Genomic DNA, 115,343 nt, shown 5'->3' with positions numbered 1-115,343 from the left:
CTCACCCTCTCAGGCCGCTTCGCGTCCAGCTCTCCCAAAGGGAGAGGTGGCATTGCACCAGCAATGACGGAGAGGGCGAGCCATCTATCCTTTCAGATTTCCTTCATCAGTTCGTCGATTTTTTCTTTGGTGGCAAGACCCAGACTGAACGCGGTGGCGCTGCCGCAGGCGGTGCCCAGACGCAGTGCAAAGGAATAGCTCCGGGTCTGCATCCAGCCAGCCACAAAGCCGGCCACCATGCTGTCGCCTGCGCCCACGCTGTTTACGACCTTGCCCTTGGGGCAGCCGATGCGGTGCACCTCGCCATTTTCGTCCACCAGCAGGGCACCGTCGCCCGCCATGCTTACCAACACGTTGCAAGCACCCTTTTCCTGCAGGGTGCGGGCCGCAGCAATGATCTCTTCGTCCGTAGTCAGCACCCTGCCCACGATCTCGCCCAGCTCGTGGTTATTGGGCTTGATGAGGAAGGGGTGGTACTGCAGCACGTTCACCAGCAGGTCGCGGGTAGCATCCACCACGGCACGCACGCCCCTGCCCTGCAGCTGGGACAGCAGCCGCTCGTAGGTATCCTGCGAAAGGCTTGCCGGGATGCTGCCCGCCAGAATGAGGATATCGTCCTCGTTCAGGCTGTCCAGCTTCTTTTCCAGCTCCTGCATGGCGCTCTCCGGAATGTCGGGGCCAGCCCCGTTCAGCTCGGTCTCCTGCCCTGCCTTGATCTTGACATTGATGCGGGTCATGCCCTGTTCCAGATGCACAAAATCGGTCTTTAAGCCCTGTGCAGCAAGACCGCGTTCCAGCCATGTGCCGGTCTCACCGGCCACAAAGCCCAGCGCCACGCTCTCGCAGCCCAGCTGTGCCAGCACACCGGACACATTGATGCCCTTGCCGCCCAGCACGCAGTCCTCGCCTTTGGCGCGGTTCACCTCGCCTACTTCCAGCGGTGCATCCAGACGCACCACATAGTCAATGGCTGGATTGAATGTGACTGTATAGATCATACTTCCGTCTCCTTTACCAGCGTGAATTGTTTGTATTTGGGATTGGGGCAGCGGTTGGTGAGAATGGCACCGCCCTGCAGGTCGGCAATGACAGCCGGGTAGATGCGGGCAAACTTGGCATCATCCACAAGGAACCAGGCTTCCCGTGCACGGTGCACTGCCGCTGCTTTCACGGCAGCTTCCTCGGGGTCCGGCGTGGTAAAACCGGCATCCAGCGCCACACCGTTGGCCCCCATGAACGCCTTGGTAAAATTGTAGCGCTGCAGGCTGGTGACTGTGGGTGCACCCACAATGGCTTCGGTCTCGGGCCGCAGCAGTCCTCCGGGCAGATACACCCGGCAGCCCTTTCGGGCCAGTGCTCGGGCATGGGCCACGCCGTTGGTCACATAGCTGGCCTTGAGGGCATCCCCCGTCAGTGCACGCACCAGCTCCAGCGTGGTGGAGCCTGCATCGATGAACACAAAATCATCGGCGTTGATGAGCTTTGCCGCCGCCTGCGCGATGCTGCGCTTCTGCTCCACAGCCTGCGACTCCTTGGCCTCCATGGTGGGTTCATCCGCCAGAAAACGGCTGTCCGGCAGGGTGGCACCGCCGTGCACCTTGTTCAGCTTGCCCAGCCGGTCCAGTTCGGTCAGGTCGCGCCGGATGGTGGATTCGCTGGTGTTCAGCGCCTCGCACAGTTCCTGCACCGTCACGGTGCGCTTGCGGTTCAGCTGTTCCATGATCAGGCTGAAGCGTTCTTCTGCCAGCATCGGCATCCTCTCCTTTAGCTTTATTTTCGTTTGACGGTTTGTGACCGTTTGTGCGTTTTTTTGGTTGATTGCATCTTTATTATAGCAAATACAGTGCCAAAATCAATCACTTCCAGTCAATTTCGTTCATTTTCATTCACAAAAATTTGTCTTTAAATTTGTGCAGGGAGCACAAAAGCTGGGATACAAGCATTTTGTGCAAACGAAAAAGCCGCCGTGCGTACCAATCGCACAGCGGCCGGAGAGATGGCTTATTGAGGAATCACTCGGCAGTCCAGTAGAAATCGTCGCCGGGCATTGCGCCGCCCACTGCCTTGGGGTCGGCATCAAACAGCACCTGCAGATAAGCGGATGCGTTGGTCTTGAGTTCGTCGCCGGTCAGGCAGACGATGTTGCAGTTGGGCAGGGCCTTCTTGGCAATGGCAGCCTTGGCCACAACACCCTGCTCCTCGCACAGAGCGGCAGTGCCGTCCAGATCGGTGTTGGCAGCTTCCACGCTCTTGGCGTAGTCGGTAAGGAATGCGGCCACAACATCCGGGTGTTCCTCGGCATACTCCTTGCGCACCACGGTCACGCCGGTGATGAGCTGGGTATCCGCGACCTTGTTCCATTCCTCGGTCAGGTCGAGGGCCACACGCAGGGTGTCGTCCTGCAGGCCGGCTGCAGTCACATAGGGCTGGGGCAGAACTGCAATGGCATCCTCGGTATTGGCCATCTGGGCCGTGACCTCGGTGGCCTCGCTGTAGTATTCAATGGTCACGTCCTTGTCCGGGTCGATGCCGTTGGCGTTCAGAAGATAGCGCAGCACGTACTCCGGCGTGGTGCCCTTGCCGGTGGACAGGATGGTACGGCCTGCAAGGTCTGCCATGGACTGGATCGTATCGCCGCCTTTTTCCACTACGTACAGCACGCCCAGCGTGTTGACGGCCACAGCCTGAATGCCGCCCTCCGTCTTCTGATACAGGGTGGCGGCCAGATTCGCCGGGATGGCAGCCATGTCCAGCTCGCCCTTCATCAGCAGCGGCACGATCTCATCGGCAGCGCCGTAAAGCTGCAGGTCGTAATCCATGGAAGCGGTGCCATCCTCTTCCATGCTCAGCAGGTTGACAAGGCCCATGGTGGTGGGGCCTTTCAGGCCGGCAATGCGCAGAGCATCGGTGGTGGACAGTTCCTTGGCTTCCTCACTGGAAGCGGCTTCCGAAGCAGCCTCGGAGACAGCTTCGCTGGAAGCTGCACTGGATGCAACAGAGCTGGATGCCGCACCGCCGCAGGCGGCAAGGCTCAGCGCAAGGGCCAGAGCCAGCAGCATGGATGTCAGTTTTTTCATGCGGGGTTCCCTCTTTCCTCACAAGACCGCGCCGTTTTGTGCCTGAAAATTTTGCACAGAACCATGGGTCGGTCTTTTCATATTTTTTACAAGGCAAATTTGCAAAATCATTTGCTTTGCGGGTCTAAGTTTACTATAATAGAGTCAAAAATACCGTTGCGTGTGCAACGGAATTGCAGGAGGGCTGTGGGAAGCCGGATCTTTCCCACGGAATTGTGATGAAAAACTTTCTTCCGCTGTTATGCTCCACCTCTTTATTCAATGGTCTGACCCCTGAAGAGCTGCAGACCCTGCTGGCCCAGCTGGGTTCCGTTATGCGCAGCTACGGCAAAGGCGAAGCGCTTGTTCTGGCGGGCGAACCCAACCGCAGGGTGGGCATCGTGCTGTCCGGTGAGCTGGAAGCCTACCGTCCCGGGCCGCAGGGTGCGCGCATTCCCATCACCCACATGGAACCGGGCGGCGTGTTCGGCGATGTGCTGAGCGGTTCCAGTCTGGCAAGCCCGGTCACGGTGATGGCTTCGGTGCCCTGCGAGGTGCTGCTGATTCCCTACGAGCGGCTGCTGCTTTCGGATAGCAGTCCGGCGCACCAGCAGACATTGCGCAATCTGGTGCGCACCATCAGCGATAAATATTTTTCCCTCTCCCGCCGCATCGACCTGCTGGTGCTCAAGAGCCTGCGGGCCAAAGTGTGCGCCTATCTGCTCAGTGAAGCCGAGCGGGCTGGCAGCCTGACCTTCAGCATCCCGTTCTCCCGCATCCAGCTGGCGGATTACCTGAACTGTGACCGCAGCGCCCTCAGCCGTGAGCTGAGCCAGATGCAGCGGGACGGCCTGCTGGACACCTACAAAAGCAGCTTCAAGCTGCTGGAGCCTGAGGTACTGAGGCAAATGGTGCAGTGACCATTTGAATAGCCGCCGCGTGCGCTTTGGCTGTATTCAGCTGAAATTTTATTTTTATATTTGAGTTTTAGAAAAATCTACGGATTTTCTCAAACTCTTTTTCACTGGAAGGCCGTAACCGTCAGCGGCATCCTCTTGTTATTTTTAATATAGGAGTATTTTTAAATATGTCAAAACCGATTTTATGGATCGTGATCCCCTGCTACAACGAGGAGCAGGTGCTGCCCATTACAGCGCCCATGTTTCTGGAAAAGATCAGCGGCCTTGCCGCACAGGGCCTTGTGAGCGAGAAGAGCCGGGTGCTGTTCGTGAACGACGGCTCCAAAGACAAGACATGGGAACTGATCCAGAGTTTTGCCGCACAGGACGAGCACTACATCGGCATTTCCCAGAGCCGCAACCGCGGCCACCAGAACGCCGTGCTGGCAGGCTTGATGGAAGCACTGCACAGCGGCACCTGCGATGTTACCATTTCCATCGACTGCGATGGTCAGGACGACATCAACGCCATGGACGAGATGGTTAAAAAGTATCTGGACGGTGCCGAGGTGGTCTACGGCGTGCGCAGCCGCCGCGATACAGACACCTTCTTCAAGCGCTTCACCGCCGAGGGCTTTTACCATGTGATGAACGCTCTGGGCGCAGACATCGTGTTCAACCACGCAGACTACCGCCTCATCAGCACCCGTGTGCTGGAAAGCTTTGCCGACTACAGGGAAGTGAACATTTTCCTGCGCGGCATGGTGCCGCTGGTTGGCTTCAAGAGCGAGGTAGTCACCTATGAGCGCCACGAACGCCTTGCCGGTGAGAGCCACTATCCGCTGAGCAAGATGCTGGCCCTTGCCTTTGACGGCATCACCAGTCTTTCCAACAAGCCCATCCGCCTTATTACCGGATCTGGCATCTTTGTGAGCCTGATCAGCTTTATCGGAGTCATCTGGGCCATCATCGAAGCTGCCATGGGCAGCGTGGTGGCCGGCTGGGCCTCCACTATCTGCATCGTCTGCTTTGTGGGCGGTGTGCAGCTGGTGTGCTTAGGCGTGATCGGCGAGTATATCGGCAAAATTTATATGGAGACGAAAGCCCGTCCGCGCTACATCATCAGCGAGCGCACCTGGGCACCCTACGAAAGGAAGTATCACGGATGAGCAAACAGAGCTGGCGGGGCAGCACCCTGCTGAACCCGGAACCGCCGGTACTGGTGTCCTGCGGCGGGCTGGAAAAGCCAAACCTCATCACCATCGGCTGGACGGGCACCATCTGCACCCAGCCCAGCATGGTGTCCATCAGCGTTCGGCCGGAGCGCTACAGCCACCACCTCATCAAGGAAAGCGGACAGTTTGCCATCAATCTGCCCACCGAAGCGCTGGTGCGTTCGGTGGACTGGTGCGGCGTGAAAAGCGGCCGTGATGTGGATAAATTTGCCGCTTGCGGCCTGCATTCTGCCCCCGGCAGCGTGCTGACCGACTGCCCCATTCTGGAAGAAAGCCCGGTCAATCTGGAATGCAAGGTAACTCAGGTGATCCCGCTGGGCAGCCACGACCTGTTCCTTGCCGAAGTGGCAGCCTGCGATGTGGACGAAAGCCTGCTGGATGAAAGCGGCAAGCTGTGTCTCGAAAAGGCAAAGCTCATCGTCTACAGCCACGGCGACTATCTGGCTCTGGGCAAAAAGCTGGGCACCTTTGGCTACAGCGTGCGCAAGAAAAAGCCGGTAAGGCGTAAAAAATAATTTACATTTCATCGCTTGACTTTTGCCCAAAACTGCATATACTAAAGATAGGCAATGAGATGAAGGCCTGCTCCGTGGTTACCACGAAAAAACCAAAAGCCCCCCGGTACTGATACTACCGGGGGGCTTCTTGGGTTAGTGCTTACTGCCCTTGAAGAACAGGCTGTCAAGCCACTTGCACAGATAGTAGGCAACTACCTCTGCTCCGACAGTCTGTATAAATGAGATGAAGGCTTCCATTGGTTACCACCTCCTTTCCGCGGTTAGGGGAATGGAGAAGGGCCGCAGGAACAGTATAACATAAAAACCGGTATCGCGCAATTTTGACGCAATACCGGTTTTTGTGCATTTATTCGTGCTTTACGCGCTGGATCTCGCCCAGATCGTAGGGGGTGTTCTGGTAGACGTAGTAGTTCAGCCAGTTCTCATACAGCAAATGGGCGTGGGCTCGCCAGCGGAACAGCGGCGGCTTTGTGGGATCATCGTCTGGGTAGTAATTCACCGGCACATGGATGGGCAGGCCCTTGTCCACATCGCGGCGGTACTCTGAATCCAGCGTGTATTTGTCATATTCCGGGTGGCCGGTGACAAAGATCTGCCGTCCGTTCTCGGTGCTCATAAGGAAGGGCCCGGCAGCATCGCTCTCGGCAAGGATGCGCAAAGCCTTACAGTTGTCCACATCCTCGCGGCTGATGCCGGTGTGGCGGCTGTGGGGCGCATAGAACACCTCGTCAAAGCCGCGCACCAAAGGGTTCGACGGGCGGGTGACCCGGTGCTCGAACACGCCGAACATCTTTTCCGGCAGCAGCTGCTTGTGCACGCCGTAGTGGTAGTACAGGCCCGCCTGTGCGCCCCAGCACACATGCAGGGTGGAGTAGACGTTCGTCTCGCTGAAGTCCATGATCTCGCACAGCTCCGGCCAGTAATCCACCTGCTCAAAGTCCATGGTCTCCACCGGTGCGCCGGTGATGATCATGCCGTCGTAGCGGTTGTTCTTCACCTCGTTGAAGTTCTTATAGAACGATTCGAGGTGTGCTGCCGAAACGTGGGTCGCCGCATGGCTGGCCGTCTGCAGCAGGGTCATGTGCACCTGCAGCGGGGTATTTGCCAGCAGACGGGCGATCTGGGTCTCAGTGGTGATCTTGGTGGGCATCAGGTTCAGGATCAGGATCTCCAGCGGGCGGATGTGCTGGGCAAGAGCGCGCTCACGATGCATGACGAAGATATTCTCGTTGTAGAGGGCATCGTAAGCAGGCAAGGTCTTGGGGATGATCAGCGGCATAGTTCGTACTCCTAACGATTTAGAATAGCCTCCGCTGACGCTCTGGCTATCTTCAGCGGAATTTATTTTTTATATTTTGCGTTTGTCGCGCCCTGCGGGGCGCTCCAAACGCGTTTTTACGAGAAGGGCCGGAACCGATAGATGCTGCTGAACTCACCTTTTAGATCTTATCCAGTGCCTGTGCAATATCTGCGATGAGGTCTTCGCTGCTTTCCAGACCGCAGCTCATGCGCACCAGCTCTGCGGGCACACCAGCGGCTTTCAGCTGCTCATCGTTCATCTGGCGGTGGGTGCTGGATGCAGGGTTCAGGCAACAGGTGCGGGCATCGGCCACATGGGTCTCGATGGCTGCCAGCTTCAGGTTCTTCATAAAGATGCTTGCAGCCTCACGGCCGCCGGCCAGACCAAAGCTGACCACGCCGCAGCTGCCGTTCGGCAAGTATTTTTCAGCCAGTGCATGGTACGGGCTGGACTCCAGGCCGCAGTAGTTCACGTAGGCCACCTTGGGATGGCTTTCAAGGAACTCTGCCACGGCCATGCCATTGGCGCAGTGGCGCTGCATCCGGACATGCAGGCTTTCCAGACCGAGGTTCAGCATGTAGGCGTTCATGGGCGACTGCATGGAGCCAAAGTCACGCATCAGCTGCGCGGTAGCCTTGGTGATAAAGGCACCCTCTTTGCCGAAACGCTCGGCGTAGGTGATGCCGTGGTAGCTGTCGTCCGGGGTGCACAGGCCGGGGAACTTCTCGGCATGGGCCATCCAGTCGAACTTGCCGCCGTCCACGATGGCACCGCCCAGCACCGCGCCATGACCGTCCATGTACTTGGTGGTGGAGTGGGTCACGATATCCGCGCCCCACTCAAAGGGGCGGCAGTTGACCGGCGTGGGGAAGGTGTTGTCCACGATCAGCGGCACACCGTGGGCGTGAGCAGCCTTGGCAAACTTCTCAATGTCCAGCACGGTCAGGGCCGGGTTTGCGATGGTCTCACCGAACACCACCTTGGTGTTGGGCCGGAATGCGGCGTTCAGCTCTTCCTCGGTGCACAGCGGGTCCACAAAGGTGGCTTCAATGCCCATCTTCTTCATGGTGACGGAGATCAGGTTGAAGGTGCCGCCGTAGATGGTACTGGATGCCACGATGTGGTCGCCTGCTTCGCAGAGGTTGAACAGGGCAAAGAAGTTTGCAGCCTGACCGCTGCTGGTCAGCATTGCGGCCGTGCCGCCTTCCAGCTCACAGATCTTCTTAGCCACAAGGTCGCAGGTGGGGTTCTGCAGACGGGAATAGAAGTAGCCGTCAGCTTCCAGATCGAACAGCTTGCCCATGTCTTCGCTGGTGGCATACTTGAAGGTGGTGGACTGAACAATGGGGATCTGGCGGGGTTCGCCGTTGCCGGGGGTGTAACCGCCCTGCACACAGATGGTATCACGATTCATACTACATACTCCTTTACTGGGTTTGTCCATATAGCACAATTCCCCGCAGGAGTGCAGCGGCCTCCGGCGGGGAATTGAAACGTTAAATTTTAGTTCCCGTCCGGGGGCGAAATGAGGAGAGAACTCCTTCCGTCAAAGCCTTTCGGCTTTGCCACTTCCCTCAAAGAGGGAGGCTTTGGCAATACCGGAAAGTTTTCCTCTTCGCCAGAGGCTCCCTCTCCGAGGGAGCTGGCGCACGAAGTGCGACTGAAGGAGTTACTTCCGCAGCCGCTTATCGCTTCTGGTGGCCCAAGCAGTGCCCAAAGTCTGGAACACCTGAACCATCAGCACCAGCAAAATGACACACACGATCATGATATCGGTCTGGTAGCGGTAATAGCCGTAGGACAAAGCGATCTTGCCCAGACCGCCGCCGCCAATGACACCGGACATGGCCGAGTAGCCCAGAATGGTGGTCAGTGCGGTGGTCATGCTGGAGATCAGGCCGGGCAGGCATTCCGGGATCATCACCTTGGTAATGATCTGGAACGGCGTTGCGCCCATGCTCTGGGCCGCTTCCACCACGCCCTCGTCCAGCTCGCGCAGGCTGGTCTCCACCAGACGTGCCACGAACGGGAAGGCTGCCACCACCAGCGGAACGATGGTGGCTTTGGTACCCACCGTGGTGCCCACGATGGCACGGGTAAGCGGGAATACACAGATCATCAGGATCAGGAACGGAACACTGCGCAGGATGTTGATAACGATGTTGAGAATGTGCATCAGCCAGCCGGGCAGCGGCAGAATGCCGTCCTTATCACCGGCCACCAGCAGCACACCCAGCGGCAGGCCCAGCACCAGCGCAAACGCGGTGGAAAGGACCGTCACGTAAAAAGTCTCCCAGATGGCAAAGCCGTAATCTGCAATACTCATTCACCGGTCACCTCCTCTACCGTAATGCCGGGCTGGGCGCGCATATAGGCCGCAGCCTGCTTTGCCTGCTCCACATCAGTGGGCAGCTTGAGCAGCATGGAGCCGTAGCACTGGCCGCTCAGATCACGGGTGTCGGCGCTGAGCACCGACACCAGAATGCCTTTTTCTGCGGCAAGGCTTGCCACCAGCGGCTTTGCCGTGGACGAACCGTTGAAGGTGACGCGCACCACATGGTCGTCCGGGGCAAAGCTGGACAGGTCCCGCGCAGCGCTGCCGCCGTTGGGTGCCACCAGACGCTTTGCTGCGGGCGTTTTCGGGTTCGAGAAGATCTCCTGTACGGAGCCTTCCTCCACCACAACGCCGCCGTCCAGAATGGCAACGTGATCGCAGATCTCTTCCACAACGCTCATCTGATGGGTGATGACCACCACCGTGATGCCCAGCTTCTTGTTGATGTCCTTGATCAGGGTCAGGATAGCATGGGTGGTGTTGGGGTCCAGTGCGCTGGTGGCTTCATCGCAGAGCAGAACTTTGGGGTCCGTTGCCAGTGCGCGGGCAATGGCAATGCGCTGCTTCTGGCCGCCGGACAGCTGTGCCGGGTAGGCGTTGGCCTTATCGGGCAGGCCCACCACTTCCAGCAGCTCTCTGGCACGCTTTTCGGCCTCCGCCTTTTTCACACCGGCCAGCTCCATGGGGAAGCAGATGTTCTTCAGACAGCTGCGCTGCATCAGCAGATTGAACTGCTGGAAGATCATGGTGATATCGCGGCGGCGCTCACGCAGCTGGGCTGCGTTTAAAGTCTCCATAGCGGTGCCGTCGATCACAACGCTGCCCTCGGTGGGGCGTTCCAGCAGGTTGATGCAGCGCACCAGCGTGGATTTGCCCGCACCGGACATGCCGATGATGCCATAAATGGAACCATCCGGGATGGTGAGGTTGATGTCCTTCAGCGCATTCACCGCGCCGTCCTTCATCTGGAAGGTCTTGGAAAGATGTTTGATCTCGATCACAGAAATTGCTCCTTGCTGTTGAATAAACTCCTTCAGTCAAACCCTTGCGGGTTTTCCAGCTCCCTTATGGAGGGAGCCTGAAACAGAACGGTCAGGCAAAGGCCCCCTCCCCGAGGGGGCTGTCACCGCAAGGTGACTGGGGGAGTCTGCTTAGCCTTCGATCGGTGCCAGACTGTCCTGCTTGCCGCCGTAGATGCCCATAGGCTCCACGTGGATGCCGGCAACCGTCACCAGATGGGTGCCGTGCTCTGCATTGAAGTCGTCCAGATACGGCTGATGCTGGAAATAGTTGGTATCGCACTGGCCGTCCTCAACGATGTTGTTGGGAATGATGTAGTCGTCGTACTCCTGAATATCCAGCGTGATGCCCTTTTCGGCCAGAATGTCCTTGCAGATCTCCAGAACCTCGCAGTGAGGAGCCGGAGTAGCAGCGCAGCTGACGGTCTCGCCGTTCAGTGCATCGTAGTCGATGGAGGAGTCATAGCCGTCGGTGGGGTTTTCCACAACGGACACCACAGCGCCCTTGTAGTTTTCATCCATGAACTCCTTCACCTTCTGGCTCTGCAGAGCAGCGGCCAGAGCCTTGATCTTCGGCTCTTCCTGATTGCCGTCCTTGCAGACCAGAATATTGACGTAAGCAGAGGTGCCGTCCTCCATTGCCAGAGCATCGGTCATGGGGTCCAGACCAGCGGAGATGGCGTAGTTGGAGTTGATGACGGCGTAGTCCTCGTCCTGCAGGACGTTGGGCACCTGAGCAGCCTCGACCTCATCGACGGAAACATTCAGAGGGTTCTCCTCGATGTCCTTTGCGGTTGCGGTCAGGCCTGCATCAGCCTTCAGCTTAAAGAAGCCGTTCTTCTCCAGCAGGGTCAGGGCGCGTGCTTCGTTGGTGGTGTCGTTGGGCACAGCCACCTTCACCTTGTCCAGCTTAGCCACAGCAGAAGAAGCTGCGGAAGAAGCAGTGCCGGAAGCAGCAGACGATGCGGTGGAAGAAGAACCGCCGCATGCGGTCAGGGCAGCTGCAGCAGCTGCAGCTCCGGTAACTTTCAGAAAATCACGACGAGTAATCATAGTTTTGTTCCCTCTCTATTTGCTTATTACAATGTACAGCGGCCCGCACGGCACAGTTCCGTGCTAAGGGCCTTTGACGGATGCATGAAAAAAACTCCCGTCCTTGACCTTGAGCCAACGCTCAGACAAGGACGGGAGCATAACATACTTCCGTGGTACCACCTTGGTTTACCGCACCCTTGCGGGCACAGCCTCAATGCTGCGGCAGCTTTGCTGCTTACAGCCGGACGCTGTAACGGGCGCATCCCGTTGCAAACTTAGCGCTCATGCACCTCGCCTGCACAGCTCCGAGACCATTTTCAGCTTCCTGTTTCCTGCCCTTTTCCATCGCCCGGGCTTTCTGGTAAGAATCAATGCGAAGGCCTACTCTTCTCTTCACAGCCATTTTTGTGATATTGCATTTATAATAATCCAATCGACCGGATTTGTCAACACCTACAACGAAGTTTTTTAGTAGGAAATTGCGTTTTTTTATCTTGTGCGCCAGCCGCGGACATGGTAGAATAAGACAGCATTATTTATAAAGGAGGTGCGGCAATGAACAGCCGCGAGGTTTTCCCGGATGAAGAGCTGCGCCACCGCATCATGGATTTTATCATGGCGGCGGGCCAGACATTGCTGGAAAACGGTGCCGAGGTGTTCCGGGTGGAGCAGACCATGGAGATCATGGCCCGGTCATTCCACCTGCGGGAGTTCCATGTTTACGTGCTGACCAACGGCATCTTTGCCAGTGCGGGCACCGCCGAGATCAGCGAGGTGCGCAATGTGCCTACCCGCACCACTCATCTGGGCCGGGTGGCGGCAGTGAACGCCCTCTCCCGCGAGATTGCAGAGGGCAGCATGTCGCTGGACGAAGCCGAGAGCCGTCTGGTGCTGGCGCGGCGCATCCCTTTTCCCAAGAACTGGGTGCAGCTGGTCAGCGGCATGTGCGGTGCATTCTGCTTTGCGCTGATTTTCGGCGGCACACTGCGCAGTGCACTGGCGGCGGCACTGGCAGGCTTTCTTGCCAGCGGCTATTTGCTGCTGTGTGAGCAGCACGAGCTGCCCGGCGGCTTTTGCAAGATCAGCTGTGCTGCGCTTATCACGCTGGTGTGCATTCTGGCCTGCCGAGTGCTGGGCACACCGGCCAGTCATTCTATTATTGGTTCGCTGATGATCCTGACCCCCGGCATCGCCTTTACCATGGGCATCCGCGACTTTGTGCACGGAGATTACCTCTCTGGCACCATCCGCATGATCGATGCGCTGCTCATTGCAGCCAGCATTGCCATTGGCACCGGCCTTGTGCTGAGCCTTTATACATTCTTTACGGGGGTGGTCGTGGCATGATGTTGACCAGTACACAAATTGGGGAGCTGGCCGCGCAGTTCTTTATTGCCGGCGCAGGCACCCTGAGTTTTGCCGTTCTGTTCGGCTGTCCGCGCAAAAGCCTGCCCTTCTGCGGGCTGGTGGGTGCCGTGGGCTGGTTCGTCTACGAGCTGGCCGTGATGCTGGGGGCAGACAGTGCCGCAGCCTCCCTGCTGGCGGTGATCCCGCTGACCATCCTCACCCGGGTGTTTGCCATCGTGCTCAAAATGCCGGTAACAGTGTTCCTGCTGTCCGGCATCTTCCCGCTGGTGCCCGGCGCGGGCATCTACTACACCGCCTACTATTTCATACAGAGCAACAATGCGCTGGCCCTCTCCAACGGCATCAGTACCTTTAAAGTAGCCGTTGCGCTGGCCATCGGCATCACACTGGTGCTCAGCGTTCCCATTCCCAAGCGGCACCGGAAACATTAAAAATCATAATTTAAGGGCCGCTGCACATCATTCCCTGCAGCGGCCCCTTCTGTTCTGTGCTATTTTTATTCATCCTCCGCATGTCCCGTTTTCATCTTTCGTCTGCTCCTGTTCCTCTCTCGTCTGCTTCTGTTCCTCTCTTGCCGCCCGCATCAGCCCGGCAAACAAAAAACCCACATTGACCCCCAGAATAAAACCCACGATGCCTGCCGCCAATACCATTGCGCCGCCCTCCTTCTTTTACCACATTTTACCATATATCATTCGTCGGATGCAATCGCAGCCTGTCGCAGAAGGCAAGATCACTGCCCAGCGTGAAAGCTTTTTTTGCGCCGGAGCGTTGCAAGACTCTGCCGCATCTGCTATACTTTTGACAGTACTTATACAAAAGAGGTGCTCTTTATGTCTGTTATGGATACTCTTGTCAGCCGCCGCACCTACCGCCGCTTTGCACAGAAAGCTGTTCCGCAGGATGTGGTGGATGATATCGTCGAGGCCGTCCGCCTGTCCTCCTGCGGAGCCAACCGTCAGGCTGTGCGTCTGGTGGTGGTGAACAAGCCCGAGGAGGTGGCAAAGGTGCAGCCGCTGGTCAAGTGGGCTGCCTATCTGCCGCCGGAGCAGGGCACACCCAAAGCCGACGAGCTGCCCACCCTGTATGTGGCCGTGGTGCAGGATACCTCCATCCCCGGCGACCTTGCCACCGATACCGGCATTGCCCTTGCCAACATGACCCTTGCCGCATGGGACAAAGGCGTGGGCAGCTGCATCATGGGCGCGATCAACAAGCCCGCCCTCACCGAACTGCTGGGCATTGAAGAACCGCAGAAGCTGGCATTCATGGTGGCGTTCGGCTACCCGGCCCACAAGGCTCACATTGTGCCGCTGACGGCTGAGACCGGCGTAAAGTATTATCTGGACGAGAACCGGGATTACTGCGTGCCAAAGCGGAGCAAAGAAGAGATCGCAAAATATCTATAATTTGTATATATACATTTTGTCGACGCATTTTTTGTATAATTGTTTTCAATTCGGTTTCAATTGATGAGATTTTTTGCACAAGTATTGACTTTTCAATTTGTACAATCTATACTAAATTCGTTCGCCAGATGTTCGATGAATCGCATCGTTCCGGCGTACCGCAAAAACATACAGTACATTTGAGGAGTGTTTGAATATGAAAAAGATCTCTCGTCGCAGCTTTCTGGCAGCTGCCGGTCTGTCCGTTGCCGCTCTGGCTCTGACTGCCTGCGGTGGTTCTTCCGCAAGCACTGCTTCCTCCGTGGCAAGCTCTGCTGCTTCTTCTGAAGCTGCTTCCACCAGCGCTGCCGCTGGCGAGCTGACCACCGTTGAGGCTGGCAAGCTGACCATGGCTACCAACGCAACCTTCCCTCCGTATGAGATGACCACCGATGCAGGCGAGTTCGAGGGCATCGACATCGAGGCTGCTCAGGCCATCGCTGACAAGCTGGGTCTGGAGCTGCAGATCGATGACATGGACTTTGATGCCGCTCTGCTGAGCGTGCAGCAGGGCAAGGCCGACATCGTTATGGCCGGCGTTACCGTTACCGACGAGCGCAAGGCCGTGATGGACTTCTCCGACAGCTACGCTACCGGCATCCAGTCCGTCATCGTTCCCGAGGGCTCCGACATTGCTTCCCCGGATGATCTGGCAGGCAAGAAGATCGGCACCCAGCGCGGCACCACTGGCTACATCTACTGCACCGATGATTTCGGCGAGGACGCTGTGGTGGCTTACGACAGCGGTCTGACCGCTGTGCAGGCCCTGAACAATGGTCAGGTGGACGCCGTAGTCATCGACAACGCTCCCGCCAAGGAGTATGTGGCTGCCAACCCCGGCCTGAAGGTGCTGGAGACCAGCTACGCCGAGGAGGATTACGCCATCGGCATGGCAAAGAGCTCTCCGCTGGAGGACGCCATCAACTCCGCTCTGGAAGAGCTGAAGGCTGACGGCACCCTGCAGGCCATCGTGGACAAGTACATCACCGCTGAATAATCAGCTGGCTGATAACGGAACCACGGGGAGGCAGCCCCAACTGGGGCACCTCCCCTTTTTTGGAAAAATAAGGTTACAAAATTCTAACAAAACAGGAAAGTGAGGATGCGAATGGCTGCACAGTACGAACTGCTCAAAGAGCTGCTCAACAGCGGCACTACGCTCAGCTTCGGGCAGAATTTCTTCTTCAAGTTTTATCAGGCGTTCATCCTGAAAGACCGCTGGCTCCAGTACATCAACGGCGTAGGCACCACCCTGCTGGTCACTGCCATTGCGCTGGCACTGGGCATCGTGCTGGGCAGCGTGGTGGCACTGGTGCGTGTGGCGCACGACCAGCAGCGCCCCGGCCGCAGGAACCCGGTGCTGGGCTTCTTCAATGCGGTGTGTCAGGTATACACCACCATCATCCGCGGCACGCCCATGATGGTGCAGCTGCTCATCATGAGCATGGTCATCTTTGCCAACAGCCGCAACTTTACCATGGTGGGTGCGCTGGCACTGGGCATCAACTCCGGTGCCTATGTGTCCGAGATCATCCGCGGCGGTCTGATGGCCATTGACCCCGGCCAGATGGAGGCCGGACGCAGCCTCGGCCTGAACTACATGACCACCATGGTGGTCATCATCATCCCGCAGGCCATCCGTGCGGTGCTGCCCGCACTGGGCAACGAGTTCATTATCCTGCTGAAGGATACTTCCCTGATCACGGTCATCGGCGGCAAGGAGCTGCTGTACGCCGCACAGGGCATCATGAACCGCACCTACGAGGCCATGTTCCCGCTGCTGGGCGATGCGCTGATCTACCTTGTGCTGGTCATGCTGTTCACCCGTCTGCTGGCAAAGTTTGAGAGGAGGCTTGCTCAAAGTGACCGATAAGATTCTGGAAGTCCGCGGCCTGACAAAGACCTACGGCGGCGAAAAGAAGCCGGGCGCAAAGCAGCCCACCCCCACTCTGGACGTGCTGAAGGGCATCGATATTGATATTTACCGCGGCGATGTGGTCTGCCTGATCGGCCCTTCCGGCTGCGGCAAATCCACCTTTCTGCGCTGCCTGAACCGTTTGGAGATTCCCTCCTCCGGCAGCATCAAATTTGAGGGCACCGAGGTGGACGAGGCCCACATTGATGCTGTGCGCCAGAAGATGGGCATGGTGTTCCAGCACTTCAACCTCTTCCCCCACCTGACCGTGAAGAAGAACCTTGAGCTGGCCCCCACCCTGCTCAAGCTCAAGGATAAGCAGGCCATTTCCGACAAGGCCGACGAGCTGCTGGCCCGCGTGGGCCTGTCCGACAAGGCCGATGCCTACCCCAAGAGCCTTTCCGGCGGTCAGCAGCAGCGTATTGCCATTGCCCGTGCCCTTGCCATGGACCCGGACGTGATCCTGTTCGACGAGCCCACCAGCGCCCTCGACCCCGAAATGGTGGGCGAGGTTCTGGAACTGATGAAGGAGCTTGCCCACACCGGCATCACCATGCTGGTGGTCACCCACGAAATGGGCTTCGCCCGTGAGGTGTCCAACCGCGTCATCTTCATCGATGACGGCAAGATCCAGGAGGACGAGCCGCCGCAGGAACTGTTCACGAACCCGAAGCATCCCAGACTGAAAGCATTCCTTTCCAAGATGCTGTAATGTAAGAAATGAAAAAAAGAAGGGGCTGTTGCACATGCGACAGCCCCTTCTTTTGTACGAATAGGCGTAAGAATCAAGCGGTATCAACGCCTAAAACAAAAGCATGCGCAACAAATTTTCGATGGATTTGTGATGCACGTGCCCTTTTGAATTGTTTGATTATACAATTGATTTTGAAAATATCTGCTGCACTTTCGGCTAAAACGATGTGCAACAGTCCCTTTGCTTGTATGTTATTCTTTACTGCGAAACACAAAAAATTTGCTAAAAATATAGTTCAACGCCATAACAATAAACTGTACCACAAATTTGGAAATTCTGTCATACCAGTGTAAAATATTTACCAGCAATGTCATGCAGGCCATTTCGATAAGAAGAGTAGAAACTCTCGCATTGAAAAATTTTAGCATTTCGCGCAATTTATCAGTGCTTTTACTTTCAAAAACGAACTTTCGGTTTGTGATATAAGCAAAAGAAACTGCGCAGATCCATGAGAACGTATTGGCAGCCATCAGTTGAAATAGGTCTTGCGGATCCAGAAAAACTGTAGTGAAAAAATAGTAACTTACCAGACTCACTACCGTAGTCAGACCACCTATGATCACATAGTTGATCAATTCCTTATAACGAAAATAAAGCTGCTTTATTGTTTGTATCATACGCAGCGCCCGGAATTGATTTCTTTTTCCACAATATAGATCGGACGGTTTTTCAGCTCTGCGAATGCAACGGAAAAATATTCACCCATAATTCCGACCAGCAAAAAGAGAACAGCAAATAAAACATTGAATGCCGCAAGAATCACCTTATACTCGCGGAAGCCGCACAGTGCACTTATAGCAAAAAGCACAGCAGCAAGAAAACTTACAGCACCGGCATAGAGGCCGAGTTTCAGTGGAAAATCAGAAAAACCGACTATGGTGCTGATTGCAAAATTCATCAGTTTTTTCAGCGTATAGTGGCTGGCCCCGCCAGCTCTTTCCGCAGCAGTGTATTCCAGCGTTGTTTTCCGGAAGCCAACGCTTTGTACATATCCACGCAGAAAACGAGTCTTTTCACGGTAATTTGTACGCAGAACATCTGCCACACGGCTACTGATGGCAAAGAAATCCGATGCATTTTCCTCCAGCTTTACTTGATCAGATAAGGCGTTGATCACCCGGTAGAATGCTCTGGATGTAAAGTTTTTGATGGCACCTGCCGATTTGTTGGAGGTTCGGACCATGCTGATAACCTCATAGCCTTCCTCAAATTTCGCCATGATGGGGGCGATGCATTCCAGAGGGTGCTGCAGGTCGGCATCCATGCAAATGATCACATCCCCCGCAGCATGATCGATGCCTGCAATCATGGCAGCCTCGTGGCCAAAATTTCGCGAAAAACTGATTACACGGACATTCTTGTTCTGTTGCGCAATCACTTCCAGAATATTCATACTGGCATCGGTACTACCATCATTTACAAAAATTAGTTCATTTTCCCCCCATATTTCAAATCTTGCTCTATGTTGCAAAAGGCATTATAGAATTTTTCCAGAACGGCTTCTTCGTTATAAACTGAAATGACCAAAGATAATTTTTTCATTTGACCTTCCTGCTTTTTTACCGCGTTTACTGCTCATCCGCAAATTTGACAACGATTTTCCCATTGATACACCGGATCGAGCCCTGTTCCGGGTAGCAAGGCATAGATGCCACCTCTGCATTGCCCTCAAACTCTGCGGCATCTCCTAATTCCGGCGCAAAACCACACCAAAGCTCCATGGTTTCCTTCCATGCGTAATCATTGAAAATAAGTTCCCCTTTATATGTGGGCAGATCCAAATCATCGAAATACTCGCTGACTCCAACAAAATTTTTATCGTGCTTGTCATACTCCTCGATATAAACAACCTGCGCATCTTCAGTATAACCTTCAACACTTTCAATTCGTGTGATCAAAGTTGTGTAATAACTGATCATTTGTGTCTGCATCACGTCTGCTTTTAGGTAGAGGATATTGCTGTAACGAATATTTAGAGTCACAAGTACTCCTAATAGGGCAACAGCGGCTTTACATAGGGCACCTTCTACTTTTGTTCTATCTTCGGGATATTTATCAATAAGCCATACAACCAAAGCAAAGGCAAACGCCTGTCCAAAAGTCATTACGGCATGAACATCCCAAGGCTCTACCATCAGGTATACAAAGCATGCTGCAATAGGATATGCGATTAGGATCAATAGGGTTTGAGATCCTTTTGGAGTCTTAAGAATATACATTTTCCGGAGCACAAATATGGCAATGATCGCAGTAACAACAATCAACAAAGTATAGATATATCTTGCGCTGAAGTCTTCCACAGCAGTGCTTGGATAAAAGAAAGATCCATAGCCGCACAACATCCGATAAATATAATTGCTCAGATTTGTTCTTCCAAAATGATTGATACCTTTGTAATCCGTCAAAACAACGCCAAACTGATTCAGAAAAAATTGATTGACTAGAAAATATTCCGCAATAAACCCAATGCACACAGTTGCATTACACAGAGCCATTTTCCAAAACGCTTTCCAGCTCATATCAGACTGCCGGACATCTTCCATCATATAAAGCAACAATGTACAGATGCAAACCGGGATATTTGCCTGATACACACCAACAGAACAAGCCATCAAAACCGTGCAGAGTAATAGAGCGACAAAATTCTTTTTCTGGTGAAAAATCCATGCTCCAACCACTCCCAGTAGGGACGCAGCGTAATAGTATGGTGCAGTAAACATGTAACTGAATGTTCCCGTCACTGACGGAAATGTCACCATACTTCCGCACAGCAGAATAACAAGAGGCTTTGACTGGATCCTCAAACTATCCGCCAGCAGATATACGATTGCTGCAATGCACAAAATCGTAATCGTACCATTTACCACTGGCAGGCTGTAGTTTTTACTACCCAGCAAATTTGCACTCAGACTTCCAAGAATGCCCAGCATCCACCGTCCAGATTCGTAAGTAGCGCCCACATCGTTGAAATACCGTGCATCATCATGGAATGAGTATTTGTTGAACAGAACCATGCCATGCGCCAACAATCCCCAAAAAGTAGCACTGCACAGTACTGTTTTTAACAGGCTCTCATTTACCTTTAGCTTTTCCACAATTTTTTCCATGTATTTCTCCCAAACAAGGCATCATTCCCGAATTTAGCCAAAACCATACAGTTGTATTATACAATGTCAGCCTATCTCCTGCAACTATTTCTGCAAAAAAACGTGCTCTGTGGTTTCTATTATCCACAGAGCACAGTTCTCATCACTCTATTTTATTGCAGCTTTTACAGCGCATTATTCGTACCATCTGTTCCCTGCTCACTGGTATAAAGCACCATCAGATGGTTGGCGCTTTCTTCCAGCTGGGTCTTGGCCTGACGCAGGGCGGCTTCCTCGTTTTCATTCATTTTTTCGGGCTTATCCTTGCGCAGGCAGCGGCGGAGGTTGGCGAGGTCCGTTTTGATGCGGTTCTTCTCGTCCTTGTCCAGCTCCTTTTTGCATTTGGAAAGAGCCTCGTCCACCTTGTAGGCCAGCACCTCGGCCTGATTGTGCAGGTCCAGCCGCTCCTTGCGGCGGCTGTCCTCGGCCTCGTAGGCGGCAGCGTCTGCCATGGCGCGTTGGATCTCATTTTCCGAAAGGTTGGTGCTGCCGGTGATGGTGATGTTCTGCTCCCGGCCGGTGCCAAGGTCCTTGGCAGACACCTTCACCACGCCGTTCACGTCGATATCGAAGGTAACTTCGATCTGCGGTTTGGAGGAGAAGCTTGCCCGGATGCCGGTGAGCTTGAATTTGCCCAGACTCTTGTTGTCGCGGGCAAAGTGGCGCTCGCCCTGCAGCACGTTGATCTCCACACTGGTCTGCATGGGCCGTGCGGTGGTGAAGATCTGGCTCTTGCGGGTGGGGATCATGCTGTTGCGGGTGATCAGCGGGGTGGCCACGCCGCCCAGCGTCTCAATGGAGAGGGTCAGCGGGGTCACATCCATCAGCACAAGGCCCTGCGCCGCTGCGCCGGTGGCACCGGCCAGCTTGCCGCCGCCCTGCAGCAGACCGCCCTGCACAGCCGCACCCATGGCAACACACTCGTCCGGGTTCAGGCTGTGGCTGGGTTCGCAGCCCAGCAGCTCCTTCACCTGACGCTCCACCGCAGGCATCCGGGTGCTGCCGCCCACCAGCAGCACCTTTCCCAGCTGGCTGGCAGAAATGCCTGCATCCCGCAGCGCATTCTGCACGGGAGCCACTGTGCGGGCCAGCAGGTCGCCGGTCATCATCTCGAACTGCGGGCGGGAAAGCGAGATATCCAAGTGGTGAGGGCCGTCCTTGCCCACTGCGATAAAGGGCAGGTTCAGCTGTGCCGACGGTGCGGCAGAAAGCTCCTTCTTTGCCTTTTCGGCTTCCTCTTTCAGCCGGCCCATAGCTGCCGGGTCGCGGGAGAGGTCGATGCGATCCGACTTTTTGAACTCGGCCACGGCATATTCCACGATGCGCTGATCGAAGTCGTCACCGCCCAGATGGGTGTCGCCGCCGGTGGCAAGCACCGTAAAGGTCCCGTCCTCGATCTCGATGATGGACACATCAAAGGTGCCGCCGCCGAGGTCGTAGACGAGGATCTTCTGCGCCGCTTCGTTATCCAAACCATAGGCCACAGCGGCAGCAGTAGGCTCGTTGATGATGCGCAGCACGTTCAGGCCTGCAATGCGGCCTGCATCCTGCGTAGCCTTGCGCTGGCTGTCGTCGAAGTAGGCGGGCACCGTGATGACCGCTTCGGTCACCGGCTCGCCCAGATAGCTCTCGGCATCGCGGCGGATCTTGGCCAAGATCATGGCGCTGATCTCCTGCGGAGTCATGTCCTTGCCGTCGATGTGCACCCGGTAGTCACTGCCCATATGGCGTTTGATGCTGGAGATGGTGCGCCCGGAATTTGTGGCGATCTGGCGCTTGGCCGCACCGCCCACCAGACGTTCACCGTCCTTCGTGAAGGCCACAACGCTGGGGGTGGTGCGCTCACCCTCCGCATTGGTGATGACCACGGGCTTGCCGCCCTCCACCACTGCCACACAGGAATTGGTCGTGCCGAGATCGATGCCGATTACTTTGCTCATACTGTCTGTTTCCTCTCCGGTGCTGTGCATCTTGGGCGCAGCTCTTCAAATCATTTCCGAGTATATCTTACCGTCCCGATATGACGATTTTTTAGTCCAATTGTAAAGATTCCATGTCGTAAGCTGTGGCTCGGGCAGGCAGTTCACTGGTCAGTTCCCGGATGAGCTGGTCGGCTTCGGCCAGCCACTGCTCTGCGTCCGGCTCGTGCTCACGGGCCTTGATGGAAAAGCCCTGCCTTGCTTCTGCGGCCAGTGCCAGCGCCTTTTTGCGGCTGGTGTAGCGCGTTTCGGTCTGGGCCACACGCAGGCACACCTGCGGAGTGTACTCGATATCCGGCATATGGGCTGCGTTGGCGCGGGCACGGCGGTAATACAAAAGTGCCCGGCCATTGTCGCCCCGGGCAGCGCAGTCATCGCCCAGTGCAATGTTGGATAAGATCTCGCCGCTGTCTGCTGCTTCCTTCCACATGCGGCGGGCCTCGGCACGGTTCGTGCGGGTGCCGCGGCCCTTATAAATACAGTCTGCCAGCAGGGCAAGTCCCATGGTGCTGCCAAGCTCGGCTGCTTTTTCAAAGCATTCCACAGCCTGCGCCCAGTTGCCCTTGCGGGCGGCTTCCTTTCCGGCATCCGCTTTCTCATCACCGGGGTCTTCCGGCGTATGGCCCGCGTGCAGCAAACCGTTGAGCAGAGCGCCGTCCAGCGTAGCCGAGTGGCTCCACGGGTCCAGCACCACGCCGTCGATCCCCTCAGTGGAAAGGGCCAGCTCCATGGCATCCTGCAGGGTGTAATCCGCCATTGGCCGGGCAGAAGTGCTGCGGTCGGCGCAGGCCGCAGCTGCAGAGGTGAACATAGGCAGCCATGTGCGGCCCTTCTCGTTGCGCAGGGTCCACAGCTGCAGGTCCTTCGCCTTTGCCGTGGGCACCGGATGCTCCGTCCACGGTGCAGGCGTGTTGTGCACCGTCAGTGCCGTGCGCAGCGGCACCAGAACATGGGTCTCCATTTCCAGTGCATAGTTCAAAGCGCCCATCAGCGTCCAGAAGCTTTCTTCGTTCTGGCCTTTATATAAATTTTCCACTGCCTGCTCAAAGGCCGGGCAACCGGTGCCCGCCGGGCTGTAGGCCGGAGCGTTCTGCCGATGCTTGCGGGTGCCCACCGGGCGCAGCCGGATGCCGCCGTCTTGTCTTTTTGCCATCTGCTCACCATTCTTCCAGTTTCTAGTCAGTTTTTAGTATAGCAGGAAATGGCTTTGGGTACAACGCCTATCTGTATGTATCCATTTTTCCCTACTCAAAAAAGCGGGGTGCCAGATCAGCTTCTTCTGGCACCCCGTTAAAAATACATTTTTCCTGAAACGCCTTATTCCGCGTCCAGATCTTTTTCGGTCTCAGCAGCAATATAGATTGGTCTATGCTTTGTTTCAAGATATGTTTTGGCAAGGTACTCGCCCGCAATTCCCGTACACAGCAGCTGCACACCACTGCACAAAAGGATAATGCAGACAAGGCTCGGCCAGCCGGAAGTAGGGTCGCCGAACATCAGTGCACGCACCACCACGATCATGATGCCTACAAACGCCAATACGCAAAAGGCAAGGCCAAGGCCCGCCGCCATCAGCAGCGGAGCTGTGGAAAAGCCCACAATGCCTTCGATCGAATATTTGAGCAGACCCCAGAAGTTCCACTTTGTTGTGCCCGCCACACGCTCTACGTTTTTGTAGTCGATCCACTTTGTTTTAAAGCCGACCCAGCTGAAAATGCCCTTGCTGAAGCGGTTATATTCCGCCATACTCAGCACGGCATCAGTCATTTTGCGGCTCATCAGGCGGAAGTCTCTTGCTCCATCCACGATCTCTGTATCCGAGAGCTTATTGATGATCTGATAAAACTTTTTGGCAAACCAGCTGCGAACGGGCGGTTCACCCTCGCGTGTCGTGCGGCGGGTGGCCGCGCAGTCATATTCGCCGGAGAGCAGCAGCTCCAGCATTTCCGGCAGCAGCGAGGGCGGGTCCTGCAGATCCGCATCCATCGTTGCTACATAATCGCCCTTTGCCGCTTTTAATCCGGCATAAATGCCTGCTTCCTTGCCAAAGTTCCGGCTGAAGGAGATGTACCGCACACGGGCATCTTTCCGGTGCAATTCCCGCGCGATCTGCAGCGTGCGGTCTTTTGAGCCGTCATCCACAAAGATGAACTCAAAATCTGCTCCGTGGGATATTCCCATCTGCTGTGCGATCTTGCTGGCCTCTTTATAAAAAATAGGAAGTGATTCTTCCTCATTGTAGCACGGAACGACCAAACTTATCAGCATTCCTGTTTCCCCTTTTGTGCAATATTTAAAATCATTGTAGCATACCCCCACCCTGGTTTCAACCGTTTTCGGCATTTTGCCCGGCGGTTTTCAGCACACTTTTGCAATAAAAACATTTTCTATGGCTTTTTAGGTTTTTGTACGCTATAATAAGTAGGATTTCATAAACCTTATAATGCAAGAAAGCAAGAAAGAAGGAGTATCGCCTTGAACAAGATGCTAGGCTATCTGAAGGACTACAAGCGCGAGAGCGTGCTTGCGCCCCTTTTCAAGATGCTGGAAGCCACGTTCGACCTGTTCGTGCCGCTGGTCATGGCGGATATCGTGAACATCGGCATTGCCGCCCACGACTTCCACTATATTCTTGTGCGGTGCGGCATTTTGCTGCTGCTGGCCATGATCGGCCTTGCCTGCAGCCTGACGGCACAGTATTTTTCCGCAAAGGCGGCCGTGGGCTATTCCACAGCTCTGCGCCACGCCCTGTTTGAGCACATCCAGACCCTGAGCTTTACCGAGATGGACACCCTCGGCACCAGCACCCTGATCACCCGTATGACCAGCGACGTGAATCAGGTGCAGAGCGGCCTGAACCTGTTTTTACGCCTGTTCCTGCGCAGCCCGTTCGTGGTGATCGGTGCCATGGTCATGGCCTTTACGGTGAATGCCCGTGCAGCGCTGATCTTTGTAGTGACCATCCCGCTGCTGAGCGTGGTGGTGTTCGGCATCATGGCTGCTACCCGGCCCCTGTACAAGACGGTACAGAATCGCCTTGACCGGGTGCTGGGCCTGACCCGTGAAAACCTGACCGGCGTGCGCGTGGTGCGCGCTTTTGATAAGGAAAAGAGCGAGGTAGAGCGCTTTGAGAATGCCAACGATCTGCTGACCAAGATGCAGCTCCATGTAGGCCATATCTCTGCCCTGATGAACCCGCTGACCTATGTGCTCATCAACATTGCCATTGTGGCACTGCTCTATGTGGGCAGCATTGAGATCAATGTGGGTGGCATGGCTTCCGGCGACGTGATCGCGCTGGTGAACTACATGAACCAGATCCTTGTGGAGCTGGTCAAGCTGGCAAACCTGATCGTGCAGGTGAGCAAGGCGCTGGCCTGCGCAGGCCGCGTGCAGGCTGTGCTGGACACCACGCCTGGCATGGCCTTCCCGGAAAAGCTTCTGGGCGAGGTGCCCGCCGAAAAATCCGGTGATGCCGTGCGCTTTGAGCATGTAAGCCTGACCTATGCGGGTGCCGGTGCACCCAGTCTTTCCGACATCAGCTTCACTGCAAAGCGCGGCCAGACCATTGGTGTCATCGGCGGTACCGGCAGCGGCAAATCCAGCCTTGTCAACCTGATCCCCCGCTTCTACGATGCCACCGAAGGCACGGTGGAGATCATGGGCCGCGATGCCCGGAACTATCCCCGCGAAGAACTGCGCGGCAAGGCAGCCATGGTCATGCAGAAGGCCCAGCTCTTTGGCGGCACCATCCGCTCCAACCTGCTGTGGGGCAACAAGAATGCCACCGATGCGGACCTGTGGGCCGCACTGGAGACCGCACAGGCTGCGGAGTTCGTCAAAGCCAAGCCCCTTGGGCTGGACGAGCCTGTGGAGCAGGGCGGTCGCAACCTGTCCGGCGGACAGAAGCAGCGCCTGACCATCGCCCGCGCCCTTGTGGGCAAGCCGGAAATTCTGATCCTTGACGACAGCGCCAGCGCACTGGACTATGCCACCGATGCCGCCCTGCGCAAGGCACTGGCTGCTCTGCCCGGCAGCCTGACCGTGTTCATCGTGAGCCAGCGCGCTGCCAGCCTGCAGCACGCAGATCAAATTCTGGTGCTGGACGACGGCCATCTGGTGGGCATCGGCACCCACAACCAGCTGCGCCAGACCTGCCCCGTCTACGAGGAGATCTACGAGAGCCAGTTCAAGAAAGGGGATGCGCAGAAATGAGTGCAAAAGCAAAAACAAAGCTGACCCCGCAGCAGCGCAAGGCCACCCTGACCCGTGTTCTGGGCAAGATCAAACCTTATTCCCTGTTTGTGGTGTGCAGCCTGATCGTTGCTGCCGTGAGCGTGGGTGCACAGCTGTATATCCCCATCCTCTGCGGCAGCGCCATTGATATGATGCTGGGCAAGGGTGCCGTAGATTTTGTCGGTGTGATGCGCATTATCATCGAGGTGCTGGTGGTTGCCGGTGTAGCCGCTCTTGCGCAGTGGCTGCTGAGCGTGTGCAACAACCGCATCACCTTCCTTGTCAGCCGCGACCTGCGCAACGAAGCCCTGCGCAAAATTCAGACTCTGCCGCTGTCCTACCTCGACAGCCACCCCTCCGGCGATATCGTCAGCCGCATGGTGGCCGATGTGGACACCTTTGCGGACGGCCTGCTGATGGGCTTTACACAGCTGTTCAGCGGCGTGCTGACCATCCTCGGCACCCTGCTGTTCATGCTCAGCGAGAATGTGCCCATCACGCTGGTGGTGGTGTGCATCACCCCGCTGAGCCTCGTGGTGGCAAGCTTCCTTGCCAAGCGCAGCTATGGTTACTTCCAGAGCCAGAGCGCCGTGCGCGGCGAGCAGACCGCGCTGGTCAACGAGATGATCGAGGGCCAGAAGGTGGTGCAGGCCTTCGGCCACGAGGCCGAGAGCCTTACCGCCTTTGACGAGGTGAATGGCCGTCTGCAGGACGTGAGCCTGAAGGCCATCTTCTTTTCCAGCCTGACCAACCCCGCCACCCGCTTTGTGAATAACATCGTGTACGCAGGCGTGGGCCTTGTGGGTGCCGTGTACGCGGTGCGGGGCGGCATCACCATCGGTCAGCTGAGCGTGTTTTTGAGCTACGCCAACCAGTACACCAAGCCCTTCAACGAAATCTCCGGCGTGGTGACGGAGCTGCAGAATGCTCTGGCCTGCGCCGCCCGCGTGTTCGAACTGCTGGATGCCGACGATCAGGTGCCGGAAGTCGAGAACGCCTCCGTGCTGCAGCCGGACGGCCATGTGCAGCTGGAGGATGTTTCCTTCCGCTACCTGCCCGACCGCCCGCTGATCGAGGGCCTTTCCCTCGACGTAAAGCCCGGCCAGCGCATTGCCATCGTCGGCCCTACCGGCTGCGGCAAGACCACCCTCATCAACCTGCTCATGCGTTTCTATGATGTGAACGGCGGTTCCATCAAGGTGTCCGGCACCGACATCCGGGATGTGACCCGCGCTTCCCTGCGCGGCAGCTACGGCATGGTGCTGCAGGATACATGGCTGCGGGCCGGTACCGTGCGGGAAAACATTGCCTACGGCAAGCCGGATGCAAGCCTTGAAGAGATCGTGGCAGCAGCCAAAGCCGCCCATGCAGACAGCTTCATTCGCCGCCTGCCGGAGGGCTACGATACCGTCATCGCCGAGGACGGCGGCAACATCAGTCAGGGCCAGAAGCAGCTGCTGTGCATTGCCCGCGTGATGCTCTGCCTGCCGCCGATGCTGATCCTGGACGAAGCAACATCCTCCATTGATACCCGCACCGAGGTGCGTATCCAGAAAGCTTTTGCCCGCATGATGCAGGGCCGTACCAGCTTTATTGTGGCGCACCGCCTTTCCACCATCCGCGAGGCGGACGTGATCCTTGTGATGAAGGACGGCCACATTGTGGAGCAGGGCAGCCACGACGAGCTGCTTGCTGCAAACGGCTTCTACGCCAAGCTCTACAACAGCCAGTTCGAGGGCGTGGAGACCTGAGAGTTCCTGATAATAATAACAAAAAGGAGCGGTGCGCTGCATCGCTCCTTTTTGTTATTATTTGCTTTCAACTTTCTGCACGATGGGTTCAGTGGGCGGCGGAGTAAGGGTGGAATGCTCCACGATGAACTGCTCCGCCCGCTCCCGGGACAGACGCTGGCGCACCTTGCGTGCATCGTTGGCGGGGAAGGTGCGCTCGCCGTCCAGCTTGGCATCCCAGTGGGCAGCGGCTGCTTCCACCTCGGCGTCCGTGGGTGCAAGGCCCTCCTTTTCTGCCACCAGCAGAAGCCCCAGCCAGCTGCGCAGCTTGCGCTCTGCCTGCGCGTGGAGCCATGCACGGAACTCTTCCACCGTCTGGCCGCGCACTTTAAGGAACTGGTCAAAGTTGATGCCATTGGCCTGCAGGCTCAGGTTGAACTGGCGCTGCTCGGCAAAATAATTGCCGCCCACCAGCTGCTTTGGCAGCGAGCCTTTCACTGCATCGCCCAGCTGCCACACCAGCTCCTTGCGTGCCCGCTGCTCAGCCTGGGCACAGCGCTGTGCCCAGATCTCGCGGGCCACCTGCTGCCGCAGCGCCGCCTTGCCCGCTGCATCGGCTGCACGTTCTTCGTCGCCGTGGTGACGGTTGATCTCCAGTTCAATGGTCAGCTGCCGGATGGGGTGCGGCTCAATGGGCTGCACGAAACCGGTGTATGCTCCCACTTCCAGCGGCGGCAACGCGTAGAACTGTGCCCCCGCCCGGAAGCCCTCGGCCCGGTTCACCGCCAGCAATTCAAAATCCGGGTCGGTCACCGGCACCACATGGTACTCCTGTACCAGCTGCTCATACAGCGCCGAAAAGCCGCCAAGAATAGTGCGGTTCACCGCCTCGGTCAGCAGACCGTCCTCTTCCTGCGGCGCGTCCGGCCCTGCCTGCACCTGTGCAATGGCTACCGCCAGCTCCTCGGCACCGGCTGTGAATACCAGACGGCAGTCGCCCGGCTCAGCCATGCCAAAATGTTCCAGTTTCATCCTCTTTTCCCCTTTCAGCGGGCAATGCCCACGGTCAGTACCAGCAGGGCCACACCCAGCACGGCATACAGCACCTCGGCTCCCAGCGTAGCGCGGTCGCCCTCTACATACATTTTTTCCGGGTTTTCGGGGTCATAATATAAGGTGACGGTATCCCCCACTGCAAAGCTCTTGCCCCGCGCAGGCTTCGGGTAGTGCAGCCGATGGCTACCGCCTGCGGTGGTAAAGGCCAGCACATAGGCACCGCCATCCCGGCTCTGCACGGTGCCCTCCACCGTGGCCGTGACCTTCTGCCCCTGCGTGCACAGCCTGCGCCGTGCCAGCACACTGCGCAGAGCCATAAAGAACATGATGCCTGCTCCCAGCAGGAAAATAATGATATTGAACATTCTGCATTTCCCTCGTTTTCTCAGTCTGCGCGCAGGACACCCTCCCGGCGCGTCCTGTTTATTGTATCACACTTTGGCAAAAATTTCGCCCTGCAGCTGCCATTCAGAATGCATCAATTTTCAAGCAAAATTTTGTCGAGAAAATCTGAAAATAATGCTTGACATTCTTCGTATATCTGGTATAATAACTATCGTTCCGAGCAACACAGCTCACGAACAAAACAGAATATGCGGATATGGCGGAATTGGCAGACGCGTTAGATTCAGGTTCTAATCGGGGCAACTCGGTGGAGGTTCAAGTCCTCTTATCCGCACCAAACCATGAAAATCCGAACCTTTTCTCGATAGGAGAAGGGTTCGGATTTTTTGTTTTCTTCGGAAATGAAAATTCAGGCTCTTCCCTGACGGCCGTGTGTCCGAAACCTTATCAAAAGAAAGACCGTATCACGAAGGTCACAACTGTAAAGGTGCCGTAAGGTAGAAAGGACACGAGTATGAAGTACGATGAAAGAACCTGCAAATTCAACATGGACACCGGCTGCGTGGAGCTGCTGCTCCGGGATGGAAGAAAAATTTCCATCGACTGCACCGGGGTCGAGGATGCGTTGGATGTGACCATGGCGCAGAGGTCGGAGTTGGATTACCTCATCTACAATGATCCGCTGAGCTACGCGGATTTGATTCTGAATGGTAACCCGGAGGAATATTTGAAGAATGTGGTCGGAGGTCATGGATCAGAGGATTTATCGTTTAGAGATTAACTCGATATAAGGAACAAGCCCACAGGTCTGCCGTATTTTTATGCGGTCTATCCTGTGGGCTTGTTTGCTATTATCGACTCATGATTGAATTTGAAATTTCAAGCACGACCGTATCATGTTTATAGGTGGTAACAACCATCGGCAGGCCTCCAGCCTTCAAAACTTATGCAGACGTTTGATTTTCGTATCGTTTAAGCCAGAGGAAAAAGCAGATGTTTAATAAGATGCCCACTGCGGTGGAGGTGGGTGCGGACAGACCGATCATCGTCAGGCTGGCGTTGGGCTGGATACTCATAATATACGCCATGGGGAGACGCACCAGCAGAGTCTGCACCAGCCCCTGTACCATGACCCAGAGGGTTTTGTCGTTGCCATTGAAGTAACCTACCATGCTGAACAGGATGGCAGTGGCGATGGTCTCGGGCGCAAAGCCCTTGAGGTAGGCGTAGCCGTTGGCAATAACCGCGGCATCTGCCGTAAACAGACCGGAGAGAACGTCACCCTTGCACCACACCAGTGCAAATACGACGCAGCCGAACACCAGACCGATGCCAATGCCGGTGAGCATGGACTGCTCGGCGCGTTTTTTATTGCCAGCACCCACGTTCTGGGACACAAAGGATGCCATGGACTGCATCAGAGAACTGGGGATCAGCATGGCAAAATTAACGATCTTGCACGCCACACCGTAGCCGGAAGATGCCTCCAGCCCCAACCGGTTGACGAAGGCGCAGAGCGCCAGAAAGGAAAGCTGGGTCAAAAACTCCTGCAAAGCCAGCGGCAGACCGATGCCCAGAAATTTTTTGCACTGGGGGTTCGGCTTGAAATCAGAGCGATGGATTTTGAAGGGCAGCTCCTTCTTCAGCAGCATTGCGATTGCACAGATTACGCTGACGGCTTGTGCTGCTACCGTAGCAATGGCGGCACCGGCAGCATCCAGATGAAAACCAGCCACCAGCACCAGATCGCCAATAACATTCACAATGCACGCCACCAGCACAAAGATCAGCGGAGAGCGGCTGTCGCCCAGACCGCGGAAAAGAGCCGAGAGCATATTATAGGCTACAATAAAGAAGATGCCGCTGCCGCAAATGCGCACATAGCTGGCGGTCAGGTCCAGGGCTTCGGCAGGAGCCTGCATCAGACTGGAAATAAGCCGTGCAAAAAACACCAGCACCACGAACAGTGCAGCTGCCAGAAGGGTGAACACAACAGCTGCCCCGCCAATGACTTGCCCGATGTACTGCGGTCGTTTTTCGCCCAGATAGCGGGCAATGAGCACTGTGACACCCATGGCAAGCTGGGTGACAACAAAGGTGACGAGGTTGAGTACCTGACTACCGGTGGAAACCGCAGACAAGCCTGAAGTGGAGCCAAAGCGCCCCACTACCAGAAGATCTACTGCGCCGTAAGCGGCCTGCAGCACCAGCGCACCCAGAATGGGCAGCATGAAAAAGGCGAGCTTTGGCAAAATGCGGCCTTGGGTAAAATCGGTCTTATCGTTTTTCAAGAGAATCTTTCCTTTCGCACATAATAGCATAGAATTTTTCCAGCGTTTGGATGGTGCACGCTGCATCCTCCTCGGAAATGCCGTCCAGATACGGGAGCAGTTGCGAGAAGTAGTCCGTATTGTACTTCTGGGAAAGCGCTTGCCCGCTCTCGGTGAGGAACAGATAGGTCACGCGGCCATCTTCAGCGGACACCTGTTTTCTCAGATACCCTTTGTGCTCCATCTCTTTTACGGTACGGGTCACACCGGGGCGGGGCAGATTCAGCGCATCGCTGAGATCAGAGATCTTCGGCCAGATGCCACGGGTCTGCAATTTCTGAATAACATCCAGACACTGGATATAGGAGGATGTCACACCCTCCGGCAGGGCAGGCAGCATCTCCCGTGCCCGCTTTGCCAGATAGCAGGCATCCAGCAGCTGCTTGATCAGTTCGATGGTCATAATGAAATTCCTCTCCAAACGATTATCGAAGGTAATTAACATTGATAATTATATAGAACTACCCGGGAATGTCAAGTCTTTTTGAAAAATCGGAGATGTCGGCAGCTTTGAGGCATCTGCTTCCGGCATACCATTCTAGAGGGTGTTTGAGCGAATACAGTCTGAACCATGGATTAGAAGATCAAATACAAAACAAAAACAGGGTGCGTCCCTGAATAGGACGCACCCTGCCAGCGTAATTCACGATTTGATTCGTTGGCAACAACCGTGAATTGCATATCGCAAACAGGTCGTTGAGAATTGCTCTGCTTGTAAAACTTGCGATTAAAGCCACAGATAACAGCGATATGTACAACAGGGCGTTCCCCGTCGGGAACGCTCTGCTTTTCTTTGCTGGGGGCATGATGAGCCTGCTCCGCCTGCCATGCAGCAAACTCCCGCTGTCCTACCTCGCTGTTCCAGCAGGCAAGGATGGCCGGGTAGAATGCCCGTGCCAGACGGTCGATGACTTCATCGGGATAGGGGGAAGTGTTTGTGGACTTTTTCTTTTTGTTCAAACGCACGCTCCTTTGATCGTCCCACCGCAGCAAAGTCGGGCGAGAAAATCAAAGTTCCAATTTTTATCAGGCGCAAGGGCGCGGATGCTTTCCGCCCTGCACTTGCGGCTGGGGGCTCGTTGATGGCTTACAGGTGTCTGCTGTTATGCGGTCTTTTCTTCTTCAAGGGCTTCTGCAAGAGCCTTTTCCAGATAGGTTTCGATTTCAGTCAGGTAGTTAGCAGGTCTCTGCATTGCGAAGCGGAGAACCTTTTGCTTTTCCGGGTCAGTGAAATAGCTGGGATTGTTTTTGAGCGTTTTCTTCCATGAGTTTTTCATCATTTCGGTCGCACGGCTCAAGGATTTGTAAACCTTCATAAACTCGTCCGGTACATGATAGCACCGGAATTCTTCTGTTTGTGGTGTGGGCATGGGAACGGGTTCTGCTTTTTCAGGTTCAAATTCTGCACTGGCAGATTCCAACACTTCCAATGCCTCTGGATGCAGGATTTGAGCAAGGACATCTGAACGATGCTCGGCACTTACCTGCACGAGTTTGGACATTTCTTCGTTGGTAAACTTCACTTCGCCGGAAAAGACTTTCTGCTTGATGCCGGGAGAGAGGTTGTCTGCGATGTCGATGCCTCGTGTATAGTGGCTGGCGCGGAGAACGGAGGCGCGGCTGACACCGTTTTCCTCTGCGATCCGGTCACAGGTTTTCTTTCCAGAGTGGTGGTTATCACCGTGATCACCACCACTTTTCTTTGCTAAAGTGTACTGATTACCCCGAAAGATTTTTGCAGCTTTCTTTTCAGCTTCATACTGTTTCCCAAGCAGATAGCGTTTCTGTTCGGGGCTCAGGTTTCGCCGTCCCAACTGATTCCGGCAAATCCACGCAATGGTTTCTTCGCGGTTCTCAAATTGGAGCGGCGTAGTGGAAAAATAAATCTCAGGATGCTTCTGGAGAATGGCATAACGGTTGTGGCCGTCAACAAGGGTATTGTTCCAAACGATCAAAGGAGAGAGCAGCTTGCCTTCCTTGAGGATGTTTTCTTCAAGCTGCTTAAATTCATCATCGGTCAGAGGAGGAATCTGAGACTGGAACTCCGGGTCGATTTTCAGGTTGATCATACGCACACTCCTTTATCTCTCCTGCTGCGCCGGTTCTTCCTCCCGGAAAAAGGACGCAACATTCTGCTTTGCGGTTTTCAGCTTGAGCAGCTCGTTCTTGGCTTCCTTGTACTGCTCGTAGAACTGTGCCTTTTCGGATGCCAGCTGCGCATACTCGGCTTCCAGTTTCTTCGGGCTGGGCAGCTTGGTGATATCATTTGCCTTGAAATAGGCTGCTGCCGCCCGGTGCGCTGTCAGCTCTGCACGGTGCTGTTCTTCAAAGGCTGCGGGTCGTTTTGCAGCTTTTAACTGCTGTGCGACGCTCTTGGTGCTGGCGTAGGCTGCGACATGATAGCGCAGCTCTTTGTTGGCTTTCATGCGACCTTCGAGATCTTTCACCACTGCCAGCGAATCGTGGAACTTGGTATCAAGCTCTGTAATTCTCTGGTCGAGTGCGTCCTCGTTGAGCAGACCATTTTCCTGCAAGAGGATCAAGGTCTGTGCCATAGCTTTGAGGTTGTGTTTTTTCGCCCAACGCTCGTAGCCGATGCCCTTACCCTGCTTCAGCTTCGCCTGAATATCGATCAGTTTCCCGATGCGGTCAGACTTGGACTGGATAGTGCGCTTGCGTTCGGTATTGGCTTTCAGAGCGGCAAGCACAAGTTCTTTCTCGAACTTGTCACCGATGCTGCGCGCCCGGATGAACTTTGTCCTTCCAGCAGGCAGATAGCTGAGCCGTCCACGGCTTTCCTTGACGGTAATGCCGTACTGCTGCAAGAGCCTGTCCGAGAAATCTTCAAAACTCGTTGCAACATTGAGAACCTCCGAAATCTGTCTCCGCAAGACTTCTTTTGCGGTTTCAAACTTCGTTTGTGTGGGCTGCTGACCTGTTGCGAGCAGGGCAGCGTTTTCATGGTCGAGTTTCAGTTGACCTCGCTGTTTCATCCAGTATTCGCGCTCGCTCACACGAACCTTCGAGCCGTTGAGCAGGTCGATCTGGTACAGTCCAGCACCTTCGCACAGCTCCATGACCTCGACACGCAAGTGCCGCATGGTCTGGGCCGTGCTGGAGTGCTTCATACCCTCACACCAGTCGCGGGGCTTTTGCATATAGGGCTTGCGTTCCACTTCTCGCATTCGGATGCTGCCGATCACGATGTGGACATGGATGTTTCCCGAATGGTTGTGCCCATCGGGGTGAGTGCAGACGATGGCGGGATGACCGGGGAAGTTTTCTTCGCAGAATTTCAGGCCAAGTGCCTGTGCCTTTTCCATGGTCAAGCCGTTGTCGGCTGCATCTCTTGGGTCAAAGCTGATGATATACTGGTGGCTTTTAATATCACCATGCTGGGTGTTCTTGCCATACTTGCGGTTTGCCAGCAGACAGGCCGTTGCAAATGAGAAATCACCGCACTCAAGGGTGTCGAGCAGGTAGGATTCCCGCAGCTTCGGCTTGCCCTGTTCATCCAGAAGCTGCTTTCCGGTGAACTCATCGTGTTGGTAGATCAGGTACGCTTCAATGGCGGTGTAGTCCGAGTTCTTAGAGGCGATATGCTTGAGCGTTGCCATACAGTTCACCCAGAACTTTCTCGGCGTGCAGCCGAAATGCGGTCAGGTCTGCAAGTTCGTCAAGGAGTTTCGCCCGGATCTGTTCGGTGTCTGCACCGCCGGAATTGAAGTGCCTTGCAAGCTGGTTCAGGTTGCCGCCCACCTTGCTGCACTGAGCAAGCAGGGTGGAAACAGCGGTCAGGGTTTCTTCACCGCCGCCGGCAACGATGACCGTTTTCTCGATTTTGACGTTGTGAATGGCTCGGCGGATAAAAGTGGAGAGGGAGAGATTCAGGAGTTTGCAAGTGAGTTCCAGTGACGCTTTTTCCTCCGCTGTCACACGGAACTTGATGATGTGCGTTTTGTTGTTCGGCGTGTCGGGGCGCTGGGAATTGCTAGGGGTCAGTTGAACATTCGTTTTGGTCATTGTACCTCCTGTCTGTTCGATAACTCCTCGGTGAAGTTATGTAAGCACGACACGCCGTTCCATTCGTGCCGCAAGGCACGAATGATGAGCAGGGTTTGGGGCAGGCACGCCCCAACAAGATCACTTGGAAAACTCGCAAGAGTTCGAGAAGTGAAGTCCCGGATGGACAGGAAATTTTCAAGAATTGAAAATTTGTGGCCACGGGACGGTTCTTGCCCTCTACCGCTGCGCTCAAAACGCATTTTCAACAAATGTTTCCGAATTGTTAAGGCGCAAAAAATAAGTAGAGGTGGTGCTGCTCATGTAAGGGGGATCACCGTTTGCTCCGAACGCAGTTCCTGCCCCTGTTTTGCAGCGGCGTTGACGAAAAGTCGGTATCACGTCCGGTCGGCTTATGAAATTTTCAAGGTACAACTCCCGTAAAGAAAAATACCACCCTGCAAGACAGGCGAAAAATTTTGTCGGGTGAATCGGCGGCAAAATGAATCGGGTGTGTTGCGGAGCGGTAAAATCTTCATAGGAAATAGACCCTCAACGTGTGGTCATTTACAACTAACGCAGTGGGATTTGCGATAGAGGGTATCATAGATTGCAAGTTGCGTCAAGATGGTTTTGCAAAATTTATTATGGTAAAGCAGCAAAAGTATTACTAATACAAAATGCCCTCCCACGAATGGGAGGGCGCATGATGAAGGAGAAAATGAAGAAAGCAAATTGCGGATGGGTTTGAAATGAGGGTTCAGAGGGCAGACATAAAAGCAATGTCCTCTGCGGCGCAGTTCAGGATGACTTCTTCCCGAAGAAGCGGAATGTCCCGGCTCTGCTGGTGCAGCCACTTAGAAATCTCTGCATACTGGATACAGCCTTTTCCCAACGGTGTAGGGCCGTAGGTATCGTAAGTTCCCGTAGAGCCATAAGTGAAATCTTTGACATGAATCGCATCAATGCGAGAACCAATCAGGGAAAGCCAGTCATTCCAAAGCTTTGTCTGATGGAGAATGTTGTGGTTTTCCAGTACATTGGCCGGGTCAAAGATGAAGTGCAGATGCTCCGGGTCGGCTACACGGTCAATCAGCTGCTGAACCACTTCCATGCTGTCCAGTGGATGCCAATAGACCGGCTCCACTGCAAAGATAGCGTCCATTTTTGCAGCGGTTTCTACGATGCGGAGAACACTGTCGAACATCCATTCGCGCCGTGCAGCGCGTTTCTCTGCATCCAGATGCAGATAGGAAGTTTCACTGCCGACGCAGCGACCGCCTGCAAGATGCTGCCAGCTCAGAACGCGGCAGATATTCTGCACAGCAGTGGCACGTTTTTCTGCGTCCGGGTCGCTCAAATCCTGATAGCAGCCCAGCACGGAAATTTCTACATCATGCGCGGCAAACCCACTCCGAAGGGTTTCCAACTGTTCCGGCGAGATATGTTGATAATCATTGATGCCTTCAATGGCCTTTGGCACGGCGACCTGTGCAGCCTGATAACCGGCATTGTGCAGAATTAATGCCAGTTCCTGCGCCGGGTGCTTGCCATAATCGTGGGCACGGCAGCCAATCTTCATAGCAGGTGCCTTTCTTTACTGGGGCTGCTTGCCGATGTAGGCCAGAATGCCGCCGTCCACATACAGGATCAGGCCGTTGACGAAATCAGATGCCTCGGAAGCAAGGAACACGGCGGGTCCGCCCAGATCCTCGGCCTCGCCCCAGCGGCCTGCGGGGGTCTTGGCAACGATGAACTGGTCGAAGGGGTGACGGCTGCCGTCGGGCTGGATCTCGCGCAGCGGTGCGGTCTGCGGGGTAGCAATGTAGCCGGGTCCGATGCCGTTGCACTGGATGTTGTAAGCGCCGTACTCGGAAGCGATATTCTTGGTCAGCATCTTCAGACCGCCCTTGGCTGCTGCATAAGCAGAAACGGTCTCACGGCCCAGCTCGCTCATCATGGAGCAGATGTTGATGATCTTGCCGCCGCCCTGTGCGATCATATCAGGGATGATGGCCTTTGCCACGATGAAGGGCGCGTTCAGGTCAACATCAATGACCTGACGGAACTGTGCTGCGCTCATCTCAGTCATGGGGATGCGCTTGATGATGCCGGCGTTGTTGACCAGAATGTTGATGTGGCCGACTTCCTCGGTGATCTTGGCGACCATGGCGTTGACGGCGTCCTCATCGGTGACGTCGCAGACGTAGCCGTGTGCCTTGATGCCGGCCTCTGCATAGGAAGCCAGACCCTTGTCCACCAGCTCCTGCTTGATATCATTGAACACGATGGTAGCGCCGTTGGCTGCCATAGCCTTTGCAATTGCCATGCCGATGCCGTAGGATGCGCCGGTGATCAGCGCCACCTTGCCGGTCAGGTCAAAGGATTTGGGAGTGCAGATAGCCATAATAGTAGTCCTCCATAAAGGTCAGTGAAATATCATTCAAAGGTTTCCAGTGCTTCCACCAGTGCAAGGATGGTCAGCGACTGGCCGTATGCCATGGGAGCAATCAGAATGTTTTTGTAGTGGTCGCGGTCGTAGCCCATACCCGTACCGCCGGATACTTTCAGCACCGTACCATCGGTGTCGATGTTCTTGAGGATTGCACGGATAGCTTTCTTGGCACAGGGCAGGTAGGAATCATCCAGAATCCCCATGCGGATGCCTTTCAGGATGCCAGCGGTGATAGCAGCAGAGCCGGAAGTTTCTTCATAGCTGGTGGAGTCATCCAGAACCGTATGCCAAAGGCCGTCCTCACCCTGAAGGTCACGCAGTGCGCGCACCTGTGCTTTGTAGGTATCCAGAATGAACGTCTTGACGCCTTGATTCAGCGTACCCTTAAACATATCCAGATAGTCCAGAATACCTAGCGTGAACCAGCTGTTGCCGCGGCACCAGAACACGCCGCCAAAGTTGTCCATCCGATTGAACGACCAGCCGTGGAAGAACAGACCGGTGTGGGTATCGTACAGATACTTGATGTGCATCAGCACCTGCTTAATGGATTCGTCGATCCACTCCTGCTTGCCGTACTTCTGGCCCATCCGATTGAGGAACAAGACGGTCATGAACAGGGTGTCGATCCACATCTCGCTCTCGTTTAGGCGAACGCCCTGACGGTCGCCGTTGGCACTGGTGACGTGCTGAAAGCCACCCTCACGGGTACGCGGGATGCACTCCATCAGCCACTTTGCCCAGTCCAGACAAAGGGCTTCAAACTCAGGGTCGTGGTAGATCTCGTTCAATTCACACAGAGTCAGCAGCGGAGTAGTCGTGTTAATATTGCGGGAAGGCAGACCCTGCGCAATGTTCTCCTTGAACCAATCATGCAGAAAGGTGCGGTATTCCTCCGAATCCTGCATCTTGGCGATTTTGAGCAGTCCGTACAGGCCGATGCCCTGCGGCCAGTCCCACTCCTTGATGCCGAAGTCACGGCTAAAAAATCCGATGGCCTCGCCGCCTTCTTTCAAAGTGTCCTCGTTTTCGGGGGCACCAAGGTGCATCAGCTTCTGGATAACAAGATCCAGCTTTTTCTGAATCAGTTCTTTTTTGATTTCGTTTGCCACAAGAAACACCTCATGTATTTGTGTTGTTTTTCTCAGCGGTTGAAGTAAGCGATTTTCGATATTGTGCAGGCGTAACGTGTTGATATTTCTTGAACACACGTCCCAGATAGGTGATGCTCTCAAACCCGGTACGGCTTGCGATCTCGGAAACGGAAAGTGTTGTTGTTTCTAACAGGCTCTGCGCTTTTTTTACCCGCAGGATGTTGATGTATTCGTTGATGCCGAAGCCAGTCACTTCATGGAAGGAACGGCTGAGATAATACTTGCTGATATAAAACTGCTCGGCAAGGCTGTCCAGCGAGAGCGTTTCCTGAAAGTGATCGGAAATGTAGTCTGAGATTTGGTAGACTGCATCGAACTTTCCGCCGCTGGCCTTACCCTCCTGCACATCGTTCAGGCAGGCGACCTGCTGATTGCTGCGCCGGAAGTGGATGAAGCCTAGAATCAACTCCGAAAGGATAGCGGTCTGGCTCATAGGCTCTGCCTTGTCCAGTTCCCCCATGATTTGCAGAAACAATCGGCGGGTATTCGCTGTCTGCTTCGGGGTCAGTTCGTAAATTCCGTAGTGCTTGTGGAAGAACGCACCGATCTTCAGTTCCGGGAACATCTTATCGACCTTTTCCACAATGTCCCGGTCTACATAGAGGATCGCTCGCTCGTATTCGGTTTCCGGGTCTCCCACGATGGAATGGGACATATGAATCTGGCCGCTGTCCACGAGAATCAGGTTCCCGGCCTGTGCTTCATAGGCGCGGTTCTCAAAGAACATCTGCCGCCGCCCACGGAGCAGGAGATAAATTTCGTACTCCTGATGGAAGTGGTTGTACCGCATATCAAAGTTTGCCGGACGAACCATGTGTTCCACCATAATGCCGTTTCGTTTGCGGTAATATTGGGTCGCATCACCCTGAACCATGCTGTGCAGCCATGTTGTTTCCATGAAATGCTCCTTTTCTCCTGAACAGGCGGTGTTCTTGCCTTGATTATGTCATATCTGTTCAGGTTTGACAAGCATTTGCACTGTGGGGCTTACATCAGGCCCAGCGTAGTAGGCAGCCACTCGCTCAGAGCAGGGATGTATGTGACCAGCATCAGTGAGATGAAAATTGCCACAAAGAACGGAACCAGACTTTTCATCACATTCTCCAGACGTTGCTTTGCCAACGAGCATCCCACGAACAGGACGTTGCCAACGGGAGGAGTGATGGTGCCGACAGCCAGATTCATGACCATCATAACGCCGAACTGCACATCGCTCATGCCGAAGGCGCGGACAATGGGCAGGAAGATCGGGGTGAAGATCAGCAGAGCCGGTGCCATATCCATAAAGGTGCCGACGATCAGCAGGAAGATGTTCAGGATGAGCAGCAGGACGTACTTGTTGTCGGAGATGCCCAGAACCATTTTACTGATGGCAGCAGGCAGGCCGGTGAAACTCAGAACAAAGCTCAGGACGGAGGATGCACCGATGATCAGCATGACAACGGTGGTCATGTTTGCAGTCTGCACCAGAATACGGGGCATATCCTTCAGGTCGATGGACTTGTAGATGAAAACTGACAGGATAAAGGCATAAGCAACAGCCACAGCGGAGGCTTCCGTGGGGCTGAACACACCGGACAGGATACCGCCGATGATAATGACGATGAGCAGCAGGCTGGGGATGGCACGCCAGATGGTGTTCAAGGTCTCGCTGACGCTCAGCTTCTGAGCCTTGTCGCCCTTACGGACATAACCGTATTTCTTTGCGATGAAATAACCAACGACCATGCAGGCGGCAGTCCAGAGCAGACCGGGAATCCATCCAGCCATAAACAGGGTTGCAACGGAAGTGCCGCCACTTGCGGTGGAGTAGACGATAAATGCGGTAGTAGGGGGAATCAGCTGGCCGACCGGAGCGGTGGCCACATTCATGGCAGCGGAGAAACCTTCGTCATAGCCTTCCTCTTTTTCCATGGGGAGCATAACGCCGCCGATTGCGGTAGCAGCTGCGATACCAGAACCAGAAATAGAACCGAACATTGCGTTGCCAGCGGCGTTGGTCAGAGCCAGTGCACCGGGCACCCGCCGCAGAACCAGCATGGCTAAGTCAACCAATCGGTGCGCGATGCCGCCGTTGCTCATCAGCAGACCGGCTAAGATAAAGAACGGAACGGCGATCAGCGAAAGACTATCAATGCCCGCGATGACTTTCTGGGCGGAAACGAACATACCGAATTGTGGGGTAAGGAAAGCGGTGATGGTGATAAATGCAGATGCAACGATGCTGTACGAAACAGGTACGCTGAACATCAGCAGCAGCGCGAAGCTGACCACCAGAAGGATAGCGGCTTGCAGTTCCATTTAAGCGACCTCCTTGTCTTTATCCCGGAAGAGATGATACAGATTGTTCAGGCTGTAAAGGATCATCAGCGCACCGCCGATGGGAATGCAGGCGTAGTAGCACTCCATGGGCAGCTTCATAGCCGCCGAAATCTGACCGTGGGCGTTCATCGTGACGGCGATGCCGCCTACCACAAAGACCGCGGCGCTCAGTGCCAGAACAACGAACTCTACAAAGATCTGGGTGCGGCGCTGACCAGTGGGTTCAAAACTCTTGACCAGCAGGTCGATGGCCAGATGCTGCTTGGCACCGTAGGCATACGGCGCACCCAGCATAGTCAGCCAAATCAGTGCGAAACGCAGGATTTCTTCGGTGTATTTGCTGGGATTGCCCAGCACGAAGCGGGTAATGACCTGCCAGCAGCAGACAACGACCATCGCCGCAACCATAAAGGCGAGAACAGAGCTTAAAATCTTATTCAGTACTTTCATTTGCTTGTATCCTCCGCATAGCTCTGGATATCATCGTACAGCCTCTGGTAGGCATCGCCTTTTGCAAGGAAGTTCTGGTGAATGGGCTGCACAGCTTCGATAAACGGAGTCTTGTCGATGTCACGGTAAACGTGTACGCCGTAGCTCTCCGCCTCAGTTATGGCATCGTCCATCATCTGATTGTACTTCTGTACGAAGTTGTCATTCAGCTTGCTGAAGCATTCCAGCAGATAGTCCTGCTGCTCCTTGGAGAGCTTGTTCCAGACCTTCGTGCTGATGATGTAAATGTCAGGGGTGTACTGATGCTCGGTGTAGGTGTAGGACTTGACGATCTCCTCATGCTTGTCAACGGTCAGAGCCAGCTCAGTGTTCTCTGCACCGTCCACGATGCCCTGCTGCAAAGAGGTGTACGTTTCACTTGCGGACATAGGAACGGGAGAACCGCCCATAGCTTCAATCATATCCATGGAAGTGGAGCTGACCATGGAACGAATCTTTTTGCCTTTCAGCACGGCGGGAGAAGTAACTGCCACATCGTCTTTCAGATAGAAGTTGCGCGCACCATTGCAATAATATCCGATTGCGATGTAGCCTGCATCCTCCGTGGCGTTGAACAGCTCACGAATGACCTGACTGTTTGCCATTGCATTGTAGTAGTGTTCCTGCCCTTTGAACAGGTACGGCAGAGAGAAGATGGTGTAGCGGTCATCGAACTGGCCCAGCGTATTTGCGCTGATTTTTGCCATGTCCAGAACACCGGCCTGCACCAACTCGACCATGGCCGTTTCAGAACCCAGAACACCACTGGGATAGATAGAAACTTCCATGTTCATGCTCTCATCTTCGGCCACCAGATCGGACAGATACGCGATCGTGCCGCCGATCTCGGAATCGCCCGCCTGACCGTGCGCCAGCCGGAGCTGGATCTTGTCATTGCCAATGCTGCCGTTTACCTTGAAAAAGGTGGAAACTCCGATTCCCAGCAGCACGACGACAATGACGGTCAACAAGATTTTTGATGTCTTTTTCATTGTCATTCCTCCTAAATGATTTGCTCGTTCGGTGCGACTTTCTGGTTGTAATTATACAGCCTTTGGGGCCAGCTTTCTCGCAAAGAATTGCGAATGAAGCCGAAAATTCAAACGATATTGCGTTTGTGTTGTATACATTTTTTCGCTTTTCTCTATTGTTTTGTTGAAATGGACAATATTTCTTGCTATTTTTCTACATACAAATAATTTTTTAGATCAATTCGTCCGTTTTTTCTGCGCAATATTGTTTGAGCGTAAGCAGAAAAGAGCCACCCGTAGTTTGTTACGGATGGCTCTTGACATGTTTCTTTTATAAAAGGTTGCCGCTCAGTTCAGCCGGAATACCTGCTCCAGCTTGGGCTGTGCGCCGGTCACGGGGTCCATTTCCAATTCCAGAATGTCCTTCATGTACTCGTTCCAGCGGGCAACGACCGGGCTTTCTGCCTGCACTTTCTCGGCATAGGCAACGCCCTTTTCGCACTCATAGTAGCCGAACAGTTCATCGTTGCAGTAGAAGATGCTGTAATTGCAGATGCCGGCGTCTTTTAATACTTGCACCATCTCCGGCCAGATCTCTGCATGACGTTTCTGGTATTCGGCCTTGCAGCCGGGCTTGATGCGGCCTTTCCATGCCATGTGTTCCATGCTCTGCTCCTTAGTTGAGGAACTTCTCGTTCAGGGTCACGCCAAAGTCGCGGGCAATGGCACGCAGGTCGTCATCGGTGATGGTCTGCCGGATGATGCCGCCGCCCATGGAGAGCACCTTGACGTAGATTTCTGCGCTCTTTTCAATGGTGTGGGCCAGACCGAAGGTGATGTCAAAGTCCGGACCGGAGGCAAACAGACCGTGCTGTGCCCAGATGGCGGCCTGATAAGTCTTCATCAGCTCACTGGTGGCCATGGCAATGTCTGCCCCGCCGGGCACCATCCACGGGCAGACGCCCACGCCCTCCGGGAACACCACCGGGCACTCGGTGGCGCTCTGCCACAGCGCACGGGTGAAGTCCCGGTCGGTCAGGGGCAGGATGTAGGTCAGGGCGATCACGTTGGTGGCGTGGCAGTGGTAGATGACACGGTTTGCGCCATTGGTGGCGGCTTTGCGGACGCTGTGGTTCATAAAGTGGCTGGGGAACTCGGATGTGGGCTTTGCGCCGTCCTCCAGGCCCCAGACAATGCGCCAGCTGTCGCCCTTGTCGTTGATCTCCACAATGCCGATGCTATGGACAGGGTCCGGCTCCACGTTGCGGAAAAACTTGCCGGAGCCGGTGGTAATGAAATACTCGCCCGCCAGATTGTCCGCCTGCACGCCCATGTTCACCCATTCGCGGGGCTGCGGGTCAAAGAAGGGACGGCACTGGGCCACTTCCTCTTCCTTCATGCGGTAGGTCAGGTTGCCGCCGTTGCGCTCGTGCCAGCCCTGCAGCCAGCCATCGTTGCACATCCGCATAAAGCCTTTTACGATTTCAATATCCAGAATACCCATGATAAATACCTCTCTTTTCCTCTTCAAACTTAATTATCGAGTGATGATGTCCACAGGAACATCGAAGATCTTTGCCACTTTCAGAATGGTGTCGATGTGACGGCCGGTAGCCGCAGCCATGTGGTGGGTGGGGCCAGCCTCGCTCCAGCGGTTACAGAACTCCCGTGCGCCGCAGGTAAAGCGGGTGCGCATATTGGTGTCACCAAAGGTGAAGATGGGGCCGGGTTCGTTGACACCCTCGGCCACCACGAACTTGAAGTGACCGTCCTTGTCCTGCGTAATGCCCAGATAGGTCACAGGGCCAAGATGGGGGTAGAACTGGGTCAAGTAGCCGCCGCCGGTCTTGCCGTGGAACACAGGCACGATCTTCATGGTGGGCTTCTTCTCGGAAATGTCAGCATCACCGGAACCAGAGTGGCCGATGATGCAGATATCCTCGTCAAAGTCGATGGAGTACATCTCGCTCAGCTGGCCGCAGCCTGCAATGGTCTTGAGGATGCTCATGGCCATGGAAACCTTGATATCGCCTTCCACGGCGCAGGCCACGCCCTGCTTGATGAGCATGGAGAACGCCGGAATCAGCATGCTGTCCAGCACACCGGCCTTGCCCTGTGCAAAACCATCGTAGTGGGATGCGATGAACGCGATCTTCTCATCCTTGACCCACTGTTCAAAGGCCACGACATACTTCGCCATGTCCCAGACCTTTTCAATGGTGCCACCGCCCTCGATATCGAAGGTGTCCAGAATATCCTGTGCCTTGGTGCGGATGGCAGCTTCATCGGTGATGTTGTCGGCGATGGCCCACATCTTCTCCCAGTCGAACTGCTTGGTGTAGAGGAACATCCGGTTGTAGAGGTTGGTTTCGTCGATGTACAAGTCCATCATGCCGGGGTACGGACGGCCGATCTGCGCCAGATTGGTGTCGCGGAAGCGGCGGCGCACCTGTGCGGCACGGCACCAGTCCTCGATCTCGGCCTGCACCTGCGGGTCGCCGCCCTCGACAACGCCGGTGATGACGGCGTGACGCTTGCCAGCGCGCTCCAGGTCGGCCACCATCTCGCCCACGGCACCACAGGCATACAGCTCGCCCAGCCAAGTGGGGGTGTCGGTATTGGCGTAGTCCGGGGCTTTCTTCTTCTGGACATTCACCAGTACCACGGGTACGTTAAGGTCGCGCACGGCGGGCAGCATATTGTAAGAGGTGGCGTAGGTCAGCAACTGCAAAATGACCAGATCAACGTCCGCGGCGCGGAACTTGTCGCCTGCGGCCATGGAAAGTTCCTTGGTGGTAACGATGCCGCCGTCCACGATTTCCACGGTGTCGGGGATGGTCTTTTTGAAGTCGGCGTACTGCTGCTCAAATTCGGGCACGAGGGTCGGGAACTGGGGCAGATACGCGCCCAGAGCAATGGCGAACACGCCAACACGGGCTTTGGTTTCAACGAGCATGGATAATCCTCCTTATTGAATGTTCATCTGGATCTTCAAATTGCCGATGGCCGTTGCCTCGATGGGCAGAGCCACGACCTGTTTTCCGGTATAATGGGCGGTCAGCTCGTTCAGGGTGGCGTTCTTTGCGCCGCCACCTGCGATGTAGAGTTTATCCCAGTGCTGCCCGGTCACAGCCTCCATCTCACGATAGGCTTCCCCGTAGCAGTACGCAAGCGAATGGTAGATGCTGTTGATAAGGTCGGCATCCGTGGCAGGGGCTTCACCGGTCTCGGTAAGAGCGGCTCTGATTTCCGCGTGCATGTCCTGCGGCGCGGAGAAACGGGCTTCATTCACATCAAAAATGCGGGTGTAGGTGCTGGTCTTGGCCAGTTCCACCATCTCAGCAAAGGAGATGCCCAGCTGCTTTTGCACGCACTGGATGATCCACAGACCCATGATGTTTTTCAGGTAGCGGATGTATCCCACGCCGCCCTCGTTGGCAAAGTTTGCGCGGCGGCTCTCCGGGCTGGTGATGGGCTTAGCCAGCTTGACCCCCAGCAAACTCCATGTACCGGAGGAAAGGAACGGCGCATCCCCCTGCTCCATGGGAATGCCCTCCACCGCGCTGGCGGTGTCGTGGGTGGCGCACAGCACCACCTTGGTCTGCCCACCCACCTCGGCGGCAATGTTGGGCATCAGCGACCCCAGCACCGTGCCGGGTGCGGTCAGCTTGGGGAACATCGTTTCCGGCAGGCCAAGCGCCTGTAAAATTTCCGGGTCATATTCCCCGGTCTGAGCATTCACAAGGCCGGTGGAGGTGGCATTGGTGTACTCGCGGGCTTTTACGCCGCACAGTTTCCACAGCAGATATTCCGGGATCATCAAAAAGTCCTCGGCCTCTGCCAGCCGTCCGGCTTTTTTGTCAGCGTACAGCTGATAAATGCTGTTGAAGGGCTGGAACTGGATGCCGGTGCGCTGGTAAAGCTGTTCAAAGGGCAGGATGCTGTGTACTTCGGGAATGACCGCCTGCGTCCGGCTGTCGCGGTAAGTGTAGACCGGATAAATCGGCTGATCGTTTTTCAGCAGCACATAATCAACGGCCCATGTATCAATGGAAAGGCTCTCGATGGCCGGATACTTTGCAAAGGCTTCCCGGATGCCGTTCTTCACATTGGCGAACAGGCTGTCGATGTCCCATTTCAGATGACCGTTTACCCGCTGGACGCTGTTGGGGAACCGATACACTTCCTCGGTGCGGAGAACGCCGTTCTCCATCCATCCGACAATGTGCCGCCCGCTGGATGCACCAATGTCGATAGCAAGATAGTTCTTTTGCATAATGCGCCTCCTGTGTGGATTCTTTGACCTAAGTATACGGGTTCTTCCGCCGTGATTCCATCGGCAAAGGTGACGCATTTTTTGTGAAAAGTCCACTCTCCCATTTTGAAAATCGTCCAACATAAGCAAAAAAGCCGGAACGCTCCGTATGGAAGGAGCATTCCAGCCTTTTTGCATGATGAGGTAATGAAGAAGAAATGGGGAATTTAAGCAAAGCGGTGATGTAGAAGCTTACAGCTGGCTCTTGTACAGCTCAACGATCTCTTCCACGCTGGTGTCGCGGGGATTACCGGGGCGGCAAGCGTCTGCAAAGGCAGATTCAGCGAGGAACTGGATGTCCTCTTCCTTCAGGATACCTTTCAGATTGGTGGGGATGCCAACGTCAGCAGACAGCTGCTTGACAGCGGCGATGGTAGAATCAGCGGCCTGTGCGTCGTTCATCTCGTCGATGCCCTTCACGCCCATGGCCTTGCCGACAGCACGGTAACGCTCGCCAGCGATGGTCTTGTTGTACTCCAGACCAACCGGCAGCAGGATGGCGCAGGCCACACCGTGCGGGGTGTCATACAGGGCAGACAGGCCGTGTGCCATGGAGTGAACAATGCCCAGACCCACATTGGAGAAGCCCATACCGGCGATATACTCGCCCAGAGCCATACCCTCGCGGCCCTCCGGGGTGTTCTGGACAGCACCACGCAGGTTCTCGCTGATCAGCTTGATGGCTTCCAGATGGAACATATCGGAAATGACGCAGTGACCCTTGGTGATGTAGCCCTCGATGGCATGGGTCAAAGCGTCCATACCGGTGGCGGCGGTCAGGCCCTTGGGCATAGAGGACATCATATCGGGATCGACAACTGCAATCTCAGGGATGTCGTTGGTATCCACGCAGACGAACTTGCGCTTCTTCTCCACATCGGTGATGACGTAGTTGATGGTGACTTCAGCAGCAGTGCCGGCAGTGGTGGGTACTGCGATGGTGAACACAGCGTGCTTCTTGGTGGGAGCAACGCCCTCCAGAGAACGCACATCGGCGAACTCAGGGTTGTTGATGATGATGCCGATAGCCTTTGCAGTGTCCATGGAGGAGCCGCCGCCAATGGTCACGATGCAGTCAGCCTCGGCAACCTTGAAGGCAGCCACGCCGTCCTGTACGTTGGCGATGGTGGGGTTGGGCTTGATCTCGCTGTAAACAGCATAGGCAAAGCTTGCAGCATCCAGCAGGTCGGTGACCTTTTTGGTAACACCAAATTTGATCAGGTCGGGGTCGGAGCAGACGAAAGCCTTCTTGTAGCCACGGGCGGTCAGCTCGGGAACGATGTTCTCGATGGCACCGTGGCCATGGTAAGAAATGCTGTTCAGAACAATACGATCGGCCATAATTACAAAACCTCCAAATTGACACTTCTCTTTTTGCTGCAATCGCTTGGATTGGCAGAAAGATAACAAACTTTCTGTTCATTAGTATACTGGCCGCATTCGGAAAATTCCATCCGAAAAAGTACTCTCTTTTTTGTGAAAAGTCTACTCTTGCCCCCAAAAGGCGTGTGCGCTATACTAAAAACAGAAAGAGAGGAATCGAAAAATGCTGACTTATAACATGGATGTGACCCCGGAAAGCGTATGGAAACGCACAACACCCAGCGAAGCAGAGCTGGCACAACCTTATTATTGCACCGAAGCGGGGGTGTTCTATGCCCAGCAACATTTTTCTACGGCGCGCACGGACAAGGAAAGCTACATTTTGTTCTATACCCTGCGCGGAGCCGGGCTGATCGAGCAGGATGGGAACCATGTGATCCTCAGCACCGGGCAGGCATTGCTGCTCAACTGCCGTACTCCGCAAAGCTACTGCACTGCACCGGGACAAAGCTGCTGGCACCATTATTGGGTGCATCTGGACGGTGTGGGCGTTGCGGCCATGGAACCGCTGCTGTTTCCGGGCAAAAAATTGACCCCGGTGCAGATCACTGGGGCCAAGATGCAGGAATTGTTTGAAACGATTCTGGGCCAGATGGAGCGCGGCAATGTGGACAGCATGGTGCAGACCGGTCTGGCTTTGCACGGGATGCTTGCCCTGTGCGCACAGACCATTCTTGCAGAGGCCGAGACCACCAGCGCACGGCAGGTCATTTTGCAGGCTGCTGAAATCCTGCGAAAGAATTACCAGAAAGAACTTTCTCTTGCTGACCTGCTGGCCGATGCCCACATGAGCAAAAGCTACTTTCTGCGGCTGTTCCGGCGGTATATGGGCACAACGCCCTACAACTACCTCGTCAACTTCCGTATCACGCAGGCAAAGGAACTGCTGGTTCTCACCGACCACAGCGTTACTGAGATCGCGCAGCAGGTCGGTTTTGGCGATGCCAGCAACTTTTCCACCCGGTTTGCCAAGGCGACCGGGCAAAGCCCCTTACAATATCGCAAAAGTGCGCTAAAACCGTTGGACTTTACAAGAGAAGCAGGAGGATTTATGTCAAAATGACACAATTCCTCTAGGGATGTTTAGCATAATGGTGTATGACTATGTTTTATATTTATCGGGCATTAGAGAATCTTTTTGCTAACTCTTACAAAAAGACTATAAAAGACTTGCCATCTTCTGCAAAGTATGGTATATGCATTATACGAAATATTGATTTGCTGAACGTATTACCGTTCGATGATGTATAAATGGGAGGTGCCTGCCATGACCGCTGTGATCTATGCCCGCTATTCATCGGATAACCAGCGCGAAGAATCCATCGAAGGTCAGATCCGGGAATGTACGGCTTATGCCGAAAAGAATGGCATCACCATCGTCAAGCACTATATCGACCGTGCCATCTCGGCCAAAACGGACAATCGCCCGGAGTTCCAGCAGATGATAAAAGACAGCGACAAAAAGCTGTTTGACATCGTGCTGGTCTGGAAACTCGACCGCTTTGCTCGGAACCGCTATGACAGTGCCCGGTACAAGACCCAGTTGAAGAAGAATGGTGTCAAGCTCATGTCTGCCACCGAGATCATCTCCGAGGGGCCGGAAGGCATCATTCTGGAATCGGTGCTGGAAGGTTATGCCGAGTACTATTCCGCTGATCTGTCTGAAAAGGTTATTCGTGGCATGACTGAAAACGCACTGAAGGGAAAGTTCACTGGCGGTGCCATTCCCTTTGGCTACATCATCAACGCAGACCACCGCTTTGAAATCGACCCGTTGACTGCTCCCTTTGTGGCAGAAACCTTCCAGCGGTACAACGATGGTCAGACCATGCGGGAAATTCGGGATTGGCTGAACGAAAAGGGCGTCAAGAACCAGCGTGGCGGGCTGATGACCTTCAACACCATTCAGCATATGCTGAACAATCGCCGCTACATCGGGGAGCTGAAATATCGTGATGTTTTGATTCCCGATGCGATTCCCTCCATTGTGTCTGCAGAGCTTTTCAACGATGTACAGGAAAAGATGTTGAAAAACAAGAAAGCCCCTGCCCGTAGAAAGGCAGAGGATGACTACCTGCTCACCACCAAGCTGTTCTGCGGCTACTGTGGTGCACTGATGTTTGGCGAAAGCGGTACGAGCCGGACGGGCGAAGTCCACCGCTATTATAAATGCGCTACTGCCAAAAAGCATAAAGGCTGCAAGAAGAAAACTGTCCGTAAACAGTGGCTGGAAGATCTTGTGGTCAACCAGACCATGCAGCTTGTCAAGGACGATGCCGCCATGGAATCCATCATCGCCAAGGTGATGGAACTGCAAAATAAGGAGAATACCAACATTCCCCTTTATGAAAAGCAGCTCCGGGATGCAGAATCCGGTATCCAGAATATGCTCAATGCGATTCAGGCCGGTATCCTGACCAGTTCCACCAAGGAGCGGCTGGAGCAGCTGGAAGAAACCAAGCGTGAGCTTGAAGCCCGCATTGCAGAAGAGAAGCTGGCAAAGCCCAAGGTCACGGAGGAGTTCATCCGGTTCTGGTTGCTCCGGTTCCGCAAGCTGGATATGCGCCTGAAAGACCAGCGGCAGGCACTGGTGGATACCTTCATCAATGCGATTTACCTGTATGATGATAAGGCTTTGATAACCTTCAACTATAAAGAAGGAACACAGACCGTCACCTTTGGAGAAGCGGCAGAAGCCGCATCAAAGGGAAATGGTTCGGATTTGGATTGCTTTACTGCACCATAAAAAAGGCAGCTTTTGATAGCTGTCTTTTTTGTTTTACACAGCAGTTTCCCTTTAGCTGCAACAGCGGATAAGAGGACTTGAACAGCACGGCCCCACCGCAGGCGGGGCAACAAAAGCCCCAGTGGGGCTTTTGTTAGTGCGCGGTTCCCAACCTGTAGGAATGTCTACCGGGAGGCAGACTGCCCACTGTCTTTTTTGTTTTACACAGCAGTTTCCCTTTAGCTGCAACAGCGGATACTGCTCGTAGAATTTCGCCTTTTCGGATGCCAGCTGCGCATACTCGGTTTCCGATTTCTTCGGGCTGGGCAGCTTGGTGATGTCGTTTGCCTTGAAATAGGCTGCTGCCGCTCGGTATACTGTCAGCTCTGCACGGTGCTGCTCCTCAAAGGCTGCGGAGCAATCTTTTTGGTATTTCTATAAATAATAATCAAGAGGGCGACAGCTTTTGTTGTCACCCTCTTGATTATTATTTATTGTTCCCACGTTTTGGCTTTTTGTCGGACATTTATAATTTGGAGTTGGTATAAAATGCTGGGAATTGCAGAAACCAATGAAAAAATACCCAAGACAATAGAATGCTTGATAATGGCAAACAGTGCAAATAGGAGCAGCAGGAATAGCCATGGGTTACGCAAATTGCGGTAGTATTTTTCTTTATCGGCATAAGAAGTATGAAGTTCAAAAGGCTTTCCGTCGTTTGATTTTTCTACAATCAATAGTTCCCTGTTAAAAGTTGTTGCGTTTGTTGCAATACAACCGCCCATTTCCGCCCATGGACGCAATCGAACTTTTCCGACAGAATAGTTTAGATTGATATTCTTGAAAAATACCTTGTAGCCCATATCCTCCAAAAAATCAGCGTAGTCCGTTGCATTCTCTTTTGATTTTTCTCCGACAAACTCTACACAATAGGTCACTTCATCAGGACTGCATTCTTCAAATTCATAGAGCACCCTCCCTGTCCGGACAAGTCGATAGCCTTTTTCGGACATTTTGTTTAACCATTTTGCCTGTGCATTTAGCAATCCACCAAAGAAGCGATAACATTTTTTACTCATACTGCACCTCCAATAATTTCACTTGCAATGCTTACAAGTTCGTTTAGTCTTGCAAGCTCTTTTTCTGCAATTTCTTTTCCCTGTGCTGTAATGTGGTATTCTTTTTTTCTTCCCTCACTATCGCCATAAGGTTCAATCCACTTCTTGTCCTGCAAAGAGTTTAATGCTCCATATAAAGTGCCTGCGCCTAGGGAAAGCCGTCCGTTTGTTTTTTCTTCAATAAACTGCATAACAGCGTATCCGTGTTTTGGCGTATAAAGAGAAAGCAAAATATAAAAGGTGACTTCTGTAAGCGCACCACCTTTTGCATTATCGCGCATGGTTTGCCTCCTTGTTACGGTTACTGTAATAAATATATCACTAACCGTAATATTCATCAAGCAGATTCAGGAAAATTATTTAATGGGTGTGTGAAAGAAGAACATTCTGCTCTCTATTTGGTTTGTTGTTCGGCGTGTCGTGGCGGTGGGTCGTGCTTGGATTCGCTTTGACATTCGTTTTGTTCATTGAACCTCCTGTCGTCTTGCTAGCTCCTCGGTGAAGTTATGTAAAGCACAACACGCTATTCTTTCGCACCAGTGGTGCGAAATCTGAGCAGGGTTTGGGGTGGGACCGCGTTTGCGAAGCGCAGCGCAGCAATAAAAGCCCCAGTGGGGCTTTTAAGCGGCAGCGCGGTCTGCGACAGCAGATGAAGGGGCATTGCCCCGACAAGCTCGGTGGAATTTGCGATAAAGGGTATCCTCAAAAATCAGATAGAGCGCCGCCAACACAATGCTGCTGACCAGACACATCACTACCGCGTTGCCGACGCTCCGCTTTGCCTTGGGAACCTCGTTCTGCCCAAGGCTGATGCTGACGAAGGCGCAGCAGCCGTCACCGATCATCACCGCGATCGCCAGAGCCACCACCGTCAGGGGGAACCCAACGGTGTTGGCGGCGTTGCCGTAGGAGCCAAGATAGCTGGCGTTTGCAATAAAGATCTGGTCCACGATGTTGTACAGCGCACCCACCAGCAGCGAAATAATGCACGGGATCGCATACTTTTGCATCAGCTTGCCGATGCGCTCCGTGTCAAGGAATTGATTGGAACTTTCCATGGGATTCACCTTACCTTTCCATTTTGGGGCAAAAAAACAACGAGCAGCCCTCATGCAACCGGTTTTACGCATGAGTGCTACTCGTTGTACGAAATTATTATAGCCCGCCTGCCGGGAATTTGCAAAGGCAGTTTTGCACAAGAATTGTACTGGGCATTCTGCGCAGATTGCGCGAGGCAAACTTTGTGGAAGATGCCCTTTGAAGCCCACCAACCTACCGTGGTACAATAAAGTAAAGAGTAAAATTACGCTGGAAAGTCTGTTTTTGCAGCCTTTCCATACAAGGGAAAGAGGCAAGGTGATTTTTACCAATAAATGCAAGGGCTCTTTTTGTGAAGAATGAGACGGGGACGATCCTGTTCATTGGAATGAAGAGACTTCTTCTTGCGGCGATATCCTATCGACACCACCGACATCCGGGCGAAACCACGCCGGAGCAGGCCCACGAGATTGGTCGGCAGCTTGCAGATGAAGTCCTGCAAGGCAAATATGATGCCAAGCAGGATCGTAATGCGGAGGCCGCTGTTCTTTCAGAACCGCACGAAGGAGAAATTATGAAAATGCAGTAAAGGTTATCCCATAGTCACCTGCACCTCTACCACGGCGCCTTCCGGTGCCAGCGGCAGCAGGCTGCCCTCAATGGGCTTGCCATCCACAGCGACGCTCTTCACACCGTACTGGACTGCAGCGGTATTATCCACTGCAATGTGATAGGTTGCGCCCCGGTAGCGGCGGGTAACGGTGAAGCCGCCCAGCGTGTGTGGGATACAGGGGTCTACCTTCAGGCCGTCCAGCGTGGGCTGGATGCCAAGGATATACTGGCTCACATTGAAGAAGGTCCATGCGGCAGTGCCGGTCAGCCAGCTGTTCTTTGCTTCGCCAAAGGTGGGGGCATCCTTACCGGCCACCATCTGGCTGTAGACATAGGGTTCGGTGCGGTGGATCTCAGAAATATCCTCGATGTAGGCCGGGCATGTCTTACGGTACACCTCAAAGGCCCGGTCGCCGTGGCCCAGAACGGCTTCGGCACAGCTGATCCACGGGTTGTTGTGGCAGAAGATACCGGCGTTCTCCTTGTATCCCGGAGGATAGCTGGAAATTTCGCCCAGATTGAGCTGATAACTGGTGTATGCAGGTTGGTGCAGAACCACACCGTACTTGGTATCCAGCCGTTCCTCTACGCTCTTCAATGCCTGCGCGGCCTGACCGGTCTCCTTGCCAATGCCAGCCATGACGCACATGCCCTGCGGCTCAATGAAGATCTGGCCCTCGGTGCACTCCTTGCTGCCAACAGGCTTGCCAAAAGCATCGTAGGCGCGGCGGAACCATGCGCCGTCCCAGCCAGAGGTCAGGGCCGCCTGTTCCACGCCGTCCACGGCCTTGCGGGCCGCAGCGGCTTCATCGGCAAGGTTCAGGTGGTCGCACAGTTCGGCGTACTCGTGGCCGTACTTGACGAACATGCCCGCAATGAACACGCTTTCGGCCACAGGGCCTTCGCTGGGACCGGTGATCTGGAAACTCTCGCCCGGGTGCTCCGAGAAACAGTTCAGGTTCAGGCAGTCGTTCCAGTCGGCGCGGCCAATGAGCGGCAGGCCGTGGGGGCCAAGGTGGGTGACGGTAAAGTTGAAGCTGCGGCGCAGATGCTCCATCAGGCTCTGTGCCTTGCTGGCATCGTTATCAAAGGGCACCTGCTCGTCCAGAATAGACCAGTCGCCGGTCTCGCGCAGATAGGCGGCAGTGCCGGCAATGAGCCACAACGGGTCATCGTTGAAGCCGGTGCCGATATCGCGGTTGCCTTTCTTGGTCAGGGGCTGGTACTGGTGGTAGGCGCTGCCATCCTCAAACTGGGTGGCGGCGATATCCAGAATGCGCTCCCGTGCGCGGGACGGAATGATGTGTACAAAGCCCAGCAGATCCTGACAGCTGTCGCGGAAGCCCATGCCGCGGCCGGTCCCGCTTTCAAAGTAGCTGGCCGAGCGGCTCATATTGAAGGTGACCATACACTGATACTGGTGCCAGATGTTCACCATACGGTCCAGCTTTTCCTCGCCGGATTCCAGATGGTAGGTGGAGAGCAGAGCTTCCCAGTGGTCGGCCAGCGCCTTGCGGGCCGCGTCCACCTGTGCATCGGTGGCATAGCGTGCGATCATAGCATGGGCACGCTCCTTGTTGATGACACCGGGAGCCGTGAACTTTTCTTCCTGTGGGTTCTCGATGTAGCCCAGACCGAAGAGGATCTTCTTTTCCTCACCCGGTGCAAGGGTGACATGGATGTGCAGCGCGCCCACCGGTGCCCAGCCGTGGGCGATGCTGCCGGAGCAGTGCCCGGCGCGGACGGCCTGCGGGTCTGCAGGGCCGCCATACACACCGCAGAAGGCATCGCGGGTGGTATCAAAGCTGGTAACGGGCGTATTGCTCCAGAATACCGCATAGTGATTGCGGCGCTCACGGTATTCCGTCTTATGGTAGATGATGGCCGTCTCCACCTCCACCTCGCCGGTGGAGAAGTTGCGCTGGAAGTTGGAGCTGTCGTCAATGGCATCCCACAGGCAGAACTCCACATAGCTGAACACATCCAGCTCTTTTACGGCATCCGTTTTATTTTTCAAAGTCAGGCGGTCCAGCTCACAGGCATCGCCGGTGGGCACGAACAGCTCCTGCGCAGCGGAAACACCGTTCTTCTCACCCTCCAGAATGGTATAGCCCAGACCGTGGCGGCAGGCGTAGCTGTCCAGCTCTGTCTTGGTGGGCTGCCAGCCGGGGTTCCAGACGGTATCGCCATCCTTGATGTAAATGTGGTGGCCGTCCATATCCAGCGGGGAGCTGTTATAGCGGTAGCGGGTCAGGCGGCGCATCCGCGCATCGCGGTAAAAGCTGTAGCCGCCCGCCGTATTTGAGACAAGACTGAAGAAATCCTCGCTGCCAAGGTAGTTGATCCAGGGCAGAGGCGTACGCGGGGTGGTGATGACATATTCTTTGCGTGCGTCATCAAAATGACCGAATTTCATAAATGCTTCCTCCTTATCAGCTGCCGGTAGCCCCGGCGGCATCGCTTTTGCGAAAACGATTAAGGCAGACGATCAAAGCATTCTCTTTGCTTCTAGCATAGCCCAAGCAGGCCAAAAAAGCAAGAGGATTTTCTAAAAAATTTCTGAAAGTATCTTTCATAAATACGCATGTTTCCATGATTTTCAGAAAATTCATTTCAAGCACGCTTTTTGTGCTTCCTATAAGTGAAAACGCTGAAACACAATTTATAGGTAATATTATATACGGCGAAAATCGTAACGAAACTGCAACGAAAATCTTTTGATTTTAACCGAAATGTAACGAAATCCATCCGAGATGCACAATTTTGGTTCTTCAGAAACGAACAAAACGCCAAAAATGGGTCAAAAGCAATGGAAGTTATTCTTTTTAGCTTGATTTTTCGTACAGAATACGCTATTATGAGATTGCGAAAACGATTAAGGACTTGATGGTAAACATCCCCCGTAAAACGTTCTTCGGAAGGAGGCAAACGAGCGATGCCGTCCCTGAAAGATCTGGCAAAGGAATGCGGCGTATCGGTGGCAACGGTCAGCAAGGCGCTGAACGACCAGCCGGATATCTCGCCTGCCACACGAGAACGGGTGCGGGCCGCAGCGCACCGTATGGGCTACATGCCAAACGCCGCCGCCCGTTCCTTGAAAACAAACCGTACTTACAATCTGGGCGTTCTGTTCGTAGATGAACGGCAGAGCGGCCTGACCCACGAATACTTTTCCGCCGTGCTGGACAGCTTCAAGGTGGAAGCCGAGAAACACGGCTACGACATCACCTTTATCAACCACAATATCAGCGGCAAGAGCATGAGCTACCTTGAGCACTGCCGCTACCGCAATGTGGACGGTGTGGTGATCGCCTGCGTGAACTTCTACGAGCCGCAGGTGGTGGAGCTGGTGAACAGCGAGGTGCCGGTGGTCACGATCGATCATGTGTTCAATAACCGCATGGCGATCCTCTCGGATAACGTTTCCGGCCTGAAGGCACTGGTGCGGCAGGCATGGGCCTGCGGCCACCGCCGCATCGCCTTTATCCACGGCGAAAAGACCGCCGTTACCGAGAACCGCGTTGCAGGTTTCTATCAGGCCTGCGAAGAGCTGGGCCTGAAGATCCCGGAAGCTTATGTGCGGGAGGGCATCTACCATGATGCCGACCGCTGTGCCGCCGAGACCAAAGCGCTGCTGGAGCTTCCGCAGCCGCCCACCTGCATCATCTTCCCGGACGATTTCTCCGCGCTGGGCGGCTACAACGCCATCAGCGAAAAGGGGCTTTCGATCCCGGAGGATGTTTCGGTGATGGGCTACGACGGCATCTACCTCTCGCGGGTGGTCAAGCCTCAGCTGGTGACTTACCAGCAGAACACCGCCGCGCTGGGCCGCACGGCTGCCGACAAGCTCATTGAGCTGATCGAGCATCCAAGAGTGACCCTGCCCGAACAGATCCGCGTTTCCGGCAAATTGCTGGACGGCGGGTCGGTCAGCATTCTTTAATATGTCTCCAAAGGCTCTTGCTACAGAACCTTTTTTGAAGAAAACTTTTGCAAATAATGGAAAACCATGAAGGAGGTTTACCCTTATGAAAAAGATCTCTCGTCGTAATTTCCTGCTCGCTTCCGGTGTCGTGACCATTGGTGCAGCTCTGGCTGCCTGTGGTGGTTCTTCTTCCACCAGCACCGCCTCTTCTGCAGCTCCCGCATCCAGCGCAGCTGCTTCCGAAGCTCCCGCAGCAGGCGGCAAGGTGCTGAACATCTGGTGCTGGAATGATGAGTTCCAGAGCCGCTTCAACGACTACTATCCGGAAGTTTCCGAGATCGCAGCCGACAAGTCCACCACCACCCTGAAGGATGGCACCGTTGTGAAGTGGACCATCAATGCCAACGAGAACAACAACTATCAGAACAAGCTGGACGAAGCCCTGCTGAGTCAGGACAGCGCTGCTGATGACGACAAGATCGACATCTTCCTGATCGAGGCTGACTATGCTCTGAAGTATGTGGATTCCGATTACGTTCTGGATGTCAAGGCAGACATCGGTCTGACCGACGACGATCTGGCTGGCCAGTACCAGTACACCAAGGACATCGTTACTGTGGACGGCAGCCAGCGCGGCACCACCTGGCAGGCAACTCCCGGTCTGTTTGCATACCGCCGCAGCATTGCCAAGGATGTTCTGGGCACCGATGATCCCGCCGAAGTGCAGACCTACCTGTCCGACTGGGATAAGTTCAATGATGTAGCTACACAGGCAGCCGCCAAGGGCTACAAGATGCTGTCCGGCTTTGATGATGCATACCGCACCTTCTCCAACAACGTGGCAGCTCCGTGGGTCACCGGCACTACCGTTACCGTTGATGAGAACATTATGAAGTGGGTCGATCAGACCAAGGAGTACACCGATAAGGGCTATAACAATAAGTCCAGCCTGTGGGACAGCCAGTGGGCAGCCGATCAGGGTCCCACCGGTAAGGTGTTCGGCTTCTTCTACTCCACTTGGGGCATCAACTTCACCCTGCTGGGCAACTCGCTGGAGACTCCTGTCGCTGAGGGCGGCAAGGAAGAAGTTGGCAACGGTATCTACGGCGATTACGCTGTGTGCGAAGGCCCTCAGCCCTACTACTGGGGCGGCACCTGGATCTGCGGCGCAGCCGGCAGCGACAACATCGAGACCATTAAGGATGTTATGCAGAAGCTGACCTGCGATGAAGCCATCATGAAGCAGATCACCATGGATACACAGGACTACACCAACAACGAGAAGGCTATGAACGAGATCGCAAACAGCGATTACAGCTCCGCTTTCCTGGGCGGCCAGAACCACATCGCTCTGTTTGCAGAGGCTGCAACCAAGATCGATATGTCCAACGCCGGTCCGTACGATCAGGGCCTGAATGAGAGCTTCCAGAATGCGTTCAAGGATTACTTCACCGGCAACGTGGACGAAGATACCGCAAAGGCAAACTTCGAGACCTCTATCAAGGAGAAGTATCCTGAGCTGACCGACGTGGTGTGGCCCGCATAATAGCAGCCGACCCTAAAACGGAAAAGTGAATACGCAGGGGCGGGCCGGACGCTGTTCCCGCCCGCCCCTGTTCTTTCCGCAAATTTATCAGGAGGCGATCCTTATGGGAGAAAAGAAAAAGAAAGGGTCGATCAGCTACGCGAAATGGGGCTACATCTTCATTGCGCCGTTCTTCATCATCTTCGCGGTATTCCAGCTGATCCCTCTGGCATCCACCATTTACTACAGCTTTTTTGAATATTACCGCAGCGGCCTGAAGATCATTGGCCCGAACTTTGTAGGCCTGAAAAACTACATTACCCTGTTCGCAACCGATCTGCCCAAGTACTTTGGCAACACGCTGATCCTGTGGATCATCGGCTTTATCCCGCAGATCGCCATTTCCCTGTTGCTGGCAGCATGGTTCACCGATCTGCGCCTGAAGCTGAAGGGCCAGACCTTCTTCAAGACGGTCATCTACATGCCCAACCTGATCATGGCCTCCGCCTTTGCAATGCTGTTCTTCGCGCTGTTCTCGGACAACGGCCCGGTGAACGCCGTGCTGCAGAGCATGGGCTGGATCGATGCACCCATCAGCTTTTTGAACACCGTGTGGGGCAACCGCGGGCTGATCGGCCTGATGAACTTCCTGATGTGGTTTGGCAACACCACCATCATGCTGATGGCTGCGATCATGGGCGTAGACCCCACCCTGTACGAAGCGGCTGAACTGGACGGCTGCACCCCGAACCAGATGTTCTGGAAGATCACCATTCCGCTGATCCGTCCCATCCTTGTTTACGTCATGATCACCTCCATGATCGGCGGCCTGCAGATGTTCGATGTGCCGCAGATTTTGACCAACGGCAAGGGCGGCCCGGACCGCACCTCCACCACCATGATCATGTACCTGAACAACCACCTGTTCAGCAAGAACTACGGCATGGCCGGTGCTGTATCCGTGGTGCTGTTCCTCGTGTGCGCAGTGCTGTGCGTTGTGGTCTACTTCTCCCTTACCAAGGAGGATGACGGCCTGACCCGCGCCCAGCGCAAAGAACTGAACGCCGCCAAAAAGGCAGCAAAAGGAGGGAAATGATTATGGCACACACTCCTAGAAATCAATCGGAAAAAGCAACACTGGCTGCACGCCGCGCATGGTGTTATCTGGTGCTGGTGCTCATCAGCTTTTTGTGCCTGTTCTTCTTCTATGTGCTGGTGATCAACTCCACCCGCACCCACTTCGAGATCCAGAAAGGCTTCTCGCTGCTGCCGGGCAAATCGCTCATCACCAACTTCCAGAACGTGCTGGCCGATGCCAACATCCCTGTCGTCTCCGGCATCCGCAACAGCCTGATCGTCTCCGCCTGCTCGGCGGCGCTCAGCGTGTACTTCTCGGCCCTGACGGCCTACGGCATCTACGCCTATAACTTCAAATTCAAAAAGGCCGCGTTCGCCATTATCCTGCTGATTATGACCATGCCCACGCAGGTGTCCGCTCTGGGCTTTTTGCAGCTCATCACCAAGATGGGCCTGAAGAACAGCTTTATCCCGCTGATCCTGCCCAGCATTGCAGCGCCCACCGTGTTCTTCTTCATGAAGCAGTATCTGGACGCTTCCCTTCCCATGGAGATCGTAGAGGCTGCCCGCATCGACGGTGCAGGCGAGTTCTACACCTTCAACAAGATCGTGCTGCCCATTATGAAGCCCGCTCTGGCAGTGCAGGCCATTTTCTCCTTCGTGGCCAGCTGGAACAACTACTTCATTCCCGCTCTGGTGCTGGACAGCGCCGACAAAAAGACCCTGCCCATCCTGATTGCACAGCTGCGCAGTGCAGACTTCCTCAAGTTTGATATGGGCAAGGTTTACATGATGGTGGCTATCGCCATTCTGCCCGTCATCATCGTGTACCTGCTGCTTTCCAAGTTCATCGTCCGCGGTGTTGCTTTGGGCGGCGTGAAAGGCTGACGGCATTTTGCCGCAAACAACAAAAGGGTCCCGGAGAAAATTCCGGGACCCTTTTGCTGTGTTTAGGATATAAGGAATTTTTGGAAGAGATCAGGAGAAAAAACAAGGCATACACATTCTGTCGGAGGTTTTAAGGGGATAAGATTTACTCGCCGCGGACGGCTGCGAAACCTGCTTCCAGATCAGCAATGATATCGTCGATGTGCTCAGTGCCGATGGACAGGCGGATGGTGTTCTGATAGATCTGCTGCTCGGCCAGCTCTTCGTCGTTCAGCTGGCTGTGGGTGGTGGAAGCCGGGTGGATGACCAGACTCTTCACATCAGCAACGTTTGCCAGCAGGGAGAAGACCTTCAGGTTATCGATAAACTTGAATGCTTCCTCGCGGCCACCCTTGATGTTGAAGGTGAAGATGGATGCACCACCATTGGGGAAGTACTTCTCGTACAGGGCGTGATCCGGGTGATCCGGCAGGGAGGGGTGGTTGACCTTCTCCACCTGCGGGTGGTTTGCCAGAAACTCGACCACCTTCTTGGTGTTCTCCACATGGCGCTCGATGCGCAGGCTCAGGGTCTCGGTGCCCTGCAGCAGCAGGAAGGCGTTGAACGGCGAAATGGTGGCACCGGTATCACGCAACAGGATCGCACGGATGTAGGTGACAAAAGCTGCGGGGCCTGCTGCATCGGCAAAGGAAACGCCGTGGTAGCTAGGGTTGGGGTCAGCAATATTGCCGAACTTGCCGCTTGCCTTCCAGTCAAACTTGCCGCTGTCCACGATGATGCCGCCCAGCGTGGTGCCGTGGCCGCCGATGAACTTGGTGGCGGACTGGACGACGATATCTGCGCCGTGCTCAATGGGACGGATCAGGTACGGGGTGCCGAAGGTGTTATCGATGACCAGCGGCAGGCCGTGCTTGTGCGCGATGGCTGCAATGGCATCGATATCGGGGATATCGCTGTTGGGGTTGCCCAGAGTTTCCAGATAGACGGCCTTGGTGTTGGGCTGGATGGCATTCTCCACCTCAGCCAGATCGTGTGCATTGACAAAGGTAGTGGTGACACCGAACTGGGTCAGGGTGTGCTCCAGCAGGTTGTAGCTGCCGCCGTAGATGGTCTTCTGAGCCACGATGTGATCACCGGCCTGTGCCAGTGCTTCGATGGTGTAGGTGATGGCAGCAGCACCGGAAGCGGTAGCCAGAGCAGCCACGCCGCCTTCCAGAGCAGCGATGCGCTTCTCGAACACGTCCTGCGTAGAGTTGGTTAGACGGCCGTAGATGTTGCCTGCGTCTGCCAGGCTGAAGCGGTCTGCTGCGTGCTGGCTGTTGCGGAACACATAGGAAGTGGTCTGGTAGATAGGCACTGCACGGGAATCGGTTGCGGGATCGGCCTGCTCCTGGCCAACGTGAAGCTGCAGGGTCTCAAATTTATAGTCAGACATAGTATTTTACCTCTCTATTTGTACTTTTAGTATAATTTTATGATACAAAAAATCCCGATGCGTGATACAAAAGCGCACCGGGCAAACACAATTCAAAGCGATTCTGTCAACGTCACATTCGGGTACACATTCGTGCACAGCAAGAGGGCATCGTACAGTTCGCAGCCAGATGTTCTGCCCGGTCACCGTACATTCGCCCATAGCGGAAGTTTGCGTGCAGCAGGTCGTTCCAAATCAGCTTCATATCCGTGCCCTCCTTTCCGAAATAATTCTTTCCCACTCATCTACAAACCGGAGCCTCTATCTGCTCTGTGCCGGGAAGCAAAACCGTCGTTTTCTTTTTCCCACTAGGTTTGTGGATTTATTGTTTGCATTATATCCCCTCTTACCCAGTTTGTCAATGGGTTAATTCCAGTTTTTTTCAAATTGAGTTTTCTGCACGATGCGCAGCCCGCATTTGCAGCATCCCGTTGTGCAGTTCCAACAGGAGTAATACTTCTGCTTCTTCGGAAATTTTTATTTTTCCATTGATAAAACCTTAAAATTTTATTGTTATACTAAAGCTGTTCCTTGCAAACGCCCTGCAAATCGTTTATTATGGTAGCGTTCTTTTTTATCATCAAAGGAGTTTTTCGATGCTGCATCGTTTCTTTCATTTTTTAAAGCAGAGCCTGCTCGTTGTTCTTTGCATTCTGCTGCTTGGCGGGCTGCTGGCAGGCGGCTGGTTCTTTTATCAGGGCAGACAGCTGTACCGCAGTGCCGCCAGCAGTTACCCAGTGGCTTCCATGTACGACGCCATCTGTGCCCGCGGGAGCTATACTTCCTACGATGCGCTGCCGCAGATCTATATTAACGCAGTCATCTGCACCGAGGACGAGCATTTTATGACCCACAAGGGTATCGACCCGGGGGCCATCGCCCGCGCCCTGCTGGCCGACCTGCGCGCCCACTCGCTGGCCGAGGGTGGCAGCACCCTGACCCAGCAGCTTGCCAAGAACGAGCTGTTCACGCAGGACAAGCATCTGGCCCGCAAGGCTGCCGAGATGCTTGCTGCTTTTGATATTGAAAAGACCTACTCCAAGCAGCAGATCTTTGAGATGTACGCCAACACCATCTATTTTGGCAGCGGGTATTATGGCATTGCAGAAGCTGCCGAGGGCTACTTTGGCAAGGAACCGGCCCAGCTGACCGATGTCGAAGCGATCTATCTGGCGGGTATGCCCAACGCGCCCTCGGTCTGCGCCAGCAGCCCGGAGCTTGCCTTCAAGCGGATGCAGGTGGTGCTCAAGCGGATGGTCAAGTGCCGCGTGCTCACCCAGCAGCAGGCCGATGCCATTGCCGCAGATGCTGAAAACTTAACGGTTTAAACAAGACACCGCGCCCTGTCTGCTGCGGATCAGACAAGGCGCGGTGTTTTGTTTTGCGGTATTTGGTTTGGTAAAGGAGGAATCATGTTACCCGTTCAGGCGGTTGCGGCCCCGCCTGTCGGTAGCATTATCATACCAGAGAATTTCTGCGAAAGCATGTTATTTATATGAAGCTTTTATGAATTTACCGGTTCTTTGCCGCTGTCATGCTGTCACTCCGGGGCTTTCATGCTTTCCACCATGCTGATATGCCGCACATGCCGCCGCATGGCAAAGCACACCACAAAGGTGAACAGCATCGTCAATGCCACTGCCAGCAGATAGCTGCGGGGTGCAATGGTGCGGATGAACATGAGCTGATCCATTTCCACGGTCAGGATAATGAACCGGTGCAGCGGCACGCCCAGCAACAGGCCCACGCCGGAGCCGATGAGGGACAAAAGCTCGATCTCGCGGAAGATGTAGCGGTACACTTCTTTGTCATAGAAGCCCAGCACCTTGATAGTGGCAAGCTCCTTTTTTCGCTCGGCAAGGTTGACGCTGATCAGGTTGTACAGCACCACCGCCGCCAGCGCCGCCGCGCACACGATGATCAGCACCACCACGTAGTTCAGGCTGCCGATCAGGCTGCCGAACATGGAGGTGGTGTCCTCGGTGAAGCTGACGCTGCTCACATAGTTGCAGCCCAGCAGCTTTGTGCGCAGGGTGTTGTACTCCGCCTCGGTGGTACAGCCGGTCAGGCCGTAGACGGTGTTCCACTCCGGCGTGCTGCCCAGCAGGGCCTGCAGCTGCGCATTGGAGAGATACAGCCGGGTGAACATGTAGTTCTCAGTAATGCCGGTCAGCACCAGCGGCACGCGGCTCCCGTCTGCTGCCTCCACATAGAACGTATCGCCCACGCTCAGCCCCAGATTCAGGGCCGTTTTTTCGGTCAGGATCACGCTGTCCTCTTCAAAGGGAATGAGGTCGTGGCCCACCCGGGTGCGGAAGGTGAAGTATTCGGTCATCCGGGCATCGTCCTCCGCGCCTACGATGCTGACATCGGCGCTCCCGCCCTCTTCATTATAAAGGGTGGTGGACTTTGTGTAGAACGCGCCCCAGCTGTGGACCGCACTGCTGCTGTCCAGCGTGTCGGCAAGGCCCTGCTCCATGGTCAGCGCCTTTTCATCGCTGAGCGAGATGGTGAGATCGTTGTGGGTCAGCTGCCCGGACTGCTTGTCCACGATGGGCAGGATGGAATCCTGAATGCCAAAACCGATCAGCAGCAGCGCCGTGCAGCCTGCCACGCCCAGCACTGTCATGAAGAAGCGCTTTTTGTAGCGGAACAGGTTGCGGGCTGTGGTCTTTTGGGAGAAGCTCATGTGCTGCCACAGCGGGGTGATGTACTCCAAAAAGATGCGCTTGCCTGCCACCGGGGCCCGGGGCAGCAGCAAAGCTGCAGTCTTTTCCTTCAGGCTGGCACGGCAGGCGTTCCATGTAGCAAAACCGATGACGGCCGCGCTGATGGCCACACTGGCTGCCGCCATGCCGGGGTAAAAGTGCAGCGTAAAGGTGGACATGCTGAAGATCATCTGGTAGGCATACCAGATGATGAGCGGGAACACCACAAAACCGATGACCATGCCCACGATGCTGCCCAGCACGCTGGCGCTGAGGGCATAGAACAGATACTTGCCTGCGATCTTTGCGTTGGAGTAACCCAGAGCTTTCAGGGTACCCAGCTGCAGGCGGTTCTCGTCCACCATGCGGGTCATGGTGGTGGTGGCCACCAGCGCCGCCACCAGGAAGAAGAACACCGGGAACACCCGTGCAATGGCATCCATGCGGTCGGCATACTGCTCAAAGGTGACAAAGCTCATGGTGGAGCCGCGGTCCAGCACATACCACTCACCGCTCTTGATCTGGCTCACCTGCTCCTCGGCATCGTTCAGCTGGGCAAGGCCATCGGCCAACTGCTGTTCGGCATCGGCCTTCCGGCTCTCGTACTCCGCGCGGGAATCGGCCAGCTGCTGCACGCCGTCCCTGTATTCCTGCCAGCCCTCGTCCAGCCGGGTGCGAGCCGCATCGAACTGGGTGTAGGCTGTGGCCGTGCCAGTGGTCAGCTGCAGCTGCCCCTGCAGAAGCTTTACCTTCATCTGGCGCAATGCGGCTTTGGCTTCGGTCACCAGCTGCTCGTTGGAAAGGCTGGGCGAAGAGATCAGCCCCTGTGCATACATCTGGCGCTTGCCCTCGTCCAGCTGGGCCTGATAGCCGTTCAGCTGGCCGCTGATGTTGTCGTAAGCATCCTGCGCCTTCTGCAGGGCATCCCGCAGGTCGGTGTATTCCTCATCGGCGGGCTCGGCCTCGTCCAGCGCCTTCTGCGCGTTGTGCAGAGCCGTTTCCGCATAGCCCAGCAGCGGGTCGGCCACCTTTTTCAGGTTCACCAGCATCTCGATCTGCTGCAGCTGATCCTCAAATTCCAGCAGTTGTTCCTCGCCGCTCACCAGCTCGTCCGCACCGCCCTGCATGGTATCCGGCAGAGCCTTTTTGTTGGCGGCAAGCTCCGCTTCGCCCGTGTCCAGCTGGGCTTTGGCGCTGTCCAGCTGTGCCTGTGCATCGGCCAGCTGCTGTTCTGCCTCCGCAAACTGACGGTCTGCTTCGGCTTTTTTGTCGTTGTACTCGGCCCGGGCATCGGCCAGCTCTGCACTGGCATCCTCGATCAGCTCCGCCCTCCGGGCTGTGCACTGTGCCCCGCTGATGGCCTTTACCCTTGCGGCTGTGTCATCCACTGCTGCCTGATACGCGTCCGAGTAATTATCATACAGGCCGGCATTTTTTACTTTGAGATAGCACGCCGTATAATAATCCGTGGTCAGGCTGCCCTCCGGCAGGAACACGATATCATCCAGCTGGCCGTCACCGGCGGTGCTGCTCTCCTTGTCCGTGGAAAAATGCTGCGGGTCCTGCACGGTGCCCACTACCGTGAACTGCTTCCGGCTCACATGTTCGGTGTCCTCCGGCAGGGTGAGCACCGTGCCCGGTTCCACCGGGTCGCCGTAGCCCATCACATGCACCACGCACTCATCCGGAGCCTCAGGCATCCGGCCCGAGAGCAGCACCAGACGGTTCATATTTTCTGCCGTGTCGGCCCCGGGGTCGGCGGGCAGCTGCTGCAGGCGCACCACCGCCGTCTCGCTCTGGCCCTGCCACTGGGCCTCCACGTCCTGATATTTTACCGCCTGTACGGCCTCCACGCCATCCACGGCGGCAAGGACGGCAATGTCCTTCTCCGAAAGGCCCAGTGTGGACAGCACCCGCAGGTCGAACACGTTCTGCTGCACGTAGTATTTCTGCCCGGCGATGCGCATGCTGGGCGCAAAACTCATCAGGCCGGTCAGCATCATCACGCCCAGCGCTACGATACCGAACAGCGAGACCATGCGGCTCAGGTTGTCCTTCATTTCCCGCAGGATGTTTTTACGATAACTTTTCAGCACAGCTCTCACCACTCAATCTCCTGCACCGGCACAGGGTGCTCGTTGACCTGATTGGAGACGATCTTACCGCTGCGCACCTGAATGATGCGGTCTGCCATCGCTGTCAGGGCGGTGTTGTGGGTAATAACGATCACCGTGCGGCCGGTGCGGCGGCAGGTATCCTGCAAAAGGGCCAGCACCTGCTTGCCGGTCTTGTAATCCAGTGCACCGGTGGGCTCGTCGCAGAGCAGCAGCTTGGGGTTTTTGGCCAGTGCGCGGGCAATGGACACCCGCTGCTGCTCGCCGCCGGAAAGCTGGGCCGGGAAGTTGTTCAGCCGCTCTCCCAGACCCACGCTGCGCAGGGTCTCTTTGGGGTCCAGCGGGTCGCGGCAGATCTCGCTGGCCAGCTCCACGTTCTCCAGTGCGGTCAGGTTCTGCACAAGGTTGTAGAACTGGAACACAAAGCCCACATCGTACCGGCGGTAGGTGGTCAGCTCTCTGGCGGTAAAGTGGCTCACGTTCTGGCCGTCCAGCCAGACGTTGCCCTCGTCGCAGCTGTCCATGCCGCCGAGGATGTTCAGCAGGGTGGTCTTGCCTGCGCCGGAAGGCCCCACGATGATGCAGAACTCGCCCTTATCCACATAGAAATTCAGGTGGTCTGCGGCGGCGATCTTCACACTGCCGGTCTGATAATATTTGCAAACGTCCTCAAACTCCACAAAATGCTCCATGGCGTTTTTTCCTTTCTATCGGGAATACATACTGTTTCAATTTAACTATAACATCTCCCGGCAGACTTTGCAAAGACATCTGCGCAAATTTTCAAAAACTTAACAACCGTATGCAGCCTTGCGCTCTCAGGCGTAGAAACCCTCTCAGTCATCGCTGTGCGATGCCAGCTCTCCCGAAGGGCGAGCTTTCGCATCTGACGGAAGGCGCAAAAAAGCTCCCCCTTTCGGGGGAGCTGTCGAGCGTATGCGAGACTGAGAGGGTTCATCTGTCAAGCGGTCAGCGCCCCACGATCAAATCGCGGCGGCAGCGCAGGCCCACGGTGAGGAAGTTGTTTTCGCCCAGTCGGCGCAGCACCACGCGGTCGGTGCCCTTCTGGCCCTCCACCAACAGGGACAGGTTCAGGGTGGTGGAGCCCTTCTCAGTCTGGATCACCAGCGTGCTCACACCCTCGTTCAGCAAGGTCTGCATGTCCTGCACGGTGGTGCGGAAGGTAGCAGAACCGGCGGGCACATCCAGCGTCAGCACGCCGTCCTTCTGGCGGGCAGTGTACAGCACTTCTCTGCCGAACAGGCCCTTGACGGTGTAACGTGCCTCGCTCTTTTTCGCCGCTGCATCTGCGGACGGGGCGGCCAGCTCATCGCCGGAGATCAGCATGATGTTGCCCTGAATGGGGTTTCCCTCCGGTGCGCCGTAGCCGCCGTAGGTGGGGTCCTTTTCGCCGATCGCCACATCGGCGCTGTGCAGGGCGATATCCCCCTGCACCATCTGCTCCTGCGGGGGCAGATAGCCTGCGGCAGCAGGGTCGTTGATGTCTGCTTCTGCGGCAAATGCACCCACGCTCAGCATGGCGGCAGCGCCCAGCACTGCAGCGGTGGTGGTGACGGTACGGACAAATTTATGGTTCAGTTTCATTTGGAATACCTCCGTTGACGGCGGTTTTGCACCGCACATTTTTGTTTTGTGGAAAACCATGGTCTGCCATGCGGTGTAATACAAAACCGCCGCATCTGTCTTATAAACGGATGCGGCGGCGGGATTATTGCAGCAGGCTATAAAAATTTTTTGGAATCTCTGCTGCCGGGGTCACTGGGCCTGTGCCGGTTCCCGGTTCAGGATCTCCATGAACTCCTCGCCGGTGATGGTCTCCTTCTGGTACAGATACCGTGCCAGCTCGTCCAGCTTGGCGCGGTTGTCGGTCAAAATCCGGACAGCCTTTTCGTGCTGAGCCTTGACCAGCTCCACCACCTTCTGGTCGATCTCGCGCTGGGTCTGGGCCGAGCAGGCCAGCGAGGTGTCGCCGCCCAGATACTGGTTGTTCACGGTCTCCAGCGCCACCATGTCAAAGTCCTTGCTCATGCCGTAGCGGGTAAGCATGGCGCGGGCAAGCTTGGTGGCCTGCTCGATATCGTTGGAGGCACCGGTGGTGATGGATCGGAACACCACTTCCTCGGCGGCGCGTCCGCCGGTAAGGGTGGCGATCTTGTTTTCCAGCTCTTCCTTGCTCATCAGGTAGTGGTTGCCCTCGTCCACCTGCATGGTGTAGCCCAGTGCGCCGGAGGTGCGGGGGATAATGGTGATCTTCTGCACAGGGGCAGAGTTGGATTGCTTGGCCGCCACCAGTGCATGGCCGATCTCGTGGTAGGCCACGATGCACTTTTCCTTGTCGGTGAGGATAGAATTCTTCTTCTGGTAGCCTGCAATGACCACCTCGATGCTCTCTTCCAGATCGGCCTGAGTCACGCTCTTGCGGCCTGCACGCACGGCGCGCAGGGCTGCTTCGTTGACGATGTTGGCAAGTTCCGCACCGGATGCACCGGAAGCCATGCGGGCCACGGTGTTGAAGTCGATGCCCGGGGCCAGCGCCACCTTTTTGGCGTGCACTTTCAAAATCTCTTCGCGGCCCTTGAGGTCGGGCAGCTCCACCGGCACGCGGCGGTCAAAACGTCCGGGACGGGTCAGCGCCGGGTCCAGAGAATCCGGGCGGTTGGTAGCCGCCAGAATGATGACGCCGGTGTTGCCCTCAAAGCCGTCCATCTCGGTGAGCAGCTGGTTCAAAGTCTGCTCACGCTCGTCGTTGCCACCGAGATTGCCGCTGTTGCGCTTCTGACCGATGGCATCGATCTCATCGATGAACACAATGCAGGGGGCCTTTTCCTTGGCCTGCCGGAACAGGTCGCGCACCTTGGATGCGCCCATGCCCACGAACATCTCCACGAATTCAGAGCCGGAAATGGAGAAGAAGGGCACATTGGATTCGCCTGCCACGGCCTTAGCCAGCATGGTCTTGCCGGTGCCCGGAGGGCCCACCAGCAGGATGCCCTTTGGCATGGATGCGCCAATGCTCTCGTACTTGCCGGGGTCGTGCAGATAATCCACGATCTCCTGCAGGTTTTCCTTGGCTTCATCCTCACCGGCCACATCCGCAAAGCGGATGCCGTGGGTGGACTGCACATAGACCTTGGCGTTGGACTTGCCCACGCCGCCGAACATCATGGACCCCGGGCCGCCGCCGGCCTTTTCCATCAGCTTTTTGTTCATCTGGTTGCCGATGAAGCTGAACAGCAGGATGGGCAGCACAAACCAGATCAGGAAATTGAGCATCGGCGACCCCTGCTCCACGATCTCGCTGGAAAACTGTGCTCCGGCATCATACAGGCGCTGGGTAAGCTCCGGGTCGTTCATCAGGCCGGTCTTGTAGACCTGCTTTTCCTCTTTATCGGTAAAAATGATCTGGTTGGATTCGATATCCACACGGCCGATGTTCTTTTCCTCGGTCATGGTCATAAAGGTACCGTAGTCCACTTCCTCCACCTGACGCTCGCTCATCCACGGCAGCAGCACAAGGTTGAGCAGCAGCAGGACCGCCAGCACGATGGCGTAGTAGATCGCCAGCGGCTTTTTGGAAGGTTTGACTTCTTTCATGTGGCAATTCCTCCTTTGGTTCCTGATGCAAGTAGTATAGCACAGTAAAACCGGGCGCAACAGCAATTCGAGCAGAACTTTCCAAAAACTTAGCAGTTTGTTAACAAAGGTCCCCTCTGCATACAAAAAGAGAGCAGCCGAAGCTGCTCCCTTTGGTTTCGCATGGGTTTACTGTTTTGGGAATGCCTTTTCCCACACTTCAATGGTCTTGAACTTGGGCATCCAGCCTTCCGGCTTGAAGCTGCTCTCGCTCTTGGCATCCAGCAGGCCCTGCTCCACGCACCACTGGGCTGCCTTGGCGGTGTCGGCATCTGCCACATCCGCAAAAGCCGGGGTGTTCACAGGTTCAGGTCTGCCTGCGGTGTTCCACACCAGCAGTGCCAGCTGGCCGCGGTTTGCGGGGATCTCTGCGCCCTCGGGCAGGATGTTGTGCAGGATCACCCGGGTAGCGATCTCGTAGCCGCCCCAGACTGCTGCACCGCCCACCAGAACGGCTGCAACAGCGCCGCCTGCGCCGGAATCGCCGCCGGTAAAGTCGTCATCGCCGGGCACGACAGGAGGAGTGCCCACAGCGGTAATGGAGATGTACGAAGGTACAGGATTCGTCTCAGGATTCGTCTCAGTGTTCGGCACAGTGTAAGAAGTTGTGCCTTCTTCGTCCGTATAAGCAACCGTTGCACTTTCAGCATTCTTGCCGGTCTTCACCTCATAACCCTTGGCAGGACTCTGAGTGTAGACCAGTTTGCTCTCCACTACAGCGCCAGTGCCCTTGTTTTCCAGCACCACATCACCAGAGCAGGTGATTTCAGCATCACCGCCAATGGTTGCTCCTTCGTCTCGCTTACCAGAAATGGTCACGTCTGTTGCGCCATTGATCGTCAGCTTGCCATCATGGAGTGCCGCAGCAGTCTTACTTGTGATTTTCACTTTACCACTGCAATTGATGGACGAATCGAGGTAACTGCGCGAATCCCAGACAGCGCGCTGGGCTGCAGTGATCGTCACATTATCCGCCTTAGTGATCACGACCGGATCCCAAACTGCACCGCCATTCTGGCTGGTGATCTCCACATTACCGCTGCACTCAATCTCGGCTCTGCCATAGATGGTATAGTTGTTTCCATCTTCATCGGTGCCTGTACGGCCCTCACCATGGATGGTCACATTCTGTGCGCTCTGAACATCGAGATTGCCGTGGTCACCATAACCCAGCACATTGCCAGAACCGGTATTATCCATCAGGATGTCACCGGCGCAGGTAATAGTAGCGTCCCCCGTGATAAGGGCGGTGGAGGATACGCCCGTTACCTTCACATCCTGTGCGCCGGTAACGGTCAGGCTGCCATTTACCACAGCACCGTTCGCATTGCTCAGTACCACATCCACCTTATCCTCGAGATCGTCAGTGATCTCGACCTTCATCTTGCCAAAGCTGCCGGTACCGGTCAGGGTGTGGGTATCCGGGTCATAGGTGAGCTTGTCGTTGCCGACTCCAAGAATGTGCCCGCAGTTTTCGCTGGTCACTTCAATGGGAGGATTATTGCCTATCGTGACTTTGATGCCGTAGTTGGTTGCTTGATCAGTGACCTTTTTCCAGTTAGCGGTCAGGGCCATGTTTTCGTGCACAGTAACGTTGATTTCTTTGTCGGTCTTGTTGCTGCCAGTCCAGCCCTTAAACATCCACTGTTGGGTCTCGTCCGGTGCAACAGCCTTGACGTAGACTGTCTTGCCCTCGTCCACATGATAGGTAGAAGTGCCGTTTGCGCTCGTTGCATTGATCAGCTCCGTGGTGTACGCTGCATCCGTGTAAGCCTTGGCATTCGTCAGCGTGAGCGTCTTGTTGCTCGGATTCACATACTCGATTCTGAAATAAGAGTATCTTGCACAATCATTCGGGTCCTCGGTCTCAGTGCTCTCGGCCTCGGAGCTGCCTGCATAATAGCGGGCAACGTAACCAGTCGGCAGATTCCTTACCTCCACCGTGCCTGCCTGAACTGCCTCATAACCGTAGGTATTGCAAAGCGTGACCGCACCAGTGCAGTGATCAAGTACCAGCTTGCCTGCTTTACCCCTGTCGCCGATTACGCCATAAATAGCAAAAGCGGTAGCCTGAATTTTTTGCGCATTGTGCACGGTCAGGGTTCCGCTGACGGTCGAGCCGTTTCCGCAATTCAGAGAAAGGGTCTGACAGTTGATATCTGCACCGCCGTTGAGGATGCCGTCAATGCTCACATCCTGTGCGCTGTTCACAGTCAGCTTGCCTTCAACAGCCTGATTTACCAAGCTGATGTTATTATAGTCAAGGTTGCCGCTGATTCTCACATCACCAGCGCTAGTAATCGTTGCATCACCGCGAATCGCAGCATCAGTGCCGGAATCGGATTTTGTGACGGTCAGATCATTGACAGTTGCATTCAGGCTACCATTCACGGCGTAAGATTCACCCTTGATGGTGACGTTTTCTCCACCGTTAAGGATTACATCGCCATTAAAGCCGCCTTCAAACGCAAAGCCTTTGTCATAAGACACGGTGGGATAACCTAAAGGCCATGCCACGTCAAAGCTGACAGTTTCACCATTCGCCGTCAGGTTGTAAGTAGTATTGCCCACCGTAACGGTCAGTGTATGCGCCGCACTGCCACCTTCTGCCGCCAGTGCGCTGAGGGGGCTTGCCGCCTGCAGCAGCAGGCCAAGGCTCAGCAGCCCGGCAAGGAATTTACGGGTACGTAGTTTCATGTAGGGTGAACCTCCTCTGTTCTATCTTTGATTCTATCATACACCCGTAGCTCCCCCCGGGCATTCGTTTGACACGAATCGACCGAAAAATGCATCGAATCGACCCGTGCACAATTTTGGGAAATTCTGCCCCTTCTTTTGTGAAATTGTTTCATTTTGAGAATGAGTCAGATTGCTTGACACTGCTCGCGAATCATGCTAAACTTAGTCCACTTTGAAAAAAGCACAAATGCGTTGACGGGGAAAAAACGAATTTCTTCTGCGTACAGAGAGCCGCCGGGTGGTGCAAGGCGGGTGCAGAGGGTTTCGGTTACTGGCCCCTGAGCGGCAGGGCTGAACACACAAGTAGGCTCTGACGGATGTCCACCGTTACAAGGACAGCGATTCGCCGCAAAAAGCCGATCGTGCAAAGCGGCTGTGCCCAAAGGCGCAGCAAAGAGAGTGGTACCACGGGTGCCCTGTAGTTTGAACTTTACAGGCTCTCGTCTCTCAAGGTTTTCGCCTTGAAAGACGAGAGCCTTTTCGTATATCTGCCTTTTGGAAGCAGGCTTGCCCTCTCCGTCACGGCTTACGCCGTGCCACCTCTCCCAAAGTGAGAGGCCTTGGCAGTACGGCAAAGTTTTCGGTTTTGCCAAGGGCTCCCCCCTTTGGGGGAGCTGTCGAACGAATGTGAGACTGAGAGGGCGAGGACGCTCACAAAGAGCATGGAGCAAGAAGTGTAAATCGTTTAGGAGGACGCACATTATGATGGACGCAACCAAGTACGCTCCGGGTTACTACCCGGTACCCGCAGGCTATGACAGCTGGGTAAAGAAGGATCACATTGAAAAAGCCCCCGCATGGTGCAGTGTGGACCTGCGCGACGGCAATCAGGCCCTGATCGTGCCCATGAGCCTTGAGGAAAAGCTGGAGTTCTTCCAGATGCTGGTCAAGATCGGCTTCAAGGAGATCGAGGTGGGCTTCCCTGCCGCCAGCGACACCGAGTACGAGTTCCTGCGCACCCTGATCGAGAAGAACATGATCCCCGAGGATGTCACCGTGCAGGTGCTGACCCAGTGCCGCGACCACATCATCCGCAAGACCTTCGAGGCCGTCAAGGGCGCACCCCGCGCGGTGATCCACTTCTACAATTCCACCTCTGTGGCCCAGCGCGAGCAGGTGTTCCACAAGAGCAAGGAAGAGATCAAGCAGATCGCCACCGACGGCGCAAAGCTGGTCAAGCAGCTGAGCGAGGAGTATGAGGGCAACTTCCTGTTCGAGTACAGCCCCGAGAGCTTTACCGGCACCGAGGTGGACTATGCCGTGGATGTGTGCAACGCCGTGCTGGACATCATGCAGCCCACCCCGGACCGCCCCATGATCATCAACCTGCCCGTTACCGTGGAAATGAGCATGCCGCACGTCTACGCAAACCAGATCGAGTACTGCGACAAGCACCTGAAATACCGCGACAGCGTGATCATCTCCACCCATCCCCACAACGACCGCGGCACCGGCGTGGCCTGCGCAGAGCTGGCCGTGCTGGCGGGTGCACAGCGCGTGGAGTGCTGCCTGTTCGGCAACGGCGAGCGCACCGGCAACGTGGATGCCGTGACGCTGGCAATGAATATGTACAGCCACGGCGTGGACCCCAAGCTGGACTTCTCCGATATGCCGGACATCTGCGCCACCTACGAGCGTGTGACCCGGATGCACATTTACGAGCGCACCCCCTACGCCGGTCAGCTGGTGTTTGCCGCCTTCTCCGGCAGCCATCAGGATGCCATTGCAAAGGGCATGGCCTACCGCAAGGAGCATGGCGAGCACCGCTGGACCTGCCCCTACATCCCCGTTGACCCCCACGACATCGGACGCACCTACGATGCCGATGTTATCCGCATCAACAGCCAGAGCGGCAAGGGCGGCATCGGCTTTGTGCTGGAACAGAACTTCGGCTACAATCTGCCGCCCAAAATGCGCGAGGCTCTGGGCTACAAGGTCAAGAGCGTTTCCGACCACAGCCACAAGGAGCTGAGCGCAAACGAGGTGCTGCACATCTTCGAGGATGCCTTCCTCAACCGCTGCAAGCCGCTCAACGTTCTGGAAGCCCACTTTGCACAGGTGGGCGGCATCACCGCCACCGTCACACTGGAGCTGAATGGTCAGCGCAAGGTGGTCACCTCGGTGGGCAATGGCCGTCTGGATGCTGTGGCAAACGCCATCCAGAGCGCCACCGGCATGGAGTTCCACCTCGAGACCTACTCCGAGCACAGTCTGGACGAAGGCTCCACCTCCCGCGCTGCCTCCTACGTCGGCCTTGTCTGGGGCGATAACACCGTCACCTGGGGTGCCGGCACCGACACCGATATCATCGTGGCCGGCATCAAGGCACTGGTGAGCGCGATCAATAATAAGTAACATCCTCGCCCTCTCAGTCACCTGCGGTGACAGCTCTCCCAAAGGGAGAGCCTCTGGCGAAACCGGTAACTTTGCGTGGACTGCCAAGGCCTCCCACTTTGGGGGAGGTGGATGCGACCAGCGGGAGCAGACGGAGAGGGCGAGCCGCCTATAAGTATAAAAGGAGAGTACCATCATGGGAATGACCCTGACGCAGAAGATTCTTGCCGCACATGCCGGTCTTGCCGAGGTCAAGGCAGGCCAGCTCATCAATGCAAAGCTGGACATCGTGCTGGGCAACGACATCACCACCCCGGTTGCCATCAACGAGTTTGAAAAGGCCGGTTTTGACGGTGTGTTCGACAAAGAGCACATTGCCATCGTGCTGGACCACTTTGTGCCCAACAAGGACATCAAGAGCGCCACCCAGTCCAAGCAGTGCCGCGAGTTCGCCAACAAATACGACATCCTCAACTTCTATGATGTGGGCCAGATGGGCATTGAGCACGCCCTGCTGCCGGAAAAAGGCATTGTGACCGCAGGTGACTGCGTGATCGGTGCGGACAGCCACACCTGCACCTATGGTGCACTGGGTGCCTTCTCCACCGGTGTCGGCTCCACCGATATGGCCGCAGGCATGGCCACCGGCATGGCATGGTTCAAGGTGCCCTCTGCCATCAAGTTCGTGCTCAAGGGCAAGTTCGGCCCCCGCGTGTCCGGCAAGGACCTGATCCTGCACATCATCGGCATGATCGGTGTGGACGGTGCGCTGTACAAATCCATGGAGTTCACCGGCCCGGGCGTTGCCAGCCTGACGATGGACGACCGCCTGTGCATCTGCAACATGGCCATCGAGGCCGGTGCCAAGAACGGCATCTTCCCCGTAGACGATGTGACCAAGGCTTACCTCAAGGGCCGCAGCCAGCGTGAGCCGGTGTTCTTTGAGGCCGACCCGGATGCCGAGTACGAAAAGACCATTGAGATCGATCTGGACAAGCTGGAACCCACCGTCAGCTACCCCCACCTGCCCGAGAACACCCACCTTGCCAGCGAGGGCAAGGACATCAAGATCGATCAGGTTGTGATCGGCAGCTGCACCAATGGCCGTCTGGAGGACATGGAAGCCGCCTACAACGTGCTCAAGGGCAAGCACATTGCCAAGGGCGTGCGCGGCATCATCATCCCCGCCACCATGGCCGTTTACAAGGAATGCATCCTGCGCGGCTGGACCACTGCCTTTATTGATGCAGGCTGCATCGTGTCCACCCCCACCTGCGGCCCCTGTCTGGGCGGCTACATGGGCATTCTGGCGGAGGGCGAGCGCTGCGTTTCCACCACCAACCGCAACTTTGTGGGCCGCATGGGCCATGTGAAGAGCGAGGTCTACCTTGCTTCTCCCGCCACTGCCGCCGCCAGCGCACTGACCGGCTGCATCACCGACCCCCGCACGGTCTGATCGGAAAGGAGCACAACAATGAACGCAAAAGGTTCTGTTTTCAAATACCCGGACAACGTGGATACCGATGTCATCATCCCGGCCCGCCACCTGAACACGCAGGATGCCAAAGAGCTGGCCAGCCACTGCATGGAGGACATTGACAAGGACTTCGTCAAGAAGGTGAAGGACGGCGACATCATGGTGGGCGGCTGGAACTTCGGCTGCGGCTCCTCCCGTGAGCACGCACCGCTGTGCATCAAAACCGCCGGCATCTCGGTGGTCATTGCCAAGAGCTTTGCCCGCATCTTCTACCGCAACAGCATCAACATCGGTCTGCCCATCATGGAGTGCCCGGAGGCTGTGGATGCCATCAATGCGGGCGACACCGTCAGCGTCGATTTTGACACCGGCGTGATCACCGACGAGACCAACGGTAAGGTGTTCCATGCCGAACCCTTCCCGCCGTTCATTCAGGAGATCATCTCCGCCGGTGGACTGATGAAGTCCATCAAAAATAAGAAGTAAGGAGCTTTCCCATGGAAAAAAACATTGCTGTCATCTGGGGCGACTGCTCCAGCCCGGAGATCGTCAAGCAAACCATCCGCGTGCTTGACAAGGTGGCCGAAAAGTACGGCCACACCTTCCACTACACCGACGCTGCCATGGGCGGCGAAGCCATTGACAAGTACGGCGACCCACTGCCCCAGCACGAGCTGGACAAGTGCCTTGCTGCGGACAGCGTCCTGCTGGGCGCCGTGGGCGGCCCCAAGTGGGAGGGTCTGCCCGGTGAGCAGCGCCCGGAGAAGGGCCTGCTGCGTCTGCGTGCAGGCATGGGCCTGTACTCCAACAACCGCCCGGCCAAGATCTGGCCGCAGCTGGCTCCTGCCAGCCCCCTGAAGCCCGAGATCGTGGCACAGGGCATCGATTTCATCATCGTGCGTGAGCTGATCGGCGGCGTATACTTTGGCAGTCACGAGACCCACACCCTCGCCAGCGGCGAGAAGCAGGCCATCGACTCCATGCCCTACTCGGAGCACGAGATCGAGCGCATCGGCCGCATCGGCTTTGAGACCGCACGCAAGCGCCGCAAGAAACTGTGCTGCGTGGACAAGGCCAACGTTTTGGACACCAGCCGCCTGTGGAGAAGCGTGATGCACCGCCTGCAGGCCGAGTACCCGGATGTGGAATACAGCGAGATGTTCGTGGACAACTGCGCCATGCAGATCGTCAAGAACCCCGCCCAGTTCGACGTGATCGTTACCGAGAACATGTTCGGCGACATCCTGTCGGACGAGGCTTCCATGATCACCGGCTCCATCGGCATGATCCCGTCCTCCTCTCTGGGCGACGGCACCCGCGGCCTGTATGAGCCCATTCACGGCTCGGCCCCCGATATTGCGGGCAAAGACATCGTGAACCCCACCGCCTGCATCCTGTCTGCCGCCATGATGCTGCGCTACTCCTTTGGCATGGCCGAGGAGGCCGATGCCATTGAGACCGCCGTGAACAAGGTGCTGGACAAGGGCCTGCGCACCGCCGACAACATGAGCGAGGGCTGCACCTGCCTTGGTTGCACCGCCATGGGCGATGCCATTCTGGCCGAGATCTAAGTTTTTCCATAACGCACAAAGGGGAACGACAGCCGTCGTTCCCCTTTTCGTCTGCACAAAAAAGAGCAGCTGTTCCCAGCTGCCCTTCCGTGATACAGTTTCTTACTTGGTGCCGTAGATACGGTCGCCGGCGTCGCCCAGACCGGGAACGATGTAGCCGTTCTCGTTCAGGTGGTCGTCCTCTGCGCCGAGGTAGATATCCACATCAGGGTGTGCCTCGTGCAGGGCCTTGATGCCTTCCGGAGCGGCGATCAGGCCGATGAACTTGATGCGCTTTGCGCCATGCTTCTTGATCTGGGTGATGGCATCAATGGCGCTGCCGCCGGTAGCCAGCATCGGGTCCAGAACCAGAACATCGCGCTCTGCGATATCCTGCGGCAGTTTGCAGAAGTACTCCACAGGCTGCAGGGTCTCCTCGTCGCGGTACAGGCCGATGAAGCCCACCTTTGCAGCGGGCAGCAGGGTCAGCATACCGTCCAGCATACCCATGCCTGCGCGCAGGATGGGCACCAGAGCCAGCTTGCGGCCAGCCAGCACCTTGGTCTTTGCCATGGTGATGGGTGTTTCGATCTCCACCTCTTCCAGAGGCAGGTCACGGGTCGCTTCGTAGCACAGCAGGGTCGCGATCTCGCCAACGAGGTCACGGAACTCCTTGGTACCGGTCTGCTTGTTGCGCAGAATGCTCAGCTTGTGCTGCAGCAGCGGATGCTCAACGATCATCGGGGTCATAAAAACACGCTCCTTATTTTAAATAGATAACTCTATCGGGTCCAAGATTACGATTTAAAACAGCTCCGCATACGCTTCGCCATGATCAGCGGTTCTCCAGTGCGGTCAGCTTGTCGATGCGGCGCTGATGGCGGCCACCTTCAAACTCGGTGTTCAGGAAGAGATCCACCAGCTGGCAGGCCAAGCCTGCACCCACGACGCGGCCGCCCATGCACAGAGCGTTGGCATCGTTGTGGCGGCGGGTATACTCGCAGCTGAAGCTGTCAGAGCAGCAGCAGGCACGAATGCCCTTGATCTTGTTTGCTGCCATGCTGATGCCCACGCCGGTGCCACAGAACAGCAGTGCCTTGCTGCACTCGCCGCTCACAACTGCATCGCAGGCGGGCACGGCCATATCGGGGTAATCCACGCTGTCGGTGCTATGGGTGCCAAAATCGATGTATTCCAGCCCCAGCTCCTTCAGATGCGCCTTGACAGCTTCTTTCAGTTCAAATCCGCCGTGGTCAGCGGCCAGTGCAATGGGTTTTGCCATGGAAATGTTCCTTTCTCTCAGTCACGCAGGGTTTTATGCCTGCTCCTTGTTTTGGGCGGTATTGGCTGCAGCTTCTGCTGCAAGGCGCTCTGCGCGCTCCCGCTCGGCCTGACTCAGGCGGTGGTAGTCCGGCAGCAGAGCCTCCGGCAGCACAGCCTTTCCGGCTTCGGCCATCTGCTTTGCCACAAGGGCCACTGCAGCAGCACGCCCGCCGCGCAGGGCCGCAGGTGCCTGCAGCACGCCCGGCACACTGCCGTATTTATTATAGCACAGAGATGCGCCATCACCAACAAAAAACAGGGGCTTTTTGCAATTTTCTACAAAATCGGCCAGATCTGCCACCGCCCGGGCATCGTCTTCCAGCAGACGGCTGTGGGTGGCAAGGTCGAACGCGGCACTGTATACCTGCGCACGGCGGGCATCCAGTGCGCACAGCACGGTGCCCTCGCCCGTGTGGGCTGCGGCCAGTGCTTCCAGCGTGGAGACCGGTGCGCACAGCGTTTCCCGCGGGAAAGCCAGACCCTTGACCGCCGCCAGACCGATGCGCAGCCCGGTAAAACTGCCGGGGCCTGCGTTGACACCGTACAAGTCAATCTCTGCACAGGTCATGCCGCACATCTTCAGGCAGGTGTCGATCATGGGCATCAGCGTTTCGCTGTGGGTCATGCCTGCGTCCAGATACACCTCGTACAGCAGGCGGTCATCCTGCAAAAGAGCCACACCGGCCGTTTTGCCCGCTGTATCCACAGCTAAGATGTTCATAGCGTTACCCCCTCAATGGTGATCCTGCGGGTATTTTCGTCCACGCGCTGGATATCCACCCGGATGGGGTTTTCCAGTGCCAGCAGGTCTGCAAAGTTCTCGCTCCACTCTGCTGCCACAATGGCCCCCTGATCCAAATAATCGTAAAAGCCTGCAGCACACAGGTCGTTCTCAGTGGAAATACGGTACAGGTCAAAGTGCGCCAGCGGCTTTGGGCCGCGGTAGTAGTTCACAATGGCAAAGGTTGGGCTGGACACCGGGTCGGTGCAGCCAAGGCCCTCGGCAAGGCCCTCGGTAAAGGCGGTCTTGCCCGCGCCCAGCCCGCCGGTGAACGCAACCAGCGAACCCGGTGCCAGCACTGCGGCCATACGGGCACCCAGCGCCACCGTCTCGGCGCGGGAGTGGGTGATATATTCTGACATGAAGCTTACCTCATTTTATAAAGCAAAAGGGACGGCAGAATGCTCTGCCGTCCCTTAGTATAATATACTTTGTGCAAAAGTGCAATGCCGTGTGTTGCTTACGCCGCCGCATCCACATCCGCTGCCGTGTAGGGGTTGGGCAGTGCAGCGCTTCGGTCTCCGCTGAGCATCGCATAGGATGCCGCCGCATGGGGCCGTCTGCCGCCCTGCTCGTTGTACCAGATGATATCATCGGTGCCGTAGATGCTCTTGGCATAGTCCACGGCCTGTTCCAGCGTTTCGCCCTCGATCATCCGGTTCACAGCGGCCCACAGCATACTGCGGGAATACACCGAGTAGACATTGTTCACATAGCCCATCACCGCCTTGGCACCGCCTGCCAGCAGGCCGTCTGCCATAGAGGTATCCACATGGCCGTTCTTGCCGTAGAACTCGCAGGTCTCGCTGAGCACGATGCCGTTGCCGCGGTAGGCACTGCGGAAGAAATCGCCGTTGACGGCGTACATGCCGTTCACCTTGACCACGCGGTGGGCCAGCAGGTCAAAGCCATAGCGCAGATCGCTCCAGAAATCCGATCTCTCGGTCAGCAGGATCAGCGGTTCCGTGGCAGTCTTTTTGAACAGCCAGCCGTATTCATAGGTATAGTACGTGCCGTGGGTGCTCAGGATGCACAGGTCGTAGCGGCCCATCCTGCGCAGGTCGGATACAGTAACGGTGGTATCCAGATCCGTCTGCAGGCCCACCGAATCCCAATAGGTCTGCATGTAGGCATAATACGGGTAGCGGGTGCTGTTGATCGTGTTGTCAAACGCATAATAGATCGCCGCCGTGCCCACCCGCTTGTTCTCTGCCAGCTCCTGCAGCTGGCTCTCGTCCAGCTCCGGCAGGGCTGCGGTGTTCTCCTCCTCCGGGTCGGTAAGCAAGATGCCGCCCAGCGCGCCGCAGCTGTAGGTAAAGCTGATCATGCCGTTTTCGGCATCGGTGTAGACAGACCCCTGCTTTACAAGGCCCTGTGCGGTCAGCGCATCCAGCTGCTGCAAAGCAGCATCTGTGCGCTCGTCCTCGGTCATCTGTGCATAGTCGCTGCCTCCGGTCAGTGCGGTCACAGCGGCATCTGCCTGCTGCATCTCGCGCACATCTGTGGCCGAAAGGCTCTGCTGCACAGCCGCCTGTTCTTCCGGCTGCTGTGCAAAAGCCGCTGTGGGCAGCGCTGTGAGCGCGAAAACCAGAGCGCACAGTGCACACCCAAAACGGCGGAGCATATCGTGTTCCATTCCCATTTCCTCCGGGCATATCTGCCGCCCAATGCGGCACGCCGCCCTTTTCCAGCAGGCATCTTCCTGCCATTTTCTTTGCGCGGCAGGCGCTCTGCAAAGGAGCTTTCTGCTGCACCTTCATTGTAGATGGTGCGGTCTGCTTTGTCAAGCATTCGTGTGGATTTTGCAAAGCTGTCACACCCGGTGGATTGCAAACGGTGTGCAGGCTGTGTATAATAGGATAAACTGGGTTGGTATTGCCCGCTGCAGCGGCAAAACCCGGTGTGCATCCGGGAACGAAAGGTGGTGCTTTCTTGGAAAGCATTCGACAATATTTTAAACGAACCGATAAGATCTATCTTCTGCTGTGCATCTTCAGCAGCACCATGGCGGTGGTGGCTCTGGCCTCCTGGGCCGCAAAGCAGGGCAATGGCTTTGCCACGGACGAGATCACTGGTGCCATTACCGGCATCGGCGATTACCGCCGCGCGCTGGTGCAGGCGGCAGCCGCCGGGCTTGGCATCGTGATCGCACTGCTGCTCTCCTGCATCGACTACCGCAGCCTTGTCAAGGTGTGGCCGGTGCATGTAGCCCTGACATGGGGTCTGGTGCTGCCCACGCTGTTCATCCGCAATGTGGCCATCGGCCCGCTGACCATCGGCTTCAACGCCGGTGACACCGACAACTACTCCTGGTACAAGCTGGGCGGCTTTACCTTCCAGCCCACGGAGCTGGCAAAGATCAGCTTTATCCTTACCTTTGCCATGCACCTGAACAATGTGCGCAGCCGCATCAACGAGCCAAAGGAGCTGGCAAAGCTTCTGCTGCATCTGGCCGCGCCCATCCTCATTATCCACATTCAGGGCGACGACGGCACCGCCATCATCTACGCCATCATCGGCTGCTGCATGATGTTTGCAGCGGGCCTGAGCTGGAAGTATATCATCGGTGCCATCTCGGCGGCAGCTGTGGCCGTGGCGGCGGCGTTTGCCTTTTTCAGCGATAAGATCGGCAAGGGCTACCAGTGGTACCGCATTCTGGCCGTTATCGACCCGGAGAATACCACCGGCTGGGCACCCAACGAAGCCACCTGGAAAAACATCATCTATCAGCAGCAGCGCGGCGAGATCGCCATCGGCTCCGGCGGCATCTTCGGCAACGGCCTGTTCAGCGGCCGGTACTACAGCGTGCCCAATGCCCACAACGACTTTATTCTCAGCTGGATGGGCAATGCCATTGGCTTTGTGGGCCTGTGCATCGTGCTGGGGGCACTGCTGGCACTGGTGATCAAGACCTTTGCCACCGGTGCGCGCAGCGAGGACCTGCTGGGCAGCTACATCTGCGCCGGCATCGGCGGTGCTTTGATGGCGCAGATCGCCGTGAACGTGGGCATGAATCTGCGTCTGCTGCCGGTCATCGGTGTCACCTTGCCCTTCTATTCTGCGGGCGGCAGCTCGGTGCTGATGCTGTATATCTGTGTTGGATTAGTTCTTTCCGTATATATGCACAATACAAAGAGCCTGTTCGGGTAAAGTGCAGCTTACCCCCCCCCCCTGTATTTTCCACATTTGCCGTTATATCAGTTGAAATCTCCGCATCCTGCTTGCAATCCACTGGGATGCATGATATTATAATAAAAATGTGCAGTTTTGCTGCTCAATATGGTGCAAGAAGCTGCATGGAGAGAGATTGGGGACTCTCCCCTACTTTTATAGTATCAACCGGAAAATGGAGTGAAACGAATCATGACATCCACAACAACTGCGCCAGAGGCGGAATACTGGCTGCAGACCGGTTGGATGGAGGAACCTGGCGCGGAGTTTGGCATCCGCAAACCAGTCACCATCGACCGCAAAACAAACCTGTACGAGCACCGTGCCTACTGGTGTGTGCGCCGCGCACAGGATATCTTCTTTTCTCTGCTGGCGCTGGTGGTGCTTTCGCCGCTGCTGCTCATCACCAGCCTTATGATCTGGCTTGACAGCCCGGGTTCAAGCCCCATCTTCAGCCAGTGGCGGGTGGGCCGCAATGGCAAGCTGTTCCGGCTGTACAAGTTTCGTTCCATGTGCCCGAACGCCGAGAGCAAGCTCAACGATCTGCTGAAGGACAACGAGATGGACGGCCCGGTGTTCAAGATGAAGGATGACCCGCGCATCACCCGTGTGGGCCATTTCATCCGCAAGACCAGCATCGACGAGCTGCCGCAGCTGGTGAACATCCTCAAGGGCGATATGAGCATTGTAGGCCCGCGCCCGGCGCTGCCCCGCGAGGTAGCCCAGTACACGCCCTATGAATGGCAGCGGCTGTATGTGACACCCGGCCTTTCCTGCTACTGGCAGATCGCGCCGCACCGCAACCAGCTGAGCTTTGACGAATGGATGGCACTGGATGTGAAGTACGTCAAGGAGCGCAGCTTTCTGGTGGACTGGCGCATCATCTTCCGCACCTTCCGTGCGGTGCTGTTCGGCCACGGAGAATAACATCGTATCGCAAAAAATCCCCGCTGTGCAGCTGCACAGCGGGGATTTTGTTGTTTGTGGGGGACGATAAACTCCTTCCGTCATCGCTGATGCGATGCCACCTCCCTCTCAGAGGGAGGCTTTGGCGTTGCAATAAGACGGAAACGGCTCCTCCTCCGGGGGAGCTGGCAAACCCGCAAGGGTTTGACTGAGGGAGTTTTTACTTCAGCACAGCGCCCAGATTTGCACTGGTGACCATGCGTGCGTAGCGGCTCAGCCAGCCGGTCTTAATGTTGGGTTCGGGAGCAACATACTTTGCCTTGCGCTGGGCCAGAACTTCATCGCTGACCTCCAGCGTGATGGAGGCATTGGGGATATCAATGTTGATGGTATCTCCCTCCTCGATCAGGCCGATGGGGCCGCCGGAAGCAGCCTCCGGGCTCACATGGCCGATGGCTGCGCCGCGGCTCGCGCCGGAGAAGCGGCCATCGGTGATGAGGGCCACGGTCTTGTCCAGCTTCATGCCGGCCAGAGCGGAGGTGGGGTTCAGCATCTCACGCATACCGGGGCCACCCTTGGGGCCTTCGTAGCGGATGACCACCACATCGCCCGGGACGATCTTGCCCGCATAGATGGCGGCAATGGCCTCGTCCTCGCTGTTGAACACGCGGGCCGGGCCGGAATGCTGCTGCATCTCGGGGGCCACGGCGCTGCGCTTGACCACACAGCCGTCTGGTGCAATGTTGCCCCACAGGATCTGCAGACCACCGGTCTGGGAATAGGGGTTGTCGATGGGACGGATGGCCTTGTCGTTCAGGATGTGTGCGCCCTTGATGTTCTCGCCCAGCGTCTTGCCGGTAACGGTGGGCACATCCAGATCCAGTAGGCCCTTCTTGGCCAGCTCTGCCTGCACGGCGGGGATGCCGCCTGCGGCGTAGAGATCCGGCATGTGGGTGGGGCCGGCCGGTGCCAGATGGCACAGGTTCGGGGTCTTGGCGCTGATCTCATTGAACAGCTTCAGGTCGATGGGCACACCGGCCTCATAGGCGATGGCCAGCAGGTGCAGCACGGTGTTGGTGGAGCAGCCCAGCGCCATATCGCAGGTAAGAGCGTTGCGGATGGAGCGCTCGTTGATGATCTGGCGTGCGGTGATGCCCTTGCGCACCATTTCCATAATGGCCATACCGGCGTGCTTTGCCAGCTGCAGACGCTTGGAGTAGACGGCAGGAATGGTACCGTTGCCGGGCAGTGCGATGCCGATGGCCTCGCACAGGCAGTTCATGCTGTTGGCGGTGTACATGCCGGAGCAGCTGCCGCAGCTGGGGCAGCAGTTGCAGGTGCAGTCTTCCAGCTGATCCTCGGTAATCATACCGGCCTTGTAGGCACCCACAGCCTCGAACATCTTGGAAAGGCTGACCTCTTCGCCGCCGTAGGTACCGGCCAGCATGGGGCCGCCGGAGCAGACCACAGCGGGCACATCCATGCGCACCGCTGCCATCACCATGCCGGGCACGATCTTATCGCAGTTGGGCACCAGCACCAGACCGTCCAGCTGGTGGGCCATGAGCATGGTCTCCACGCTGTCGCAGATCAGCTCACGGGATGCAAGGCTGTACTTCATGCCCACATGGCCCATGGCGATGCCGTCGCACACGCCAATGGCGGGGATCAGGATGGGCGTGCCGCCTGCCATCTCAACGCCGGCCTTTACGGCATCGGCGATCTTGTCCAGATTCATATGGCCGGGCACGATCTCGCTGTATGCGGAAACCACGCCGATCAGCGGGCGCTCCAGCTCTTCCTTGGTGTAGCCCAGTGCGTAGAACAGGCTTCGGTTCGGGGCGCGCTCCGAGCCCTTGGTCACATTGTCGCTTCTCATTTCAAATCCTCTTTTCTGACGATAAAAACGCCTTCTCGGTCAAGCGGCTCGCCCTCTCCGTCACGCCTTACGGCGTGCCACCTGTTCCCCACTTTGTCACCTGCGGTGACATTTCTCCCCGATGCGGGGAGAATCTTTCCCAAAGTGGGAGGCTTTGGCATTGCGGATAAGTTTCCCGTTCTGCCAAGGGCTCTCCCTTTGGGAGAGCTGTCGAGCGAATGCGAGACTGAGAGGGCGAGGATGTCAAACTTTTACTTCTTCAGCCAGCTCATCATGCTGCGCAGCTCTGCGCCGACCTTCTCGATGGGCAGCTCTGCTTCCATGCGGCGCTTTGCCAGGAAGTGCACCTTGCGGCCGCCATTGGGGCTCATCTCGGTCAGGAACTCGGAAGCGAAGGTGCCGTCCTGGATCTCGGTCAGGACCTTCTTCATCTCCTTGCGGGTCTCGGCAGTGATCAGGCGCTTTCCGGTGCGGTAGTCGCCGTACTCAGCGGTGTTGGAGATGGAGTAACGCATCTTGGAGAAGCCGCCCTCGTTGATCAGGTCAACGATCAGCTTCATCTCGTGGCAGGTCTCAAAGTATGCCATCTCGGGCTCGTAGCCAGCTTCCACCAGCGTATCGAAACCGGCGTGGATCAGCTCGGAAACGCCGCCGCACAGCACTGCCTGCTCGCCGAACAGGTCGGTCTCGGTCTCCTCCTTGAAGGTGGTCTGCAGGATGCCTGCACGGCCAGCGCCGATGCCGGAAGCGTATGCCAGAGCAATATCTTTAGCCTTGCCGGTGTAGTCCTGCTCCACGCAGATCAGAGAGGGGCAGCCCTCACCCTCGGTGTACAGGCGGCGGACGATGTGGCCGGGGCCCTTGGGAGCGATCATGATAACGTCAACGTTCTTAGGAGCGGTGATGGTCTTGAAGTGGATGTTGAAACCGTGTGCAAAAGCCAGTGCCTTGCCCTCGGTCATGTAGGGAGCCACCTGCTTGTTATAGATGTCAGCGCACAGCTCATCGGGCACCAGCATCATGACAACGTCGCCGGCCTTGGCAGCTTCTTCCACTTCCATGACCTTGAAGTTCTCGTGAGTTGCTGCGAACTCAGAAGCCTTCTCCCAGTGAGCAGAGCCCTTGCGCAGGCCGACGACGACGTTTACGCCGCTCTCGGCCAGGTTCTCAGAATGTGCGTGGCCCTGACTGCCGAAGCCGATGACAGCGACGGTCTTGCCGTCCAGCACGCCGAGGTTGCAGTCGGAATCGTAGTATTTCTTGATAGCCATGGTAGTTGTTCTCCTTTTTGTTTTGTGTTTATTCAGTGGCTGATTGTAAACGATCTTATATTTTCGCTCACTGTGGAGCGGAAAAGCTCAGGTCCGTTCCGGGCAGTGGGTCCCCGGCAGAGGCAGCTGTGCTTCGCGCACCTCCTGCGGAGGCTTCTGCATATGCTGATGCATCCCGCCGCGCTCCAGTGCGGTAACACCGGTGCGGCACTGCTCCAAAATTTTGTAATCTGTAAACATTTTCAGGAAGGCATCGATCTTATCCGGCTTGCCGATCAGCTCGAACACCATGCTGTCCGGCGAAAGGTCGATGATCTTGGCCTTGTAGATACTGGCGATCTCCCGCAGCTCGCTGCGGTTGTGCACATCGGACGCTACCTTCAGCAGCAGCAGTTCCCGTTCCAGAGATTTTTCGCCGTCCAGCACGAACACCTGACGGGTAACTTCCAGCCGTTCGGTCTGCAGGATCAGCTGCTTGAGGGCCTTGTCATCGCTGGTAATGGTCACGGTGATGCGGCTGACTGCCGGGTCGTTGGTGGCCGAGACCGTCAGGCTGTCGATGTTGAAGCCGCGGCGGCAGAACAGGTTGGACACACGGGCCAGAACACCGCTCTGGTTGTCCACCAGCAGGCTGATGACCCTGCGCTTGTTGGATTCCATATTGCTGTGCCCTCCTTATTCCATGATGATATCGTTGATGTCGCCGCCGCCGGGGATCATGGGCAGCACCTTTTCGTCCTTATCGATGATGCACTCGATCCAGGTAGGGCCTTTCTGCTTCATCGCATCCGCAAAAGCAGCCTGAAACTCCGGCAGGTTTCTGCAGCGGTAGCCTTTCAGGCCAAAGCCCTCGGCCAGCTTGACGAAGTCCGTCTTGCGGTGGGGGTCGGTCTGGCTGTAGCGTTTTTCGTAGAAGGTGGTCTGCCACTGGCGCACCATGCCCAGCACCGAGTTGTTGAAGATCACGGTGACGATGGGCAGCTCATAGCTCACGGCGGTGCAGGCCTCGTTCAGGTTCATGTGGAAGGAGCCGTCGCCGGTAAACATGACCACCCGCTGGTCGCGGCCCAGAGCCATCTGTGCGCCAATGGCGGCACCGTAGCCAAAGCCCATGGTACCCAGACCGCCGCTGGTGATAAAGCCGCGGCTCTTGGCGTGGCGCAGGTATTGTGCCGCCCACATCTGGTGCTGGCCCACATCGGTCACATACACGGCTTCGGGGCCGCACTGGTTGCACACCTCGCCGATCACCTGATGGGGCATCAGGCGGGTGGGGTCGGACACCGGGTGGTAATCCTGTGCCTGCCACTCATGGATCATCTTCATCCAGTCGGGATGCTTCTTTTCCTCGATCTGCGGCAGCATGGCGTTCAGCACGTAAGCGGCATCGCCTACGATGGAAAGATCGACCTCCACATTCTTGCCCAGCTCACTGGGGTCGATGTCGATCTGGATGATGGTGGCATTCTTTGCAAAGGTCTTGGGATTCAGCGCCACACGGTCCGAAAAGCGGGTACCCACCGCGATCAGCACGTCGCAGTCGGCCACAGCGCGGTTGGAGGTGTAGCAGCCGTGCATACCCACCATGCCAATGTTCATCGGGTCGCCGTAGGGCACAACGCCTGCGGCCATCAGGGTGTAGGTGGCCGGGATCTCTGCCTTGTGCAGCAGATCCCGCAGCGGCTGGCAGGAGGCTGCGCTGCGCACGCCGCCGCCAAAGTAGACCAGCGGTCGCTGGGCCGCATTGATAAGATCCGCTGCCCACTTGACCTGCTCCGCGTTGAAGGTGGTCACGGTGCGGATGGGCTCCGGCTTTTTGGGGGTGAACTCGCATACCGCCGCCGTCACGTCCTTGGGGATATCCACCAGCACCGGGCCCTTGCGGCCGCTCTGTGCAATACGGAAGGCAGAGCGCATGGTATCGGCCAGCTCTTCCACACGGCGCACCGTGAAGTTGTGCTTGGTAATGGGCATCGTGATGCCCTCAATGTAGGCTTCCTGAAAGCCGTCCTTACCAAGGCCCGCCGTGGCTACGTTGCCGGTGAAGGCCACCATGGGCACCGAGTCCATGTAAGCGGTGGCAATGCCGGTGACCAGATTGGTGGCACCCGGGCCGCTGGTGGCCAGCACCACACCGGTGCGGCCGGTGGCACGGGCATAACCGTCTGCCGCGTGGGCCGCGCCCTGTTCATGTGCCGTCAGCACATGGGTGATGCGGTCCGAATTTTTGTACAGCTCATCGTAAAGGTTCAGCACTGCGCCGCCGGGATAGCCAAAAAGGGTGTCCACGCCCTGCTCGCAGAGGACCTCCACAAAAATCTGAGAACCATTCAACTGCATGGTGAGTTTCTCCTGTTTTCCTAACCTTTTTCCACTTTTTACACGTTCCCGGGGAGCTTCTTTTTAAAAGAAAAGGCCTTTGTCCCCTGTTAAACCAAGAGACAAAGACCTTGTGATCATCAAGCTCTCTGCGGTACCACTCTCGTTGGCGTGCTGTGCACACCCTCTCACGGGCTTCCAACAAAGCCCTGCACGGTAACGGCTGCAACCGGCGCTGCTTACAAGGGTTTTGCACCCGTTGGGCAGGCTGCTCCGGGACGATTTTCCGCACGAAGCACTGACTGCCTTGCACCAGACGGCAGCTCTCTGAACAGTGGGGATCGTGTGGTACTTTTTCCCATCTGCGCATTTGTTGATGTAAATTATACTATAAATCGGCCTTTTGTCAATCGACAATTTGTAACCTGAATCACCCCAAACATGAAGTTAATTGAACACCTCTTGCGCCATGGCAGAATGCGCTGTATACTTCTGATATGCGCGCCCGCGCGTTTAATTTAAGACCAACCAGAGGACAGGAATATGAAATTGAGAGAATGGAATGCCCGGCTGCACGGGCTTGTTGTTTTCCGCAGCCTGCTGGACGACCCCGTTGTGGCAAGGCTTGTGGACCTGACCGACCGCATGGAAGCCGGTGCGCCCGGCTATGGCCCGGTGTGCGACGCTGCGGCCCAATTTGAAGCCGCACTGTTCGAGCACACCACCAACTGGGGCAGCTACCTCAGCGCCGCTGTGCTGGAAGCCGAGACCGTCTGCGTACGTCAGGCTGCATCGGGCACCCTTGCCCCTGCACTGCAGACCGCGCTGGACAGTGAACTGGCTTTTCTGCAGGCTCTGTGCGGCCTGACGCTGGACGAGCTGCTGGCCGCTGCCGGTTCTGCCACAGGGCAGGCGCAGGAGCTGGCTTTCCTGCCCCGGTGGGAGACCTCCAGCATCGACCTGCCTGCCGCCTACGCCCAGCGCATGAGCGAGGTGGGAAAAAAGGGCTATGGCATGTTTGCCAAGCACCATGTGTTCACGGTGGAGAACGGCCAGCTGGTGCCGGTGAAATACCCGGACCCTCAGCGCCTTTCCGAGCTGCCCGGCTACGAGAAGGAGCGCGAAAAGGTCATTGCCAACACAAAGGCCCTGCTGGCCGGGATGCCCGCCAACAATGTGCTGCTGTACGGCGATGCAGGCACCGGCAAGTCCAGTGCGGTGAAGGCCATTGCCAATGAGTTTGCACCTGAAGGCCTGCGGCTGGTGGAAGTGAAGAAGAACCAGCTCTACCAGATCCCGGATCTGATGGACAAGCTGGCCGCGAACCCGCTCAAATTCATCCTGTTCATCGACGACCTGAGCTTTACCGCCAACGACGACAACTTTGCCGCCCTGAAGGCCATTCTGGAGGGCAGCGTGGGCGGCAGAGCCAAAAACATTGCGGTATACGCCACCTCCAACCGCCGCCACCTTATTAAAGAAACACTGACCGACCGCACCGGCGACGACATCCACGAAGCCGATACCCGGCAGGAGCTGATGAGCCTTTCCGCCCGATTCGGCCTGACGGTCACTTTCCAGCGGCCGGAGAAGGCCCGGTTTGAGACCATTCTGGCCGAACTGGCAAAGCAGCACGGCATCGACATGCCGATGGATCAGCTGCTGGTCAAAGCCGAAGCCTTTGCCATCCGCGCCGGCGGCCGCAGCCCCCGCGTGGCAAAGCAGTTTATTGAGCAGTGCGAGGCGGGCGTGCAGAAGTAATTAGTTTGTCTTTATTTTAACATCAAAGTCTCTGACAAATCTTTCACAAAATTCCGAGAAGTCGTGAATTTTTTCACCTTCTCGGCATTCTTTGTCTATTTTTTATTTATCGGTAAAAAGCCTTGCATTCTATTGAAATTCAGGCTATAATATGGCCAACATCAGCCAATTGATATATCAACTGAGCACTTCTGGAGGGCAACTATGGGCTTTTTAACGGGTAAGACCGCTATCATCACCGGCGCAGGCCGCGCCGTACTTTCCGATGGCAGCTGCGGCTCCATCGGCTATGGCATTGCCACCGCCTTTGCAAAAGAGGGCGCAAATCTGGTCATCACTGGCCGCAATGTGAAAAAACTGGAAGAGGCAAAAAACGAGCTGGAAGCCAAGTATGGCATCCGCGTTCTGCCGGTGCAGGCAGATGTGTGTGCAGGCACCGACAACGAAGCCACCGTGCAAAATGTCGTCAATCAGGCTGTGGATATCTTTGGTGGCATTCAAGTGCTGGTGAACAACGCACAGGCATCCGCTTCCGGCGTGCCGCTGGCAGAGCACACCACCGAGCAGTTTGATCTTGCCCTTTATTCCGGCCTGTACGCTGCATTTTACTATATGAAGGCCTGCTATCCCTATCTGGCCAAGTCCAAGGGCAGCGTGATCAACTTTGCATCCGGTGCAGGCTTATTTGGCAACTTTGGCCAGTGCGCCTACGCTGCCGCCAAGGAGGGCATCCGCGGCCTGTCCCGCGTGGCCGCTACTGAGTGGGGCAAGGATGGCATCAATGTCAACGTGATCTGCCCGCTGGCCTGGACCGCCAAGCTGGAGCAGTTCCAGCAGGCATACCCAGATGCGTTCAAAGCCAACGTCAAGATGCCGCCCATGGGCCACTACGCCAACCCCGAGACCGAGATCGGCCGGGTATGCGTGCAGCTGGCCATGCCGGACTTCAAGTATCTGTCCGGCGAGACCCTCACGCTGGAGGGCGGCATGGGTCTGCGCCCGTAATTGCTGTTCTCATTCTTCCTCATACATGCAAAAGGGGCTGTGCCGCTGGCACAGCCCCTTTTGTGTTTAGGCCTGATTATTCGCGCACGGCGATGCACTCGATCTCCAGCTTTGCGCCCTTGGGGATGGCGGCCACCTGCACGCAGCTGCGGGCAGGGAACGGCTCAGCAAAGGCCTTGGCATACACGGCATTCACAGCGGCAAAATCGTTGATATCGGCCAGAAAAATGACAGTCTTGACCACATTTGCCATGGAAAGGCCAGCCTCGGCCAGAATGGCCCTGAGGTTTGCAAGGCTCTGTGCAGCCTGCTCTTCAACCGTATCGGCCATCTTGCCGGTAGCAGGGTCTACCGGGATCTGGCCGGAAACAAACACCATATTGCCCAGATCGATCGCCTGGCTGTAAGGGCCGATGGCTGCGGGTGCGTTGGAAGTGGAAACAACTTTCATGATAAAACGATCCTTTCTTTTTTTCTTCTATTATACTCTTTCGCTCACAAGCTGGAAACCCTCTTTTGCAAGCTCTGCACGGATCTGCTCGATCTGCTCGGCATCGCGGGTCTCAAGGGTGAGCTTGAGGAAGCAGCTGGAAATGGGCATATTGGGATCGGAGCCATCGTGCTGCACCGACACCACATTGCTGCCGCAGCGGGACACGATCTCGGCCACCTTCTTGAGCTGGCCGGGCTTGTCCTCCAGCGCAATGGTCATGTTCGCCTTGCGGCCGCTCATGACCAGACCACGGGTGATCACGCGGTTGAGGATGTTCACATCGATGTTGCCGCCGGAGACGACGCAGGCCACCTTTTTGCCCTCGACCGGCAGCTTGTGGAACAGCACTGCAGCCACCGGCACGGCTCCGGCACCCTCGGCAACCAGCTTCTGGTTCTCCATCAGCGAGAGGATGGCGGCAGCGGTCTCATCCTCGCTCACGGTCACGATGTCGTCCACATACTGCTCACAGATCTGGTAGGTCAGCTCACCGGGAGTCTTGACCTGAATGCCGTCTGCAAAGGTAGAAACGGCTTTCAGGGTCTGGTACTTATGCTCGTGCAGGCTGCGGTACATGCTGGGTGCACCCTCGGCCTGTACGCCATAGACCTTCACCTCCGGGCGCAGACTCTTGATGGCAAAGGCCACGCCGGAGATCAGGCCGCCGCCGCCCACCGGCACAACGACCGCATCCACATCCGGCAGCTGATCCAGAATTTCCAGACCAATGGTTCCCTGCCCCGCGATGACCTGCTCATCGTCATAGGGGTGGATAAAGGTCATGCCGGTTTCTTCCTGCAGCTCCACAGCCTTGTCGTGGGCATCATCGTAGGTGCCGGGCACCAGACACACCTCTGCGCCCAGATTCTTGGTATTCTCCACCTTCATGATGGGGGCACCGTCCGGCATACAGACGATGCTCTTGATGCCGCGGCGGGTAGCAGCCAGCGCCACGCCCTGTGCGTGGTTGCCGGCAGAGCAGGCGATCACGCCCTTGGCGCTCTCCTCCTCGGAAAGCTGGCTGATCTTATAGTAAGCACCGCGCACCTTAAAGCTGCCGGTGGCCTGCAGGTTTTCGGTTTTCAGGTACAGCTGGCAGTCCTTGGAGAGTTTGGGTGCCTCGATGAGGTCGGTCTTGCGGGCAACATCCTTGAGCACAAAGGCTGCATGGTAGATCTTATCCAGAGTCAGCATGGTTTTCTCCCTCTATTTTTATCGTTCCCTGCTCTGCGGCTTTTCCGCCCTCAGAGCCTTTATTTCTGGCTTATTATGCATGTTTCTCAGTATAGGTTAGCAAAGTTGATTTGTCAAATGAATTTCCTTCACACCTGAAACCGAAAAAAAGAACTGCCGCAGGCATACCGCCCACAGCAGTTCTCCGTGTTTTTGTGTTTTTAACGGCCGCGGCCACCGCCGCCGCCGTGGCTGCCGCCGCCGCCCATTCCACCGAAGGAGCCGCCACCGAAGCTGCCGCCGCCGAACGAGCCGCCACCGAAGGACCCGCCGCCAAAGCTGCCGCCCATGGGAGGACGGGGCGGACGGCGGTTATTGTTCCGGGGTGGGCGGGGCCGGTCATTGCGGGGGCCGGGGCCATAGCCCGGGCCGTATCCGGGACCGAAGCCGGGGCCCGGAGGAGGCGGCGGGCCGGGACGGTGCCGACGGGCCGAACCTGCCATGTAGCCCCATGCGAAGGGACCCCAATTCCAGCCTGCTGCGTGGCCGATGGGTGCAATGAACACCCGGAACACGAACAGTACGATGATCAGCATCACCATCAGGGACATGAACAGGATCACGATACCCAGAACGACATCCTCAAAAGTGGTGGGGCCGTCGTCCGGCTGGGCATAGCTGCCATTATTGCCCGAAAGGCTCACACCGTAGATATCCGCAATGGTGCTGGCCACATTGTTGGCACAGGTGATTACTGCATCGCTGTAATCGCGGTTAACAAAATCACCTTCCATGGTCTGAGCGAGGGCGCTGGCCTGACTTTCCAGCGTGGTGTTGCGGAAGCCGTCGCCGTAGGTCACGTAGTAATCGCCATCCTCGTAGATGGGCGACTCCATCACCAGCAGGATCAGCACACCGTTGTTCTCGGAAGCCGAGCCGATGCCCCAGGCGTTGAAGGCCTGTGTTGCATAATCCTCAGTGGAATAATTACCCGTATAATCTACAGTCAGTACGCCGATCCGTGCTCCGTTGCAGCTGGACTGCAGCTGGTTGTTCAGATCAACGATGGTCTGGGTAGTGCTGTCGCTCAGGATGTTGGCATCATCCACCACACATTCGTCTTTGGGCAGGTCCGGCAGGCTGGCGGCGGCAAGGGCCGCCGGGCACAGGACTGCCGCGCCCACCACAAGGGCCAGCACCAGAGCGCTCACGCGTTTTGCAAAATTTTTCATGCGAAGGGTTCAACCTCCTTTACACCGGCAATGGCTCCCAGCACGCTGGCTGGGAAGCCGCCGGTCTCTTTCTGGTAGTCGTAAACGGCATCGTTGTATTTCAGGGTGCCGATGATGGTAGCCGCGCTGTTGAACTGGCCGTACTGGCCCTGCACTGCACCCATCTTCATGGGGTCTGCGGCCTGCTCCTGCAGCTTTGCGTAGAGCTGATCGATCCGCGACCCCAGCACCTCGTTGGCCTGATACAGCGCATGCATCGTGCTGCCCTGATAATAGGGCAGCGAGGTGGGTGCCTGACTTCTGCCGCCGTTCTGCACGGCTTCCAGACAGGCGGTAAAATCGCTCAGCGCGCTCTGTGCGGCCTGCACCTCGGCATTGTCCGCTCCCAGCGTGCTGCCGGCGGTGGTGATGATGTTTGCCGCCGTGTTCATGCGGGTGGTCAGCTCCTCGTTGAGGTTATAGCCGTTGTCTGCCGCCACACCCACCGTGTACCATTTGCGGACTTCGTTGTATCGGCTGCGCAGCTTGGCGCTGCCAAAGCCCAAAAAGGCCGCCAGCATCACCACCACGCTCAGCGCCAGTGCAGCTGCGCGGGTGGAAAGGGCTGCGGGCAGCTTTGCTTCCAGCCCTGCCAGCTTCTGCTGCAGAGGTGTCAGCGGCACGGCCTGCTCCGGCTGCTTTTGTTCGCGGTAGCTGCCCGCGTCAAAACCGCCGGAAGTGCTGTTCTGTTTTTGCGAAAAATCTGCGTTTGCCATCTCAGCTCCGGATCTCCATCATTTTTGCTTTCAGTTCGTCCTCGATGCGGTTCAGCTCCTGCTCGGCGGCAGCGCGCTTTGCGCGGCCCTCGCTCTGGATCTTGTTCAGCTCGTCCAGCGTCTCGATCAGGCTCTTATTGGTCTGCTGCAGGGTCTCGATATCCACCACACCGCGCTGAGATTCCTTTGCGGTCTCGATGGTACCCATCTTCAGGGCCTCGGCGTTCTTCTTGAGCAGGTCGTTGGTCATGTCGGTCACGGCACGCTCGGCCTGCATGGCCTGCTGGCTGTGGGCCAGACCCAGTGCCAGCACCATCTGGTTCTTCCACAGGGGGATGGTGTTGACGATGGTGGACTGGATCTTCTCTGCCATCATGGTGTCGTTGTTCTGCAGCAGGCGGATCTGCGGCCCCATCTGCAGGCTGATGTTGCGGGTCAGCTCCAGATCATAGAGCTTCTTCTCAAAGCGTTCGCACTGGTCGGCCAGATCACGAGCCGCCTGTGCATCCTCCGGCAGGCCGGAAGCCTTGGCCTTATCTATGGCCTGCTGCAGCTCGTTTGCGCGCACATCGGCCAGCTTCTTTTTGCCGGCAAGGATATACATGCTCAGCTCCTTGAAGTAGGCCATGTTCAGCTCGTACATCTTATCCAGCATGGCGATGTCCTTGAGCAGCTGCACCTGATGGCCCTCCAGCATGGACTGGATCTTTTCCACGTTGGTCTCGGCCTTGTTGTACTTCATCTTCATGGCATCCAGCTGGTCGCCCTTCTTCTTGAAGAAGCCCAAAATGCCCTTTTTCTCTTCCTCGCCTGCATCAAAGCTCTTCAGCTCACCGATCAGGCTGGTGATCATATCGCCCACTTCGCCCAGATCCTTGGTGGCCACCTTGGAAAGGGCGGCCTCGGAGAAATCGCCGATCTTCTTCTGACAGGCGGAGCCGTACTGCAGCACCTGCTGGCTGTTGGTAATATCGATCTTTTCAGCAAACTGATCCACCATGGCCTGTTCTTCCGGGGTCAGGTTCACCTGCGGCTGTTCCGGTGCGGCAGCTTCCTGCTGGGCGGGTGCCGCCTTTTCCTCTTCTGCCGGGGTGGGGTCCAGCGTCAGGGTGGGTACTGCGGGTGCATCGAGGTCAAAGTTGAATGTATTATCAGCCATAAGAGATTCCTTCCTTTCCAAATACCGTTTACCTTTTTTCTTAGCTCAGGCCCTGCCCTTTGAGCATGTTCTGCAGCACCGTGATATCTGCCGAAAGGTCCATGCTCTCGGCGGCGTACAGGGCATCCAGCTGGTTTTCAAACGCCGTGGCAATGGAAGCAGCATTGTGCTCCACCTCGGTACGGATGGCTGCGGCATTCTCGCCGCGCACGCCCTGCTTTGCCAGCTTTGCATATTGCTGCAGAACGTTCACCGCATCCGGCAGGTAGTAGTTTGCGAACCTGCGCACCTGCTTTGCCTTTTCCGGGTTTGCTTCCACCGCTTCCACAATGGAGCGGCCCGCCTTTTCCATGCGGGTCATGGCGGCAGAGAGCTGCGGGTCCGGCAGCTGCTCGTTGAGGCTGTGCAGGGTATCCAGTTTCTGCTGGATGTCGGTCAGCATCGCGTCCACATCCTCCACACCGGTGTGGAAAGGCACTTCGTGCTCCACCACCCGGGGCGGGCAGACCTTCTGTGCCGCACCAAAGGCCACAAATGCACCGCCCAGCGCCGCCAGAAGCGCCCACAGCTTATACACCGGCAGTACCGCGCACAATACCAAAAAGACCAGTGCCATTGCATAAAATGGCAGAACGCTGGGCTTTCTGGTGCGGATGATCTTGCTCATGTTTCTTCTCCTTGTCCGGGGCATTGCCCCTTATGTTATCCATAATACCGCACCCCGCGAAAAACGCAAGGCTTTCACGGATAATTTACAACCTTGCCATCATTTGTTGATCCACGGCAAGAGAGCCGCGCCCCAGATTTCGCGCAGCTTTTCCGGGCGGCAGGCAGCGTTTGCCGGGCTGGTGCTGGGCAGCTTTACCGCTGCAATGCCGGACACCGGCTGCAGATACTTTGTATAGATCCGGTATGCGGTGGCTCCGTTGCAGAATACTGCTTCGATGGGTGCCTTTGCCAGCAGAGCGGCAATATCATTCGGCACTGCATCCTTGATGGAAGCGTCCGCTGCGCCGGTGATGGTGCAGCGTTCCAGCGTGTCCCAAAGGGCCAGCCCATGGCGCAGGATGATCTGCTTTTTGGCTTCAATGTCCTCACGGGCAGGCACCGGCTCACCGGTCAGCGCGGCCAGCACGGGCCAGAAGCGGTTCTGCGGGTGGCCGTAGTAAAAGGCCATCTCCCGGCTTTTGGGGCTGGGCCATGTGCCAAGGATCAGCGCCCGGCTGTGTTCGTTATACACCGGTTCAAAGCTCATTGTCCGCCTGCACTTTCAATTTTATCCCAAGGCGAGCCAAGGTCGCGGCCGGACGGCTCTGCTCTGGGGCCGTCGAACCACAGCTCATCGATCAGGTCGGCAAGGCCGTCCTCCCGCACATCGCCAATGATGCGGTCGGCGGCAGCCTTTGCGTCCGGCGTGCCGTTTGCCATGCAGCAGCCAAGGCCCGCTGCCTTCAGCATGGCCACATCGTTGGCAGAATCGCCTGCCGCCACGGCATCGGCCAGTGTCAGGCCCATCTTTTCGCACAGGTCGGCAAGGCCAACGCCTTTGTCCATTCCACCGCGCACGATGTCGTAGTAGCACAGGCCGTCGGCATTCTGCGCGCCCACCTGCATCCAGTGCAGGCCCAGATGGCCGTACTTGGCGTTGAAGTCCGCCACACGCTCCGGCGGCATGGCCGCAAAGGCCGCGTGGGGCATGTCGATCAGGTGGCGGTCCTGATCTTCACCGTCCACACAGTCCAGCCCGATGCTGTTCATCTGCTGATAGCCCCTGTGCAGATATTCATACTCGCAGTAGGCGTAGCAGGCATCCCTGAAATTGAACTGCAGCGGATAGTTATAATCCTCGCAGAAATCCACCAGCGCATACATTTCCTCTGCAGTGAGCGGGTGCTCGGCCACGATACGGCCCTCGCGGTCCACCACACAGGCACCGTTGCAGGTGATGGCATAATCGAACCGGATGCCGCCCAGCTGCCCTTTGAGGCTGACGCACGGATACGCGCGGCCGGTGCTGAGCACAAATCTGCCGCCTGCGGCCTGCAGCTTTTTGATGGCTTTTACCACCTTCTGACGCGGCTTGCCCTCGCCAAAGGGCACCAGTGTGTTGTCGTAATCGCTTGCCAGAATCTTATATTGCATTCTATTCTCCCCTATGGAACTGAGTTTTGTACCAGTATACCATACTTTTTTAAAATTGGGGTGCATTTGGGCATAAAAATAAGGCTACTGCACAGAATTCCATGCAATAGCCTTATTTTGTTTCACGATGCCGTTTTCTTTGCAGCTTCTTCTCGTGATCACGCAAACACGGCCACGACCACCTGCATTGCCACGCCGAGGAATGCGCCTGCACCCCATGTCAGGCCGGTGATGAACAGGTTCTGCTTCCATGAAGGATTGGTGCGCCACAGCACCGCAAGGCCCACGCCTGCACCGGTGCAAAGGCCCGCCACCAGACCGGAAAAGCGCAGAGCACCCTCCACATACAGCTGGGTCAGCAGCACGCTGGCGGCGCAGTTGGGGATCAGGCCCACCAGCGCAGCCACTACCGGCTGGAAGAAGCCCATGCTGCCCAGAAGGTCTGCAAACACATCTTCGCCCACGCCTTCCACGATCAGGCCGAACACCAGACTGAACGCAAAAATGAACACAAAGATCTCCAGCGTGTGGCGCAGGGCCGCTTTCCAGATGGGGGCGGGCTTGCCCTCTTCGTCGCTGTGCTCCTCGTGACAGTCCACCTCGTCGGCATGGCCGGTGTAGCCGCCGCGCAGCGATTTGGGCAGTACGCCGCGCAGGACAAAATCCAGCGCAAAGCCCACCACAATGGCGTATACCACCTTGATGACCATGAGCACAGCCAGCTTATCCCAGTAGGCCGGCATGGATACCAGCAGCGGGATGGCTTCGTCGCTGGTGGCAAGGTAGACGGCCATCAGGGTGCCCAGCGTGATCACACGGGAGGAGTAGAAGTTGGACGCAATGGCCGAGAAGCCGCACTGCGGCACACAGCCCAGCACCGCGCCCGGAATCGCGCCCCAGCGCCCGCCGCCTGCCAGCAGTGCTTCAATGCGCTCACCGTGGCGGGTCTCGATATACTCGATCAGAAGATAAGCCAAAAACAGGAAGGGCAGCATCTTGGCGGTATCCACCAGAGATTCGCCCAGAACATCCAGAAACAGTTCCATATACGCTCCTAAAAACGACCGTTTGTCACTTCATTTTAGTAAATTGCAAATTGGTTGCATTTTTGAACAGGGATGATTATACACGATATTCTCTCCAATTGCAATACCAAAATGCAAATTAGTTGCAAATTTATTTTTGCAGTATTTTTGAAGCCTGTGCCGCAGCGGTGACACTGCCCATAACAGAAAGGACCCCAGAAAAATCCGCAGACTTTTCCGGGGTTCCGTAAAAACTATTTTAAATATCAGCCCTTCATCGGTACAAAGCCCACAAGGTCTTTTACCACCTCGCCGCCGATAATCAGGCCGGCCACCGAGGGTACAAAGGCATTGGAGCCCGGCACCGAGCGGCGCTGGGTGCACTTGCGCTGGGTGCCCGGAGGGCAGATGCAGTGATACTTGCAGCTGATGGCGTCATCCTCGATGGGGGTCATGGCAGGCTCCTTGGAGTAGACCACCTTCAGGTGCTTGATTTTGCGCTTGCGGCACTCGGTGCGCATCACCTTGGCCAGCGGGCAGACCGAGGTCTTGTAGATATCGGTCACTTCAAAGCGGGTCGGGTCCATCTTGTTGCCTGCGCCCATGGAGCAGATAATGGGAGTGCCCGCCTCCTTGCACTTCATCACAAGGGCCAGCTTGCCGGTGACGGTGTCAATGGCATCCACCACATAGTCGTACTGGGTAAAGTCGAACTGGTCCTGTGTTTCCGGGCCAAAGAAGCACCGGTGGGTGGTCACCCTGATGTCCGGGTCGATGTCGTGGATGCGCTGCGCAGCCACATCTACTTTATATTGCCCTACCGTACTGCGGGTGGCGATGATCTGGCGGTTGAGATTGGTCAGGCAGACTTTATCGTCATCGATCAGATCCAGTGCCCCCACGCCGCTGCGTGCCAGCGCTTCCACCGTATAGCCGCCCACGCCGCCGATGCCGAACACCGCCACGCGGGAATTGTGCAGTTTTTCCATAGCTTCCGCGCCCAGCAGCAACTGCGTGCGGGAATACTGATTTTGCATTTTGTTCTCCTTGTTACTTTTCCACTCTCGTAATGGTGCCGCCGCCCAGCACGGTGTCGCCCTGATACAGCACCACGGCCTGACCGGGCGTAGGGGCGCGCTGGGGCTGGTCAAATTCCAGCCGGAAGCCGCACTCCGCCGGGTAGACGGTGGCGGCCTGCTCCACCTGATGGTACCGGGTGCGGGCTGTGACCCGCAGCGGCCCGGTCAGCTCCGGAATGGCGATCCAGTTCACCTCGTCTGCATACACGATGCGATCGAACAGCATCTCCTCCGGCCCTACCGTGACGGTGTTTGCCTGCATGTCCTTGCCGCAGACGTACACAGGTGCCCCCATGGCAAGGCCCAGCCCCTTGCGCTGGCCGATGGTGTACCGCACCGCGCCGTTGTGGGTGCCCACCACCCTGCCGCTCTCGTCCAGAAAATCACCTGCCGGGTAGTGTTTGCCGGTGAAGTCCTCCATAAAGCGGGCATAGTCGCCATCCGGCACGAAGCAGATGTCCTGACTGTCGTGCTTGCGGGCATTGACAAATTTGTGCTGCTCCGCGATCTCGCGCACCTCAGTCTTGTGCAGGCCGCCCAGCGGCAGACGGATATGCGCCAGCTGCTCCTGAGTGAGGTTGTAGAGCACGTAGCTCTGGTCCTTGCCCTCGTCCAGCCCCTTTTTGAGCAGGAAACGGCCGGTGGCATCGTCCTGCTCCACCCGGGCATAGTGGCCCGTGACCACATACTCCATGCCGTGTGCCCGGGCCCAGTCCAGCAGATGGCGGAACTTCATATATTTATTGCAGTCGATGCAGGGGTTCGGCGTGCCGCCCGCCTCATACACGCGGACGAATTTTTCAATGATCTGTTCCCGGAAGTCGGCCGTGAAATCCAGCACCTCGTACGGGATATCCATGGCATACGCCACCTCTGCCGCGTCCTCGATGTCCTTTTCCGAGCAGCAGGTGTGAAAGCCGGACTGTCCCAGCGTTTCGTTGCGGGTGAGCCGCATGGTGATGCCGGTGCAGTCATAGCCTGCCTGCTGCATGAGCCATGCCGCCACCGAGCTGTCCACGCCGCCGCTCATGGCAATGAGGGCACGCGGCTTTGAATCAGGGATCTGTGTGGTCATAAGTTCTCCTTTGGTGCATTCAACATACTAAAACAGTAGTATAATAGTAACTCTGAAAAAAGAGCTTGTCAAGACGCAGCGAGCTGCCGCACTGCGGCCAGCAGGGCTTTCCGCTCGTTGGGATATTCTTCCCGGATCACACCGTCCAGCAGCGCTTCCAGCACTTTGCGGATGCCCGGCCCCGCCGGGACGCCTGCCGCCATCAGGTCGCGGCCATTCACAGCCAGCTGGCTGACGCGGCAGCATACGCCGTCCGCGTCCAATTGTTCGGCCAATTCGGAAAGTGCAGCAAAATCAGCCGCATGTTCCGGCTGCAGGGCTGTGCCCAGTGCAGCAATGCGCTGCACGGTACACAAGTTATATCTGCCCAGTAGTCGGCGGGCGTAGATATTCAGGGATACCGGCACACCCGGCACGGCTTCCCGCACCAGCACCGCCGCCTCTTCAATCAAGGCGTTGGAGCAGCGCAGGCGCTTGAGGGTGCGGCGGATGCCGTCCTCGCCAAGGCTCAGCAGCAGCGCCGCCAGCCGGATGGGCAGGTTTTCTGCACCCGCCGGGCAGGCATCCACCACCGGCTTTGCCGCCGCCAGTGCCTCCGGTGAAAGCTCGGGCAAAACAACACCGAGTATTTTTTCGTTAAGATATGCCGCAGGGGCGGGTGCGCTCAGCAGTTTTGCAAGCTCTTCCTCGATACGCTCCACCGATACACAGTCCAGATGGGCACACAGCTCCTGTGCTGCCTGCGCCGTGGGCGGGTCGATGGCAAAGCCGAACCGGGCTGCGAACCGGTACAGCCGCAGGATGCGCAGCGCGTCCTCGGTGAACCGCTGGCGGGGCACACCCACCGCCCGTACGATGCCGCTTTGCAGGTCGGCCTGCCCGCCAAAGGGGTCCACAAGACCTTCTATTTCATTGTAGGCCATGGCGTTGATGGTAAGATCCCGCCGGGCCAGATCCTCCCACACATCCGGCACAAAGTGCACCTCGTCCGGGTGGCGGCCATCCGTGTAGGTGCCTTCTGTACGGAAGGTGGTGATCTCGTAAAGGGCACCGCTCTGCTTCACCGTTACCGTGCCGTGCTGCAGGCCGGTGGGGATGCACCGCTGCGCGCCGAACAGCTCCATCACCTGCTGCGGCAGAGCACTGGTGCACAGGTCCCAGTCGTGCGGTGTAAGGCCCAGCAGACTGTCCCGCACGCAGCCGCCCACCACGTAGGCTGCATAGCCCGCCCTGTGCAGGGTGTCCAGCAGCTCTGCCGCACCCTCGTCCATCCGGATGGTCATGGCTGTGCCTCCTCGTACTGCAGGGTGATGCTTTTGCCGTCAAAGCCGCACTCCGCCGCCGGGAAGATGCTCTGTGCCTGCGCGGCATATTCCTCCGGGTCGGTGATCATGGGGGAATAATGGGTCAGCCAAAGCCGCTTTGCTCTCGCCTGCGCAGCAAGGGCCGCGCTCTGCCCAAAGGTGCTGTGCCCCCACTGACGGGCCTGGTCTTCCTGCTCCGGAAGGGCATAGGTGGCATCGCATATCAGCAGGTCTGCGTCATGCGCCGCCTGCAAATAATACGGGCAGGAGGCCGTATCGCCGGAAAATACCACGCTCAACCCCTTGCGCGGTGCGCCCAGCACCTGCGCAGGCTGCACCGTTCTGCCCTCCACGGCAACGCTCTGCCCTTTCTGCAGCAGCTTCCATTGCTGCACCGGCACCCCCAGCGCCCGGGCCTGCTCCGGCGAAAATTTGCCTGCACGGGGCAGCTCCAGCCGGTAGCCAAGGCTTTTTACCCGGTGCTTTGTGGCAAACGGCACCAGCCGCGCACCGGCAGGCCAGCCCTCGCTCAGCGCATCCAGCGCCAGCGGCTGGCCCGGCATAAGCACCTGCGGCTTCACCGGATAGGGCAGCGGGCCGGTCAGTGCCCGCACAGCCGCCCAGATATCCGGCAGGCCCTCCGGACCCAGCAGCACAAGCGGCCTTATGCGGCCCTGCGCCCCCAGAGTCTGCAAAAGGCCCGGCAGACCAAAGATGTGGTCGCCATGGTAGTGGGTCAGGCAGATGGCATCTGCCCGCATCAGGTTCACGCCTGCCCGGTGTGCCGCTGCCTGCGTGCCCTCGCCGCAGTCCCACAGCAGGCCGTGGCCACCGCAGGCAGCAAACGCCGCCGAGAGTGCCCGATCCGGCAGCGGCATGGTAGCCGCAGTGCCCAGCAGTGTAATGGTCAGCATAAAATCGTTCTCCCTGCACAGTAGATTTCGATATTTTATTGTACCACAGCCCAGCACGTTGCACAATCACTGCTGGCCGCGCATAGCATGGGCCAGCACAGCAAAAAGGAGGGCGTGGCAGGATGCGGCACAAAAAGGGCAGTTCGTTTTCCGGCAGATACCGCCGCAGCGGTCGGTTTTTGCGCTGGCTTGTGCTTGCCGCGTTGATCCTGCTTGTGCTGGCGTGCTGCTACGGGTGTGCGGTGCAGAAGCTGGTGTATTCTTCCCGCGGGACCATGATCTTTCTGCCCAGCGGGTTTTGAAAAAATGGGAGCATCCTGCTGCACAGAACGCTCCCATTTTTCTTTTTATTTTCCATCCGAATAGGGCAGCTGACCGGTCAGGGTCAGCGTTTCGGCAAGTTCGTCCTCCGAGCGGAACCGCCACGCCGCCGCTCCCACGGCCACATAGCAGGCATCGGCACGACCCTCCGGTGTAACGGCAAGGATCATCGTTTCACCGTCGCCCACCGCCGTTACCATGCCATCCGCACTCACAGTTGCCACGCCCGGATTGCTGCTGAGCCATGTCATCGTTCCGTTTTTGGTGCCTGCAGCCTGCGCGGTCAGCTTCTGACTGGCTCCCACTGCCTGCAGCAGCATGGCGTTTTTGCTCATCTGCACCCGTCCGATCTCCGATGTGACCGTTACCGTGCAGCGCAGCACCTGCCCGGCTGTGGTCAGTGCGCTGATGACGGCCTTGCCGGACCCCTGTGCCTTTACGGTACCGTTTGTGCTTACCGATGCCACCGCCGGGTTGCTGCTGACCCACTGCCGCACATAGGTAAACCCGCCTTTGTTCTGTTCCAGCTTCAGCTGCTTCGTCGGGGCAGGCTCCTGCTCTGTAATGGTAAGCGCCAGCTCGCTGGTGTTCAGCACCAGGCGGCTGGCTGTGCTTTTGCGCACCGTGATGGTACAGGTGGTCTTTTCTCCGCGCTCATTGCGGGCCGTGACGTCCGCAGTACCCTCGGCATGGCCGGTCACCTTGCCGGTGCCGTCCACCGATGCCACTGCCGGATCACTGGAAGCCCAGATCAGAAAGAAGTAGTCGTTGGGTGCCTGCACATTCAGGTAGGCCACCGGGGCCGGGTCTCCTTCGGTGATATCCAGCGTCAGTTCGGCAGTGTCCAATGTCATGCCGCTGTCCGGCAGCGGCTGCTCCTGCGCAGCATAGGCCGACAATGCCCCGGCTGCAAACAGTTCTGCGCACAGCACCACTGCACAAACACACGCTTTGAACCCCTGCTTCATGGGCTTTGCCCTCCCCGCCTGCTTTGCTGCAAGATCCTTTAAATATTCCTGTCTCCGTATTATTTTACACGCAGTGCAAAACCGGGTCAAGTTTTTTGCCCATTCTGCCGGGCAGCTGAGCCTTATTTTGTGGAGAATAATAAAATCCGCTTTTCAATTTTGTACAAAACGCCGCCGCACCCGGCAAACCGGATGCGGCGGCGCTGTTCTGCTTTTGAATTTTCAGCTTAGTAGTTGATCTTTTTCAGCTCAAAGTAGCTCTGCGGATGTGCGCACACCGGGCACTTGAGCGGTGCGGACTTGCCGATATAGGTGTAGCCGCAGTTCCGGCACTGCCATACCTGCTGCTCCTCGCGGGCAAAGACCTTGTTGTTTTTCAGGTTTTCGGCCAGCGCACGGTAGCGCTCCTCGTGCTCCTTCTCGATCTGTGCCACCATGGTGAACAGTGCTGCGATCTGAGGGAAGCCCTCTTCTTTGGCCTCCTTGGCCATGCGGGGGTACATCTCAGTCCACTCGTCGTGCTCACCGCCTGCTGCCATATCCAGACAAGTCAGGGTATCGGGAATCGCGCCGCCGCACAGCAGCTTGAACCAGATCTTTGCGTGCTCCTTCTCATTGCCGGCGGTCTCCTCAAAGATCGCGGCCAGCTGCTCGTAGCCTTCTTTTTTTGCCATGCTGGCAAAGAAGGTGTACTTGTTGCGTGCCTGGCTCTCGCCTGCAAACGCTTCCATCAGATTTTTCTCGGTTTTGGTACCCTTCAGTTCCATGATGCTCTCCTTTCAAAAACGGATCTTCTGTCAGGATCGACCGATCCCGGCTCTATCATTCAGCCCGGCAGTAATTTTTTCGCCTGCGGCTCAGGTTCTGAACAGAGTATACCATATTTTTTGACAGAAATCAAGAATAATTCCTATTTATTCTGAGAATATTTCTCAATTATGCTGCTTCAGTGCACACACAGCAATGCTCAGGGCGCTCCACGCTGCCTGATACATCAGCACCGTTGCCACCGAAAGCTCCCAGATGCTGCCTGCACTGGTGAGCAGCGCTGCAATGATAATGGAGAACAGCACCGAGACCATCTGTACCGTGGTGGCGCTGCTCTCGGCGTTCTGGGCCTGATCCGCAGCCTGAAGGCCGCCGGTCAGGCTGGCAAACGCCTTGAGATGGATCATGCAGCAGGTGTCCTCCGGGTCTGCCGGTGCGGCCTTGATGGCGTTGCACTGCTCCTGATCCAGCACGGTGATCATGCCTTCCGGCAGGCGGTATGCTTCGGTAATGTGGTGTGCAGTCAGACTGGGGTCCTGGCATGTGACCAGCAGGCGGATGTTCTCCTTTTGCAGCACGGCAAGGCTGCGGGCCACATTGCGCCCGCCCACATATTTCAGCACGAACATAGCGTGCAGATTGCCGGACACAGCCAGATACAAAATTTGCAGCTCGCCGTTCTTCGAGTGCTGCATCTCGTATTCCTCGTCCGGCAGCGGCACGCCCTCCTGCTCCAGATAGCGGCGGGTACCAATGAGGATGCGGTTGTTATCGCACCAGGCAGAAAAGCCCAGCCCATGGTGCTGCTCCAGATCCTTGACCGGGAACAGGATGTCTGTGCGTTCCTCAACGATCTGGCGGAACAGCCCCTTCAGGGTGCCGTGGCTCTCGTTCAGCACGCTGGCCGCGTACAGGATGGCGCGGTCGATGCGGCCGCCCTTGAAGATGCGGATATCCTCCAGCTGTGCGCTGTCGGCGGTGAACAGGTCGTCTGCATCGATCTGCAGCGTATCAATGCCGCCCAGCTGCTCAATGGCCTGCCAACCGGGCACGACTGCGCCCACAGCCGCAGCCGCACGCTGCAGCCGCAGTGAGGCAACGCCCGCGATCAGGGTAGAAGAAAGCGGTGCGCCCATGCACAGCACAGCTGCCATGGCAGCCGCAGCTTTGTTCCAGCCGGCACCTGCCAGCAGGAACAGCACACCGCTGAGCAGGGCAACGCCCAGCAGGATGTACGAAACTTTGCGGGCACGGCGCTCGCTTGCGCGCTCGCTCAAGCTCTGCTCCACAAAGCCGTCAGCTTCCTTCATCGGGCGGCTCAGCAGCACCCAGGGGTCCTTCTGTTCCAGATCCCGTGCAAGGGCGCGCAGCAGGTCTTTATCCTTGGCGCGGTAGGCACTCTCGAACTCCACACCATTGGTCACCAGCTCATAGCCGCCCTTGACAGCAGCCAGCATCACCCGGCTGCCCAGCAGCGCAAGGAACAGCCCCAGCGCGGCCATGCCGCTGAGCAGCGAGATGCCGGTGGTGCCGCGGTAAACATTTGCGTTCAGCATGGCTGTGACCGCCTGCACCAGCGCTGCCACTGCAGCCAGCGCCGGCATCGTATCGGCCGAGGGACGCCCGCGCAGGCCGGTCAGGCCGTCCCGCAGCACCGGGAAGCCAACGCACAGGCTTGCTGCCAGCAGCAGCAGGTTTGCACCATAGAATGCCGCCGGGGCAGCATCCGGGTCCAGCGCCGCCATGGCGGGCAGCAGCCCATCCGACACCAAACCAAAATGCAGCAGCACCACAGCCAGAATGCCGCCCAGCACGCAGCGCAGCGTCAGCTCTGCACTCATACGGTGCAGCTTATCCGCCGTAGCCTCCGGCTCGGGCAGCTCCGTTTCGGCATGTTCCTCCGGAGACACCGCGTCCTCCGCCTCAGCTTTCAGTTCCGGCTGTGGCGCAGCGGATGCCTTCTCCGGTGCCTGCTGCGGCTCTTCACCGTCCAGCGGCAGCAGCGGCAGGCTCATGGTGTCCTCTTTTGCAGCAGGCTCCTCTGCCGGGGCCAAAGGTGCCTGCGGTGCGTCCTCGCTCTGCGCCTTGCCAAAGAAATCGACCACCGGCTGCTTTTCCGGCTGCTCCATTTTTTCCGGCTGCGGCACAGGTTCCAGCTGCAGCTCCGGTGCCGTCTCCTTTACCGCTGCAAACACAGCCGCGGGCAGCGGTGCACCGGACGGTTTCTTTTTGCTTTCAGCCGGTTCAGTTTCTGCTGCCGGGGCTGCTTCGGCTCTCGGTGCAGGCTTTTCCGGCTTCTGGTCGCTCAGGCCGTTGATCATCGCCTTGAGCTGTGCCATCTCCTGCTGCTCCTGCTCTTCCTGCGGCAGCAGCACCTCCGGCGCATTCTTGGGGTGCCGGAGAGGCTTTGCCGTGCTGTGCTGCTCTGCGGGTCTAGCCGCCGGGACAGCGCTCTGCCGGGGTGTTTCCGGCTTCACTGCCGCCAGGGATTCCGCCGTTTGCGGTGCAGATTTTTCCTCCGGCTTTTTGGCGGGTGCTTCCGGCTGTGCATCCTCTGCTTCCTTCTCCAGAAAAGGCCACGGAGCCAGTTCCTGTTCCGGGTCTGCCTCCGGCTTCAGCATCAGTTCCAGATCCGCTTCCGGTTCCGGCTGCGCATCCTCACCCAGCCGCACCTCACCGGTGGGCATTTCCTGCGGCTGCTCTGCTGCAGCTTCGTCAGTCTCCTGCTTTTCCTTACCACGGCCAAACAGGCCAAACCGTTTCTGCGGCTTTTCCTCCGGCTGGTTTTCGTCCCTCCGGGTCATCTCCTCCGGGATATCCACCGCCGTGGTGCTGAAAAAGGAGCGGAACTTTTCATCCGGGGTCATTTCCCGGCCATTATTTCTATCTTTCGGCATTCTTGTCCCTCCTGTAATTCAAATTGAGGTTCCGGCCCGAATGCCGGATCATGCCTGCTGTGCTGCGCGCTGGGACTGGATCTCGTACAGAATAATGCCCGCAGCCACCGACACGTTGTAGCTGTCCACACCGGTGCCCGGTGCTGCCATATCCAGCCGCACCACGCCGTCGCACAGCTTTTTCACCAGCTGGGAAACACCGCTGCCCTCGCTGCCCAGCACCAGTGCAATGGGGCCGGTCAGGTTGTTCCTGCGCAGAGACACGCCGTCCATATCGGCGCAGTAGACGAACACACCCTGCTCCTTCAGGCGGCGGATGGTCTCGCCGATGTTGGCCACACGAGCCACCGGCAGGCGTTCTGCGGCACCTGCGCTGGACTTGATGACGGTAGGCGTGACCGATGCGCCGCCGCGCTTTGGGATCACGATGCCATGCGCACCGCACAGCAGAGCACTGCGCATCACGGCACCCAGATTGTGCGGGTCTTCAATGCCATCGCTCAGCACCAGAAAAGGTGCTTCGCCCTTGGCCTTGGCTGCTGCCATCAGGTCGTCTACCGTCACGTATTCGATCTCGCTGGCAAATGCCGCCACACCCTGATGGCTCTCGGTGCCGGTCATCAGGCGCAGCTTGTTTGGGTGCACCCGCTTCACCGTGGCACCCGCTTCCTTTGCCAATGCGGTATAGTAAGCCGCCACGGCCGGAGCCATGCCCTCAGCAATGAGCACGGTGTCCACTCCGGAACCGCTTTTCAGCAGTTCGGTCACCGGATTTTTGCCATAAACAAGGCTCTCGTTCTTCTGCAGCGGCTCTTCCGGGCTGCGGCGCGGACGGCGCGGCTGGTTCTTTTCTTCCATGATGATTTTCTCCTTCCGTTGTATCACCGGAAGGTGCTGTGCACACCCTCCAAAAGGCGCGCCGCACTCTGGGCCGCGCACCGGTATGATCTGAAGATGGTAACTCATCTTGAAGTATAGCATAAGCCGAACTTGTTTGCCAGCAAATTACCGTTTTTTATCCGCGTCCTGCAAAAGTTTTTCTGTTCGTGGTGCCGGAGACCGTTTCCGCTTTTTTGCAGAAATGTTCTGCCGCCCTGCATCAGCTTTACCCGACTGCTGAGTAGATATCCCTCTGTTTTGCCGGAGAAAAAAGTTTTCCACAAAAACGCGGTATACAATCCGTAGAAGAGCGATTATTTTTCCACATGTTGAAAACCCTGTGGAGAAAGTTCAAAAGTCCAGCTTTAAAGCCTGTTTTGCCTGTGGAATTCCACACTTTCCACAAGGTTTTCCACTTTTTGGTTCGACCTTTTTTGATTTCCTGCGTACAATTTGTAGAATACAAGTCGGAAATATGACAATTTTTTGAACTGCATCCTGTCCGCTTTTGCCAAATTGCCCAATATCATTTTGACGAATGTGGATCTGTGTTGAAAATCCGTCCTTCATCAAGCTTTCTGTCTTTCGGCCGCTCGTTGCACATTATATGGAAATTTGTTGCATTCTATCGAATGTACGCGCTTCTGGCAGTAACCCCCTGCACCCTGCCAGAAACAGAATCCCCGCATTGTTACAGGAAAAACACCGGTTTGGATTGATTTTGGCCGCTGTTTGGGGTATACTAATTCTGTAGGTTCGTTAAACCGTGCACAAAGCGGATATGAAACGAGCAAGACCCCAATGATTTTGTGGAGGTAATGAATAATGTTGGTAAATGCAACCGAAATGCTGATCAAAGCACGTGATGGCCACTACGGTGTGCCTCAGTTCAACATCAACAATCTGGAGTGGACCAAGTCCGTTCTGACCGCCTGCGAGGAAATGAAGAGCCCTGTGATTCTGGGCGTTTCCGAGGGTGCCGGCAAGTACATGACCGGTTTCAAGACCGTCGCTGCCATGGTCAGCGCAATGGTCGATTCCATGGGCATCACCGTTCCCGTTGCCCTGCATCTGGATCACGGCACCTATGAGGGCTGCAAGGCCTGCATCGAGGCCGGCTTCTCTTCCATCATGTTCGATGGCAGCCACTACTCCATCGAGGAGAATGTGGAAAAGACCAAGGAGCTGGTGGCTCTGGCACACGCTAAGGGCCTGAGCATCGAGGCCGAGGTCGGTTCCATCGGCGGCGTCGAGGACGGCGTTGTGGGTGCCGGCGAGATCGCAGACCCCGAGGAGTGCGCAAAGATCACCGCTCTGGGCATTGACTTCCTGGCTGCCGGCATCGGCAACATCCATGGTGTCTACCCGGCAAACTGGAAGGGTCTGGACTTCGAGGCTCTGGACCGCATCCACAAGGCCACCAATAACATCCCTCTGGTCCTGCACGGCGGCACCGGCATCCCCGACGAGATGATTGCTAAGGCCATCAGCCTGGGCGTTTCCAAGATCAACATCAACACCGAGTGCCAGCTGGTGTTTGCTGAGGCTACCCGCAAGTACATCGAAGAGGGCAAGGATCAGCAGGGCAAGGGCTTCGACCCCCGCAAGCTGCTGGCTCCCGGCGCAAAGGCCATCGAGGCCAAGTGCAAGGAGAAGATCGAGCTGTTCGGCTGCGCAGGCAAGGGCTAAGCAGAAGCTCGTATCGTAACCGGTACACCACCCAATAAAGTATGCGCCCCCGCTGCACCGTTATGCACAGTGCAGCGGGGGCGCTTTTTACTTTATATGCGAGCACTCAGACGCGGGTCTTTTCCATATCTCCAAAAATGTATTGCATACAGTCCTGCACCCAGAAGCAGGCAAAAAATCGAATAGCTAAGGATCGGAAGCCGCAGCAGTACGATCTTACCCGCGATCTGGGTAAAGAACCAGCCCGTTCCATACAGGGTCACGATATAAAGCACCAGCCATGTAGCATATTTCAGCCAATGCTCTCGTGGCGGAAAGCCTACCTGCTCCATCATCCGGCGGAACAGTGCGCAAAAAACCGTCACTGCAACAACAAGCTGCATCAGATAGCCTACAGAAAGTTCAAAAACCCAATCACCAATTACCGGGTAAAGCAGCAGCCCTTCCACGCCCCACTCAAAGAAGAAATACAGCGGTGCAAGAAACCAGAAGTAATCCGCAGCTCTCAGTGTTTTCAAACTTGGCTTGACCTCCTCTACGAAGGTTTTTGCATCCGAAATCGAATCGAACAGTTCCTGATTTTTCGCATTGGCTTGGATGGAAATATCAAGCAGATCGTTGCGCACAAGTTCAATCCCGCAGAAGTCCCAGCTGACCCGACGAAGATAGCGGATCACTTCCTTAAGCTGCTCCTGACTTTTTTCTGTCAGCAGTCTGGTACGCATCCGGTTCGCTTTTCGCAGTGCAAAATACTTATTCATCTGGCTCCTCCTTAAAAATTTTTTCCACCAGCTGGCATAGCTGGCTCCAATCTTGTCGGAATTCAAGAAGCGCCTGCCACCCTTCTTCCGTTACAACGTAGTATTTCCGGCTCGGTCCCTTGGGGGAGGGTCTGCGTTCCACCGTGACCTTTCCCTGCTGTTCCAGCCGCAGTAGCAGCGGATAGAGTGTACTTTCACTCAAGTCAGAAAACCCGACCTGTTTTAGATGCATCACAATCTCATAGCCATAGGTCGGCTCTCTGCTAATGAATTTCAGAACACAGAATTCCAAAACGCCCTTAAGCAATTGTGTGTTGTTTTCCACTGGATACCTCCTTTTACCTATTATGTAATACATAGTAGATTACCTATATTGTATTGCATAGTAGTATTTTTGTCAAGTCCTGTCCTGTTATCATTTCGACCAAAATCCGCTCCATATTTTTGTGCAACAAAAAAGCCCTGAGATTTTCATCTCAGAGCTTTCTGTTCAAGTCGGCGACTACCTATTTTCACGCGCCGTTTCCAGCGAACTATCTT

Annotated in this window: 104 protein-coding genes, 1 tRNA gene, 2 pseudogenes and 2 other annotated features; of the genes and pseudogenes, 31 read left to right on the top strand and 76 right to left on the bottom strand. The window is 56.4% G+C overall.

Features of this window, described 5'->3' with window-relative positions; translation table 11 throughout:
- Positions 1-92 precede the first annotated feature (92 nt).
- From pfkB to DW937_RS11190, 3 genes are all read right to left on the bottom strand, one after another.
- Entirely contained in the window at positions 93-998 is a 906-nt protein-coding gene (gene pfkB / locus DW937_RS11200) for a 1-phosphofructokinase (protein WP_120120957.1), read from the bottom strand.
- Positions 995-1,750, bottom strand: a complete 756-nt coding sequence (locus DW937_RS11195) for a DeoR/GlpR family DNA-binding transcription regulator (RefSeq protein ID WP_120120956.1) — start codon at positions 1,748-1,750, stop codon at positions 995-997. Before DW937_RS11195 ends, pfkB begins: the two co-directional genes overlap by 4 nt.
- 262 nt (positions 1,751-2,012) lie before the next feature.
- The gene (locus DW937_RS11190) at positions 2,013-3,077 is read right to left on the bottom strand and encodes an MqnA/MqnD/SBP family protein (protein ID WP_097776668.1); all 1,065 of its coding nucleotides are present in this window, start codon (positions 3,075-3,077) and stop codon (positions 2,013-2,015) included.
- A 218-nt stretch (positions 3,078-3,295) separates the two neighbouring features.
- Here DW937_RS11190 and DW937_RS11185 point away from each other — a divergent pair, with 218 nt between their 5' ends.
- From DW937_RS11185 to DW937_RS11175, 3 genes are all read left to right on the top strand, one after another.
- On the top strand, positions 3,296-3,976 hold the full coding sequence (locus tag DW937_RS11185) for a Crp/Fnr family transcriptional regulator (RefSeq protein WP_120120961.1): 681 nt from the start codon (positions 3,296-3,298) through the stop codon (positions 3,974-3,976).
- Between the two features lie 167 nt (positions 3,977-4,143).
- On the top strand, positions 4,144-5,124 hold the full coding sequence (locus DW937_RS11180; protein ID WP_097780904.1) for a glycosyltransferase family 2 protein: 981 nt from the start codon (positions 4,144-4,146) through the stop codon (positions 5,122-5,124).
- Complete coding sequence (locus DW937_RS11175; RefSeq protein WP_120120955.1) at positions 5,121-5,705, top strand: flavin reductase family protein; 585 nt, start codon at positions 5,121-5,123, stop codon at positions 5,703-5,705. The genes DW937_RS11180 and DW937_RS11175 overlap by 4 nt, the downstream gene beginning before the upstream one ends.
- Before the next feature lie 349 nt (positions 5,706-6,054).
- On the opposite strand, the gene metA is transcribed toward DW937_RS11175, so the two are convergent.
- The 5 genes from metA to DW937_RS11150 all read right to left on the bottom strand — a co-directional run bounded on the left by metA (position 6,055) and on the right by DW937_RS11150 (position 11,415).
- Entirely contained in the window at positions 6,055-6,987 is a 933-nt protein-coding gene (metA, locus tag DW937_RS11170; RefSeq protein WP_005946493.1) for a homoserine O-succinyltransferase, read from the bottom strand.
- Positions 6,988-7,147: 160 nt separating this feature from the next.
- Entirely contained in the window at positions 7,148-8,422 is a 1,275-nt protein-coding gene (locus DW937_RS11165; protein ID WP_120020987.1) for an O-acetylhomoserine aminocarboxypropyltransferase/cysteine synthase family protein, read from the bottom strand.
- Between the two features lie 255 nt (positions 8,423-8,677).
- Positions 8,678-9,334 (bottom strand): methionine ABC transporter permease, encoded by a 657-nt coding sequence (locus tag DW937_RS11160; RefSeq protein WP_097773982.1) that lies wholly within the window; start codon positions 9,332-9,334, stop codon positions 8,678-8,680.
- The gene (locus DW937_RS11155) at positions 9,331-10,344 is read right to left on the bottom strand and encodes an ATP-binding cassette domain-containing protein (RefSeq protein WP_120120954.1); all 1,014 of its coding nucleotides are present in this window, start codon (positions 10,342-10,344) and stop codon (positions 9,331-9,333) included. The genes DW937_RS11160 and DW937_RS11155 overlap by 4 nt, the downstream gene beginning before the upstream one ends.
- A gap of 150 nt (positions 10,345-10,494) precedes the next feature.
- A complete protein-coding gene (locus DW937_RS11150; RefSeq protein WP_097776673.1) occupies positions 10,495-11,415 on the bottom strand; it encodes a MetQ/NlpA family ABC transporter substrate-binding protein in 921 nt (306 codons plus the stop codon).
- 537 nt (positions 11,416-11,952) lie between these two features.
- Here DW937_RS11150 and DW937_RS11145 point away from each other — a divergent pair.
- A complete protein-coding gene (locus DW937_RS11145; protein WP_120120953.1) occupies positions 11,953-12,744 on the top strand; it encodes a threonine/serine exporter family protein in 792 nt (263 codons plus the stop codon).
- Positions 12,741-13,196, top strand: a complete 456-nt coding sequence (locus tag DW937_RS11140; RefSeq protein WP_120120952.1) for a threonine/serine exporter family protein — start codon at positions 12,741-12,743, stop codon at positions 13,194-13,196. Before DW937_RS11145 ends, DW937_RS11140 begins: the two co-directional genes overlap by 4 nt.
- 69 nt (positions 13,197-13,265) lie before the next feature.
- Here DW937_RS11140 and DW937_RS14935 read toward each other — a convergent pair whose 3' ends face one another.
- On the bottom strand, positions 13,266-13,418 hold the full coding sequence (locus DW937_RS14935) for a hypothetical protein (RefSeq protein WP_158576386.1): 153 nt from the start codon (positions 13,416-13,418) through the stop codon (positions 13,266-13,268).
- A 180-nt stretch (positions 13,419-13,598) separates the two neighbouring features.
- Here DW937_RS14935 and DW937_RS11135 point away from each other — a divergent pair, with 180 nt between their 5' ends.
- The 4 genes from DW937_RS11135 (at position 13,599) to DW937_RS11120 (ending at position 16,840) form a co-directional block, all read left to right on the top strand.
- Positions 13,599-14,174 (top strand): nitroreductase family protein, encoded by a 576-nt coding sequence (locus tag DW937_RS11135; RefSeq protein ID WP_097776676.1) that lies wholly within the window; start codon positions 13,599-13,601, stop codon positions 14,172-14,174.
- 196 nt (positions 14,175-14,370) lie between these two features.
- Positions 14,371-15,210, top strand: coding sequence for an amino acid ABC transporter substrate-binding protein (locus tag DW937_RS11130; RefSeq protein ID WP_097776677.1), 840 nt, complete (start codon positions 14,371-14,373; stop codon positions 15,208-15,210).
- A 111-nt stretch (positions 15,211-15,321) separates the two neighbouring features.
- A complete protein-coding gene (locus tag DW937_RS11125; protein ID WP_120120951.1) occupies positions 15,322-16,086 on the top strand; it encodes an amino acid ABC transporter permease in 765 nt (254 codons plus the stop codon).
- Complete coding sequence (locus DW937_RS11120) at positions 16,076-16,840, top strand: amino acid ABC transporter ATP-binding protein (protein WP_097776679.1); 765 nt, start codon at positions 16,076-16,078, stop codon at positions 16,838-16,840. Before DW937_RS11125 ends, DW937_RS11120 begins: the two co-directional genes overlap by 11 nt.
- Positions 16,841-17,073: 233 nt before the next feature.
- On the opposite strand, the gene DW937_RS11115 is transcribed toward DW937_RS11120, so the two are convergent.
- The 6 genes from DW937_RS11115 to DW937_RS11090 form a co-directional block, all read right to left on the bottom strand.
- Complete coding sequence (locus tag DW937_RS11115) at positions 17,074-17,499, bottom strand: GtrA family protein (protein WP_120120950.1); 426 nt, start codon at positions 17,497-17,499, stop codon at positions 17,074-17,076.
- The gene (locus tag DW937_RS11110; RefSeq protein ID WP_343214662.1) at positions 17,496-18,275 is read right to left on the bottom strand and encodes a glycosyltransferase family 2 protein; all 780 of its coding nucleotides are present in this window, start codon (positions 18,273-18,275) and stop codon (positions 17,496-17,498) included. Before DW937_RS11110 ends, DW937_RS11115 begins: the two co-directional genes overlap by 4 nt.
- Positions 18,276-18,450: 175 nt before the next feature.
- Positions 18,451-19,989: a glucosyltransferase domain-containing protein gene (locus tag DW937_RS11105; RefSeq protein WP_120120949.1), complete on the bottom strand. Its 1,539-nt coding sequence runs from the start codon at positions 19,987-19,989 to the stop codon at positions 18,451-18,453.
- A gap of 164 nt (positions 19,990-20,153) precedes the next feature.
- Positions 20,154-21,968 carry a molecular chaperone DnaK gene (gene dnaK / locus DW937_RS11100; RefSeq protein ID WP_120120948.1) on the bottom strand — a complete coding sequence of 605 codons (1,815 nt, stop codon included), beginning with the start codon at positions 21,966-21,968 and terminating at the stop codon, positions 20,154-20,156.
- A gap of 91 nt (positions 21,969-22,059) precedes the next feature.
- Positions 22,060-23,160 (bottom strand): SseB family protein, encoded by a 1,101-nt coding sequence (locus DW937_RS11095; protein ID WP_005946528.1) that lies wholly within the window; start codon positions 23,158-23,160, stop codon positions 22,060-22,062.
- A gap of 164 nt (positions 23,161-23,324) precedes the next feature.
- Positions 23,325-24,275, bottom strand: coding sequence for a glycosyltransferase family 2 protein (locus DW937_RS11090; RefSeq protein WP_120120947.1), 951 nt, complete (start codon positions 24,273-24,275; stop codon positions 23,325-23,327).
- A gap of 207 nt (positions 24,276-24,482) precedes the next feature.
- On the opposite strand from DW937_RS11090, the gene DW937_RS11085 reads away from it, so the two are divergent.
- On the top strand, positions 24,483-26,222 hold the full coding sequence (locus tag DW937_RS11085) for an ABC transporter ATP-binding protein (protein WP_347561910.1): 1,740 nt from the start codon (positions 24,483-24,485) through the stop codon (positions 26,220-26,222).
- Entirely contained in the window at positions 26,219-27,994 is a 1,776-nt protein-coding gene (locus DW937_RS11080; protein ID WP_120120946.1) for an ABC transporter ATP-binding protein, read from the top strand. The genes DW937_RS11085 and DW937_RS11080 overlap by 4 nt, the downstream gene beginning before the upstream one ends.
- 57 nt (positions 27,995-28,051) lie before the next feature.
- Here the strand turns inward: DW937_RS11080 and DW937_RS11075 are convergent, their stop codons facing one another.
- A complete protein-coding gene (locus DW937_RS11075) occupies positions 28,052-29,005 on the bottom strand; it encodes an FKBP-type peptidylprolyl isomerase (protein WP_120120945.1) in 954 nt (317 codons plus the stop codon).
- A 14-nt stretch (positions 29,006-29,019) separates the two neighbouring features.
- The gene (locus DW937_RS11070; RefSeq protein WP_120120944.1) at positions 29,020-29,394 is read right to left on the bottom strand and encodes a DUF3592 domain-containing protein; all 375 of its coding nucleotides are present in this window, start codon (positions 29,392-29,394) and stop codon (positions 29,020-29,022) included.
- Positions 29,395-29,624: 230 nt separating this feature from the next.
- On the opposite strand from DW937_RS11070, the gene DW937_RS11065 reads away from it, so the two are divergent.
- Both DW937_RS11065 and DW937_RS11060 read left to right on the top strand, forming a co-directional pair.
- A tRNA-Leu gene (locus tag DW937_RS11065) sits at positions 29,625-29,711 on the top strand.
- A 177-nt stretch (positions 29,712-29,888) separates the two neighbouring features.
- Complete coding sequence (locus tag DW937_RS11060) at positions 29,889-30,155, top strand: DUF6061 family protein (RefSeq protein WP_097778407.1); 267 nt, start codon at positions 29,889-29,891, stop codon at positions 30,153-30,155.
- Between the two features lie 163 nt (positions 30,156-30,318).
- On the opposite strand, the gene DW937_RS11055 is transcribed toward DW937_RS11060, so the two are convergent.
- The 18 genes from DW937_RS11055 to fucO form a co-directional block, all read right to left on the bottom strand.
- Positions 30,319-31,665, bottom strand: a complete 1,347-nt coding sequence (locus tag DW937_RS11055) for an MATE family efflux transporter (RefSeq protein ID WP_055190629.1) — start codon at positions 31,663-31,665, stop codon at positions 30,319-30,321.
- Positions 31,652-32,107 carry a MarR family transcriptional regulator gene (locus tag DW937_RS11050; RefSeq protein WP_055190626.1) on the bottom strand — a complete coding sequence of 152 codons (456 nt, stop codon included), beginning with the start codon at positions 32,105-32,107 and terminating at the stop codon, positions 31,652-31,654. The genes DW937_RS11055 and DW937_RS11050 overlap by 14 nt, the downstream gene beginning before the upstream one ends.
- 173 nt (positions 32,108-32,280) lie before the next feature.
- Positions 32,281-32,664 (bottom strand): transposase, encoded by a 384-nt coding sequence (locus tag DW937_RS15210; RefSeq protein WP_242852821.1) that lies wholly within the window; start codon positions 32,662-32,664, stop codon positions 32,281-32,283.
- A gap of 143 nt (positions 32,665-32,807) precedes the next feature.
- Entirely contained in the window at positions 32,808-33,773 is a 966-nt protein-coding gene (locus DW937_RS11040; protein WP_097781462.1) for a hypothetical protein, read from the bottom strand.
- A gap of 12 nt (positions 33,774-33,785) precedes the next feature.
- The gene (locus tag DW937_RS11035) at positions 33,786-35,321 is read right to left on the bottom strand and encodes a relaxase/mobilization nuclease domain-containing protein (RefSeq protein WP_120120943.1); all 1,536 of its coding nucleotides are present in this window, start codon (positions 35,319-35,321) and stop codon (positions 33,786-33,788) included.
- Complete coding sequence (locus DW937_RS11030; RefSeq protein WP_120120942.1) at positions 35,293-35,727, bottom strand: plasmid mobilization relaxosome protein MobC; 435 nt, start codon at positions 35,725-35,727, stop codon at positions 35,293-35,295. The genes DW937_RS11035 and DW937_RS11030 overlap by 29 nt, the downstream gene beginning before the upstream one ends.
- A 739-nt stretch (positions 35,728-36,466) precedes the next feature.
- On the bottom strand, positions 36,467-37,288 hold the full coding sequence (locus DW937_RS11025; protein ID WP_120120941.1) for a TIM barrel protein: 822 nt from the start codon (positions 37,286-37,288) through the stop codon (positions 36,467-36,469).
- A gap of 15 nt (positions 37,289-37,303) precedes the next feature.
- Positions 37,304-38,113 carry a gluconate 5-dehydrogenase gene (locus DW937_RS11020; RefSeq protein WP_120120940.1) on the bottom strand — a complete coding sequence of 270 codons (810 nt, stop codon included), beginning with the start codon at positions 38,111-38,113 and terminating at the stop codon, positions 37,304-37,306.
- 32 nt (positions 38,114-38,145) lie between these two features.
- Positions 38,146-39,273, bottom strand: coding sequence for a glycoside hydrolase family 88 protein (locus tag DW937_RS11015; protein ID WP_207666651.1), 1,128 nt, complete (start codon positions 39,271-39,273; stop codon positions 38,146-38,148).
- A 10-nt stretch (positions 39,274-39,283) separates the two neighbouring features.
- A complete protein-coding gene (locus tag DW937_RS11010) occupies positions 39,284-40,213 on the bottom strand; it encodes an AraC family transcriptional regulator (RefSeq protein WP_120120938.1) in 930 nt (309 codons plus the stop codon).
- 89 nt (positions 40,214-40,302) lie between these two features.
- The gene (locus DW937_RS11005; protein ID WP_120120937.1) at positions 40,303-41,616 is read right to left on the bottom strand and encodes a TRAP transporter large permease; all 1,314 of its coding nucleotides are present in this window, start codon (positions 41,614-41,616) and stop codon (positions 40,303-40,305) included.
- Positions 41,617-42,087, bottom strand: coding sequence for a TRAP transporter small permease (locus tag DW937_RS11000; RefSeq protein ID WP_120120936.1), 471 nt, complete (start codon positions 42,085-42,087; stop codon positions 41,617-41,619).
- Entirely contained in the window at positions 42,084-43,118 is a 1,035-nt protein-coding gene (gene dctP / locus DW937_RS10995; RefSeq protein ID WP_120120935.1) for a TRAP transporter substrate-binding protein DctP, read from the bottom strand. The genes DW937_RS11000 and dctP overlap by 4 nt, the downstream gene beginning before the upstream one ends.
- Before the next feature lie 327 nt (positions 43,119-43,445).
- Entirely contained in the window at positions 43,446-43,763 is a 318-nt protein-coding gene (locus DW937_RS10990; RefSeq protein WP_120120934.1) for an L-rhamnose mutarotase, read from the bottom strand.
- Between the two features lie 10 nt (positions 43,764-43,773).
- Positions 43,774-44,601, bottom strand: coding sequence for a rhamnulose-1-phosphate aldolase (rhaD, locus tag DW937_RS10985; RefSeq protein WP_097783716.1), 828 nt, complete (start codon positions 44,599-44,601; stop codon positions 43,774-43,776).
- 33 nt (positions 44,602-44,634) lie between these two features.
- On the bottom strand, positions 44,635-46,053 hold the full coding sequence (locus DW937_RS10980) for an arabinose isomerase (RefSeq protein WP_120120933.1): 1,419 nt from the start codon (positions 46,051-46,053) through the stop codon (positions 44,635-44,637).
- A 12-nt stretch (positions 46,054-46,065) separates the two neighbouring features.
- A complete protein-coding gene (locus DW937_RS10975; RefSeq protein WP_120120932.1) occupies positions 46,066-47,373 on the bottom strand; it encodes a rhamnulokinase family protein in 1,308 nt (435 codons plus the stop codon).
- Between the two features lie 231 nt (positions 47,374-47,604).
- Entirely contained in the window at positions 47,605-48,753 is a 1,149-nt protein-coding gene (fucO, locus tag DW937_RS10970) for a lactaldehyde reductase (protein WP_120120931.1), read from the bottom strand.
- Positions 48,754-48,958: 205 nt separating this feature from the next.
- Here fucO and DW937_RS10965 point away from each other — a divergent pair, with 205 nt between their 5' ends.
- On the top strand, positions 48,959-49,858 hold the full coding sequence (locus DW937_RS10965) for an AraC family transcriptional regulator (protein ID WP_120120930.1): 900 nt from the start codon (positions 48,959-48,961) through the stop codon (positions 49,856-49,858).
- 204 nt (positions 49,859-50,062) lie between these two features.
- Positions 50,063-51,541, top strand: a complete 1,479-nt coding sequence (locus tag DW937_RS10960) for a recombinase family protein (protein WP_120120929.1) — start codon at positions 50,063-50,065, stop codon at positions 51,539-51,541.
- Positions 51,542-51,775: 234 nt separating this feature from the next.
- Here DW937_RS10960 and DW937_RS15475 read toward each other — a convergent pair.
- The 4 genes and pseudogenes from DW937_RS15475 to DW937_RS10935 form a co-directional block, all read right to left on the bottom strand.
- Positions 51,776-51,934: pseudogene (locus tag DW937_RS15475) on the bottom strand (relaxase); the annotation flags it as partial.
- Between the two features lie 77 nt (positions 51,935-52,011).
- Positions 52,012-52,599 carry a DUF2812 domain-containing protein gene (locus tag DW937_RS10950; protein ID WP_120120928.1) on the bottom strand — a complete coding sequence of 196 codons (588 nt, stop codon included), beginning with the start codon at positions 52,597-52,599 and terminating at the stop codon, positions 52,012-52,014.
- On the bottom strand, positions 52,596-52,919 hold the full coding sequence (locus DW937_RS10945; protein ID WP_120120927.1) for a PadR family transcriptional regulator: 324 nt from the start codon (positions 52,917-52,919) through the stop codon (positions 52,596-52,598). Before DW937_RS10945 ends, DW937_RS10950 begins: the two co-directional genes overlap by 4 nt.
- A gap of 411 nt (positions 52,920-53,330) precedes the next feature.
- Positions 53,331-53,696, bottom strand: a pseudogene (locus tag DW937_RS10935) (MATE family efflux transporter); the annotation flags it as partial.
- Positions 53,697-54,028: 332 nt separating this feature from the next.
- Here DW937_RS10935 and DW937_RS15470 point away from each other — a divergent pair.
- Positions 54,029-54,265 carry a hypothetical protein gene (locus DW937_RS15470; RefSeq protein ID WP_347561911.1) on the top strand — a complete coding sequence of 79 codons (237 nt, stop codon included), beginning with the start codon at positions 54,029-54,031 and terminating at the stop codon, positions 54,263-54,265.
- 3 nt (positions 54,266-54,268) lie between these two features.
- Here the strand turns inward: DW937_RS15470 and DW937_RS10925 are convergent, their stop codons facing one another.
- Complete coding sequence (locus DW937_RS10925; protein ID WP_120120926.1) at positions 54,269-56,704, bottom strand: glycosyl transferase; 2,436 nt, start codon at positions 56,702-56,704, stop codon at positions 54,269-54,271.
- A gap of 16 nt (positions 56,705-56,720) precedes the next feature.
- Positions 56,721-56,909 carry a hypothetical protein gene (locus DW937_RS10920; protein WP_097776694.1) on the bottom strand — a complete coding sequence of 63 codons (189 nt, stop codon included), beginning with the start codon at positions 56,907-56,909 and terminating at the stop codon, positions 56,721-56,723.
- A 314-nt stretch (positions 56,910-57,223) separates the two neighbouring features.
- Here DW937_RS10920 and DW937_RS10915 point away from each other — a divergent pair, with 314 nt between their 5' ends.
- From DW937_RS10915 to DW937_RS10900, 4 genes are all read left to right on the top strand, one after another.
- Positions 57,224-58,231: a LacI family DNA-binding transcriptional regulator gene (locus DW937_RS10915; RefSeq protein WP_118529139.1), complete on the top strand. Its 1,008-nt coding sequence runs from the start codon at positions 57,224-57,226 to the stop codon at positions 58,229-58,231.
- 85 nt (positions 58,232-58,316) lie between these two features.
- On the top strand, positions 58,317-59,759 hold the full coding sequence (locus tag DW937_RS10910) for a twin-arginine translocation signal domain-containing protein (protein WP_120120925.1): 1,443 nt from the start codon (positions 58,317-58,319) through the stop codon (positions 59,757-59,759).
- A 103-nt stretch (positions 59,760-59,862) separates the two neighbouring features.
- Positions 59,863-60,834, top strand: coding sequence for a sugar ABC transporter permease (locus tag DW937_RS10905; protein ID WP_097774019.1), 972 nt, complete (start codon positions 59,863-59,865; stop codon positions 60,832-60,834).
- A 2-nt stretch (positions 60,835-60,836) separates the two neighbouring features.
- Positions 60,837-61,703 carry a carbohydrate ABC transporter permease gene (locus DW937_RS10900; RefSeq protein WP_118529137.1) on the top strand — a complete coding sequence of 289 codons (867 nt, stop codon included), beginning with the start codon at positions 60,837-60,839 and terminating at the stop codon, positions 61,701-61,703.
- A 145-nt stretch (positions 61,704-61,848) separates the two neighbouring features.
- On the opposite strand, the gene DW937_RS10895 is transcribed toward DW937_RS10900, so the two are convergent.
- Both DW937_RS10895 and DW937_RS15430 read right to left on the bottom strand, forming a co-directional pair.
- Entirely contained in the window at positions 61,849-63,138 is a 1,290-nt protein-coding gene (locus DW937_RS10895) for an O-acetylhomoserine aminocarboxypropyltransferase/cysteine synthase family protein (protein ID WP_120120924.1), read from the bottom strand.
- Between the two features lie 112 nt (positions 63,139-63,250).
- Positions 63,251-63,382, bottom strand: a complete 132-nt coding sequence (locus tag DW937_RS15430) for a hypothetical protein (protein ID WP_256466444.1) — start codon at positions 63,380-63,382, stop codon at positions 63,251-63,253.
- A gap of 391 nt (positions 63,383-63,773) precedes the next feature.
- Here DW937_RS15430 and DW937_RS10890 point away from each other — a divergent pair, with 391 nt between their 5' ends.
- Positions 63,774-64,505 carry a biosynthetic peptidoglycan transglycosylase gene (locus DW937_RS10890; protein WP_120120923.1) on the top strand — a complete coding sequence of 244 codons (732 nt, stop codon included), beginning with the start codon at positions 63,774-63,776 and terminating at the stop codon, positions 64,503-64,505.
- Positions 64,506-64,717: 212 nt separating this feature from the next.
- Here DW937_RS10890 and DW937_RS10885 read toward each other — a convergent pair whose 3' ends face one another.
- The 5 genes from DW937_RS10885 to DW937_RS10865 form a co-directional block, all read right to left on the bottom strand.
- Positions 64,718-67,990, bottom strand: a complete 3,273-nt coding sequence (locus DW937_RS10885; protein WP_243111470.1) for an ABC transporter permease — start codon at positions 67,988-67,990, stop codon at positions 64,718-64,720.
- Complete coding sequence (locus tag DW937_RS10880; protein ID WP_005942271.1) at positions 67,987-68,691, bottom strand: ABC transporter ATP-binding protein; 705 nt, start codon at positions 68,689-68,691, stop codon at positions 67,987-67,989. The genes DW937_RS10885 and DW937_RS10880 overlap by 4 nt, the downstream gene beginning before the upstream one ends.
- Positions 68,692-68,968: 277 nt before the next feature.
- On the bottom strand, positions 68,969-69,604 hold the full coding sequence (locus DW937_RS10875; protein WP_120120921.1) for a transcriptional regulator, IclR family protein: 636 nt from the start codon (positions 69,602-69,604) through the stop codon (positions 68,969-68,971).
- Positions 69,605-69,775: 171 nt separating this feature from the next.
- A complete protein-coding gene (gene ftsH, locus DW937_RS10870) occupies positions 69,776-71,614 on the bottom strand; it encodes an ATP-dependent zinc metalloprotease FtsH (RefSeq protein WP_120120920.1) in 1,839 nt (612 codons plus the stop codon).
- A 168-nt stretch (positions 71,615-71,782) separates the two neighbouring features.
- Positions 71,783-74,350: a hypothetical protein gene (locus tag DW937_RS10865; RefSeq protein ID WP_120120919.1), complete on the bottom strand. Its 2,568-nt coding sequence runs from the start codon at positions 74,348-74,350 to the stop codon at positions 71,783-71,785.
- Between the two features lie 225 nt (positions 74,351-74,575).
- Positions 74,576-74,843, top strand: a binding site (T-box leader).
- Positions 74,844-75,094: 251 nt separating this feature from the next.
- Here DW937_RS10865 and DW937_RS10855 point away from each other — a divergent pair.
- From DW937_RS10855 to leuB, 4 genes are all read left to right on the top strand, one after another.
- Positions 75,095-76,747, top strand: a complete 1,653-nt coding sequence (locus DW937_RS10855; protein WP_120120917.1) for a 2-isopropylmalate synthase — start codon at positions 75,095-75,097, stop codon at positions 76,745-76,747.
- A gap of 175 nt (positions 76,748-76,922) precedes the next feature.
- A complete protein-coding gene (leuC, locus tag DW937_RS10850) occupies positions 76,923-78,182 on the top strand; it encodes a 3-isopropylmalate dehydratase large subunit (protein WP_118529126.1) in 1,260 nt (419 codons plus the stop codon).
- A gap of 18 nt (positions 78,183-78,200) precedes the next feature.
- Positions 78,201-78,689, top strand: coding sequence for a 3-isopropylmalate dehydratase small subunit (gene leuD, locus DW937_RS10845; RefSeq protein WP_097776707.1), 489 nt, complete (start codon positions 78,201-78,203; stop codon positions 78,687-78,689).
- Positions 78,690-78,700: 11 nt separating this feature from the next.
- Positions 78,701-79,774 (top strand): 3-isopropylmalate dehydrogenase, encoded by a 1,074-nt coding sequence (leuB, locus tag DW937_RS10840; protein ID WP_120120916.1) that lies wholly within the window; start codon positions 78,701-78,703, stop codon positions 79,772-79,774.
- A 102-nt stretch (positions 79,775-79,876) separates the two neighbouring features.
- Here the strand turns inward: leuB and upp are convergent, their stop codons facing one another.
- From upp to DW937_RS10815, 5 genes are all read right to left on the bottom strand, one after another.
- Positions 79,877-80,503, bottom strand: a complete 627-nt coding sequence (gene upp / locus DW937_RS10835) for a uracil phosphoribosyltransferase (RefSeq protein WP_097774028.1) — start codon at positions 80,501-80,503, stop codon at positions 79,877-79,879.
- A gap of 85 nt (positions 80,504-80,588) precedes the next feature.
- Positions 80,589-81,035: a ribose 5-phosphate isomerase B gene (gene rpiB, locus DW937_RS10830; protein WP_097776710.1), complete on the bottom strand. Its 447-nt coding sequence runs from the start codon at positions 81,033-81,035 to the stop codon at positions 80,589-80,591.
- A gap of 33 nt (positions 81,036-81,068) precedes the next feature.
- Entirely contained in the window at positions 81,069-81,797 is a 729-nt protein-coding gene (gene tsaB, locus DW937_RS10825; protein ID WP_120120915.1) for a tRNA (adenosine(37)-N6)-threonylcarbamoyltransferase complex dimerization subunit type 1 TsaB, read from the bottom strand.
- On the bottom strand, positions 81,794-82,219 hold the full coding sequence (gene tsaE, locus DW937_RS10820) for a tRNA (adenosine(37)-N6)-threonylcarbamoyltransferase complex ATPase subunit type 1 TsaE (RefSeq protein ID WP_005942237.1): 426 nt from the start codon (positions 82,217-82,219) through the stop codon (positions 81,794-81,796). The genes tsaB and tsaE overlap by 4 nt, the downstream gene beginning before the upstream one ends.
- A 98-nt stretch (positions 82,220-82,317) precedes the next feature.
- A complete protein-coding gene (locus DW937_RS10815; RefSeq protein ID WP_120120914.1) occupies positions 82,318-83,493 on the bottom strand; it encodes a hypothetical protein in 1,176 nt (391 codons plus the stop codon).
- Between the two features lie 296 nt (positions 83,494-83,789).
- Here DW937_RS10815 and DW937_RS10810 point away from each other — a divergent pair, with 296 nt between their 5' ends.
- Positions 83,790-85,007, top strand: a complete 1,218-nt coding sequence (locus DW937_RS10810) for an FtsW/RodA/SpoVE family cell cycle protein (RefSeq protein WP_243089097.1) — start codon at positions 83,790-83,792, stop codon at positions 85,005-85,007.
- A gap of 267 nt (positions 85,008-85,274) precedes the next feature.
- Positions 85,275-85,955: a sugar transferase gene (locus tag DW937_RS10805; protein WP_120120913.1), complete on the top strand. Its 681-nt coding sequence runs from the start codon at positions 85,275-85,277 to the stop codon at positions 85,953-85,955.
- A 199-nt stretch (positions 85,956-86,154) separates the two neighbouring features.
- Here the strand turns inward: DW937_RS10805 and ilvD are convergent, their stop codons facing one another.
- From ilvD to ilvB, 4 genes are all read right to left on the bottom strand, one after another.
- Positions 86,155-87,813 (bottom strand): dihydroxy-acid dehydratase, encoded by a 1,659-nt coding sequence (gene ilvD / locus DW937_RS10800; protein WP_118529114.1) that lies wholly within the window; start codon positions 87,811-87,813, stop codon positions 86,155-86,157.
- 251 nt (positions 87,814-88,064) lie between these two features.
- Positions 88,065-89,084 carry a ketol-acid reductoisomerase gene (ilvC, locus tag DW937_RS10795; RefSeq protein ID WP_005942218.1) on the bottom strand — a complete coding sequence of 340 codons (1,020 nt, stop codon included), beginning with the start codon at positions 89,082-89,084 and terminating at the stop codon, positions 88,065-88,067.
- Positions 89,085-89,171: 87 nt separating this feature from the next.
- Entirely contained in the window at positions 89,172-89,744 is a 573-nt protein-coding gene (gene ilvN / locus DW937_RS10790) for an acetolactate synthase small subunit (RefSeq protein ID WP_118529110.1), read from the bottom strand.
- Between the two features lie 15 nt (positions 89,745-89,759).
- Positions 89,760-91,424, bottom strand: coding sequence for a biosynthetic-type acetolactate synthase large subunit (gene ilvB / locus DW937_RS10785; RefSeq protein ID WP_120120912.1), 1,665 nt, complete (start codon positions 91,422-91,424; stop codon positions 89,760-89,762).
- Between the two features lie 94 nt (positions 91,425-91,518).
- Positions 91,519-91,777 (bottom strand) — a binding site (T-box leader).
- A 169-nt stretch (positions 91,778-91,946) separates the two neighbouring features.
- Here ilvB and DW937_RS10780 point away from each other — a divergent pair.
- Positions 91,947-93,164: an ATP-binding protein gene (locus DW937_RS10780; protein WP_120120911.1), complete on the top strand. Its 1,218-nt coding sequence runs from the start codon at positions 91,947-91,949 to the stop codon at positions 93,162-93,164.
- Positions 93,165-93,368: 204 nt separating this feature from the next.
- Positions 93,369-94,169 (top strand): SDR family oxidoreductase, encoded by an 801-nt coding sequence (locus DW937_RS10775; RefSeq protein WP_120120910.1) that lies wholly within the window; start codon positions 93,369-93,371, stop codon positions 94,167-94,169.
- Between the two features lie 76 nt (positions 94,170-94,245).
- Here the strand turns inward: DW937_RS10775 and DW937_RS10770 are convergent, their stop codons facing one another.
- The 13 genes from DW937_RS10770 to DW937_RS10710 form a co-directional block, all read right to left on the bottom strand.
- Positions 94,246-94,620 (bottom strand): RidA family protein, encoded by a 375-nt coding sequence (locus tag DW937_RS10770; protein ID WP_118529102.1) that lies wholly within the window; start codon positions 94,618-94,620, stop codon positions 94,246-94,248.
- Positions 94,621-94,650: 30 nt separating this feature from the next.
- Positions 94,651-95,856: a threonine ammonia-lyase gene (gene ilvA, locus DW937_RS10765; protein ID WP_005942203.1), complete on the bottom strand. Its 1,206-nt coding sequence runs from the start codon at positions 95,854-95,856 to the stop codon at positions 94,651-94,653.
- A gap of 200 nt (positions 95,857-96,056) precedes the next feature.
- Positions 96,057-97,067: a TPM domain-containing protein gene (locus DW937_RS10760; RefSeq protein ID WP_120120909.1), complete on the bottom strand. Its 1,011-nt coding sequence runs from the start codon at positions 97,065-97,067 to the stop codon at positions 96,057-96,059.
- Positions 97,064-97,822: a LemA gene (locus DW937_RS10755; RefSeq protein WP_120120908.1), complete on the bottom strand. Its 759-nt coding sequence runs from the start codon at positions 97,820-97,822 to the stop codon at positions 97,064-97,066. Before DW937_RS10755 ends, DW937_RS10760 begins: the two co-directional genes overlap by 4 nt.
- 1 nt (position 97,823) lies before the next feature.
- The gene (locus DW937_RS10750; protein WP_120120907.1) at positions 97,824-98,981 is read right to left on the bottom strand and encodes a toxic anion resistance protein; all 1,158 of its coding nucleotides are present in this window, start codon (positions 98,979-98,981) and stop codon (positions 97,824-97,826) included.
- Positions 98,982-99,021: 40 nt separating this feature from the next.
- A complete protein-coding gene (locus DW937_RS10745; RefSeq protein WP_120120906.1) occupies positions 99,022-99,648 on the bottom strand; it encodes a 5-bromo-4-chloroindolyl phosphate hydrolysis family protein in 627 nt (208 codons plus the stop codon).
- Positions 99,649-99,747: 99 nt separating this feature from the next.
- Positions 99,748-100,236, bottom strand: coding sequence for a DNA-deoxyinosine glycosylase (locus tag DW937_RS10740; protein ID WP_120020958.1), 489 nt, complete (start codon positions 100,234-100,236; stop codon positions 99,748-99,750).
- Positions 100,233-101,123, bottom strand: a complete 891-nt coding sequence (locus tag DW937_RS10735) for an HAD family hydrolase (RefSeq protein WP_165852925.1) — start codon at positions 101,121-101,123, stop codon at positions 100,233-100,235. Before DW937_RS10735 ends, DW937_RS10740 begins: the two co-directional genes overlap by 4 nt.
- A 158-nt stretch (positions 101,124-101,281) precedes the next feature.
- Positions 101,282-102,169: a putative manganese transporter gene (locus DW937_RS10730; RefSeq protein WP_120120904.1), complete on the bottom strand. Its 888-nt coding sequence runs from the start codon at positions 102,167-102,169 to the stop codon at positions 101,282-101,284.
- A 245-nt stretch (positions 102,170-102,414) separates the two neighbouring features.
- Positions 102,415-103,185 carry a tRNA threonylcarbamoyladenosine dehydratase gene (locus DW937_RS10725; RefSeq protein ID WP_097780951.1) on the bottom strand — a complete coding sequence of 257 codons (771 nt, stop codon included), beginning with the start codon at positions 103,183-103,185 and terminating at the stop codon, positions 102,415-102,417.
- A gap of 13 nt (positions 103,186-103,198) precedes the next feature.
- Positions 103,199-104,302, bottom strand: coding sequence for a tRNA 2-thiouridine(34) synthase MnmA (mnmA, locus tag DW937_RS10720; RefSeq protein WP_120120903.1), 1,104 nt, complete (start codon positions 104,300-104,302; stop codon positions 103,199-103,201).
- Between the two features lie 68 nt (positions 104,303-104,370).
- Complete coding sequence (locus DW937_RS10715) at positions 104,371-105,585, bottom strand: CCA tRNA nucleotidyltransferase (RefSeq protein ID WP_120120902.1); 1,215 nt, start codon at positions 105,583-105,585, stop codon at positions 104,371-104,373.
- Positions 105,582-106,520 (bottom strand): ribonuclease Z, encoded by a 939-nt coding sequence (locus DW937_RS10710; RefSeq protein ID WP_118529088.1) that lies wholly within the window; start codon positions 106,518-106,520, stop codon positions 105,582-105,584. The genes DW937_RS10715 and DW937_RS10710 overlap by 4 nt, the downstream gene beginning before the upstream one ends.
- Before the next feature lie 122 nt (positions 106,521-106,642).
- Between DW937_RS10710 and DW937_RS10705 the strand changes: the two genes are divergently transcribed.
- Entirely contained in the window at positions 106,643-106,822 is a 180-nt protein-coding gene (locus DW937_RS10705; RefSeq protein WP_097776726.1) for a hypothetical protein, read from the top strand.
- A 45-nt stretch (positions 106,823-106,867) separates the two neighbouring features.
- Here the strand turns inward: DW937_RS10705 and DW937_RS10700 are convergent, their stop codons facing one another.
- The 4 genes from DW937_RS10700 to rlmB form a co-directional block, all read right to left on the bottom strand.
- Entirely contained in the window at positions 106,868-107,809 is a 942-nt protein-coding gene (locus DW937_RS10700) for an Ig-like domain-containing protein (RefSeq protein ID WP_120120901.1), read from the bottom strand.
- 227 nt (positions 107,810-108,036) lie between these two features.
- Positions 108,037-108,576 (bottom strand): rubrerythrin, encoded by a 540-nt coding sequence (gene rbr / locus DW937_RS10695; RefSeq protein WP_005941401.1) that lies wholly within the window; start codon positions 108,574-108,576, stop codon positions 108,037-108,039.
- A 165-nt stretch (positions 108,577-108,741) separates the two neighbouring features.
- The gene (locus tag DW937_RS10690) at positions 108,742-111,474 is read right to left on the bottom strand and encodes a cell envelope biogenesis protein OmpA (protein ID WP_120120900.1); all 2,733 of its coding nucleotides are present in this window, start codon (positions 111,472-111,474) and stop codon (positions 108,742-108,744) included.
- Between the two features lie 48 nt (positions 111,475-111,522).
- Positions 111,523-112,455, bottom strand: coding sequence for a 23S rRNA (guanosine(2251)-2'-O)-methyltransferase RlmB (gene rlmB / locus DW937_RS10685; RefSeq protein ID WP_120120899.1), 933 nt, complete (start codon positions 112,453-112,455; stop codon positions 111,523-111,525).
- Positions 112,456-113,178: 723 nt separating this feature from the next.
- Between rlmB and fba the strand changes: the two genes are divergently transcribed.
- Positions 113,179-114,042, top strand: coding sequence for a class II fructose-1,6-bisphosphate aldolase (gene fba, locus DW937_RS10680; protein WP_005941384.1), 864 nt, complete (start codon positions 113,179-113,181; stop codon positions 114,040-114,042).
- Between the two features lie 92 nt (positions 114,043-114,134).
- Here the strand turns inward: fba and DW937_RS10675 are convergent, their stop codons facing one another.
- Together DW937_RS10675 and DW937_RS10670 are read right to left on the bottom strand one after the other, a co-directional pair.
- Positions 114,135-114,803 carry a hypothetical protein gene (locus DW937_RS10675; protein ID WP_120120898.1) on the bottom strand — a complete coding sequence of 223 codons (669 nt, stop codon included), beginning with the start codon at positions 114,801-114,803 and terminating at the stop codon, positions 114,135-114,137.
- Positions 114,796-115,128, bottom strand: coding sequence for a PadR family transcriptional regulator (locus DW937_RS10670; RefSeq protein WP_120120897.1), 333 nt, complete (start codon positions 115,126-115,128; stop codon positions 114,796-114,798). The genes DW937_RS10675 and DW937_RS10670 overlap by 8 nt, the downstream gene beginning before the upstream one ends.
- Between the last annotated feature and the right edge of the window lie 215 nt (positions 115,129-115,343).

This window comes from Faecalibacterium sp. AM43-5AT (assembly GCF_003603345.1).
Taxonomy (GTDB): domain Bacteria; phylum Bacillota; class Clostridia; order Oscillospirales; family Ruminococcaceae; genus Faecalibacterium; species Faecalibacterium taiwanense.
This window is presented reverse-complemented; position numbering and strand designations above follow the sequence as displayed.

Bases quoted from the DNA above. Each gene is read 5' to 3' on its own strand.
- ilvA (WP_005942203.1), bottom strand. From the start codon at position 95,856: ATGCTGACTCTGGATAAGATCTACCATGCAGCCTTTGTGCTCAAGGAT.
- leuD (WP_097776707.1), top strand. From the start codon at position 78,201: ATGAACGCAAAAGGTTCTGTTTTCAAATACCCGGACAACGTGGATACC.
- DW937_RS10900 (WP_118529137.1), top strand. From the start codon at position 60,837: ATGGCACACACTCCTAGAAATCAATCGGAAAAAGCAACACTGGCTGCA.
- DW937_RS10875 (WP_120120921.1), bottom strand. From the start codon at position 69,604: ATGAAACTGAACCATAAATTTGTCCGTACCGTCACCACCACCGCTGCA.
- DW937_RS11070 (WP_120120944.1), bottom strand. From the start codon at position 29,394: ATGTTCAATATCATTATTTTCCTGCTGGGAGCAGGCATCATGTTCTTT.
- DW937_RS10950 (WP_120120928.1), bottom strand. From the start codon at position 52,599: ATGAGTAAAAAATGTTATCGCTTCTTTGGTGGATTGCTAAATGCACAG.
- mnmA (WP_120120903.1), bottom strand. From the start codon at position 104,302: ATGACCACACAGATCCCTGATTCAAAGCCGCGTGCCCTCATTGCCATG.
- DW937_RS11005 (WP_120120937.1), bottom strand. From the start codon at position 41,616: ATGGAACTGCAAGCCGCTATCCTTCTGGTGGTCAGCTTCGCGCTGCTG.
- rhaD (WP_097783716.1), bottom strand. From the start codon at position 44,601: ATGGGTATTCTGGATATTGAAATCGTAAAAGGCTTTATGCGGATGTGC.
- DW937_RS10710 (WP_118529088.1), bottom strand. From the start codon at position 106,520: ATGCTGACCATTACACTGCTGGGCACTGCGGCTACCATGCCGCTGCCG.
- DW937_RS10965 (WP_120120930.1), top strand. From the start codon at position 48,959: ATGCTGACTTATAACATGGATGTGACCCCGGAAAGCGTATGGAAACGC.
- DW937_RS10770 (WP_118529102.1), bottom strand. From the start codon at position 94,620: ATGAAAGTTGTTTCCACTTCCAACGCACCCGCAGCCATCGGCCCTTAC.
- DW937_RS10905 (WP_097774019.1), top strand. From the start codon at position 59,863: ATGGGAGAAAAGAAAAAGAAAGGGTCGATCAGCTACGCGAAATGGGGC.
- DW937_RS11145 (WP_120120953.1), top strand. From the start codon at position 11,953: ATGAACAGCCGCGAGGTTTTCCCGGATGAAGAGCTGCGCCACCGCATC.
- ilvN (WP_118529110.1), bottom strand. From the start codon at position 89,744: ATGGAATCCAACAAGCGCAGGGTCATCAGCCTGCTGGTGGACAACCAG.
- DW937_RS11135 (WP_097776676.1), top strand. From the start codon at position 13,599: ATGTCTGTTATGGATACTCTTGTCAGCCGCCGCACCTACCGCCGCTTT.
- DW937_RS10880 (WP_005942271.1), bottom strand. From the start codon at position 68,691: ATGGAGCATTTTGTGGAGTTTGAGGACGTTTGCAAATATTATCAGACC.
- DW937_RS10745 (WP_120120906.1), bottom strand. From the start codon at position 99,648: ATGAGCAAGATCATCCGCACCAGAAAGCCCAGCGTTCTGCCATTTTAT.
- DW937_RS10715 (WP_120120902.1), bottom strand. From the start codon at position 105,585: ATGACCATCCGGATGGACGAGGGTGCGGCAGAGCTGCTGGACACCCTG.
- DW937_RS10980 (WP_120120933.1), bottom strand. From the start codon at position 46,053: ATGCTCGTTGAAACCAAAGCCCGTGTTGGCGTGTTCGCCATTGCTCTG.
- upp (WP_097774028.1), bottom strand. From the start codon at position 80,503: ATGACCCCGATGATCGTTGAGCATCCGCTGCTGCAGCACAAGCTGAGC.
- pfkB (WP_120120957.1), bottom strand. From the start codon at position 998: ATGATCTATACAGTCACATTCAATCCAGCCATTGACTATGTGGTGCGT.
- ilvD (WP_118529114.1), bottom strand. From the start codon at position 87,813: ATGAGAAGCGACAATGTGACCAAGGGCTCGGAGCGCGCCCCGAACCGA.
- dctP (WP_120120935.1), bottom strand. From the start codon at position 43,118: ATGAAAAAGACATCAAAAATCTTGTTGACCGTCATTGTCGTCGTGCTG.
- DW937_RS10735 (WP_165852925.1), bottom strand. From the start codon at position 101,123: ATGCAATATAAGATTCTGGCAAGCGATTACGACAACACACTGGTGCCC.
- DW937_RS10945 (WP_120120927.1), bottom strand. From the start codon at position 52,919: ATGCGCGATAATGCAAAAGGTGGTGCGCTTACAGAAGTCACCTTTTAT.
- DW937_RS11040 (WP_097781462.1), bottom strand. From the start codon at position 33,773: ATGATCAACCTGAAAATCGACCCGGAGTTCCAGTCTCAGATTCCTCCT.
- DW937_RS11010 (WP_120120938.1), bottom strand. From the start codon at position 40,213: ATGGAAACAACATGGCTGCACAGCATGGTTCAGGGTGATGCGACCCAA.
- DW937_RS11110 (WP_343214662.1), bottom strand. From the start codon at position 18,275: ATGAATATTCTGGAAGTGATTGCGCAACAGAACAAGAATGTCCGTGTA.
- DW937_RS14935 (WP_158576386.1), bottom strand. From the start codon at position 13,418: ATGGTATTGGCGGCAGGCATCGTGGGTTTTATTCTGGGGGTCAATGTG.
- DW937_RS10760 (WP_120120909.1), bottom strand. From the start codon at position 97,067: ATGAAAAATTTTGCAAAACGCGTGAGCGCTCTGGTGCTGGCCCTTGTG.
- DW937_RS11125 (WP_120120951.1), top strand. From the start codon at position 15,322: ATGGCTGCACAGTACGAACTGCTCAAAGAGCTGCTCAACAGCGGCACT.
- fucO (WP_120120931.1), bottom strand. From the start codon at position 48,753: ATGGCCGATCGTATTGTTCTGAACAGCATTTCTTACCATGGCCACGGT.
- DW937_RS11080 (WP_120120946.1), top strand. From the start codon at position 26,219: ATGAGTGCAAAAGCAAAAACAAAGCTGACCCCGCAGCAGCGCAAGGCC.
- metA (WP_005946493.1), bottom strand. From the start codon at position 6,987: ATGCCGCTGATCATCCCCAAGACCTTGCCTGCTTACGATGCCCTCTAC.
- DW937_RS10915 (WP_118529139.1), top strand. From the start codon at position 57,224: ATGCCGTCCCTGAAAGATCTGGCAAAGGAATGCGGCGTATCGGTGGCA.
- DW937_RS11050 (WP_055190626.1), bottom strand. From the start codon at position 32,107: ATGACCATCGAACTGATCAAGCAGCTGCTGGATGCCTGCTATCTGGCA.
- DW937_RS11075 (WP_120120945.1), bottom strand. From the start codon at position 29,005: ATGAAACTGGAACATTTTGGCATGGCTGAGCCGGGCGACTGCCGTCTG.
- tsaB (WP_120120915.1), bottom strand. From the start codon at position 81,797: ATGAACATCTTAGCTGTGGATACAGCGGGCAAAACGGCCGGTGTGGCT.
- DW937_RS11030 (WP_120120942.1), bottom strand. From the start codon at position 35,727: ATGACCAAAACGAATGTTCAACTGACCCCTAGCAATTCCCAGCGCCCC.
- DW937_RS10725 (WP_097780951.1), bottom strand. From the start codon at position 103,185: ATGCAAAATCAGTATTCCCGCACGCAGTTGCTGCTGGGCGCGGAAGCT.
- DW937_RS10675 (WP_120120898.1), bottom strand. From the start codon at position 114,803: ATGAATAAGTATTTTGCACTGCGAAAAGCGAACCGGATGCGTACCAGA.
- DW937_RS11150 (WP_097776673.1), bottom strand. From the start codon at position 11,415: ATGATTACTCGTCGTGATTTTCTGAAAGTTACCGGAGCTGCAGCTGCT.
- DW937_RS10740 (WP_120020958.1), bottom strand. From the start codon at position 100,236: ATGAGCTTTGAACCGGTGTATAACGAACACAGCCGGGCGCTGATCCTT.
- DW937_RS11130 (WP_097776677.1), top strand. From the start codon at position 14,371: ATGAAAAAGATCTCTCGTCGCAGCTTTCTGGCAGCTGCCGGTCTGTCC.
- DW937_RS10895 (WP_120120924.1), bottom strand. From the start codon at position 63,138: ATGTCTGACTATAAATTTGAGACCCTGCAGCTTCACGTTGGCCAGGAG.
- DW937_RS10865 (WP_120120919.1), bottom strand. From the start codon at position 74,350: ATGAAACTACGTACCCGTAAATTCCTTGCCGGGCTGCTGAGCCTTGGC.
- DW937_RS10755 (WP_120120908.1), bottom strand. From the start codon at position 97,822: ATGGCAAACGCAGATTTTTCGCAAAAACAGAACAGCACTTCCGGCGGT.
- DW937_RS10750 (WP_120120907.1), bottom strand. From the start codon at position 98,981: ATGGCTGATAATACATTCAACTTTGACCTCGATGCACCCGCAGTACCC.
- DW937_RS11095 (WP_005946528.1), bottom strand. From the start codon at position 23,160: ATGGCAAAAAGACAAGACGGCGGCATCCGGCTGCGCCCGGTGGGCACC.
- DW937_RS10705 (WP_097776726.1), top strand. From the start codon at position 106,643: ATGCGGCACAAAAAGGGCAGTTCGTTTTCCGGCAGATACCGCCGCAGC.
- DW937_RS11195 (WP_120120956.1), bottom strand. From the start codon at position 1,750: ATGCTGGCAGAAGAACGCTTCAGCCTGATCATGGAACAGCTGAACCGC.
- DW937_RS11175 (WP_120120955.1), top strand. From the start codon at position 5,121: ATGAGCAAACAGAGCTGGCGGGGCAGCACCCTGCTGAACCCGGAACCG.
- DW937_RS11020 (WP_120120940.1), bottom strand. From the start codon at position 38,113: ATGGCTATCTGCACTCCCAAATCCTTTGACCTGACCGGCAAGGTGGCG.
- DW937_RS11165 (WP_120020987.1), bottom strand. From the start codon at position 8,422: ATGAATCGTGATACCATCTGTGTGCAGGGCGGTTACACCCCCGGCAAC.
- DW937_RS11105 (WP_120120949.1), bottom strand. From the start codon at position 19,989: ATGGAAAAAATTGTGGAAAAGCTAAAGGTAAATGAGAGCCTGTTAAAA.
- ilvB (WP_120120912.1), bottom strand. From the start codon at position 91,424: ATGCAGTTGAATGGTTCTCAGATTTTTGTGGAGGTCCTCTGCGAGCAG.
- ilvC (WP_005942218.1), bottom strand. From the start codon at position 89,084: ATGGCTATCAAGAAATACTACGATTCCGACTGCAACCTCGGCGTGCTG.
- DW937_RS11115 (WP_120120950.1), bottom strand. From the start codon at position 17,499: ATGATACAAACAATAAAGCAGCTTTATTTTCGTTATAAGGAATTGATC.
- DW937_RS10910 (WP_120120925.1), top strand. From the start codon at position 58,317: ATGAAAAAGATCTCTCGTCGTAATTTCCTGCTCGCTTCCGGTGTCGTG.
- DW937_RS10925 (WP_120120926.1), bottom strand. From the start codon at position 56,704: ATGAAATTCGGTCATTTTGATGACGCACGCAAAGAATATGTCATCACC.
- DW937_RS10890 (WP_120120923.1), top strand. From the start codon at position 63,774: ATGCTGCATCGTTTCTTTCATTTTTTAAAGCAGAGCCTGCTCGTTGTT.
- leuC (WP_118529126.1), top strand. From the start codon at position 76,923: ATGGGAATGACCCTGACGCAGAAGATTCTTGCCGCACATGCCGGTCTT.
- DW937_RS11035 (WP_120120943.1), bottom strand. From the start codon at position 35,321: ATGGCAACGCTCAAGCATATCGCCTCTAAGAACTCGGACTACACCGCC.
- leuB (WP_120120916.1), top strand. From the start codon at position 78,701: ATGGAAAAAAACATTGCTGTCATCTGGGGCGACTGCTCCAGCCCGGAG.
- DW937_RS11160 (WP_097773982.1), bottom strand. From the start codon at position 9,334: ATGAGTATTGCAGATTACGGCTTTGCCATCTGGGAGACTTTTTACGTG.
- DW937_RS11025 (WP_120120941.1), bottom strand. From the start codon at position 37,288: ATGAAGATTGGCTGCCGTGCCCACGATTATGGCAAGCACCCGGCGCAG.
- DW937_RS11000 (WP_120120936.1), bottom strand. From the start codon at position 42,087: ATGAAAGTACTGAATAAGATTTTAAGCTCTGTTCTCGCCTTTATGGTT.
- DW937_RS10730 (WP_120120904.1), bottom strand. From the start codon at position 102,169: ATGGAACTGTTTCTGGATGTTCTGGGCGAATCTCTGGTGGATACCGCC.
- DW937_RS10690 (WP_120120900.1), bottom strand. From the start codon at position 111,474: ATGCCGAAAGATAGAAATAATGGCCGGGAAATGACCCCGGATGAAAAG.
- rbr (WP_005941401.1), bottom strand. From the start codon at position 108,576: ATGGAACTGAAGGGTACCAAAACCGAGAAAAATCTGATGGAAGCGTTT.
- DW937_RS10775 (WP_120120910.1), top strand. From the start codon at position 93,369: ATGGGCTTTTTAACGGGTAAGACCGCTATCATCACCGGCGCAGGCCGC.
- DW937_RS11190 (WP_097776668.1), bottom strand. From the start codon at position 3,077: ATGAAAAAACTGACATCCATGCTGCTGGCTCTGGCCCTTGCGCTGAGC.
- DW937_RS10700 (WP_120120901.1), bottom strand. From the start codon at position 107,809: ATGAAGCAGGGGTTCAAAGCGTGTGTTTGTGCAGTGGTGCTGTGCGCA.
- DW937_RS10815 (WP_120120914.1), bottom strand. From the start codon at position 83,493: ATGGAACACGATATGCTCCGCCGTTTTGGGTGTGCACTGTGCGCTCTG.
- dnaK (WP_120120948.1), bottom strand. From the start codon at position 21,968: ATGAGCAAAGTAATCGGCATCGATCTCGGCACGACCAATTCCTGTGTG.
- DW937_RS11060 (WP_097778407.1), top strand. From the start codon at position 29,889: ATGAAGTACGATGAAAGAACCTGCAAATTCAACATGGACACCGGCTGC.
- DW937_RS10780 (WP_120120911.1), top strand. From the start codon at position 91,947: ATGAAATTGAGAGAATGGAATGCCCGGCTGCACGGGCTTGTTGTTTTC.
- rpiB (WP_097776710.1), bottom strand. From the start codon at position 81,035: ATGGCAAAACCCATTGCACTGGCCGCTGACCACGGCGGATTTGAACTG.
- DW937_RS11090 (WP_120120947.1), bottom strand. From the start codon at position 24,275: ATGCTGATAAGTTTGGTCGTTCCGTGCTACAATGAGGAAGAATCACTT.
- DW937_RS11140 (WP_120120952.1), top strand. From the start codon at position 12,741: ATGATGTTGACCAGTACACAAATTGGGGAGCTGGCCGCGCAGTTCTTT.
- fba (WP_005941384.1), top strand. From the start codon at position 113,179: ATGTTGGTAAATGCAACCGAAATGCTGATCAAAGCACGTGATGGCCAC.
- tsaE (WP_005942237.1), bottom strand. From the start codon at position 82,219: ATGTCAGAATATATCACCCACTCCCGCGCCGAGACGGTGGCGCTGGGT.
- ftsH (WP_120120920.1), bottom strand. From the start codon at position 71,614: ATGAAAGAAGTCAAACCTTCCAAAAAGCCGCTGGCGATCTACTACGCC.
- DW937_RS15430 (WP_256466444.1), bottom strand. From the start codon at position 63,382: ATGAAGCTGATTTGGAACGACCTGCTGCACGCAAACTTCCGCTATGGG.
- DW937_RS10855 (WP_120120917.1), top strand. From the start codon at position 75,095: ATGATGGACGCAACCAAGTACGCTCCGGGTTACTACCCGGTACCCGCA.
- DW937_RS10990 (WP_120120934.1), bottom strand. From the start codon at position 43,763: ATGGAACACATGGCATGGAAAGGCCGCATCAAGCCCGGCTGCAAGGCC.
- rlmB (WP_120120899.1), bottom strand. From the start codon at position 112,455: ATGCTATACTTCAAGATGAGTTACCATCTTCAGATCATACCGGTGCGC.
- DW937_RS10805 (WP_120120913.1), top strand. From the start codon at position 85,275: ATGGAGGAACCTGGCGCGGAGTTTGGCATCCGCAAACCAGTCACCATC.
- DW937_RS11180 (WP_097780904.1), top strand. From the start codon at position 4,144: ATGTCAAAACCGATTTTATGGATCGTGATCCCCTGCTACAACGAGGAG.
- DW937_RS11185 (WP_120120961.1), top strand. From the start codon at position 3,296: ATGAAAAACTTTCTTCCGCTGTTATGCTCCACCTCTTTATTCAATGGT.
- DW937_RS10975 (WP_120120932.1), bottom strand. From the start codon at position 47,373: ATGCAAAAGAACTATCTTGCTATCGACATTGGTGCATCCAGCGGGCGG.
- DW937_RS10960 (WP_120120929.1), top strand. From the start codon at position 50,063: ATGACCGCTGTGATCTATGCCCGCTATTCATCGGATAACCAGCGCGAA.